The sequence below is a fragment of the Candidatus Nitrohelix vancouverensis genome, from assembly GCA_015698305.1.
Lineage (GTDB): Bacteria > Nitrospinota > Nitrospinia > Nitrospinales > VA-1 > Nitrohelix > Nitrohelix vancouverensis.
On record CP048620.1, the window covers coordinates 1908983 to 2022820 of the forward strand.

At 50.4% G+C, this 113838-nt stretch carries 114 protein-coding genes and 2 pseudogenes (2 of these 116 only partly in view); 57 read left to right on the forward strand and 59 right to left on the reverse strand.

What is annotated here, in order from left to right:
* The 3 genes in view from fusA to G3M78_08755 are tightly spaced (each overlapping or abutting the next) and all read left to right on the forward strand, a layout consistent with a single transcriptional unit that may run on beyond the window.
* On the forward strand, positions 1 to 138 hold the 3' portion of the coding sequence (gene fusA, locus G3M78_08745; protein ID QPJ65473.1) for an elongation factor G. Its footprint begins 1944 nt before the window's first position; only the last 138 of its 2082 coding nucleotides appear in the window; its start codon lies off the left edge, out of view; it ends in the stop codon at positions 136 to 138.
* Positions 119 to 508, forward strand: coding sequence for an integration host factor subunit alpha (locus G3M78_08750; GenBank protein QPJ65474.1), 390 nt, complete (start codon positions 119 to 121; stop codon positions 506 to 508). The genes fusA and G3M78_08750 overlap by 20 nt, the downstream gene beginning before the upstream one ends.
* The gene (locus tag G3M78_08755; protein QPJ65475.1) at positions 489 to 851 is read left to right on the forward strand and encodes a MerR family transcriptional regulator; all 363 of its coding nucleotides are present in this window, start codon (positions 489 to 491) and stop codon (positions 849 to 851) included. Before G3M78_08750 ends, G3M78_08755 begins: the two co-directional genes overlap by 20 nt.
* A 73-nt stretch (positions 852 to 924) precedes the next feature.
* Here the strand turns inward: G3M78_08755 and G3M78_08760 are convergent, their stop codons facing one another.
* Complete coding sequence (locus G3M78_08760; protein ID QPJ65476.1) at positions 925 to 1398, reverse strand: hypothetical protein; 474 nt, start codon at positions 1396 to 1398, stop codon at positions 925 to 927.
* A gap of 205 nt (positions 1399 to 1603) precedes the next feature.
* On the opposite strand from G3M78_08760, the gene G3M78_08765 reads away from it, so the two are divergent.
* A complete protein-coding gene (locus G3M78_08765) occupies positions 1604 to 3196 on the forward strand; it encodes a hypothetical protein (protein ID QPJ65477.1) in 1593 nt (530 codons plus the stop codon).
* Here G3M78_08765 and G3M78_08770 read toward each other — a convergent pair.
* The 19 genes from G3M78_08770 to G3M78_08860 form a co-directional block, all read right to left on the reverse strand.
* Positions 3185 to 3607, reverse strand: coding sequence for a DUF1566 domain-containing protein (locus tag G3M78_08770; protein QPJ65478.1), 423 nt, complete (start codon positions 3605 to 3607; stop codon positions 3185 to 3187). The genes G3M78_08765 and G3M78_08770 overlap by 12 nt on opposite strands.
* 27 nt (positions 3608 to 3634) lie before the next feature.
* Positions 3635 to 3871 (reverse strand): hypothetical protein, encoded by a 237-nt coding sequence (locus tag G3M78_08775; protein QPJ65479.1) that lies wholly within the window; start codon positions 3869 to 3871, stop codon positions 3635 to 3637.
* Positions 3872 to 3915: 44 nt separating this feature from the next.
* The gene (locus G3M78_08780; GenBank protein QPJ65480.1) at positions 3916 to 6219 is read right to left on the reverse strand and encodes a HAMP domain-containing protein; all 2304 of its coding nucleotides are present in this window, start codon (positions 6217 to 6219) and stop codon (positions 3916 to 3918) included.
* Complete coding sequence (locus G3M78_08785; protein QPJ65481.1) at positions 6194 to 6907, reverse strand: DUF4390 domain-containing protein; 714 nt, start codon at positions 6905 to 6907, stop codon at positions 6194 to 6196. Before G3M78_08785 ends, G3M78_08780 begins: the two co-directional genes overlap by 26 nt.
* Entirely contained in the window at positions 6861 to 7793 is a 933-nt protein-coding gene (locus G3M78_08790; protein QPJ65482.1) for an NAD-dependent epimerase/dehydratase family protein, read from the reverse strand. Before G3M78_08790 ends, G3M78_08785 begins: the two co-directional genes overlap by 47 nt.
* Positions 7790 to 10441 (reverse strand): DNA mismatch repair protein MutS, encoded by a 2652-nt coding sequence (mutS, locus tag G3M78_08795; protein QPJ65483.1) that lies wholly within the window; start codon positions 10439 to 10441, stop codon positions 7790 to 7792. Before mutS ends, G3M78_08790 begins: the two co-directional genes overlap by 4 nt.
* 8 nt (positions 10442 to 10449) lie before the next feature.
* On the reverse strand, positions 10450 to 10947 hold the full coding sequence (locus G3M78_08800) for an HIT domain-containing protein (protein ID QPJ65484.1): 498 nt from the start codon (positions 10945 to 10947) through the stop codon (positions 10450 to 10452).
* Between the two features lie 15 nt (positions 10948 to 10962).
* Positions 10963 to 11430 carry an rRNA maturation RNase YbeY gene (gene ybeY / locus G3M78_08805; GenBank protein QPJ65485.1) on the reverse strand — a complete coding sequence of 156 codons (468 nt, stop codon included), beginning with the start codon at positions 11428 to 11430 and terminating at the stop codon, positions 10963 to 10965.
* A gap of 24 nt (positions 11431 to 11454) precedes the next feature.
* Entirely contained in the window at positions 11455 to 12417 is a 963-nt protein-coding gene (locus G3M78_08810; protein QPJ65486.1) for a PhoH family protein, read from the reverse strand.
* A gap of 21 nt (positions 12418 to 12438) precedes the next feature.
* Complete coding sequence (gene folE / locus G3M78_08815) at positions 12439 to 12993, reverse strand: GTP cyclohydrolase I FolE (GenBank protein QPJ65487.1); 555 nt, start codon at positions 12991 to 12993, stop codon at positions 12439 to 12441.
* Positions 12977 to 13402: a 6-carboxytetrahydropterin synthase gene (locus G3M78_08820; protein ID QPJ65488.1), complete on the reverse strand. Its 426-nt coding sequence runs from the start codon at positions 13400 to 13402 to the stop codon at positions 12977 to 12979. Before G3M78_08820 ends, folE begins: the two co-directional genes overlap by 17 nt.
* A 22-nt stretch (positions 13403 to 13424) precedes the next feature.
* Positions 13425 to 13616 carry a zinc ribbon domain-containing protein gene (locus G3M78_08825; protein ID QPJ65489.1) on the reverse strand — a complete coding sequence of 64 codons (192 nt, stop codon included), beginning with the start codon at positions 13614 to 13616 and terminating at the stop codon, positions 13425 to 13427.
* 106 nt (positions 13617 to 13722) lie between these two features.
* Complete coding sequence (locus tag G3M78_08830; protein QPJ65490.1) at positions 13723 to 14190, reverse strand: hypothetical protein; 468 nt, start codon at positions 14188 to 14190, stop codon at positions 13723 to 13725.
* A gap of 45 nt (positions 14191 to 14235) precedes the next feature.
* Positions 14236 to 14652: a nucleoside-diphosphate kinase gene (ndk, locus tag G3M78_08835; protein QPJ65491.1), complete on the reverse strand. Its 417-nt coding sequence runs from the start codon at positions 14650 to 14652 to the stop codon at positions 14236 to 14238.
* A gap of 103 nt (positions 14653 to 14755) precedes the next feature.
* Positions 14756 to 15019 (reverse strand): pyruvate ferredoxin oxidoreductase, encoded by a 264-nt coding sequence (locus G3M78_08840; GenBank protein ID QPJ65492.1) that lies wholly within the window; start codon positions 15017 to 15019, stop codon positions 14756 to 14758.
* An 18-nt stretch (positions 15020 to 15037) separates the two neighbouring features.
* The gene (locus G3M78_08845; GenBank protein ID QPJ65493.1) at positions 15038 to 15745 is read right to left on the reverse strand and encodes a ferredoxin oxidoreductase; all 708 of its coding nucleotides are present in this window, start codon (positions 15743 to 15745) and stop codon (positions 15038 to 15040) included.
* A 24-nt stretch (positions 15746 to 15769) separates the two neighbouring features.
* The gene (locus G3M78_08850) at positions 15770 to 16627 is read right to left on the reverse strand and encodes a ferredoxin oxidoreductase (GenBank protein QPJ65494.1); all 858 of its coding nucleotides are present in this window, start codon (positions 16625 to 16627) and stop codon (positions 15770 to 15772) included.
* 115 nt (positions 16628 to 16742) lie between these two features.
* Positions 16743 to 17945 carry a ferredoxin oxidoreductase gene (locus G3M78_08855; GenBank protein QPJ65495.1) on the reverse strand — a complete coding sequence of 401 codons (1203 nt, stop codon included), beginning with the start codon at positions 17943 to 17945 and terminating at the stop codon, positions 16743 to 16745.
* A 342-nt stretch (positions 17946 to 18287) separates the two neighbouring features.
* Positions 18288 to 18623, reverse strand: a complete 336-nt coding sequence (locus G3M78_08860; protein ID QPJ65496.1) for a hypothetical protein — start codon at positions 18621 to 18623, stop codon at positions 18288 to 18290.
* Between the two features lie 124 nt (positions 18624 to 18747).
* On the opposite strand from G3M78_08860, the gene G3M78_08865 reads away from it, so the two are divergent.
* Both G3M78_08865 and G3M78_08870 read left to right on the forward strand, forming a co-directional pair.
* Positions 18748 to 19029, forward strand: a complete 282-nt coding sequence (locus G3M78_08865; protein ID QPJ65497.1) for a hypothetical protein — start codon at positions 18748 to 18750, stop codon at positions 19027 to 19029.
* A gap of 114 nt (positions 19030 to 19143) precedes the next feature.
* Positions 19144 to 19581 carry a DUF1841 family protein gene (locus G3M78_08870; GenBank protein ID QPJ65498.1) on the forward strand — a complete coding sequence of 146 codons (438 nt, stop codon included), beginning with the start codon at positions 19144 to 19146 and terminating at the stop codon, positions 19579 to 19581.
* Positions 19582 to 19585: 4 nt separating this feature from the next.
* On the opposite strand, the gene G3M78_08875 is transcribed toward G3M78_08870, so the two are convergent.
* From G3M78_08875 to fliD, 5 genes are all read right to left on the reverse strand, one after another.
* Positions 19586 to 19783, reverse strand: coding sequence for a hypothetical protein (locus G3M78_08875; GenBank protein ID QPJ65499.1), 198 nt, complete (start codon positions 19781 to 19783; stop codon positions 19586 to 19588).
* A 106-nt stretch (positions 19784 to 19889) separates the two neighbouring features.
* Positions 19890 to 20762, reverse strand: coding sequence for a succinate--CoA ligase subunit alpha (sucD, locus tag G3M78_08880; protein QPJ65500.1), 873 nt, complete (start codon positions 20760 to 20762; stop codon positions 19890 to 19892).
* On the reverse strand, positions 20759 to 21919 hold the full coding sequence (gene sucC, locus G3M78_08885; GenBank protein ID QPJ65501.1) for an ADP-forming succinate--CoA ligase subunit beta: 1161 nt from the start codon (positions 21917 to 21919) through the stop codon (positions 20759 to 20761). The genes sucD and sucC overlap by 4 nt, the downstream gene beginning before the upstream one ends.
* 190 nt (positions 21920 to 22109) lie before the next feature.
* The gene (gene fliS / locus G3M78_08890; protein ID QPJ65502.1) at positions 22110 to 22532 is read right to left on the reverse strand and encodes a flagellar export chaperone FliS; all 423 of its coding nucleotides are present in this window, start codon (positions 22530 to 22532) and stop codon (positions 22110 to 22112) included.
* A gap of 114 nt (positions 22533 to 22646) precedes the next feature.
* Complete coding sequence (gene fliD, locus G3M78_08895; protein QPJ65503.1) at positions 22647 to 24269, reverse strand: flagellar filament capping protein FliD; 1623 nt, start codon at positions 24267 to 24269, stop codon at positions 22647 to 22649.
* Positions 24270 to 24511: 242 nt separating this feature from the next.
* Between fliD and G3M78_08900 the strand changes: the two genes are divergently transcribed.
* Complete coding sequence (locus tag G3M78_08900; protein ID QPJ65504.1) at positions 24512 to 25192, forward strand: DEAD/DEAH box helicase; 681 nt, start codon at positions 24512 to 24514, stop codon at positions 25190 to 25192.
* A gap of 1 nt (position 25193) precedes the next feature.
* Here G3M78_08900 and G3M78_08905 read toward each other — a convergent pair whose 3' ends face one another.
* The 3 genes from G3M78_08905 to G3M78_08915 all read right to left on the reverse strand — a co-directional run bounded on the left by G3M78_08905 (position 25194) and on the right by G3M78_08915 (position 31153).
* Positions 25194 to 26183 (reverse strand): MoxR family ATPase, encoded by a 990-nt coding sequence (locus tag G3M78_08905; GenBank protein ID QPJ65505.1) that lies wholly within the window; start codon positions 26181 to 26183, stop codon positions 25194 to 25196.
* An 81-nt stretch (positions 26184 to 26264) separates the two neighbouring features.
* Positions 26265 to 27824, reverse strand: a complete 1560-nt coding sequence (locus tag G3M78_08910) for a tetratricopeptide repeat protein (protein ID QPJ65506.1) — start codon at positions 27822 to 27824, stop codon at positions 26265 to 26267.
* Positions 27821 to 31153, reverse strand: coding sequence for a DUF4175 family protein (locus G3M78_08915; protein ID QPJ65507.1), 3333 nt, complete (start codon positions 31151 to 31153; stop codon positions 27821 to 27823). The genes G3M78_08910 and G3M78_08915 overlap by 4 nt, the downstream gene beginning before the upstream one ends.
* A 329-nt stretch (positions 31154 to 31482) precedes the next feature.
* Here G3M78_08915 and G3M78_08920 point away from each other — a divergent pair, with 329 nt between their 5' ends.
* The gene (locus G3M78_08920; protein ID QPJ65508.1) at positions 31483 to 33549 is read left to right on the forward strand and encodes a hypothetical protein; all 2067 of its coding nucleotides are present in this window, start codon (positions 31483 to 31485) and stop codon (positions 33547 to 33549) included.
* A gap of 116 nt (positions 33550 to 33665) precedes the next feature.
* Here the strand turns inward: G3M78_08920 and G3M78_08925 are convergent, their stop codons facing one another.
* Together G3M78_08925 and G3M78_08930 are read right to left on the reverse strand one after the other, a co-directional pair.
* Positions 33666 to 33944, reverse strand: a complete 279-nt coding sequence (locus G3M78_08925) for a peptidylprolyl isomerase (GenBank protein ID QPJ65509.1) — start codon at positions 33942 to 33944, stop codon at positions 33666 to 33668.
* A 150-nt stretch (positions 33945 to 34094) separates the two neighbouring features.
* On the reverse strand, positions 34095 to 35090 hold the full coding sequence (locus G3M78_08930; GenBank protein ID QPJ65510.1) for an L-histidine N(alpha)-methyltransferase: 996 nt from the start codon (positions 35088 to 35090) through the stop codon (positions 34095 to 34097).
* A 222-nt stretch (positions 35091 to 35312) separates the two neighbouring features.
* On the opposite strand from G3M78_08930, the gene G3M78_08935 reads away from it, so the two are divergent.
* The 4 genes from G3M78_08935 to G3M78_08950 all read left to right on the forward strand — a co-directional run bounded on the left by G3M78_08935 (position 35313) and on the right by G3M78_08950 (position 38365).
* Positions 35313 to 36374, forward strand: a complete 1062-nt coding sequence (locus G3M78_08935; GenBank protein ID QPJ65511.1) for an iron-containing redox enzyme family protein — start codon at positions 35313 to 35315, stop codon at positions 36372 to 36374.
* 61 nt (positions 36375 to 36435) lie between these two features.
* Positions 36436 to 36999 carry an FABP family protein gene (locus G3M78_08940; GenBank protein ID QPJ65512.1) on the forward strand — a complete coding sequence of 188 codons (564 nt, stop codon included), beginning with the start codon at positions 36436 to 36438 and terminating at the stop codon, positions 36997 to 36999.
* Positions 37000 to 37058: 59 nt separating this feature from the next.
* Positions 37059 to 37712, forward strand: a complete 654-nt coding sequence (locus G3M78_08945; GenBank protein ID QPJ65513.1) for a M48 family metalloprotease — start codon at positions 37059 to 37061, stop codon at positions 37710 to 37712.
* Entirely contained in the window at positions 37709 to 38365 is a 657-nt protein-coding gene (locus tag G3M78_08950) for a M50 family metallopeptidase (GenBank protein ID QPJ65514.1), read from the forward strand. The genes G3M78_08945 and G3M78_08950 overlap by 4 nt, the downstream gene beginning before the upstream one ends.
* A gap of 25 nt (positions 38366 to 38390) precedes the next feature.
* Here the strand turns inward: G3M78_08950 and G3M78_08955 are convergent, their stop codons facing one another.
* Positions 38391 to 38903, reverse strand: a complete 513-nt coding sequence (locus G3M78_08955; GenBank protein QPJ65515.1) for a pentapeptide repeat-containing protein — start codon at positions 38901 to 38903, stop codon at positions 38391 to 38393.
* Positions 38904 to 39021: 118 nt separating this feature from the next.
* Positions 39022 to 40875: pseudogene (locus tag G3M78_08960) on the reverse strand (hypothetical protein).
* Positions 40876 to 41151: 276 nt separating this feature from the next.
* On the opposite strand from G3M78_08960, the gene G3M78_08965 reads away from it, so the two are divergent.
* The 5 genes from G3M78_08965 (at position 41152) to G3M78_08985 (ending at position 49925) form a co-directional block, all read left to right on the forward strand.
* A complete protein-coding gene (locus tag G3M78_08965) occupies positions 41152 to 43755 on the forward strand; it encodes a tetratricopeptide repeat protein (protein ID QPJ65516.1) in 2604 nt (867 codons plus the stop codon).
* A gap of 337 nt (positions 43756 to 44092) precedes the next feature.
* The gene (locus G3M78_08970) at positions 44093 to 45307 is read left to right on the forward strand and encodes a hypothetical protein (protein ID QPJ65517.1); all 1215 of its coding nucleotides are present in this window, start codon (positions 44093 to 44095) and stop codon (positions 45305 to 45307) included.
* A gap of 243 nt (positions 45308 to 45550) precedes the next feature.
* Positions 45551 to 46828 carry a nitrate oxidoreductase subunit beta gene (locus tag G3M78_08975; protein ID QPJ65518.1) on the forward strand — a complete coding sequence of 426 codons (1278 nt, stop codon included), beginning with the start codon at positions 45551 to 45553 and terminating at the stop codon, positions 46826 to 46828.
* Positions 46829 to 46941: 113 nt separating this feature from the next.
* Positions 46942 to 47763: a hypothetical protein gene (locus tag G3M78_08980; GenBank protein QPJ65519.1), complete on the forward strand. Its 822-nt coding sequence runs from the start codon at positions 46942 to 46944 to the stop codon at positions 47761 to 47763.
* A gap of 461 nt (positions 47764 to 48224) precedes the next feature.
* Positions 48225 to 49925 (forward strand): hypothetical protein, encoded by a 1701-nt coding sequence (locus G3M78_08985; protein QPJ65520.1) that lies wholly within the window; start codon positions 48225 to 48227, stop codon positions 49923 to 49925.
* A 77-nt stretch (positions 49926 to 50002) separates the two neighbouring features.
* Here G3M78_08985 and G3M78_08990 read toward each other — a convergent pair whose 3' ends face one another.
* The gene (locus G3M78_08990; protein QPJ65521.1) at positions 50003 to 51721 is read right to left on the reverse strand and encodes a tetratricopeptide repeat protein; all 1719 of its coding nucleotides are present in this window, start codon (positions 51719 to 51721) and stop codon (positions 50003 to 50005) included.
* Between the two features lie 101 nt (positions 51722 to 51822).
* Positions 51823 to 52164 carry an iron-sulfur cluster insertion protein ErpA gene (gene erpA, locus G3M78_08995; protein ID QPJ65522.1) on the reverse strand — a complete coding sequence of 114 codons (342 nt, stop codon included), beginning with the start codon at positions 52162 to 52164 and terminating at the stop codon, positions 51823 to 51825.
* Between the two features lie 340 nt (positions 52165 to 52504).
* On the opposite strand from erpA, the gene G3M78_09000 reads away from it, so the two are divergent.
* From G3M78_09000 to G3M78_09010, 3 genes are read left to right on the forward strand one after another with little or no spacing between them, the layout of a single operon-like run.
* Positions 52505 to 52735, forward strand: coding sequence for a BolA/IbaG family iron-sulfur metabolism protein (locus G3M78_09000; protein ID QPJ65523.1), 231 nt, complete (start codon positions 52505 to 52507; stop codon positions 52733 to 52735).
* 52 nt (positions 52736 to 52787) lie between these two features.
* A complete protein-coding gene (locus G3M78_09005; GenBank protein QPJ65524.1) occupies positions 52788 to 53108 on the forward strand; it encodes a glutaredoxin in 321 nt (106 codons plus the stop codon).
* Positions 53109 to 53127: 19 nt separating this feature from the next.
* Positions 53128 to 53652, forward strand: coding sequence for a redoxin domain-containing protein (locus G3M78_09010; GenBank protein QPJ65525.1), 525 nt, complete (start codon positions 53128 to 53130; stop codon positions 53650 to 53652).
* 1 nt (position 53653) lies between these two features.
* Here G3M78_09010 and G3M78_09015 read toward each other — a convergent pair whose 3' ends face one another.
* Positions 53654 to 54409 carry a 1-acyl-sn-glycerol-3-phosphate acyltransferase gene (locus G3M78_09015; protein ID QPJ65526.1) on the reverse strand — a complete coding sequence of 252 codons (756 nt, stop codon included), beginning with the start codon at positions 54407 to 54409 and terminating at the stop codon, positions 53654 to 53656.
* Between the two features lie 223 nt (positions 54410 to 54632).
* Here G3M78_09015 and G3M78_09020 point away from each other — a divergent pair, with 223 nt between their 5' ends.
* The 4 genes from G3M78_09020 to G3M78_09035 are packed head-to-tail and all read left to right on the forward strand — an operon-like array spanning position 54633 to position 57153.
* Complete coding sequence (locus G3M78_09020; protein ID QPJ65527.1) at positions 54633 to 55412, forward strand: S1/P1 nuclease; 780 nt, start codon at positions 54633 to 54635, stop codon at positions 55410 to 55412.
* A 30-nt stretch (positions 55413 to 55442) separates the two neighbouring features.
* Positions 55443 to 56159: an MBL fold metallo-hydrolase gene (locus G3M78_09025; protein QPJ66815.1), complete on the forward strand. Its 717-nt coding sequence runs from the start codon at positions 55443 to 55445 to the stop codon at positions 56157 to 56159.
* A 43-nt stretch (positions 56160 to 56202) separates the two neighbouring features.
* Positions 56203 to 56346: a hypothetical protein gene (locus tag G3M78_09030; GenBank protein QPJ65528.1), complete on the forward strand. Its 144-nt coding sequence runs from the start codon at positions 56203 to 56205 to the stop codon at positions 56344 to 56346.
* 12 nt (positions 56347 to 56358) lie between these two features.
* On the forward strand, positions 56359 to 57153 hold the full coding sequence (locus G3M78_09035) for a DUF2797 domain-containing protein (GenBank protein ID QPJ65529.1): 795 nt from the start codon (positions 56359 to 56361) through the stop codon (positions 57151 to 57153).
* An 85-nt stretch (positions 57154 to 57238) separates the two neighbouring features.
* On the opposite strand, the gene G3M78_09040 is transcribed toward G3M78_09035, so the two are convergent.
* Positions 57239 to 58129 (reverse strand): acyl-CoA desaturase, encoded by an 891-nt coding sequence (locus G3M78_09040; protein QPJ65530.1) that lies wholly within the window; start codon positions 58127 to 58129, stop codon positions 57239 to 57241.
* A gap of 193 nt (positions 58130 to 58322) precedes the next feature.
* On the opposite strand from G3M78_09040, the gene G3M78_09045 reads away from it, so the two are divergent.
* Both G3M78_09045 and G3M78_09050 read left to right on the forward strand, forming a co-directional pair.
* Positions 58323 to 59282, forward strand: coding sequence for a hypothetical protein (locus G3M78_09045; GenBank protein QPJ65531.1), 960 nt, complete (start codon positions 58323 to 58325; stop codon positions 59280 to 59282).
* Between the two features lie 140 nt (positions 59283 to 59422).
* A complete protein-coding gene (locus G3M78_09050) occupies positions 59423 to 60208 on the forward strand; it encodes a hypothetical protein (GenBank protein ID QPJ65532.1) in 786 nt (261 codons plus the stop codon).
* On the opposite strand, the gene G3M78_09055 is transcribed toward G3M78_09050, so the two are convergent.
* The 11 genes from G3M78_09055 to G3M78_09105 all read right to left on the reverse strand — a co-directional run bounded on the left by G3M78_09055 (position 60189) and on the right by G3M78_09105 (position 67912).
* Positions 60189 to 60578: a DUF423 domain-containing protein gene (locus G3M78_09055; GenBank protein QPJ65533.1), complete on the reverse strand. Its 390-nt coding sequence runs from the start codon at positions 60576 to 60578 to the stop codon at positions 60189 to 60191. The genes G3M78_09050 and G3M78_09055 overlap by 20 nt on opposite strands.
* A gap of 12 nt (positions 60579 to 60590) precedes the next feature.
* Positions 60591 to 61007, reverse strand: coding sequence for a F0F1 ATP synthase subunit epsilon (locus G3M78_09060; protein QPJ66816.1), 417 nt, complete (start codon positions 61005 to 61007; stop codon positions 60591 to 60593).
* Entirely contained in the window at positions 61004 to 62425 is a 1422-nt protein-coding gene (gene atpD / locus G3M78_09065) for a F0F1 ATP synthase subunit beta (GenBank protein ID QPJ65534.1), read from the reverse strand. Before atpD ends, G3M78_09060 begins: the two co-directional genes overlap by 4 nt.
* A gap of 40 nt (positions 62426 to 62465) precedes the next feature.
* Positions 62466 to 63329, reverse strand: coding sequence for an ATP synthase F1 subunit gamma (atpG, locus tag G3M78_09070; GenBank protein ID QPJ65535.1), 864 nt, complete (start codon positions 63327 to 63329; stop codon positions 62466 to 62468).
* 6 nt (positions 63330 to 63335) lie between these two features.
* The gene (locus G3M78_09075) at positions 63336 to 64838 is read right to left on the reverse strand and encodes a F0F1 ATP synthase subunit alpha (GenBank protein QPJ65536.1); all 1503 of its coding nucleotides are present in this window, start codon (positions 64836 to 64838) and stop codon (positions 63336 to 63338) included.
* A gap of 12 nt (positions 64839 to 64850) precedes the next feature.
* A complete protein-coding gene (gene atpH, locus G3M78_09080; GenBank protein ID QPJ65537.1) occupies positions 64851 to 65390 on the reverse strand; it encodes an ATP synthase F1 subunit delta in 540 nt (179 codons plus the stop codon).
* Positions 65391 to 65414: 24 nt separating this feature from the next.
* Positions 65415 to 65933: a F0F1 ATP synthase subunit B gene (atpF, locus tag G3M78_09085; protein ID QPJ65538.1), complete on the reverse strand. Its 519-nt coding sequence runs from the start codon at positions 65931 to 65933 to the stop codon at positions 65415 to 65417.
* 90 nt (positions 65934 to 66023) lie between these two features.
* Positions 66024 to 66245 carry an ATP synthase F0 subunit C gene (atpE, locus tag G3M78_09090; protein ID QPJ65539.1) on the reverse strand — a complete coding sequence of 74 codons (222 nt, stop codon included), beginning with the start codon at positions 66243 to 66245 and terminating at the stop codon, positions 66024 to 66026.
* Between the two features lie 51 nt (positions 66246 to 66296).
* Entirely contained in the window at positions 66297 to 67028 is a 732-nt protein-coding gene (locus G3M78_09095; protein QPJ65540.1) for a F0F1 ATP synthase subunit A, read from the reverse strand.
* A 9-nt stretch (positions 67029 to 67037) separates the two neighbouring features.
* Positions 67038 to 67319: an AtpZ/AtpI family protein gene (locus G3M78_09100; GenBank protein QPJ65541.1), complete on the reverse strand. Its 282-nt coding sequence runs from the start codon at positions 67317 to 67319 to the stop codon at positions 67038 to 67040.
* 266 nt (positions 67320 to 67585) lie between these two features.
* A complete protein-coding gene (locus G3M78_09105) occupies positions 67586 to 67912 on the reverse strand; it encodes a 4Fe-4S ferredoxin (protein QPJ65542.1) in 327 nt (108 codons plus the stop codon).
* A gap of 154 nt (positions 67913 to 68066) precedes the next feature.
* Between G3M78_09105 and holB the strand changes: the two genes are divergently transcribed.
* From holB to G3M78_09130, 5 genes are all read left to right on the forward strand, one after another.
* The gene (holB, locus tag G3M78_09110; protein QPJ65543.1) at positions 68067 to 69086 is read left to right on the forward strand and encodes a DNA polymerase III subunit delta'; all 1020 of its coding nucleotides are present in this window, start codon (positions 68067 to 68069) and stop codon (positions 69084 to 69086) included.
* Positions 69087 to 69106: 20 nt separating this feature from the next.
* Positions 69107 to 69982, forward strand: a complete 876-nt coding sequence (locus G3M78_09115) for a sporulation protein (GenBank protein ID QPJ66817.1) — start codon at positions 69107 to 69109, stop codon at positions 69980 to 69982.
* Between the two features lie 21 nt (positions 69983 to 70003).
* Positions 70004 to 72016, forward strand: a complete 2013-nt coding sequence (gene metG, locus G3M78_09120; GenBank protein QPJ65544.1) for a methionine--tRNA ligase — start codon at positions 70004 to 70006, stop codon at positions 72014 to 72016.
* On the forward strand, positions 72013 to 73401 hold the full coding sequence (locus G3M78_09125) for a YchF/TatD family DNA exonuclease (GenBank protein QPJ65545.1): 1389 nt from the start codon (positions 72013 to 72015) through the stop codon (positions 73399 to 73401). The genes metG and G3M78_09125 overlap by 4 nt, the downstream gene beginning before the upstream one ends.
* Positions 73402 to 73547: 146 nt before the next feature.
* On the forward strand, positions 73548 to 75677 hold the full coding sequence (locus G3M78_09130) for a DUF262 domain-containing protein (GenBank protein ID QPJ65546.1): 2130 nt from the start codon (positions 73548 to 73550) through the stop codon (positions 75675 to 75677).
* Between the two features lie 253 nt (positions 75678 to 75930).
* On the opposite strand, the gene G3M78_09135 is transcribed toward G3M78_09130, so the two are convergent.
* The 3 genes from G3M78_09135 to G3M78_09145 form a co-directional block, all read right to left on the reverse strand.
* Positions 75931 to 77076 carry a Fic family protein gene (locus G3M78_09135; GenBank protein ID QPJ65547.1) on the reverse strand — a complete coding sequence of 382 codons (1146 nt, stop codon included), beginning with the start codon at positions 77074 to 77076 and terminating at the stop codon, positions 75931 to 75933.
* A gap of 232 nt (positions 77077 to 77308) precedes the next feature.
* On the reverse strand, positions 77309 to 80134 hold the full coding sequence (gene uvrA / locus G3M78_09140; GenBank protein QPJ65548.1) for an excinuclease ABC subunit UvrA: 2826 nt from the start codon (positions 80132 to 80134) through the stop codon (positions 77309 to 77311).
* 30 nt (positions 80135 to 80164) lie between these two features.
* Positions 80165 to 81982 (reverse strand): menaquinone biosynthesis decarboxylase, encoded by a 1818-nt coding sequence (locus G3M78_09145; GenBank protein ID QPJ65549.1) that lies wholly within the window; start codon positions 81980 to 81982, stop codon positions 80165 to 80167.
* 132 nt (positions 81983 to 82114) lie between these two features.
* Between G3M78_09145 and G3M78_09150 the strand changes: the two genes are divergently transcribed.
* The 5 genes and pseudogenes from G3M78_09150 to G3M78_09170 all read left to right on the forward strand — a co-directional run bounded on the left by G3M78_09150 (position 82115) and on the right by G3M78_09170 (position 85591).
* Complete coding sequence (locus tag G3M78_09150; GenBank protein ID QPJ65550.1) at positions 82115 to 83029, forward strand: ABC transporter permease; 915 nt, start codon at positions 82115 to 82117, stop codon at positions 83027 to 83029.
* A 277-nt stretch (positions 83030 to 83306) separates the two neighbouring features.
* Positions 83307 to 84119 (forward strand): ABC transporter permease, encoded by an 813-nt coding sequence (locus G3M78_09155; GenBank protein QPJ65551.1) that lies wholly within the window; start codon positions 83307 to 83309, stop codon positions 84117 to 84119.
* 397 nt (positions 84120 to 84516) lie between these two features.
* A complete protein-coding gene (locus G3M78_09160; protein QPJ65552.1) occupies positions 84517 to 84786 on the forward strand; it encodes a hypothetical protein in 270 nt (89 codons plus the stop codon).
* Between the two features lie 85 nt (positions 84787 to 84871).
* Positions 84872 to 85054 (forward strand): annotated as a pseudogene (locus G3M78_09165) (hypothetical protein).
* 66 nt (positions 85055 to 85120) lie between these two features.
* Positions 85121 to 85591 (forward strand): DUF1566 domain-containing protein, encoded by a 471-nt coding sequence (locus G3M78_09170; protein ID QPJ66818.1) that lies wholly within the window; start codon positions 85121 to 85123, stop codon positions 85589 to 85591.
* A 46-nt stretch (positions 85592 to 85637) separates the two neighbouring features.
* On the opposite strand, the gene G3M78_09175 is transcribed toward G3M78_09170, so the two are convergent.
* Genes G3M78_09175 through G3M78_09185 form a run of 3 tightly spaced genes read right to left on the reverse strand, consistent with a single transcriptional unit; the run spans position 85638 to position 87669 of the window.
* The gene (locus tag G3M78_09175; GenBank protein QPJ65553.1) at positions 85638 to 85967 is read right to left on the reverse strand and encodes a hypothetical protein; all 330 of its coding nucleotides are present in this window, start codon (positions 85965 to 85967) and stop codon (positions 85638 to 85640) included.
* On the reverse strand, positions 85964 to 86920 hold the full coding sequence (locus tag G3M78_09180) for a DnaJ domain-containing protein (protein QPJ65554.1): 957 nt from the start codon (positions 86918 to 86920) through the stop codon (positions 85964 to 85966). Before G3M78_09180 ends, G3M78_09175 begins: the two co-directional genes overlap by 4 nt.
* A gap of 35 nt (positions 86921 to 86955) precedes the next feature.
* Positions 86956 to 87669, reverse strand: a complete 714-nt coding sequence (locus G3M78_09185; protein ID QPJ65555.1) for a hypothetical protein — start codon at positions 87667 to 87669, stop codon at positions 86956 to 86958.
* An 81-nt stretch (positions 87670 to 87750) separates the two neighbouring features.
* Here G3M78_09185 and G3M78_09190 point away from each other — a divergent pair, with 81 nt between their 5' ends.
* The 5 genes from G3M78_09190 (at position 87751) to G3M78_09210 (ending at position 92649) form a co-directional block, all read left to right on the forward strand.
* Positions 87751 to 88290, forward strand: a complete 540-nt coding sequence (locus tag G3M78_09190; protein QPJ65556.1) for a DnaJ domain-containing protein — start codon at positions 87751 to 87753, stop codon at positions 88288 to 88290.
* A 49-nt stretch (positions 88291 to 88339) separates the two neighbouring features.
* Complete coding sequence (locus G3M78_09195; GenBank protein QPJ65557.1) at positions 88340 to 88858, forward strand: hypothetical protein; 519 nt, start codon at positions 88340 to 88342, stop codon at positions 88856 to 88858.
* The gene (locus G3M78_09200; GenBank protein QPJ65558.1) at positions 88859 to 89341 is read left to right on the forward strand and encodes a hypothetical protein; all 483 of its coding nucleotides are present in this window, start codon (positions 88859 to 88861) and stop codon (positions 89339 to 89341) included.
* 110 nt (positions 89342 to 89451) lie between these two features.
* Entirely contained in the window at positions 89452 to 91863 is a 2412-nt protein-coding gene (locus tag G3M78_09205; protein QPJ65559.1) for a GHKL domain-containing protein, read from the forward strand.
* Between the two features lie 363 nt (positions 91864 to 92226).
* Positions 92227 to 92649, forward strand: a complete 423-nt coding sequence (locus G3M78_09210) for a response regulator (protein QPJ65560.1) — start codon at positions 92227 to 92229, stop codon at positions 92647 to 92649.
* 134 nt (positions 92650 to 92783) lie between these two features.
* Here G3M78_09210 and G3M78_09215 read toward each other — a convergent pair whose 3' ends face one another.
* Together G3M78_09215 and G3M78_09220 are read right to left on the reverse strand one after the other, a co-directional pair.
* Positions 92784 to 93542: a biotin--[acetyl-CoA-carboxylase] ligase gene (locus tag G3M78_09215; protein ID QPJ65561.1), complete on the reverse strand. Its 759-nt coding sequence runs from the start codon at positions 93540 to 93542 to the stop codon at positions 92784 to 92786.
* A 140-nt stretch (positions 93543 to 93682) separates the two neighbouring features.
* Entirely contained in the window at positions 93683 to 94156 is a 474-nt protein-coding gene (locus G3M78_09220; protein QPJ65562.1) for a hypothetical protein, read from the reverse strand.
* 68 nt (positions 94157 to 94224) lie between these two features.
* Here G3M78_09220 and G3M78_09225 point away from each other — a divergent pair, with 68 nt between their 5' ends.
* The 3 genes from G3M78_09225 to G3M78_09235 are packed head-to-tail and all read left to right on the forward strand — an operon-like array spanning position 94225 to position 96008.
* The gene (locus tag G3M78_09225; protein ID QPJ65563.1) at positions 94225 to 94548 is read left to right on the forward strand and encodes a hypothetical protein; all 324 of its coding nucleotides are present in this window, start codon (positions 94225 to 94227) and stop codon (positions 94546 to 94548) included.
* Between the two features lie 35 nt (positions 94549 to 94583).
* Positions 94584 to 95789 carry a radical SAM protein gene (locus G3M78_09230; protein QPJ65564.1) on the forward strand — a complete coding sequence of 402 codons (1206 nt, stop codon included), beginning with the start codon at positions 94584 to 94586 and terminating at the stop codon, positions 95787 to 95789.
* Positions 95790 to 95825: 36 nt separating this feature from the next.
* On the forward strand, positions 95826 to 96008 hold the full coding sequence (locus tag G3M78_09235; GenBank protein QPJ65565.1) for a hypothetical protein: 183 nt from the start codon (positions 95826 to 95828) through the stop codon (positions 96006 to 96008).
* Between the two features lie 54 nt (positions 96009 to 96062).
* Here the strand turns inward: G3M78_09235 and G3M78_09240 are convergent, their stop codons facing one another.
* Positions 96063 to 96452: a hypothetical protein gene (locus G3M78_09240; protein QPJ65566.1), complete on the reverse strand. Its 390-nt coding sequence runs from the start codon at positions 96450 to 96452 to the stop codon at positions 96063 to 96065.
* Positions 96453 to 96621: 169 nt separating this feature from the next.
* Between G3M78_09240 and hemB the strand changes: the two genes are divergently transcribed.
* From hemB to G3M78_09265, 5 genes are all read left to right on the forward strand, one after another.
* A complete protein-coding gene (gene hemB / locus G3M78_09245) occupies positions 96622 to 97596 on the forward strand; it encodes a porphobilinogen synthase (GenBank protein QPJ65567.1) in 975 nt (324 codons plus the stop codon).
* A 112-nt stretch (positions 97597 to 97708) separates the two neighbouring features.
* The gene (locus G3M78_09250) at positions 97709 to 98344 is read left to right on the forward strand and encodes a helix-turn-helix transcriptional regulator (protein ID QPJ65568.1); all 636 of its coding nucleotides are present in this window, start codon (positions 97709 to 97711) and stop codon (positions 98342 to 98344) included.
* Between the two features lie 3 nt (positions 98345 to 98347).
* A complete protein-coding gene (locus G3M78_09255) occupies positions 98348 to 99259 on the forward strand; it encodes a hypothetical protein (protein ID QPJ65569.1) in 912 nt (303 codons plus the stop codon).
* A complete protein-coding gene (locus tag G3M78_09260; protein ID QPJ65570.1) occupies positions 99256 to 101430 on the forward strand; it encodes a PBP1A family penicillin-binding protein in 2175 nt (724 codons plus the stop codon). The genes G3M78_09255 and G3M78_09260 overlap by 4 nt, the downstream gene beginning before the upstream one ends.
* Positions 101430 to 102965: an SPOR domain-containing protein gene (locus G3M78_09265; protein QPJ65571.1), complete on the forward strand. Its 1536-nt coding sequence runs from the start codon at positions 101430 to 101432 to the stop codon at positions 102963 to 102965. The genes G3M78_09260 and G3M78_09265 overlap by 1 nt, the downstream gene beginning before the upstream one ends.
* 1 nt (position 102966) lies before the next feature.
* Here the strand turns inward: G3M78_09265 and G3M78_09270 are convergent, their stop codons facing one another.
* Both G3M78_09270 and G3M78_09275 read right to left on the reverse strand, forming a co-directional pair.
* Complete coding sequence (locus G3M78_09270) at positions 102967 to 103572, reverse strand: class I SAM-dependent methyltransferase (GenBank protein ID QPJ65572.1); 606 nt, start codon at positions 103570 to 103572, stop codon at positions 102967 to 102969.
* Positions 103569 to 103946, reverse strand: a complete 378-nt coding sequence (locus G3M78_09275) for a hypothetical protein (GenBank protein ID QPJ65573.1) — start codon at positions 103944 to 103946, stop codon at positions 103569 to 103571. Before G3M78_09275 ends, G3M78_09270 begins: the two co-directional genes overlap by 4 nt.
* Positions 103947 to 104180: 234 nt before the next feature.
* On the opposite strand from G3M78_09275, the gene G3M78_09280 reads away from it, so the two are divergent.
* From G3M78_09280 to G3M78_09295, 4 genes are all read left to right on the forward strand, one after another.
* Positions 104181 to 104387: a DUF2892 domain-containing protein gene (locus G3M78_09280; GenBank protein QPJ65574.1), complete on the forward strand. Its 207-nt coding sequence runs from the start codon at positions 104181 to 104183 to the stop codon at positions 104385 to 104387.
* A gap of 38 nt (positions 104388 to 104425) precedes the next feature.
* The gene (locus tag G3M78_09285) at positions 104426 to 104965 is read left to right on the forward strand and encodes a YeeE/YedE family protein (GenBank protein QPJ65575.1); all 540 of its coding nucleotides are present in this window, start codon (positions 104426 to 104428) and stop codon (positions 104963 to 104965) included.
* Between the two features lie 3 nt (positions 104966 to 104968).
* Positions 104969 to 105514 carry a YeeE/YedE family protein gene (locus G3M78_09290; GenBank protein ID QPJ65576.1) on the forward strand — a complete coding sequence of 182 codons (546 nt, stop codon included), beginning with the start codon at positions 104969 to 104971 and terminating at the stop codon, positions 105512 to 105514.
* 75 nt (positions 105515 to 105589) lie between these two features.
* Positions 105590 to 106603, forward strand: a complete 1014-nt coding sequence (locus tag G3M78_09295) for a c-type cytochrome (GenBank protein ID QPJ65577.1) — start codon at positions 105590 to 105592, stop codon at positions 106601 to 106603.
* A 56-nt stretch (positions 106604 to 106659) separates the two neighbouring features.
* On the opposite strand, the gene G3M78_09300 is transcribed toward G3M78_09295, so the two are convergent.
* Entirely contained in the window at positions 106660 to 109170 is a 2511-nt protein-coding gene (locus tag G3M78_09300) for an MMPL family transporter (GenBank protein ID QPJ65578.1), read from the reverse strand.
* A 205-nt stretch (positions 109171 to 109375) separates the two neighbouring features.
* Here G3M78_09300 and G3M78_09305 point away from each other — a divergent pair, with 205 nt between their 5' ends.
* The 4 genes from G3M78_09305 to G3M78_09320 all read left to right on the forward strand — a co-directional run.
* Positions 109376 to 110701: a glucose-6-phosphate isomerase gene (locus G3M78_09305; GenBank protein QPJ65579.1), complete on the forward strand. Its 1326-nt coding sequence runs from the start codon at positions 109376 to 109378 to the stop codon at positions 110699 to 110701.
* Positions 110698 to 111939, forward strand: a complete 1242-nt coding sequence (locus tag G3M78_09310) for a transaldolase (protein QPJ65580.1) — start codon at positions 110698 to 110700, stop codon at positions 111937 to 111939. Before G3M78_09305 ends, G3M78_09310 begins: the two co-directional genes overlap by 4 nt.
* A 24-nt stretch (positions 111940 to 111963) precedes the next feature.
* Positions 111964 to 112908, forward strand: coding sequence for a glucokinase (glk, locus tag G3M78_09315; GenBank protein ID QPJ65581.1), 945 nt, complete (start codon positions 111964 to 111966; stop codon positions 112906 to 112908).
* A 118-nt stretch (positions 112909 to 113026) separates the two neighbouring features.
* On the forward strand, positions 113027 to 113838 hold the 5' portion of the coding sequence (locus G3M78_09320) for an argininosuccinate synthase (GenBank protein QPJ65582.1). 397 nt of this gene lie beyond the right edge of the window; the window shows 812 of its 1209 coding nt (coding positions 1-812); the start codon lies at positions 113027 to 113029; its stop codon lies off the right edge, out of view.

Below are 113838 nucleotides of genomic sequence, written 5' to 3' on the forward strand. Positions count from 1 at the left end.
GCCGCAGATTTGCGATCCATGACAAGCGGACGCGGCGTTTTCATGGTGGAATTTGACCATTACGACGATGTGCCAGAGCATCTGTCTGCCAAGGTCATCGCCGAAGCAAGGGCGCAGAATGAGAAGGAACACAGTTGAATCGTTCTCAAAAGCATTTACCCATTCAGAGGGTGTTGTAACATTGGATAAGAAACTATCAAATAATACGATCATTAAATCAGATCTTGTTGATCGCGTGTACGAAAAGGTCGGTTTCACCCGGCGAGAGGCGGTGGAAGCCGTTGAAATTCTTTTCAATGAGATCAAACTGGGGCTGGCGCGCGGCGAGAATGTGCGCATTGCGAATTTTGCCAGTTTCTATTTGCGGGAGAAAAAACCTCGGAACGCCAGAAACCCTAAAACCGGTCAACCGATTCGCATCAAACCCGGCAAATCCCTTTCTTTTAAACCCAGCAAACAATTGCTGATATCAGCCAATCAATCGAAACATGACAAACCCGATTCCTGATAAATTATTTTATAAAATTGGAGAAGTCGCCGAATATCTCGGCGTGGAACAACATGTCCTGCGTTACTGGGAGGAAGAATTCCAGGTGCTCAAACCGACCAAGAACAAATCGGGCCAGCGACTGTATCAGCGCAAGGATTTGGAAATGGTCTCCGAGATTAAAAGGCTCTTGTATGATGAGAAGTACACGATCATCGGCGCTAAAAAGAAAATGAAAGCGGCGCGGAAGACGGCGGTGCAACTGGATTTTGCCTTCGATCGTGAAAAATTTGAAGAGTGGCGGGCTGATATGACAAGCGAAATCAAAAACCTGATAGAAACGATTGATTCAAGTAGCGTTTGACTTCGAACTGAGCGGAAATAAAAAAGCCTCCCAATCATAAGATCGGGAGGCTTTTCAATTTTTGAGTCGCAAATTATGCAAATGCTTTTTTAGCGACGTCCACGAGGCTGTTGAGCGGTCGACAGCCCAGCAGTTCTGCATCTTCGCGCGCTACCTGCTCGCCCGCCGCATTGACTGCGATGGTGGAGCGGTTCAAATAACGGCTCTTCACGCCATCGAGTCCCAATGAATTCGATTTTGCAAATTCCATGTTTACATCCTGAAGCAGAGTGGGCAGACCTTTGCCCGCATTGGTCAGAATGTCGGTTCCAACGACAACGATAACTTCGTCGGCGCCGGCCGCTTTGAACTGATCCAGGTTGTCTTTAACCATATCCAGTTCTTTATTACAAAAACCACCCGCGCCAGGCAGGGTCACGATGAGTCTTTTACCTTGAAAATCGTCGATAGATTTTTCTTGTTCCAGGGGAACGCTTGCCGCTTTTTCGACGCTCCAGTCGGGGTTTAACCGAATCATTTTAACGTCGCTCCCGGGGAGTTTAGCCATGTTTGCTTCCTTTCATCATAAAAAAACGGATTGGGTTGATGTTCAAACAAATTAGATGAGATTCTAATAAAAAAGGTGCAGGGAATATACAATTATCTTATTCTCCAAGAGAGTTTTTGCGATTGAGCGGAGTCTCTAATTTTTCCATTTTTATAATGAATCTGGTAATCTAATATCAAATGAAACCGAATTTTTGAGGCGCCCAATGACTCGACATTTACTGGTTGCGGCTGTTTTTACCATTGTCCATTTGTTTGCAATTTCTGCGACCGCAGAGGAAGGCAAACGAAAGTTTTATGAGTACAAGGGAAATTACCGTGAGGAAATCAATAACTTAAAAAAAGATTTCGAGACGGATTTTGGTTATCAGCTTCACGATGGGGAACGAGGCTGGACGCCGGATGAAATCAGGAAAATGCGAACGGCAATGGATGGACTGCCCGGCTCGTTTTTTCATATGAAGGGTTTTGCCGGATTCGTGAGGATGGAGCGGCTTTCAATCGAAGGCATGCCGCAAGGGGGGGAAGACATTCCTGCCGCAACATTTCCTACATTCATCACGATCTTTGACGGGGAAGGTCAGGAGTATCGCATTGACGTTGCGGACGATGAACCTCGGGTCGAAGTTTACAATCCCTTATTCTATGAGAGCAATGAAGATTTTCTGAATATCGTACAGCATGAATTGGGCCATGCCTTCGATATCACGCACGGGTTTTTGTCGGCATCCCCTGAATGGATCGCAATCTCTCAATTCACGATTTTGAATTTGCCCCCGCTTGATGCGCGACCCCAGGGCAGTTTTCTATTCACTTTCCTGGACGACCCTGGAGTGAACAGTTACGCGCCGGTTTCCGTGCGTCATTTGCCGACCTATTCCCGTACCAATATTCAGGAAGATTTTGCAAATTCCGTGGCGGCGTATATTCATTACCCTTATTTTAAGATCACGCATCCCGAGCGTTATCAGTTCATGAAAGAAAAACTGTTTGAAGGTAAAGAGTATTTTCCAACGTCTTCAACAAACTCCAGTAGCAAGGAAGTTTTTTCTAAAGATTTCAAACAGGCGCTGGATTCGGGCGATTCGAAACAAGCGAAAAAAATTGTCATAGAGGCGAGTCGAACCTATTCGCCTGAGGTCGATGAGGCCTTGACGCTGTTATTGAAACAGAGCGCAGAAACTTCCAAAGGCGAAGAGGCGGATGTGCAGGCGGCGCAGATGTCCTGCTTTCTGGGGCACCCTGAAGCGCTTAAGATTCGCGAACGCCTGTTGACGGAAAAACGCGTGGCTGAAAAGCCGGTGTTTGAGGAGGTGCGTTGTCGTCAGATGAGCCGGCGGAATTTTGAGGAAAATTTGATGAAATGGGCGCCCGCAGGACTCTTCTTTTACCGGAACGAAGGAGCGGATATGCTCAAATTGATGGATCCGGTTATTCTGACCGCCCACGCAAGAAATTTTTCATCGACCTATATGTGGAAAATGTATGTGGAGGGGCAGAAGAAAGCCTTTGCCGAGGGTAGCTTTGTCATGCCTGGCGGCGGTTCCGGTTCGGTGGAGATTGATTTGCAAAAAACGGCGTTGAACCCCTTTCAATGGCCGAAAGACGAATTGGTGATTCTGGGACTCATTGCCAAACGGGTCAACCGCGACAATCTGTTTATCTTGAATTCAGAGGCCGCAAGCATCCGCTTCAAGCCCTTGGACTGGTTTCAGTATGTGGGCCCGAAGCAACCCAAAATCCGCGTGCGTTTTCCCTTACGCTTGTCTCATCTGGATGGGTCGCCCTCAGCCCAGTGAGCGCACCATGCGAACCGCCATATTGAAGTTCGCGTATTTGGAGGGCCAGACTTTCTGCCCGTCTTCATATTGAACGATGAGCGCGGCGGAGCCTTTTTCATCCAGACACCAGGTCGTGCCTGCACAGAGAGGTTCGAAAATGGGGTCGAGGTAAATTTCATCCCCGTATTTATCGGTATTTTTTTTACCCAGGTCGAACAATCCCCAAGCCTCCGCTTCGTTTGGGTAGCGCCAGTCGTCGTAGCCGCCAAAGCGTTCGAGGTTTGAAATTTCAACATAATCCTGACAACGGAACCAGTTCATCCATTTCTTGGTGTCCTGAAATGAATCGGTTTTTTTCCACATGACATTGGACTTGAGGTCGGTGATGGTGCCGTTGCCATTATCTATCAATTGTTTTTCGTCTGACATTCTGTTCCTTTTGGGTGCGCTACTATGTTACCAGCCCTGTCCTTTAACGCCGTAGGAGCGGCTTCCAGAAGGGCCGGAATTGAGATAGTCTTCAAGCGAATCTTTGGCCTTGTCCGGGGCTTCGGCAGGAGCGGCGGATTTTGAAATGGATTCTTCAATCAGTCCCTCAACGTAAGCTTGTAGCGCGGCTTCGTCGTCTTTGAAACGTTGTCGCAGGAGACGGCTGATTTCTGGATTCAGGTGCAATTTGATGGCTTCGCTCATGGATTTATTCTATAACAATTTTTTCCCGAATCAAAGGGCGGCAATCAAAACGGCAAGGATGTGGTTTTTGAAAAAGCGCTCTCGTTCGCAGCGCTTGCTTTTACCGTTACCACCATGGGCAGTTCGATGAGAAACAAGGTCCCCTTGGGGTGATTGTCCTGAACCTGAATGATTCCATTGTGGTCGGCGATGATGCGGTTCACAATCGCCAGGCCCAATCCGGTTCCTCTGTTTTTAGTCGTGAAATGAGGGATGAATAATTTATCCCGATCTTGAGGCGCGATGCCGCCGCCGTTGTCTGAAAATTCAATACGAACCTTATCGGGTTTGCGCGTCATGCGGGTGGTGATATGGATTTCTCCATCCTCGTCGACGGCGTCCAGAGCATTGTCGAACAGGTTGATGAACACCCTTCGCATTTGTTCCGCATCGAGTTGCATCAGTGTGATGTTGGGATCAAAGTTTTTTCTGAATTTAACGAGACGTTCGTGACCCGAGTACATGGCGGCGACGTCTTCGATGAGCTTGTGCAAGGACGTCGGCTTGGGTTGGGGCGTTGGCATCCGCGAAAAACGCAGGAACTCGTTCAACAGTTCTTTCATTCCCTCGACCTCCTGCGCGATGATGGAGATGCTCTCTTCAAACACTTCGTTGAATCCCTTTTTGTCCTCGTAAAACTTCTTTCGCAGGCGTTGCGTGTTCAGTTGAATCGGGGTGAGCGGATTTTTGATCTCGTGCGCGATTCCTTGCGCCACCTCTTTCCATGCGGCAATTTTCTGCGACTTGATCATCTGCGTTAGATCTTCGAATACGATGACGATGCCCATGTACTGCCAGCCCGGGTTTTTCAGCGCTTGAATGTTGACCAGAAGAGATAGGGAATTTTCGCCAACGCGGAGATCGACCTGCTCTTCCCAGAATTCTTTTTGTTGCCCGTTCATCGCCTTGATCATCTTGCGTACAGGCAGGCGAAAAGCGGGCGATAGGGTTTCCTTGTAGCGCGTACCAAGAACCTCTTGCATGGAGACTTTTAAAATTTGTTCGGCGGCTTTATTGAAGGTCGTGATGCGTCCGCGTTTGTCGATAGAGACGACGCCCGCGCCGATGTTCTCGAGGATGGATGCGATGTAAGATCGCCGACTTTCCAGTTCGATGTTTCCGGCCTTGAGTTCTTCGTTGATCTGTTCGACTTTTTCGCGACTTTCATTCAATTCATCGGTCATGTTATTGAACGATTCCACAAGAATGCCGATTTCATCGGTGACCTGAACGTCGATCTTGAAATTCAAATCGCCTTCCGCAATTTTTCTTGTGCCTTCCGCCAACTGCTGGATCGGAACGGTGATGCCCCTGGCAATATAAATCCCCAGCCAAATCGCGGAAAACAGGATCAGCAGAGTGATCATCAGAAAGGTGGTGTAGTAATTAGCGGTGACCGGCAATTTCAGGAAACTTTGTCTTTTGTAATCCTCGTAGGTATTTTGAATGGAGGAGATTTTTGAATGAGCCGCTCTTGAAAATGGACTGAGTGTGACGATATAACCCCAGGTTCTCAAGCCGTTTTCGCCTTGCTGGGTCAAGGGCAGGGCGATGGCCAGATAGTTTCCCAAGGTGGTGGACTGGAACTCCAGATTGGAATCCTCTTTGCCAAAATTCAGGATGATGTCTTTCAACTGAGCGATGATCTTGGAGGAGGATAACGATGAGTGAATCTCCGAGTCCACAATTTTGGGAGCGCTGTCAAAGACGACGATCGCGCCGAGGTCGTACTCGCTCATTTTCTGAGCGATCAACGAATGCAGTTCGTTGCGTTTTTCTATGGGGTAGAGTCGGTTCGTATTGATGAACCTCTCGATTTTTCTGGTTTTGGAGAGAGCGTTTTTTTCCAGATACGAATAATGCTCCCTGGCAATTTCCATGGATGCGTGCAGAGTTTCTTCAACCTGAATGTTGAACCAGCTACCAACGCTGTAGCTGAACAACTTGCTCGCGACAAAAAAGAGCAGGGTGGAGGGAACCAGAGCGAGCACCAGAAACGCGATGATGAGCTTGGTGCGAAAGCGCGAACCCAGCGTTTTACTCTTGCGCTCGTTATATAGCTTGACCAGATTACGGACGATCAGAACGATCATCAGGAACAACAGAATCAGGATGATATTGAACAGCGCCAGAACTGCGATGTTGTTGGATATCGGCGCATTGACGTCTTTCTGGAGAAAGTAAATCTCCAGCGTCGTCAGGCCGGTCAGCAGAGCAAGAATGATGAGGAGAGTGCGACGAGCCCGTCTTCTCTTACTCGCAGGCTCTTCTAAAGTGGGGCTGTTACTGGTTGAAAGTTTTGATGACATGTTTTAGCGCCCCCGGCGGTCGTGCATTGCTCTTGGCGCTTGCTGGATTGAACGCTTCCTGAGTTTCTTCCAGTTCCGGGTCAAGGGACAGGAGGGACGATCTCGCCCAGGTCGTTTCCATTTCATTGAAGGGAACGAAAAATAGCAAATAGTTGAAAGGAAACCAGAACCGGTCGATATGCAGATCGGCTTTGACCCGAATGTAGTATTTATCGTTGGGATTCAGGCGATAGAGCGGGGCGAGCGGAATATCGTCCAGCATCGCCATCATTTTCTGATAGCGTTCGCGTTTGCGGGTCATGAGTTTTCGCGTGATGTTCTCTCCCGTTTCAGTGAAGCGGTATACCTTTTTGAGAGAATCGTATTGAACCGTGTGATGGACGGTATTGGATCCGACCAGACTGTCGGCCCAGAGCGCAACGTCTTTGCGAAGTTCGATATTGAAGGTGAAGGTCATGGGCACGCCGGATTCAATGGCGCTGAGCACTTCTTCGGGAAAGCTGTCTGTCAACACAGCGCTGACGGTGATGTGGTTGCCTTTCGCGGCGACGCCCACGTTGACGAGCGTTGGAGATGCGGCCCAAGCTCCCTGCGGCAGGGCCAACGCCAAACAAACCGATAAGAGAACCGCCTGGCGGAGGCTAGCGGTTTGCGTTCGCAGTTTGTTTAAAATAGTCGTAAGTTTCAAAAAGTCCATCCTCCAAATTCACCGAAGGGCGCCAGTCAAACTGGGAACTGAACAGGCCCGGATCGATACAGCTTCTGGATTGTTCGCCCGGACGCGCTGAAGCGTGTTCGATTTCTACTGATTTACCCGCTAACTGAACCAATGACCTGGCAATATGATTGACGGTCGTTTCTATTCCCGTACCGACGTTGAAGATGCCGGAGCAATCTTCCTGCAACGCGATTTGATTGGCGCGCACGATATCTTTTACAAAAACAAAATCACGGGTTTGCTCGCCGTCGCCATAAACCAGCAAGGGTTGATCGTTCAACAAACGCTTGCAGAAAATAGCGACTACGCCCGCTTCTCCGTGCGGGTCCTGCCTGGGCCCGAACACATTGCTGTAGCGTAAAGCTACGGTATGCAGTCCGTGAGTTTCGTTAAAAAATCTTAAATAATGCTCTACGCTGTGCTTGGCAATTCCGTAAGGACTGCAAGGTTCGCAACGATGTGACTCGTCTGCGGGGTATTGCAGTTGATTGCCATAGATTGCCCCGCCCGTTGAGGCAAATACAAATTTTTCGACTTTAGATTTTACTGAAATTTTTAATAGATGTAAAGCCCCAATAATATTGGAGTTAGCGTCAAACATGGGGTCGGCGACGGAACGATTGACGGAAATTTGGGCGGCGTGGTGGTTGACCGCCTGAATTTTATGCCTGGAAAACAGACCTTCTATTTCAGGGTCCAGAATATTCATGGGGTAAAATTCGGCGCCTGCTGGAACCTGTTCGCGTTTGCCTGAAGATAAATCGTCGACGACGACGACCTTGAATCCTTGCTTGAGATAGGCTTCTGCGATTTGCGATCCGATGAAACCGGCCCCTCCGGTCACTAATATATTCATGGCGTGTTCTTTCTGAGAAGCTGACTGAGTTCGTAGAGCGCGTCCAGGGCCTGTCGCGGCGTCAGTTCGTCGGGGCGCAGGGATTCGAGACGGCTCAGAGCGGGATGCGGAGGCGCGCTGAACAGACCCATTTGTTTCGGGTTGGAATCGAGCGGTTTGTTGTCCGACCGCCCTATGGTGGGCGCTCCCGATTCGTCGTACTCGCCGCTTTCCAGATTATAGAGGACTTCCCGCGCTCGTTCAAGAACGTCGATGGGCAGTCCGGCAAGACGGGCAACCTGAATGCCGTAACTCTTGTCGGCGCCCCCGGCGGCTATTTTACGCAGGAAAATAATTTCATCGTTCCACTCTTTGACGAGGACGTTGTAGTTGTGCACGCCGTCGAGTTCGGATGCGAGTTCGGTCAGCTCGTGGTAATGCGTGGCGAACAGGGTCTTGGGGCCAAGAGGGCGTTCGCCCTTGTGCAGGTATTCGACGATCGCCCATGCGATGCTGATGCCGTCAAAGGTGCTGGTGCCGCGACCGATTTCATCGAGAATGATGAGACTGTGGTCGCTGGCGTTGTTCAGGATATTGGCGGTTTCATTCATTTCGACCATGAAGGTGGACTGGCCTTTTTGCAAATGATCCTGCGCGCCCACCCGCGAAAAGATGCGGTCGACCACGCCGAGACGGGCGGAATCGGCGGGAACAAAACTGCCGATTTGCATCATCAAAGACATGAGCGCGACCTGTCTCAAATAGGTGGACTTGCCTGCCATATTGGGGCCGGTGATGATCATCATTTGTTTGTCGGCGCCGTCGAGATGGATGTCGTTTGGAATGAAATGATGCGTGGGGTCGAGGCGTTCGATCAATGGGTGGCGACCATTTTCCACATGAAGGAGGGGCGAATCGACCAGTTCGGGGCGGCAATAATTGTACAGGGAGGCGTTCTCTGCAAACGAACACAGCGCGTCTATTTCGCTGATCGTTTCCGCCATGCTCTGGACGCGATTTCCGTGACCCACGACTTCGCTTTTGATTTTTTGAAACAGTTCGGTTTCCAGAGCGACGATTTTTTCTTCGGCGCCGCTGATTTCTTCTTCAAACTTTTTCAACTCAGGGGAGATGAAGCGCTCGGCGTTGACCAGCGATTGCTTGCGAATGTATTCCGCCGGAACGCGGTCGAGATTCTTTTTGGTGATTTCGATGTAATAGCCGTAGATTTTGTTATAGCCCACTTTAAGGACGGAGATGCCGGTTCTTTCTTTCTCCTGGTTTTCGAGCGCCGCGATCCAGGTTCTGGCTTCGGCCTTGATGCCTTTCAAACGATCCAGGGCTTCGTCGCAACCTTTTTTGATGACGCCGCCGTCTTTCAAAGTGGGGGCGGGGTCGTCTTCAATGTATCGTTCGATTTGCTCGCGCAGATCGGACAGGTTGTCCCAGCGTTCGGTCCAGTCGCTCCAGGACTCCTTGGAAAACTCCTGCAGGGCGCTTTGCAGTTTGGGAAATTCAGCGAGAGACAATTTCAGGGAAATCAGATCGCGCGGGCTTCCTGTGGTCAAAGACAGTCGTCCCAGCAGGCGTTCGAGGTCGTAGATGTTTTTCAAGGACTGCCGAATCTCCGAACGGAGCAGGGGATCGGCGTGGAAGCTGGCGACGCGGTCGAGGCGCTCCTGTATGGCGCTCGCTTCGATCAGCGGCTTGAGAATCCATTCGCGAATCCTGCGCGCGCCCATGGGCGTCTGGCTTTGATCGAGAGCGTCGAGCAGGGATCGCTTGCGCGAACCTTCGCTGGATTGAACCAGCTCCAGACTGCGTATCGTGCATTGGTCCAACAGCATGTACTGGCTGGGATTGTAGGTCGACAGGGCGCGAACGTGGGGCAGGGCGTTTTTCTGCGTTTCCTGCAGGTAACGCAGAAGCCCTCCGGCGGCGCAGATCGCTTTTGGGAAATGTTCGCAACCGAAGCCTTCGAGCGAATTGGAATGGAAATGTTCGGTCAGGCGCTGGTAGGCGTCGCTTCGGGTGAAGGCCCAGTCCTCTTCGCCCTGCATGCAGGCGGCGTAAGGTTCGGCCCAGCGCTCGGCGTTGTTGTCGATGCGCGATCGGGGCAGCACCACTTCGCGCGGGTCGTGTTTTTCCAATTCGTCGATCAACAGCGTTTCCGCCGACGCGCCGGTGAATTCCGAGGTTTTAAAGGCGCCGGTGGACATGTCGAGTATCGCCAGTCCAAAGCCGTCGGGTTCGGAGGCGACGGCCGCCAGATTGTGCGGCGCTTTGGGGTCGAGGTTTGAATCGTCTAAAAAAGTTCCGGGGGTGACGATGCGTACGACTTCACGCTTGACCAGTCCCTTGGCCTGTTTGGGATCTTCGACCTGCTCGCAGATGGCGACATTTCGACCCGCCTGAATGAGTTTCGAAATATAGGCGTTGGCGGAATGAAAGGGAATGCCGCACATGGGTGTTGGATTGGGACGAGTCTTGTTGCGGGCGGTCAGTGCAATTTGCAGAATCTTGGAGGCGATTTGCGCGTCTTCGTTGAACATTTCATAGAAGTCTCCCATCCGGTAAAAGAGGATGGAATCGGGATGTCCCTTTTTTATGGCATGGTACTGCGTCATCATGGGGGTGTCTGCTTCGACTTTTGCAGAGGCCTTGTCCATAGGAGCGGTCAGGATGCGAAGGGTGCGACTTTTTTGAAATGGGGGACCAGCTTGGCGTAGGTAGCTTTCAAGTGTTCCGGGTGGACCTTGGTCTCGCTCAGAACGGGCATGAAATTGGTGTCCCCGATCCAGCGCGGGACGATATGGGTGTGGATGTGTTCTTCAAATCCAGCGCCGCCTGCCTTGCCCAGATTCATTCCGATATTGAATCCGTCCGGGGCGTTGATCTCTCTGCTGATTTCGACGCATTTGTCGACGAGGTAATCGATTTCCCGCTTCTCGGCAGGGGTCAACAGGGTGACGCAGTTTTTATGGGCGTAGGGCGAAACCATCAGGTGACCGGAGTTGTATGGGAAGATATTCATGATCACAAAACAGGCGTCGCCGCGGTACAGGATAAAGTTTTTTTCGTCTTCGCCGGATTGCGGCAATTCGCAGAAGATGCAACCTTTGGTCTGGTTGTCTGCGATGTATTCCATTCTCCAGGGCGCCCACAATTGTTTCATAATCAACGAACCTGTCTAGTAGCCGCAATTCAGCGACGGTTGTTTTCCGGGGAAGACCCGTTGAAAAAGTTCACGTGTTTTGTTTCTCATGGTCTCTTCTTCTTCGACGGACCGTTCGTGATCGTAGCCGAGTAAATGTAGAATCCCGTGAATGATGAGAAGGATGACTTCTTCATTCAGTTCCAGCGCGTGTTCGGGCGCCTGTCGTTGCGCGGTCTCCAGCGAGACCGCAACGTCGCCGAGCAAATACCTTTCCGTTTCGTCGTCGGATTCGTCGTACTGAGGAAACGAAAGGACGTCGGTGGCGGAATCGATATTTCTGAAATCCCGGTTCAGTTGTTGAATGTGAGGGTCATCGGTCAGGAGCAGGCTCAGCTCGCAATCGTCGAGTTCCAGCGCGCTCAAAACCTCGCTCAATTGTGATTTTATTTGTTCGCAGTCAATTTTACAAATGTTTTGCTCGTCGCTGATGAGAATTTCCATGGTCGCGGGGCGTTCAGTAGAAAATTATTCCGCTGAGGGGTTGGATTCATAAGCCTTGATGATCTTGCGAACCAGCTCGTGACGCACCACGTCTTTTTCCGTGAAATCCACGAACTCGATGCCTTCGACCTCGTTCAACAGTCGGCGAACGTGTAAGAGTCCCGAATCTTCCTGCCGGGGCAGGTCGACCTGGGTGACGTCGCCTGTCACGACCATCTTGGAACGGAAGCCGAGACGGGTCAGAAACATCTTCATTTGCTGGCGTGTGGAATTCTGGGCTTCATCCAGAATGATGAATGAGTCGTTCAGAGTGCGGCCCCGCATATAAGCCAGCGGCGCGATTTCGATGACGCCTTCGCCGAGCAACTCGCGCACCTTGGGCGCTTCGAGCATGTCGTTCAGCGCGTCGTACAAGGGCATGAGATAGGGATTGATTTTTTCGATCAGGTCGCCGGGCAGGTAGCCGAGTTTTTCACCAGCTTCAACAGCGGGGCGAACCAGCATTATTTTTTTAAACTGTCGTCGAAGCAGGCCTTCAACCGCCAGAGCGACCGCCAGATAGGTTTTCCCGGTGCCGGCCGGGCCGATGGCCATGACTATGTCGGAAGACTTCACAGCCCGAATCAGGCGCTTCTGAGCGCTTCCCTTGGCGCTGATGAATCCGCGTTCCTTGGAAATATGAATGCGCTCGGAGAAAATGGACAGCAGATTGGTTTCTGGCTCGTCATAGGCCAGACGAATGGCGAATTTGACGTCGCCGTTACGCAGGGAAATTCCCTCTTCCACCAGTTTTTGCAATTGGAGGAGGAGGCGGGCGGTTTGCTTTGAAGCTTCCGGCTCGCCGTGGATGGAGAGCTGATTGCCCCGCGTGGTGATGCGGACGTTGAACTTTTTCTCTATGAGCTTGAGATTAGCGTCGTGCGATCCAAATATTTCGGGGATAAATTCGGGGCGATCCAGTTCCAGTTCTGTGGCCGGGGTGTTCAATAGATGCGCGCTACTTTGAAGTTAGGAGTTATTTCTGGAGCGAATCAAGCTCAGGAATTCGCTTCGAGTGCGGGCGTCGTCTCTGAAGCATCCTAGCATGGAACTGCTGGTGGTGAATGAATTTTGTTTTTCAACCCCGCGCATGGCCATGCACAGATGCATCGCTTCGATGACAACGGCGACGCCTTGCGGTTTTAAAATTTCGTTCAGACAATCTCCGATCTGCGTGGTCAAACGTTCCTGCACTTGCAGGCGTCGCGAAAAGGTGTCGACGATGCGAGGCACTTTGCTGAGACCGATGATCTGTCCTTTGGGAATATAGGCGACATGGGCTTTACCGAAGAAAGGAAGCATGTGGTGTTCGCAAAGGCTGAATACGTCGATGTCCTTGACGATCACCATTTCATTGTAGTCTTCCGTATAGAGCGCGCCGTTGACCACTTCATCAATATTGGTCGAGTAACCGCTGGTCAAAAATTTCAAGGATTTTTCGACGCGTTCAGGGGTGTCTAACAAGCCCTCTCGCTGGGGGTTTTCCCCCAACTCCTTGAGCAGTTTTTCAATCAACTCTTTCATGAACAATTCCTTTGTAAACGACAAAATTTCTGTCGGATTCGAACAATTTCAGTTGGTGCAATTTGCCATTACTAATTTTATCTTCGAGAATATTCCAGAAGTGGATGGCCAGGTTTTCTGCCGTCGGGATCACGCCCTGGAGAAAATCAACGTCCACATTGAGGTTGCGGTGGTCGACTTTATCGACGATCTCCTGATTGATAATTCGTTTGAGCTCTTTCAAGTCAAGCACCATGCCGGTTTTCGGGTCGACTTCGCCGCAGATGGTCACTTCGAGGGTGTAATTATGCCCGTGACCGTTGGGATTGTTGCAAAGCCCAAACACGGCGGCGTTTTTCTCGTCGGAGAAAGTGGGGTTGTACAAGCGATGACTGGCGCAGAACTCTAGTTTGCGGGTGATATAAATCATTTTAGAATTTGGGGAGAACGGGTTATTTCAGGTATTTTTTCTTGTTGTCCGTTGTGTAAAAGCCCGGACCGTACAAGTGGAAATTCATGCTATTGAAGGATTTGTTGAGTTTGCCTCCGCAGGATTCGCAGGTTTCAAGCGGTGGATCATCGACTTTTTGCAGGGCTTCCGTGGTCTTCTTGCATTTTTCGCAAAGGTACTCGTAAACTGGCATGGTTTCAAAACCTCCTGATGGTTCTTGCTCGCATTGTGGGGTTTTTAGTGGATCGCGTCGGCGCGTCTGTCGAAAACAGAAGCGCGGGCGCGTTTAATCCAGAGCCTCACATTTTCTTCATTGGATTGGGGCCGCGAAAAACATTCAAGGTTTTAAAAATACGCTCCTTGACGGCGTCCAGGTTGAAGATGGTGCTTGGCAGGGTCAATTCCCAGTCTGGGTGATACACTCCAATGAGTATGTTCTGGTTTTCCAAAACCTGAATAATGATAAACATTTTGATGCCGTGTTCCTGTTGCACTTCCAGCGGCATCATGAAGGTTTCATTTTCCTCGCGCGGGCCATAGCGCATTGCGGCCTTGCCCGACACGAGGGGTTTGAAATTGATGGAATTCAAATACTCTTCCAGTTCGGGGTACGTGTTTTCTTTGGGAAACACGACGATTCCAAATTCTTCAGGATTCTTATAGAGCTGATAGTCCATCGCCAGCGCATCGGACTGTGGCGTGAACAGAATGCTACAAAAAAACAGCGCGGCGGCAATCAAGGGAGTGAACAATTTTCGAGTCGTCATGTTTCAGCCTGGATTATTTTATCAATGTCTTTATTTTAACACGAATCAGGAGACGATCTCCAATTGACTGAAGAAATAAGAGATTTCGAATTGGGCCGTTTCGGGGGAATCGGAGCCGTGCGATGAATTTCTTTCGATGTCGATGGCGAATTCTTTGCGAATCGTTCCTTCGGCGGCGTCTTTCGGGTTGGTTGCTCCCATGAGGTCGCGCCAGCCGGTGATGGCATTTTCTTTTTCCAGGACCAGTAATACAACGGGGCCAGAGCTCATGAAGGTGGTGAGGTCGTCAAAGAAGGGGCGCTCTTTATGCACGGCATAAAAGCCCTGCGCTTGCTCTTTGGTGAGCTGGGCGCGCTTCATCGCAACCACTCTGAAGCTATTGGATTCAATACGATCCAGAATTTTTCCGATCAGATTTCTTTCTACGGCGTCTGGTTTAATGATGGCAAAAGTTTTTTCCATAAGGGTCTGTTTGGTGAATGGTTAGTGGGCGTCAACAATAAAAAAAAGGCATTTGGCGAGCCGGAGCCGGCCAAATGCCTCTTCTTTAAGTCTTTGAAACTTTTTATCTTAATACAAGGCCAGTGCGTTTGATGACGAAGCCTTCTTCAAGGTCGTCAATCCACTTCATTTCAATGGCGTTGTTTTTTGCAATTTCATCACAGATGTAAACGCAAATTTCACAGGCTTTACAACGATCTACCGATACATATGCAGATTTATCCTGCTCACTGTAATTGATGCAATTGGCCTCTGGACAGTAAGTGGTGCAGAGGTGACAATTTTTAGCTGAACAAATCTCTTTGTTCACCTGAGCAATATAGTACATGACTTCTCCTGTATTTAATTAAACTGCGGCGGTTTTACCGGCCCCAGCGCCTTCGTTCGCCCAGCCTTGCTCCATCGCGTATTGATAAGTTGCGTCCAGCGTTTTCTGGTTCGCTTCGAGAAGTTTTTGCTTTTTGGCAAATTTCTTTTCGATGGCGCTGTCCAGAGCGGCTGTACCGCCGGATACGACGATGCCTTTGCCGACAAATCGATCTTTAACGGACGCCGCGAGGGATTCCAGATCGGGCAAGCCGAAAATAGCCGAAATAGCTCCGCACATAGCCATGTTCGTGGCCAAGTCGGTTTTTGCTACATCGTTTGCAATCTCAGTGGCAGGCAAATACCAGATTTTGGCTTCCTTCTCTTCCAACTCTTTCTGCTCATCTCGAGAAAACTTGAGAGGCGTCCGGTTGTTGATCAAGATGATGCCGCCCTGCTTCAAACCTGTATAAAATGGCATCGTGTAAGATTTGCCCAGAGTGATAACGGACGGATGAAAAATCATCAGAACGTTGGGGTAAATGATCTCACCGATCTCATAAATTTCCTGATTGGAAATGCGCACATAACTTTCAACCGGAGCATTGCGCTTTTCGGAACCGAAAAAAGGAACCAGCGAACTGAAACCGCCGGCGATGACCACTCCATTGGAAATAATGTGCGATGCGGTAACGACGCCTTGCCCGCCAATTCCCGCCATTCGTACATTGTAGCGTTTGACTGCCATGAAATTCTCCCTGTGAATTATTTGTTACTTTTTGGGTTTCTTTTCAACTTCTGCCAAGAACTCTTTAGCTCGGTCAGAAATGATTTCCTCAAATCCATAACGCTCCTTCTCGATATCAAACGCGTCTTTCATAACTTCGGGCGTTGGGATCGAGTACTCAATGTTGCAGGAGGTGTATGCCTGGATGTAGGTCGACCCAATTTCGCGAGCAACCAGAATGGCGCGGCGGATGGTTCGCATAACGCGCGCTGGATTGGTTGGTACGATTCGAGCGATATAATCTACGCCGGCAACCTTGGCAAGACCCATAGCGTCGGTCTTCTCGTTGACTTTTCCGCGAGGAGCCATTTTGAGAACTTTACCTTGTACGGTCATGCCGCTCTCCTGGCCGCCGGTGTTGCCGTAAACTTCGTTGTCCAGCATGATGGTGGTGAATTTTTCACGTCGGAACCAGGAATGCATCAGGCCTTGAAATCCGATGTCGATCAAGCCGCCGTCGCCAGCCATGACGATGACGTCTTTTTTCTGGTTCGGGAATCGAATTTCCAGAGCGCGCTTCAAGCCGGACGCGGTGGAGTTGGTGTCGCCGTAGTTGCCGTAAATGAAAGGAACGTTGCCCTGGCTGATTGCCAGTCGTCCACAACCTGCGGTGCCAACCATGATGCTGTGCTCCGGGCACGGCAACGCGATGAACGCCAGTCGGATGAACAGGGTCATGGCGCAACCTGCGCACATGGGATGCTCTTCGATCAATTCCTTGAATTTACCCATATCAGTGGCTTTCATCTGCTTGCCATATTGGCCGTGATTGACCAAATCCTGATATTCAACAGGAAGATGCTCTAAAAACCCCGGGGAAGGTTTAATGGTATCTAAAGACATAGGAGTGTTCCTTAAAATATATGATTAATTGAATTATTTTTATTGTAACGCCGGTCATTCACTCGAATGACCGACACTGAAACATTGCCAAGCTTACTCATATCCTGCCGCGTCCTTACGGATAGTCTTTTCGTGCTTGAGCCAGCCACTCCAGAACCATCTCTGTGGGCATGGTCATGCCGCCGTAAACGCGCGGTCCACCAAAAATCTTAGCCTTACATTCGCCGTACAGAGTGCTACAAACTTCTTTGTGCAACCAACCTGCCTGATTGAACTCGGGAATCAAAATGCGTTTTGCATCTTTTACTGCGGCGATGATCTGCTGTCCCGGCCATGGGCGAATGGTTTTCACTTTCACGAGTCCCACGGTTCGTCCTTGCTCGCCTTCCTGGCGTACGGCTTCGCGAGCCTGTGATACGGCGGAACCGGATGCGATGATGAAGTCTTCGGCGCCGGGGTTGACAACTTCAATGCGTCCTTGGAGAAGTTTCTCAAAGTATTTGCCTGAGCGCTCAACTGCGGCGAAAACTTCCTGCTGCCAGCTTGCGTGCATGTGGTAGCTGATGAAGTTACTTTTCTGGATTGGCGCGTCGCGCGAAATACGCGCGGGCGGATTTTCGTTGTCCATAGCGGGTACGCAGTTTTTCCAGCCGTCGCGTTTGGTCAGCTTGTATTTTTCCGACGGCAAGGATACCGGGCCGCGAGCATGCGTAACAAAGAAACCGTCTACCGAAACCACACAGGGCAGGGTCACGTCGACATGATCCACAACCTCGGTTGCGGCGAGGGTGTAGTCGAAGAAATCCTGCTGGTTTTCTGCATGAAGCATCAACATACCGGTGTTGATCAAGAAGGACATTTCAATGTTGTCGGGCTGAATTGCGAGAGGCGTGTTGATAACGCGACACATGTTGAGAAGAATCGGGTTAACGCGCGCGCCAGGCCAGGAGCTGATCGCTTCCATACCGCGCATCAGGCCGGGGCCGGAGGTGGCGGTCAAGGCTCGAACGCCTGCGCGGGATGCCCCGGCAATGGCGGACATAACGCCGATTTCTTCTTCACCACGATAGTATTCTTTAATATAGCCGTCATCGTAGAGGTAACCTGCTTGTTGCATGGTTTCACTCTGAGGGGTGATGGGGTAAGAGATCGCAACGTCTACGTTAGCACGGCGAATCGCTTCTCGCGCCGCTTCGCTACCCGTAATGAACTGAAGCTCGCGCGGCAATTCAAGAAGCATTTTTTCAGCTGAGATTTCTGTTTGTAAATCGCCTGCGGGAACCCAGTCTTTAGGTTTCGCGATAGCTGCATCAGACATGTGACACTCCTGTATTTAAAATATAAAAATGAATATATGTAAACTTCAGGTTAATGGATACAAATCCCCTACGTGACTTTATTCGCTAATGATAGGGAAAATAACATATTTGGCATATGAGAACAATATGAAGAAGAAACTTTCTTCATATTTTTCCCTGACACTAATTATTTTGAAGATGAAGCGTTCTGAGTTTTCCCGCCAGCCAACTCAGAAAACTTGATAGTTGCATTCAAAATGGGATCAATTAACTCTATCAGCCTTATTCTATGTAAAATTCTCTCAGTTTGGAATGCTTATTTTTAATAGAATCTCCTGATAATGTCAAGTCCCCCCAATATTTCAGGATTTTGAACGCTCTTCCTCGGGAATCATTCCTTCCAGAATCGACAACTCTTTCAGATAAGTGAAGGCTTTTTCCAAAAATTCATTCATTGAGGAATCGTTCCTGAACAAAAGCGTTTTGCTTGCCAGTTCTGTGGTGTGGCAGACTTCATATTTAATAGGTTCCGAGCTGATGTATTTGACGATGTCGGCTTCCCAGTGAATATGGTGGATCTCTTCTTGAGGTTTACTGCCAACGACGACGCCGTAATCGCCCACTTTGTACAGGAACTGATAGCCTCCCTGTCCGTTGGGTTCGGTCCTCGTGAGAATGAGATTGTTCTGATTAATCATAGGTTTTTAAATTTTATATAGGGATGTTCTTGATTTTATCGAATATTAATTTAGTGTGCTATATTAACCTTCCTGCAAGCCGCTAGGCTAGGAAAATCTTTAAATTTATTCAAGAGATGGGCTTATGGATGCTATAGAATTGAACGATCCTGCCAAGATCGAGGAGTTTTTAGGAAACATTTCTCTTTCCGGAGAGGGTTTTAAGACAGATTGTCTTTTATTGGACGTGTATGAAGCGGGGCTGGATTACCCGGATTTTCTCAAGGCGGAAGGGGAGGATGCCGACGCCAGTTACAAAGGTGAGACGCCTGCATGGGCGAAATATCATGTGCGCCAGGGGAAACGGGTGTTCATGGTCTATGGCGGGCGTGGGTCACGCCGGACGCACTTCTCTGAAACGCCTTAGGATGTATTTTGTCCTCGAACGAGGGCAAAGTTTTAGGAACCCAGGCTCTGATGAAATCATCCAAGCAGATACTTCATCTTTATAAATGATTAGAATTGAGGACTGAATAACGCCATGCAATTTGACAAAGAAACTCAAGTAAGGATTTTACGCGTTGCCGCTGATCGTATTGACGGTCGACCGATCCCGGAAATGGATGCGGCGATTGCCCAGGTGATGGATTATCATCCGGAGTTTGAAGAAATATGGGGACAGGGGGAGCTTGCCACTTATCCTCAGGAAATCGACGGCAATATTGTGAATCCTTTTGTGCACACGGTTTTGCATGTGATCGTTGACAAGCAGATCAAGGATCAGGATCCTGAATTTGTCGCGATCACGATGGATCGTTTGATGAAGGATGGGGTTGCGGATCGCCACGAAGTTTTGCATGGCATCATTGCGGCGTATGCGGAAGTGTATTTTTCCAACTTCAGGCAGGGAAAACCCTTTGACTACCTTGATTATCAGAGCCGACTGAAAAACCTGTACATACAAATGGAGGAAGGCTGAGCGCCTACTCCCATTGGCCGGGTTTCAGTCTTTCGTGGCAGACTTCGCAATAATCATCCGTGTAGCTGTTGGGATGAAAGCATTCGGGGCAACGAAGTTCCTTGTCGCTTCCATAGGGAGTGAAAATGGCAAGACAGTTCTTGCACCAGGAGGCTTTATCTTCATTCGCGGTCCCGCACTGGGGACATTTATCAATAGACATACATCTTAGATGGGCGCTTTGGGGAATTCGTTTCGAATTATTTTCCCGCCCGGTGAAAGGAACGTGTGGGGAATGCCGGCGGCGTTACGCCGCCGTTTTGATTTTGCTACTTCTTCAAAGCCTGAGCGATGGTTTTGCCAAGATCCGCCGGGCTTTTGACTACTTTGATGCCGCACTTCTTCATGATTTTCATTTTTTCTTCAGCCGTTCCCTGTCCGCCGGAAATGATGGCGCCGGCATGACCCATGCGTCTGCCCGGAGGAGCGGTTTGACCTGCAATGAAACCAACGACGGGTTTGGTGACATGCTTTTTAATGTAATAGGCGGCTTCATCTTCTGCGGTGCCGCCGATCTCGCCGATCATACAAATGGCTTTCGTGCCTTTGTCTTTCTGAAATAATTCCAGGGTGTCAATGTAGCGCGTGCCGATGATGGGGTCGCCGCCAATGCCGACGCAGGTGGATTGACCGATGCCGAGCTTGGTCAACTGTCCGACCGCTTCGTAAGTCAGCGTGCCGCTTCGGGAAATGATGCCGACCGAGCCTTTTTTGTGAATGTGCGCGGGCATGATGCCGATTTTGCATTTGCCGGGGGAGATCACGCCGGGGCAGTTCGGGCCGACCAGTCTGGAGGAAGTGTTTTGAATGTAGCGGTACACTTCGACCATGTCGTAAACCGGAATGCCTTCGGTGATACAAATGATCAGTTCGATGCCTGCATCTGCGGCTTCCAGAATGGCGTCTGCGGCAAATGGAGGCGGAACAAAAATCATGGTGGCGTTGGCCTTGGCTTTTTGTACCGCGTCTTTGACCGTGTCAAACACCGGAACGCCTAGAACCTTTTGACCGCCTTTGCCGGGGGTGACGCCTCCGACAAGTTTGGTGCCGTAATTTTTGCATTGTTCGGCATGAAACATGCCTTCACGTCCGGTGATGCCTTGGACGATCAATCGGGTTTTTTCGTCTACGAGAATGCTCATTGGATTGCCTTGACCACTTTTTGCGCGGCGTCCTTCATGCCGTCGCCTACCAGGAAATTCATCCCGGAATTTTTCAGTATTAGATGACCATCTTCCATATTGGTGCCTTCCATACGGACAACGATGGGAACTTTAACATCCAGTTTTTTTGCGGCGGAAACGACGCCTCTTGCGAGGATGTCGCAACGCAGTATGCCACCAAAGATATTGATGAAGATGGCTTTGACGTGCGGATCTGCCAGGAGGATGCGGAATCCGTTTTCGATCATTTCTTCATTGGCTCCGCCGCCCACGTCGAGAAAGTTGGCGGGCTCGCCGCCGGACAGTTTGATGATGTCCATGGTCGCCATTGCCAGTCCGGCGCCGTTGACCATACAACCGATATTGCCTTCGAGTTTGATGTAGTTGAGGTTGAAGGAGCTTGCATCAACTTCCATCGGGTCTTCTTCGTCGAGGTCGCGATACGCCAGAGTGTCTTTATGGCGGTGCATGGCGTTGTCGTCGATGTCAAACTTGGCGTCCAGGCTCAAAACCCGATTCTCCCGCGTGATTACGAGCGGGTTGATCTCCAGCATGGAGCAGTCTTCTTTTTTGAAGCATTCATAGAGGTTGATGATGAATGGCACCATCTCCTTCATGGCTTCCTTGCTGACGTTGAGCTGAAACGCAATTTTTCTGGCAAGATAGGGTTTGACGCCGATGACGGGGTCGACCGTTTCCTTGATAATTTTTTCGGGCGTCTCTGCGGCGACTTCCTCAATCTCCATGCCGCCTGCTTCGCTGGCCATGATGAGTGGAAGGCTGGTTTCGCGGTCGATGACAATGCCAAAATAAAGTTCTTTGGCAATGTCCATGCCCTCTTCAATAAGAACTTTTTTGACGAGTCGTCCTTCGGGGCCTGTCTGCGGAGTGACCAAGGTCATGCCCAGGATTTTCTTCGCATGTTTTTCAGCATCCGCCGGGCTTTTCGCGAGCTTTACGCCGCCGCCTTTACCGCGTCCGCCTGCATGAATCTGGGCTTTGACGACAACGACGGGCGTTCCGATTTTTTTGGCCGCGGCCGGAGCCTGCGACGCTTTATCAACGACAATCCCGTTAGGAACGGGAACGTTGTATTTTCTGAGTATTTCTTTGGCTTGATATTCGTGAATCTTCATAATTTTTTCGTTTATTTCGCTTCAAAAGGAAGCCAGTTTGTATCACAGGGGCTTCGGCTTGTCAAAACAAAATAAATACAAACCTTTTGCTTTAGCGCGGCTTGGAATTTTTACTGTTGCTTGGGTGGGGGATTAAAGAACGGGAGGGTGAGCGCGGATCAACGCATCGTAGGGCTTGGGCGCCGTGGCTTCAACATTTTGAGGTGATGGAACGAATCGGTTTCGCCTCGCCCTGATCTTCTTCCTGACTGAGTAGTTGTTGCCATGCTTCCAGTAATGGCGTGAGAACGCGTATCACGGATTCGAGCGCTTTCTTGTCGGATTTGATATTGGCCAGAGTCAACTGACGGATGATGAATTGGTAGAGCGATTCGAGTTTGTTTGCAACGTCGCCTCCCTTGTCCCGATCTAGAGCGAGCGATAGTTCGTTGATGATGTCGTGAGTCTTTCGGATATACAGACTTTTCTTCGCAATATCGTTAGAGTTCATGCTGTTCAGGGCCATACTGGAAAATTTAATCGCCCCTTCATACATCATGATAATGAGTTTTCCCTGATTGGACGTGGAAATCTCATTTTTCCGGTATTGGTAGTGGAAATTAGAGGGAACCATATATCGTAAAACTCCTAGTCAATTTAAAATCTACCTGCTCTTGATCGGTTTTTTAATAGTTGCTCGAAAAATCTACTTGCTCTTGAACCATTCTTTGATACCTGTTTGAAAAATCTACTTGCTCTTGAACAGGTCTTGAATGCCTGCCAGAGCTTGTGAAAAAGTGTCTTTCTGAGAATTGAGTCTACCGACGACAATTTCCATGTTCGTGAACTTGCGTTGCAAGTCTTCTTCAAACAGCAACAGCCGCTCTTCCATCTTTAATATGGTCGTGTCAAAATCTGAAATCGTGTCTTCGACCGTATCGATTTCTGAGGACAGCGGTCCGTTGAGAGAGGTGTCTACCAAAAGATTCAGACTGCGATTCAAAATCTCTCCAACGCCCAGAGTCAACGTGATGGAGCCATAACTGCCGTCGCTCAAACTGGAAACGCGAAAGTTCAATCCTTCTGCGTCGGTGCCTTCGGCGCCTGCATAAAAATTGCCTCCGCCGACCGCGTCGACGTAATTGTTTTCTCCCGCTTTGCTGAGTTGCGGAACGCCGTTTTGCACGCGAATGTCATAGCTTCCCGATTGAGTTTCTTTGGTAAAGCCAACAAAAGTGATGCCGACATTGCTGGTGGAGCCTGTGCTGGTGAACAGCTTGCTGACGTTCTGTGGATCGCTTGCAAGCGCGCTGGTAAATTCGCTTTTATCGAGTAGCAATGTGCCGTCGGACTGCGTGGAAATACCGATCTGGGCCAGAAAATTGAACTGTCCTGTTACGCCCTGAACCTGATTCGTTATGGTGGAGCGTAAAGTCTGTTGCAGATTCTGGACGGTAAAATTACCAAACAGGGTGCCGGTTTGATTGGTCGATACATCGACTTTCAATTGTTCGCCAATGAACAGCATCAGATCGTTGAAGCCTTCGACAAAATTAGAAATCTTGTCCGTCACGGCGTTTGTATCTGTAGACAGCGTCAATACACCGGTTCCCACAGACTGCAGGGATAAGGTGACTCCTGGCAAAACGTCGTTGACGACGTTCGAGTTTTTTGAAATCGCGATGCCATCCACTTCCATCAATGCATTTTGCGCCGCTTGCGTCTGGGTGAAACTGGTGACTTCGGTGTCGTTGCCTCCGAGTCCGCCAATGAAGTGCTGGATGGTCACCTCGTTGTTGACGCCGGTTTTCGTGCCTGAAATGAGTAGCTTGATCGGGTTGGTCGGGTCGCCATCGTTCAAAAAAGATGCTGAAACATTGGCCCCGGAGTTATTGATGGCAAGCCGCAGTCCATCAACGGTGTTGTTTGAGGAATCGATGATGATGCTGACGGTTTTGGTCCCGTCAAAGATCTCTACGGTGCCGCTGGGCACTGTTGCGCCTGTGGATCGATAGCCTTCGGAAACGATTTTGGTTTCTTTAGCCAGCTGGGTGACGTTGAGCGAAAAGGTGCCGGATGTTGCTGAACTGGTCGAGGTGATGTCGACCACGGTGTTGCCGCTGGATGTGTCGTTGTTGGAAAATTGCCCTTTGGTGGACAGCAGTCGGCCGTCTGTGTTGATAGTGTTGACGACACTCTTGAAGGTCTGCAAACGGGATTTTAGTTCCTGGAAAACGGAAAGTTTCTGGACCTCTCTCTCCTGCTGGGAGATCATCAGTTCAATCGGCTGCGCTTCGAGAGAAACCAGATTGTTGATGATGCCCTGGGAGTCGAGTCCTGAATTGATTCCAGAAAGAGATGCGATTGCCATTTAGATTCTCAAGTGTACAAGGGTTGATCCAACTGCTTACCAGTAGATATCGGCCTGTTTGGATTCAAACTTTAACGGATTCTGGCTTTAGCGACGCGTTTGATCGAATGCGGAATTTATCTTGGCGGCAGGGCGGGGAAAATCCTGTAACTCTTTTAATTATAAGGCTTCTAAAAAAACGCTTGATTTGATGGTTTGGGGCGCTAAAGTGAGCTTTAAAAGATAATTTGAAAGAGATTGCTATGAACGAACAAATGGGCCTGTTTGGCGATATGGATGATTCAACGCCCGTTTTGGTAAAGAAAACGGAACCGGTGGCGGCGACGAAACCGAGGATTTTATATTTCGACCTGGAAACCCAGAAGGGGTCGAACGACGTGGGTGGCTGGTCGAATATCCATAAAATGTTGCTCGCCGTCGGCGTGGTGTGGGACAGCCGGGAGGATAAATACTTTTCTTATTTTGAAAAGGATGCGCCCGCTCTGTTGGAAAAACTACGTTCCGCCGATCTGGTGGTGGGGTTTAACGTGATTGGTTTTGATTATACGGTGATGCAACCTTACGCAGAATTTGATCTTGCGGAGATCAATACTTTCGACATGATTCTTGATGTGAAGAAAAAACTGGGCTTCCGTCTGGCTCTGAATCACCTGGCGCAATACACGCTGGACGCCGAAAAGAGCGCCGACGGTCTGGTGTCTTTACAATGGTACAAGGAATACGAAGCGTCCGGCGACCCGGCCCTGTTAAAGAAAATTGAAAGCTACTGCATTCAGGACGTGCAGATCACCCGAGATTTATTCTTGTTCGGAGCGGATAACGGCTACGTGAATTACCAGACGCGCGGCGGTAAAAACGCGCGCATGGAAGTGGACTGGAAAATAGAGAATTTCCTGCCCGCCCAAAAGAAACTGGCGCCCTGATTTATTTTTCCTTGACCCAGCCCAGCAGTTTGTCCACAACGGCGGGAGTGGTGACGTTCTCCGCTTCCGCTTTGAAGTTCAGGATGATCCGGTGCTCCAGCGCCTGACGCGCGATGGACTTGACGTCTTCAATTGAGACGGTGGTTCGATTGTCCATCAATGCCTTGGCTTTCGCGCCGAGAAGCAGGTACTGCGAAGCGCGCGGCCCCGCCCCCCATTCCACCCATTCATTGATAAAATCCGCTCCGGTTCCATTGTTGCTGGGGCGCGTCGCCTGCGCGAGTCGCACCGCGTATTGCGCCACATGTTCTGAGACGGGAACGCGCGGCACCAGGTCCTGGAGTTTTTGAACTTCTTCCGCATTGAGCACGACTTCCAGTTCCGGCGTGTCGCCCGAGGTGGTGGACAGGGCGATTTGCACCTCCTGCTCGAATGACGGGTAGGTGACGTTGATGAGGAACATGAATCGGTCGAGTTGGGCTTCCGGCAAAGGGTAGGTGCCTTCGTGTTCGATCGGGTTCTGCGTTGCGAATACGAGGAAGGGCTGATCCAGATCGTAGGTGTTGCCGCCGACCGTGACCTGCTTTTCCTGCATCGCCTGTAGCAAGGCGGCTTGCGTTTTGGGCGGCGTGCGGTTGATTTCGTCCGCCAGAATAACGTTAGCGAAGATCGGCCCCTTGATGAATCGGAACGAGCGTCCGCCGGTCGATTGATCTTCATAAAGGATATCTGTTCCCGTGATGTCCGAAGGCATCAGGTCGGGCGTGAACTGGATGCGGCTGAATTTGAGATTGAGCACGCGCGCGAGCGCGCTCATCAGCAGGGTCTTGGCGAGTCCCGGAACGCCGACAAACAGACAATGTCCCTTGCAGAACAGGGCGATCAGCAGGTTTTCAATGACCTCTTCCTGACCAATGATGATTTTGCCAATTTCACGGGTCACTTTTTCTTTTGCCTGGACCAGTTCGGCGGCCAGTTTCATATCATCCATTGAGTTGCTCCATAAAATAATAAGCGCCTTTGAGATCGTTACTGCGAACGGCGCGGAATTCGAAGGTTTGGCGTCAAAACTTCATTCTATATAGCTATACAAGGTCTCTTGCAATCGTTTTTTGTCCGGCAGACCCAGGCTTTGATAGGTTTGAATGAGTTGCAGGTGGACGTAGGGATTGAAAGGATTGATGCGCAGAGCCTGCTCCAGATAGCTTTGCGCTTTCGGTCGGTCATTGGTTTGCAGATAGACGTTCGCCAGATTCACCAGCGTGGTCGAGAACATGGGGTAGAATTCGAGACTCTTTTGTAACAGGAGTTCCGCTTTCTCCGGATCGCCGGAACTGAGGTAAGCGGCGGCGAGTTTGTTGTAAAGGATCGGGTTGAGGCTTTCGGTTTCCTTGACGGCTTTTTCATATTCCACCACCGCCGCTTCCATGTAGTTGCGAGACTTCAGGACATCGGCGAGGAAGGTCAGGTCGCGCGTGCGCTTTTCCTGAATTTGACGGTAACTTGTTTCGTCTTCGCTTTCCCCGTCTTTCTTGAATTGCAGGAGCAAGGTTTTGTGACCGGGAATGTTCTTCAGTTTCATTTTTCTGGCGTGGACTTCCCAGGCCTCCTGAAACTGCGCCAGCGAGAGTCCCAGCTCTCGTTCCAGCATCGGCGTGAACTCTTCCTTGCCGGTCGCCAGTTGCTCCAGCATTCGGGACAAGAAGGCTTCTCCTTTGAGTTCGAAAATATGTTCCATCATCGTAGACACCTGCGCGTAGGCCAGTTGAACGTCTTCCGCGGATTTCAATTTGGCGAGCGAGGGCATCATCTGATCGAGGGAAATCAGGTAATTGTTTTCCAGTCCGCTGGCGAGGATGGTTTCCATGATCGGGTTCAGATATTTTTTCTCACCGCGCCAACGGCTCTCAAGGTATTTGGCCGCGCCTTCATGCAACCAGAGCGGGAAATGATTCCTGCTCTTGCGCGTCAGTACATAATGCACGTATTCATGGCTCAGCGTGTCCAGCCAGTTGTAGCCGCGCGCCAGATAGCGCGGGGAGATGATCATGATGCGATTGTATTTGCAAAGCGCAACGGTTCCCGATGTTTCGATATCCTTGAGGGTGAGAGGCGACACCTGGGAGAACGGCTCCTGGCCCGGATAGATTTCGACAATGATTTTTTCTTTGGGATGAAAACCGAGCAGGTCGCCCAGAATCTTGTAGGATGCTTCCAGCGCTTCTTCGGCGAAGGGCAGGAGGACCGCGTCGGGGCCATCGACATATCGGAACTCAAAGCGCTCAGATTTTCTGGTGACGAATCGTTTGGAGATTTTGTGCGTGGCGTTGACCAGCGTGCGGAATTCTTCGACGTTCTCATGTTGTCCGCCCACCTGCTTCATGATATCGGCGGCGACCTCGTAATTTCCCTTGAAAAATTCAACGCGGGCTTTGAGAAAATAAGCGTCGCCAGAGGACGGATATTTTTTGATCAAGGCTTCGGCGAGTTCGTCCGCTTCCTCAATGGCCCAGTCGCCGACCAGTTCATGTCCCTTGAAAACCGCATCGGGGGTCGCGCGCAATTGTTGCGCTGAGACCGTTGACGCGACGAGGCTGAATAGAAAAATTGCGAAAATCGTTCGGAACATCATTTGACCAGTTCTTTGTAATATTCCATGACGCGCTTTTCATAACTCTCGGGAGTGGACTTCTTCATGGCGTTCAAAATCTCCTCCCGGAACGCCTTGGGCGCCTTGTATTGATCTTCTGAAGGCAGAAGCACTTTCTCCTTCTGCATGCGCGAAGAACCGCCGCGTCGCGAATCGCGCGATCGCCCAGTGCCGAGTTTCATCGGACTTTGGCGGCGTCCATTCTGGCCCATCTGCTGACCCGCGTCTCTCATCTGTTTCAGCATGTCTTTGGTTTGTTTCAGACTGCTGAGGGCGCTGTTGCCCGAGGAGATACTGCCCGAGACGTCCGGTTCCTGCATCCGGCGCGAACTCTGCTCCATGAAACGCTCTGTCTGCGACATCATTTTTGAGAGTTGCGATGGGATGGATGGGTTCTTCTGATTCATCTCGGAGAACTGCTGTTCCATCTCACGGGCTTCCTGGCTCAACTGCTGTTGCTGTTTCGCCATCTCTTGCAATTGTTGATTGTCCTGCGGCGTCAATCGCGACTGGAAGCTGTCCTTCATTTTTTTACCGAGCGAGCCGAGTTTCTTAGAAATCTCATTATTGAGATGGTTGATCGACTTGAGATCTTCATCAATACGATCGGCGATATCTTCCTTGCGATCTCTCGACATGCGCAGGTTGTTTTGCCAGCGGTAAATTTCAGGGTAAACGTTTTTGAACTCTTCGTTGAACTCCTTGAAGTCCGACAATTCGGCCAACTCTTCGAGGCTGTCATATTGTCGTTCGATTTGAGGGAGCGATTGGCGGAACTCGTGGAACTGACGCACCCGTAGAGAGTCAATATCGCCCTCGACCTCGGACAGTTTCCTTCTCGCCTTGTTCAATTCCTGAAACTGTTGGGTCACGTCGCCTTTCAGACTCGATTCCACCACCTCTTTTTCCATTTTGCGCAGGAACTCCTGAGCCGCGGCATGGCGGTCGAGTAGCTTCTCCAGACTTTGCATGGTGGGGTGAGAGGACAGAAAGTTTAGATCTCCTTTCAACAAGCTTTGCACCTGATTGACGAGTTCTTTCAACTCTTTAAAAAATTCGTCCATTTCGGAAGAAAAACTTTCCGATTGAGCGTCGCGTAGCGATTGATTGATCTTTGCGCCTTGATCGACCAGTTGTTTCTGTTTGTTTTCCAGCGAGTCGAGACTGTCGATGGATTGATCGAGTTGTTCCATGAGCTGTTGATCGACCATGTTCTCCATCTGGTTCTCGGCCTGCTCCAACTGGTTCGCCATGGACTGAATATCCTTGGACAAACGTTCCAGTTCTTTCATCGCCTGATCCATCTTGCCTTCGTTGGCGAGTTGCGAGATGCGATCCAGAGCGGCGGAAAAATTCTCAGGATTCATGTTTTTGAATGCGTTTCGATTCAAAAATTCATCAGGCAGGGACTGTGTCTGGCGCGCCAGCTGTTCCATCATTTTCTGCAAGGTCTGCTTCATCTTGTCAATTTTGGAACGCAAAGCGGATGAGTCGACGGATTTTTCCTGATCGCGGATCGCTTCGAATTCTTTTTTCAATTCTTCGGCGAGCGTTTCCAGTTGGTTTTCCAAATCCATGACCTGATCCATTTTTTGCCGGTTGGTCATGCGGATGAGAAAGAGTAAATCCGTTTCAAGTCGCCTGACCAGACGATCGTAAAGGGACTCATGCTCGGTCGGCGTGATGGAGACGGGCGTCGGTTTGTGAATGTTGTTCTGCATCTCCGTGAGCGCGGCGATGTGCTCCTGGCGCAAGCGCATCATCCCGTTGGCGAGATTCTCCATCAGATTGAGATAGCTCTGCGGAAAATCAGTGATCGCTTTTGCGCGTTCCAGTATGGATTGGGCCAGACCGATGGGTTCGATCATGCGGTCCACATTCTGCGAGAACAGCGGCTTCCATTTGAGCGGTCCTTTCGGAGACGAGACGAGGGTGACGCCTTCGACCAGATTATTCGCAAGCAGAGCGAGGAGCGTGTCGGCGAGTTGATCCTGCAAGGCCACCAGATCCTCGCGCTCTCGGTTGGAATCGAAGATGGTGAACGAATAGGTTTCCGATTGACCGAGATTGGGACCGGTCACGTTGTCGTTGTCCTGCGCTTCGATGTAATACTGCACTTCGTCGCCGGACTGAAGACCGAGCGCGCCCAGATCCCAGGTGTGGTCGCCTTGCGGCGCCTTCTCTGACAGTTTGTATTTTTTGATCGTCTCGCGATAGATTTCGCCGTTGATGTGAGCGACAAGGTCGACCTGGGATACGCCGTAATCGTCGGAACATTCGTAAAAGATTTTGATCTTGTCGGTTTCAAAATAAACCGGCTTGGGATTAGAGAGAAATAAAATGATTCGCGGCGACTTGTCCTTCTCCAGTTCGATGGGAAATTTTTCAGTCAAGCGATGTTTTTTGCCTTTGGAGTCTTTCGCGAGGATTTGGTAATGCCCCTCGTTGCGGGTCAGAAATGCGCCCTGAACCGCGCTCTCTCCAACCTGCTTCATGGCAAAATGATCTTCTTCATTGACCGCCAGTTCAACGGCGCGCGGCGCGGGCGTGATCTCGGCGCGTATTTTGACTTCGGTGCCGGGCAGGGCCTTCACCGCTCCATCTGAATTGGCGATGCGTTTTCCGGGCAGTCCGGTATAAGCGGGAAATTGCAGATGCAATTCGAGATTGTCGAGCTTGTAGGATGCGCCGTGCGCGTCTGCGTCCAAGGGGGCGCCTGACGAAGGACTTCCTGCAGGGGCTTCTGCGACCTGAGGCGAAGACCATTGCTGATAGCTCGTCGAAAAGAATCCCGGAGCGCCAAAATAAAGCGCGCCTATCAACGCCAATACGCTGGCAAAAACTGCGCGACTCTGCCTGACGGGCCTGGAGTTTACGAAATCGTCAGGCGATAAATCTTTCAGGGAATCCTGGGTTCGCGCGAGCAGTTCGCGAATGAAATCGAGAGAAACCGCGCGGTTGGACTCGGGATCGTCGAGGCGTTTTTGCAATTGCCAGGAATTGACCAAATCGTTGTTCAAGGTTTGCTGATTTTTTTCTACCAATAGAGCGGCGTCGCTCCCGCTAAAATGGGACCAGGCGCCGCGGATGAAAAAGCGATAAAAAATGAAAAGCAACGGTAGCGCGAACGCGGCGGCAAACCCGTAGGGCGGATGCAGGGCCGCTGGATAAAAATAAGCCAGCGTCGCGCCGGAGATGAGGAAGAGTCCCAGCCAGGCGACGGCGTACTGCAACCCTGCGACGCTGAACACCGCGGCTCGTTTCCTGCGAACCCGGGCGATGAAATGATTGATTGCGTGACGCGCTTCCATTGAATGCTTCCTGAAAAATAAATTGATTCCCTTCTATTTTAGCACTCCTCCGGTCGGAATGAAAATTTTGAAGCGTATCTTTTCAATGATCTTTTTTAACGATGCTCAGAGCTTTTCCTACCTTTAAAATCGAATCGGCAAATAACTATCCTGCCGTGAGGCCTCGAAGGTCTGTCTGCATGGCGTCTTGCAGGGCAGAGCGTCTTCGGGGGATGGGAAATCAAAGGATTGTGCAAACAAGGCCGGGGGCTGAAAAATTTTGTGATAGGGTCTGGGGAATATTTAACAGGGAATAGCGAAAACAGGAGCGCAGGTTGAGTCGGGAATCCATGAGTTCAGTCACTGAAGAGAGCGCCGGTTCGGCATTGCGTTTGCTGGGTTGCAGTTTTCTGGTTTTGTTTTTTGAACTGGCGCTGATTCGCTTCGTGCCTGCGCAGGTGCAGATCGCGAGTTATTTCCTCAACCTCGTTTTGATCGCGGCGTTTTTGGGGATCGGCCTTGGATTGATCCTTGAATCGCGTTGCAGGGAAATCCGTTATCTGTTTTTTCCTTTCTGGCTTCTGCTGATTTTGGTCTGCGCGTATTTTTCGAACACCTTTGTGCAGACGCCCTGGCGGCTGGGCGAGGAATGGTTCTGGACCGACCGCATGGAAATTTCGGAAACGAGCCGGCAATGGGGCATGGTGCCGGTGGTTTCGATTCTTTTTTTTGCGTCCACGTTCGTGTTTGTTCCGCTGGGCTTTGCGGTGGGCAGGGAGTTGAGCAAGTTTCCCCCATTGCGAGGCTATGGGATCAATATTGGCGGCAGTTTGCTGGGGCTGGTCGCATTTGCGGCTATGAGCTATCTGGGCGCGCCGCCACTGGCCTGGTTCGGAGTCACTGGACTCGCATTTTTAGCCTTGTGCTGGAACCGTCGAACTTTGATCGCCTTTCTGACTTGTTTTCCCGTCGTCTTGTATGTGGCGAACGATCTGCGCTTGCCCGGAACGGAGTTGTGGTCTTCCTATTACAAGATCAATGTTTTTCCGCATGACAACAGCGTGACTCTCAATGTCAACGGTTCCTTACATCAATACATATTGAATCTGGATGAAAACGATCCGTCCACCGGAAAATTCATCGCCGCAGTGCGTGAGGATTATCTCAAGCCTTATGCTTTTGCGCGCAGTCTCGACGATGTGCTGATTCTTGGCGCGGGCACGGGAAACGATGTGGTCATCGCCTTGCAGAAGGGAGCGAAACGGATCGATGCGGTGGAGATTGACCGAAGCATTCTGCAATTGGGCAGGGAATTACATTTCCAGCGCCCCTACGACGATCCACGGGTGACAACGCATGTCGACGATGCGCGCGCCTATCTCAAAAAAACAGACCGTCTTTACGACCTGATTGTTCTGGGCACACTGGACAGTCAGACTTTGTTGTCGGGCATGTCTTCGCTACGTCTGGATAATTATGTGTACACGCTGGAATCGTTTCAGGCGATTCGCGACCGCCTCAAGCCGGACGGAATCCTGATCCTGCATCATATGTCGGTCTTGAAATTCATATCGCATAAAATTTTCCTGACCCTGGATGAAGCCTTTGGCACGCCGCCCTGGATGCATTTTGAAAACGACCATCGCTTGTTCAATTTCACATTCGTTGCCGGAAAGGGGATTTCTTCGGAAGAGAAATCAGGATATTTTTTCAACCGGATTCTCGATGATCCGGGCCTGCGCCGATCACTCATTCCAACGGACGACTGGCCTTATCTGTATTTGGCGAGTCCGATGATTCCTTCGCATTACTGGCAGGCAGGCGCGCTGATCGCTGTGGTTTCGCTGATCCTTGTTTTGATTGCGATGGGAAGGCGCGGGCAGGGCCAGGGTTTCGATGCGCCGCTGTTTTTTCTGGGCGCCGGGTTTTTATTGCTGGAAACAAAAAGCGTGACCGAGATGTCGCTCCTCTTTGGCTCGACCTGGGCGGTCAACGTGCTGGTCTTCAGCGTCGTTCTGGTTCTGGTGTGGTTAGCGAATCGCACCGTGATGCGTATTGCTCCGATGAACACGCAGACCCTGTTCTTCGCTTTGTATGCCTTGATATTGGCCGGCTACTGGATTCCCGCCAATTCCTTATTGTCCCTGCCAATCACAGCGCAGTGGTTTTTGGGCGGCGCGTTGACGGCGGCGCCGATCTTTTTTTCGGGGATTATTTTTTCGCAGTTGTTTCGCCGTCGCGCGCAACCGGCAAGCGCTCTGGGTTTTAATCTATTGGGCGCGATTGCCGGAGGGCTGTTGGAATATGGTTCCATGGCGATGGGAACCAAAAGCATGTATCTGGTTCTCTTCGTGATTTATTTGATCGCGAATTTATGCGACCGGAAAGATGCCGGAACTGTTGTCGCGCAAAGCTAAAACTTCGAATGATAAAAAAGAAAAAGCCCGCAACGTTTCTGTTGCGAGCTTTTCCAATATAAAACTGATTTTTCAAATCACAAGGCGCCGGATCGCGCCGATGCCTTTGCGAAAATTCAGCTTCGGCTGGTGATCTCAATCAGGTGAAAACCGAATTGCGTTTTCACGGGGCCGTGCACTTTGCCGACTTCTTCGTTGAAGACGACGGTGTCAAATTCTGGAACCATTTGTCCCGGGCGAAACTCGCCGAGATCGCCTCCGCTGGCGCCGGAGGGGCATTTGGAATGCGTTTTAGCGACATCCGCGAAGTTGGCTCCGCCTTCGATTTCCTGTTTCAACTGGTTGCATTTTTCTTCGCTGTCCACCAGTAAATGGCGGGCTGATGCAGTTGACATTCGATTCTCCTTTTTCAAGAGTTTGGTGTGTTGGATTGAGCGGGCATTTTATCTCAAAGCGAGCTATACGTCTTCCCTAAAAGTTTTCTAAATTATATTTCCACTATCTACGGGCGTTTTTGGGGCTAGTTTCTTGCATTGTGATTTGCATCAGCATGCGCGCCAGAGCTGCATGACATAGCCTTTGTTTGAATCGTACCAGCGGCGTTCCGTATGAAACCCGCAACGCTCCGCCAGCCAGTCGATTTCTTCTTCGGTGTATTTGTAGGAGCGTTCCGTTTGCAGGGTTTCCCAGGCCTTGAACTGGAATGTCTGCTCCAGCGCCTGGATCGTTACGGTCTGTTCGCAAACGCTGATGACCTGGCTCTCGACGGCGCGCGTGTTCCAGTTGAACTGGGCCTGTTGCACGAATTGGTCTTTGTTGAAGTCGGCCTGCAATTCCTCGTTGATGCGGTCGAGCATATACAGATTGAAATCGGAGAAGCGCCCCTGCGGATCGTTGTAGGCTTCGTAAATCAATTTGGGATGCTTCATGAGGTCGAAGCCGATCATGACATAATCGTCTGCGTTGAGCGCGTCGTGCAGTTGTTTCAGAAAAATTTCCATTTCGGGAAAACTGCGATTGCCCAAAGTGGCGCCGAGGAACAACACCAGTTTGCGAACCTGTCCATCGTCGTCCACTGCGCGCAATCCCTCGAAGAAATCGGCGACCAGTCCCGTGACTTTTAATGAAGCGCTCGCGAAACTTTGTTCCAGCGAGGCAACCAGTTTGCGAGTCGCCGCATCGGTGATGTCGATGGGCATGTAATGCAGGTCTTGTTTTTTTGCGATGAATTCGCGAATCAGGATTTTCGCTTTTTCGCCGTCGCCGGATCCCAGTTCGAGAAGCGCGAGCGGATCGTTTGCAAACAAGTCTGCGATGTCCTGTTTGCAGGCGTTGAGAATTTCCGCTTCGCAGACGTAGGGCGGGTAATTATCGAGTTCGGTAATCTTTTTAAATAATTCGCTTCCCCGGTCGTCGAACAGCAACCATGAGGGAAGCGTTTTGGGCGTCTTAGACAGGCCGGTTTTTACCGCCTCGGCGAAGGGACTGTCCTTGCCGGGCAGCGCTGACGCGGCTCTGAGGGTTTTTACTTGAAATGTCATGAACTGTTTTCAGGTCTGCGGCGGGCGGCGGAATTTGACCGACCCCCAAGTGTTTGTTATAGTGATACCATTTCTTTTATACATTTTTAAAAAACAGGCGCCTGATTTTTCCCGATGCGGCAATGCCTGAACTTTAAGGAACCCGGTTGTGTACCGAGTCCATCCATGTCGTCTGAATGGATCAAGTTAACAAAAAAACCTTCATCCGCAAATAATGAAATTATGGATACCGACAGCAAGCAAAGCGTTTCAATTATAGATTTCGCAGAAATAGAAGAGGATTTTCAAAGCCTCCTCAAGCTGGAAAACCTGGATCTGGCAATTGCGGAGCGCCCTGACCGGGTGGAAGATCTGGAGCGAACGGTAGAAAATGCCATTCAGGAGGCTTACGAAGAGGAAGCGTCTTGCGATGAGGCGCACCTGTTTTTGCAAAGAGTTCTCTACCAAATCTTTCGCATGAAATTGTTCTGGTACGACGATTTCGACAATTACAAGAATGAAGATTCCGCCTACCTGTTTTTGTTGCGCGCGAAAATCGAGGGCGCCTGGCAACAATGGGAAACGCGGCAGTTGGACCTCGCCTCTTTCAAGAGAGGCTCGATTGAAGAAGAACTCAGAACGCGCGTTGCGAAGGATCTCAATCCTGCGCCTACGGCTACGGAACGTTATATCAGCGATGAAATTTCAGAAGCGGGCTATCGACGATTGCTGGCGATCGCATCGGTGAACGGTCTGGTCGAAGCGAGCCAGTTGTCCCGCATGCTGGGCGGCGTTGGCAATGAGGTGCAATCCATGCTGACGAAAATCTTTCTGGAAGAATACGGCGGCGGAAAACTGGCCCGCAAGCATTCGACGTTTTTCATTGAGATGCTGGACAGTCTGGGTATGCAAACGCAAGCGGAAGCCTACCTTGATCTTTTGCCCTGGCCGACGCTGGCGAATATCAATCACAGTTTCACCTTGTCGGAGAAAAAACGTTGTTACCTGCGCTATGTGGGCGGTCTGCTGTTCACGGAAGTGACGACGCCTGCGGCTTTCAAAAATTACAAGCTGGCGGGAGAGCGCATTGGTTTGAACGAGGACTCTTATGGTTATTGGGATTTGCATATGAAGGAAGACGAGCGGCACGGTCAATGGATGCTGGACGATGTGGCGCTTCCCCTGACGGCGCAATACCCGGAGCAGGCCTGGGAAATTCTGATGGGCTACGAACAGCAACGTTTCATGAACCAGCGCGCCGCCAAAGCGGTGGATGAGTCCTTGCGCGAAGCGGAAGAGGGCTGATCTCCCCTTTTGTAACGGTTGATTGTAATTATTTATCTCCACCTGCATACGAAGGATTATTATGAGCGACGATATCATCAAGCAATTGGGACCGCTGGCGCAACTGGCGGGAGTCTGGGAAGGCGAAAAAGGCGACGACACCGCGCCCGCCGATGATCGGGGCGTTGAAGTGAATAAGTATCGTGAGCGTCTCACCTTCGTCCCTTTCGGTCCTGTTGACAATCATGAGCAAAAACTGTTTGGTCTGCGCTATTCCACCACGGCCTGGAGGCTGGGGGAGGACAGCCCTTTTCATGAAGAACTGGGTTACTGGCTTTGGGATTCAAAGGAAAAACAGGTTATGCGCTGTTTCATCGTTCCGCGCGGCTTGACGGTTCTTGCGGGCGGGACTGTGGAAGCGAATGCAAAGGCATTCGAATTGGCGGCCGATGTCGGATCGGAAACTTATGGCATCTGCTCCAATCAGTTTCTGGATCGGGAATTCAAAACCGTTCGCTACGAATTGAAGATCACTGTCCATAACGCCGACAGCTTCAGTTATGAAGAAGACACTCAGCTGAAAATGAAGGGGAAGACGGATCTCTTCCATCATATCGACAAGAACACCGTTCAGCGCGTCGAATAACTCTCCAGTTTGATATCGTATATAATTCCTTGGACTTGTACTCACCTTATTGAGGAATTATGCGAGCGCGCTTTCTCATTTTTTTTACAGGTTTGCTTATCTACCTTGCCGGTTGCGCTTCCGCTCCGTCGACGACCTGCGATCCTTTTCAATCCGATCTATGCGCCCGCGGTTCCGTTCAGTGGGGGCGGGCGATTCATCGCATCGTCGCCGCCAATTTCCCGATGGAACTGGGGAATTACAAACCGGTGGTTCATGACGCCGCCTTCGCCAATGCATGGGTGAGTTCCGGCGAGGAGATTCACGTCACCTTGCGTCTTCTGGATCAGATGGATGAAAAAGGCGCGCTCTGCGTCGTGTCCCATGAGCTGGCTCACTTGAAGAGCAACCATTACCATTCAAAGCAGGGGATTTCTGTCGTCACCTCGGCGGTCATGACGGCGGCGGGCTGGTTTGTTCCAGGACTCGGTTATCTCGATTCTCTGGTGAATCCGGCGCTGACCAATGCCTTCGGTCGCGAATATGAACTGGAGGCCGATCGACTGGCGGTGGACTATATTCGCCGCGCCGGATTGCAAAAGTCGGACTATCTGGAATTTCTGCAATGGATGCGCGATCATCTGGAAGACCCGGAGGCTTCTGAATCGACGTCCTTGTTTGCGACGCATCCGGGAACGGCGGAACGCATCTCAGCGATTCAGGAGATGGAATGAAACAGGTCGGCTATTTATTAATTTTAATGACGGTGATTTTCTTCCTGTGGGAGAGTCCCGTTCTGGTTCCCCTGAAGCTGTTGGTGGTTTTCTTCCATGAATCCTCGCATGCGCTGATGGCGGTGGCGACCGGCGGCGAGGTTTCCAGTCTGGTCGTCAACTCCGATCAGGGCGGTCATGTGATCGCTCGCGGAGGCTCGCGTTTTTTGACCTTGTCGGCGGGCTATCTCGGTTCCTTGTGCTGGGGCATGGCGATTTTTCTGGCGTCGACGCGCACCCGCATGGACAAATCCCTGATGATGGGTTTGGGCGTCGCCATTCTTGTGATCGCCGTCTTGTACGTGCGCAATCTGTTCGGGCTGGGATTCAGTCTGCTCGCCGGCGGCGGGATGATCTTCATCAGTCGGCAGGCCAGCGAAGCGGTCAATGATTTCGTTTTGCGCCTGATCGGCTTGACCAACATGATGTACGCGCCGCTGGATATTTACAGCGATACCGTCGCGCGCTCGCATTTGCGATCCGATGCGAGAATGCTCGCCGAGGAAGTGGGCGGCGCGACTGTGATCTGGGGCGGCGTGTGGATCGCGATCAGCGTTTACCTGATCGCCTATTGTTTGCGGGTGAGTCTGCGTGCGCGAGGCGGCCGCTGGTGAGCGAGCCGATCACGCGACGACAGCATTAAAACTGCAAGAGAAAATCGTCGTCCATTTCTTCTTCCAGATACTCCGGCAGACGCGTGTCCTTGTTGCTGAAGGCCTGCGTGATCTGGCTGGAGGTCAGGCCCGTCGCCGAAATCAAATTGGCGCCCCTCAAATTAGCCCGGTCGAACTGGACGTCCTCGTTGAACTGCGCGCCCTGCAAATTGGCGTTTTCGAGATTGGCGTCGTAGAGATTGGCTTCCAGCAGACTGGCGCCGCTCAGATCGACGTTCTTCGCCTGAGCGCCTTGCAAATTAGCTTCCTGCAATTTGGCTTTGGAGAGGTTGGCCGATTCGAGATTGGCCTTGCTGAAATTGACGAACTGAAGTTTGGCCTGGCTCAGATTGGCGTTTTTCAAGTTCGCCTGCTGGAGCTTTGCGCCGCGCAAGTCGGCCTGCGACAGATCGGGAATCGTCTCCGCATTTTCCTCCCTCCACTGATTCCAGGCTTCCGCCCCTTTTTTCAAAATTTCCAACTGCTCTGCATGGGCCATGATGAGTCCTTTGATTCAGCTAAGGTTAATTGCGTTCAAAACCCCTGATCTCGATTTCCGTCGCTCCGGGAATGGATTCAGAAGTAGAGGTCGGAGGCGCGGACGGCGCTGAGGGATCGCGTTTTTCCAGCATGAAAATCGCCTGCTCCGGGTTGACCTGATTTTCAGGACACATTTTCAAATGCTGTCTGAAAAACGGCATGTTCATGATGGGATCGCTGTACAGACAATCCATCTGGAAAAAATCAAACAGTCCCTGAATGGGACGCGGCCCGGCAAGAAACAGAATGCCGCCCGGCGCGACGGCTTCCACCGTGTGCTGGAACATCAGCTGGCAGGTGTCGCGATCCTGAAAATACATCTGCGGGATCCATTTGAAGACCAGACCGTATTTTTCCTTGTAAGCATCTTCCCATGTTTCATGCTCCGCAAGGAAAGAAACTTTCTTCAACTGATCCAACTGATTTTTTGAAGCGGCGTAATCCCACAGCAATTGCGCGTTTCTTTGCGCCAGTTCGGGGTCGCCGTAAAGAATCGTGTACTCCCTCTCCTTCGTGCAATCCACGCAACCGGCGATGATCATGTCGAAAGTGTGGATGAGAACCTTGTCGATGGACTCCAGCTTCTCAGGCATGGCGGGAAACATTTCCATGTAATACAGGATTTGATCCAGCGCCAAAGGTTGCAGGGCCGATTCGTCGATTTCGGCGTCGCCTTCCGGGTAAAAAGGAACCGAGTAATAAATTTTGACCGGGTCGACCGTCGGCGGAAAACCGTTGAAAAACCATTTCCATGAGAACGGGTAGCGCGGCGATTTGAGAGGCAGATCGGGGTCCGGCAGGATTTTCCAGAGCGCGTTGAACGGAATTTCCCGAGCCAGTTCAATGTCGATCATTTTGAAACTGCTGGTGCTGATATGCAATTCTCGCTGGCACAAAGGCTTGGCGCCGCGTTTGGGATTCACAAAAGGAATCGCGCTCGTGTTCTTCAGGTCGGTGACTTTGAAGAGATGCCCTTCTTGTACGGTCAGGCAGATTTCATTGGTCTCGTCAAAATAGCGCCAGGGCGGATGCGGTCGCGCCGTCCACTCGATTTCGTGAGAGCGGTTGGGGTCCATGAAGACCGGGAAAATCTTTTCTCCTTTGGGACCTTCCGGGCTGAAAAATGCAGAGAAGATATTGAATGCGCCTTTGGAGGGGTAGGTCGGCAGTCCCCGGTAACGAAGCGGAGGCAATTCCTTCTCGCGCGACTGGTCGTCGTGTAGGCCCCAGACAAATTCAAACACCGCGCCGCCCGAGCCGGGAAGCGTTGACTGGAACAATTCCACGACGGGAATCAGATCGAGGTCCTCCCAGTTGACGGAGAACATGAAGCTGACGAAAATCGTTTTGCTGAAATCGCCGTCGACCAGAGCGTAGAGACCGTCCTTGACCAGTTCGATATTGTATTTGCCATCGCCCTGATGCGTCAGTCGGTCGTCGGTATAGAAATATTTCACCTCAGAGAACGGCACGCGCCAGGCCTCAGCGGCTTTTTCGCGCAGGTCGTCGAGAGTCAGTTGCTCCCATCCCTCCTGCCCGCTGATATCGATTTGAGATTTGAAAGACCGCGCTTTGGGTTTGATGCCCACCCATTGCTTGCAGTCGAGTTGCATGCGAACCAGCTTGAGGCATGCGGCTCCTGAAGTCGCATTCGCTTCCCATTCGGCTTCATGAAGCGGGGTTCCCAGCGGGTCAGAGAATAAAAAACGGCGACCCAGCCTGTTATAAAACACCAAGTGACCTGTGCCGTATCGTTTGATGCGAATCGCGCCTAGATTTCCTTCCTCGCCCCAGTATTCCCCATCCGCTTTCTTTTCCATTTTCAGGCTGGGGATCAGGCGCTGGAGTTCTGCCACTTCCTCGATGTTGGTCGGGAAGCGGATGGCGTCCGGGTGATTTAATGCTGTTAAGAATGTGTCTTCAATATTCACAGAGAACCCCTGGATAAAAATAGAAAGGGGAAATTATAAGAGGGAAACTTCGAGTCTGTCAATGAACCGATTGTCTCATCGTAGAATTGATTTGAAGCGGCGGAGTCAATTCAAGGGGGTTGTTGACTCGAATCATCGAAACCACTATAATTCCAATCTCATCCGATTAGAGCTTTTCAATTCTAATTTAATCATCCGTGCCGGGTCGGAGCGCACCGATAGTCGATCGCTGGCCGTCCCGCATTACACACAATTAAATAGAACTGGTTCGCGAATATGGCAGAAGGTAGAAAGTTCGAAAAACTGGGTTACGAAAGTCTGAAGAAAAACGATATTCCCGGCGCCCGCGCCAATTTTGAAAAAGCGCTCGATATCATGCGCAAGGAAGGCGACGACGTGGGGCAAGCCTATGTGCTCGGCAATCTTGGCAATATCAGTTTTCAAAGCCGTCAATTGGAACAGGCAGAGACCCTGTATTCTGAATCCCTCGGTTTGATGGAAAAATTGAAGGACGGCCGGGGTATTGAAAGCTCGCTGGGCAATCTGGGAAGCATCTTTTTCTATAAGGGCGAATTGGATCAGGCGGTTCAGTATTACGAACGCGCGCTCAATTTGATGAAGGACGCCAAAGACCCGGTAGGCCAGGGCATCTATAACGAATACCTCGGCAACGTGTTCCTCAAAAAAGAGGAAGTCAACCGGGCCGAAGAATATTATGTGACGGCGCGCCAACTGCTCAACGATGACAATCAAAAAGAAAAACTCAAACGCATCGACGAGATCATTGAGACGCTGAAAAAGCATCCGAAGTACGTCGACAGTCGGGAAGATATCCTGTGGACGGAAGCGGAAAAGCTGGAAGGCGAGGGCAAGGATAAAGAGGCGCTGAAAAAGTATCAGGAACTGGAAGAGATGTTTTTCGAATCGCACCGATACGAAAAAGCGGAAAAGACGATACGCAAAACGGCGGAAATTTATGAACGCCAGAAAGATCGTTATTCCGCAGGCGTTTGTTTTGGCAACCTCTCCGCATTGTTACTGCAACAGGGCTTCAAGGGAGACTCGGCAAAGCTCGATCAGGCGGAAACCGCCTGCCTCAAAGCGCTCGAATTTGTTGAACAGGACAAGGACCTGCGCCGTTATTCCTACCTGGTGGGCAGTCTCGGTAGCATCTATCTGCATAAAAAGAATCTTGAAAAGGCGACGGATTATTTCAATCAGTCCCTGCCATTGATGGAGAAAATAGGCGACACGGAAGGTTTGGCCCGAAGCCACGCCAACCTCGGCGATGTGAAGAGCTTGCAGAACGATTGGGACGGCGCCTTGAACTATCATCAAAAAGCGCTGGCCATGATGGAAGAGTCCAAGAATGATAAAAACATTGCGCAACAATGCGAAGTTCTTGGCGATGTCTTCATGAAGAAGCGCGATCTGGCCAATGCGGAAGCCTGCTACATGCGATCCAGCTCCTTGTATGAGGCGGTCAACGACCAGACCAATCATCTCATCGTGCAGGACAAACTGGTTTATATCATGCGTCAGCCGGAATATCTCGAACGGCGTCGCGAAGAACTCGTTAAGGAACTGGCCAGCGACAGCGCGAAAAACGACGATGAAAAACGATTGCACCTGCTGGACGAATTGGGAAACCTCAACATTCTCTCCAACAGCCCGGAAAAAGCCGTCGAGTGCATGACCGAAGTTCTCAAGTTGAAGGAGAAAAAGCAGGACAAGCCCGGTCTGGCGGAAACGCATACCGGTCTCGGCAATCTTTATATGGGAATGAATTTCCCCCAGCAGTCGGAAGAGCATTTCGCAAAAGCGATCGAGATCAAGGAAGCTCAGGGGAAAGAAGAAGCGCTCGACAGCGAATTGTATTCCAACCACGGCATCGTCTTGCTCATGCAGGGTCGCGTCGACCTGGCGGATAAATCACTGAAAAAATCCTTGAAGATCAATAAAAAGGCGGGCAACGAAGCGGGAATGGCGCAGGATTATCAGAATCTGGGGAATTTGAGCCTGCAAAAAACCGATTGGGTTGGCGCGGAACAAAACTACCTGAAATCTCTCGAAATCAACAAAAGCCTCGACAATAAATGGGGCATGGCCGAGGATAACCGCAATCAGTGCAATCTCTACATCAAGAAAGAAGATTGGACTCGGGCTTTAAAATATGCCGAGCAGGCCCTTGAAATTTCCAGCACGCTGGACAATATTAAAGAGACTTGCCAGGATTGCAGAACTCTGGCGCAAATCTATTCAGAGAAAAAAGATCGACCGAAACAGGAAGAGTATTTTCTCAAGGCCTATGAGTTATCGCAAAAATTAAATGAACCCGCAGAGATTTGCATTGATCTGAGGAACCTGGGCGCCTATTATCTCGAACGAGGCTATCGCGAAAAAGCGGAAGAAAAATTCAAAGCTTCTTTTGATTTGTCCACCGAGATGCAGGATAAAAAGGAAATTGCCGAAGATTACCGCAACCTGGGTAATCTCGAGTTTTACAACGGCAATCGACCCGAGGCTGAACGGAAATATCTGGAAGCCTTGAAATTGACTCTGGAGATCGACGATAAAACCGGAGCGGGCAAGGATTACACTTACCTCGGTAATTTACAGTTCAAGGAAGGTCGCTTTGAGAAGGCGGAAGAGTATTTTGACAAGGCCATCGCAAAATTCACCGAGGCTAATAATTGGCCGAGTCTGATTCAATTGCAATTGACTGTGGCGCGGATGCAGGTGGTGGTCGCGCGAAAAGACGAAGCGGATAAGTATCTGGATATGGCCCGTGAGCTTGCACGGCAGATGAACGACCCGGAAGAGCTTTTGAAAGCGATTGCGGAAATCACTAAAATGAAAGAGGAAATCGATCAACGTTAAAATTTGCGAGGCGATTTTTCCTGTCTCGCAAACGAACTCGAATTAAGTTTGACGGTTTGATTCATATAAGTATGTAATAAATCAACATTTAATATCCGGAAAGGACCTGCGAAACTTGTTTGCCTAGTTGAAAATAAAGGGCTTATTTGATTTTTGATTCCAGATGTCATTTTTTGCTGAAAAGCATTGAAAAACTATATGGGTATTCCCGGATTCAGCTGTGGAATATTCCCTTGACAACTGGTAGGAAAGTACCTATAAACCATATTATCTATGCGAAAAAGTAAAACGGGAGAGCCTTTTTTCTTCCAATTATCAAAGCGCAGGTAGATCTAGAATGAAAATTTCCTTTAGCCCCCAATTGATGGAAGAAGCCGTTTTTCGGCATCTAAACCATCTGGAACGCTCGGGTTATCGTTCTGAGTACGACGAATACCACTCCCTTGCAGATCCTATCTATGAACTTCCCGAAGACGACCGGGAAGCCGCCTTTGAAAAAGTAAATAAAATATTCTTTGTTGAACGTCTCAAACTCAGCGACCATGTGCTAAGAGCCTTGGAAGCCTGTGGTTTGATCCCCAAACGCAAGCGCACCCGCCGCCGCATTGAAACCGCCGTCAACCCCTTGGCCCCACGACTGGTCGAGGCGGATGAAGAGTCTCCTGATACGGAAGACGACGATGAAACCTCGGAAACGAATGCCGAAACGGCCGATTCCGAAACCGCGCAGGAAATAGAAGCCGTAGAATCCACCGATTATGATCCCAATCAAGACGCCCAGGCGGTAGAACAAAACGAAGACGAAATCGCCTATGATCTCGCCCGGGAATTCGAAGAAAGAATCAAAGAGGTCATGGTCAAGCGCGCCATTAACAAGGTCGACGAAGGCTCGAACGTGCTCAACCGTATCTCGGGTATGCCGCTGATTGAGCTACGCGTTCTGGCCAGCCGTTTCTCCAACCCGGAAGAAGTGAAAGACCTCGGCGCCTTCCTGATTCACGAGTTCATGCACGCCAAGGACATGGTGGATCCGGAATTCGACTACGAAGACGCGTTCATTCCCGGCAACCCGTCGGTGAAAAACCTGATTACGGCGCGTTTCCGACTTTTGTGGAACGTTTATGTTGATTCGCGACTCGATCGCATGGGCGTCATTTCGGTGATGCCGCGAGAAGCCCGTTTCCGCGAATTTGATAACTTTTACCGAAAAATCCCGGAGAAACAGAGGCGCGGAATTTTTGAAGGCGTCTGGCGTACGGAAATGTTCACTCATGAAGAGTTGTTGTCCATGGCCACCGACCTGGAAACGCTCATGAGCAAATACATTGACGATGCGGATTTCAGCGAAGAAGAACGCGAGTACATCCATTTGCAGGGCGCGCCTTGTCCCTTGTGCAAATTCCCGACTTACAACTGGGTGGATGATCCGGAAAGTATTTGTGACGAGATGGTTATTGAAGCGATACAAATTGATTTCCCTGATTGGGAAAGCAAAGATGGAGCCTGCGATCGATGCGTCGAAGTTTATGAGCTTCGCGCTGGCGTGGGTTGAGTTTTAATTTCTAACCTCTTTAAAAGGAGACTGAGCGGATTAACACTTTCTTATTTTTTAAATAAGAGGAGAAAAGTGTTGGGAATGAAGGCGGTTTACCGCTTTTGATGCTTGGGGAAAGTTAGAAAAACAAAGTTATAGTTTATTGCGCTTGACGGGAGGGACCGGCTAAAACTGTCTGGAGAGCTCGACCAAAAAGCGTTATAATAAACTAACCTTAAACAAGTTTTGGGAGGATGTCAGATGCCCGAAGTCTATAACTGGCAGTTAGGTCGCAAAGCGACGTATGTCTACGAAGAGAAACATCCGAAAGAACAGTTCACCTTCGTATTCAACACGAACCGCTGTATTGCGTGCCAAACCTGCACAATGGCTCATAAGTCAACCTGGACCTTCTCGAAGGGTCAGGAGTACATGTGGTGGAACAACGTAGAAACGAAGCCTTACGGCGGTTACCCGCAGTTTTGGGATTGGAAGATCCTGAAGATGCTGGAGCAGTCGAATCCGGGTCAGAACGTATGGAACGTACGTAAGACGTCTAACAAGGCGATCCACGGCGTTTATGAAGGCGTAACGATTTTCGAAGCGCCGGCAAAAATCGGTCTGAACCAGCAGGCGATCGGTTACGTACCGACAGACGAAGAATGGCGATTCCCGAACTTCGGCGAAGACACCGCACATGGACGAGAGTTCACGCAATCGCGTGAAGGAACGTTCGGCGGCGACAACGGCACGAAGTCGGTATTGCCTGAGCATAAAATCTGGTTTTTCTACCTGCAGAGAATCTGTAATCACTGCACGTATCCGGGCTGTCTGGCCGCTTGTCCGCGTAAAGCGATCTACAAGCGTCAGGAAGACGGTATCGTATTGATCGACCAGAGCCGCTGCCGCGGTTACAAGAAGTGCGTAGAGCAGTGTCCTTACAAGAAGCCGATGTTCCGAGGCACGACGCGTATTTCTGAAAAATGTATCGCTTGTTACCCGCGCATCGAAGGTCTTGACCCGCTGACGGAAGGCGACCAGATGGAGACGCGTTGTATGGCGGCTTGCGTAGGCAAGATTCGTCTTCAGGGTCTGGTGAAAATCGGCAGCAATGGCGAGTGGGCGCATGATCCGGATAATCCACAGTATTATCTGATCCGCGACCGCAAAGTTGCGTTGCCGTTGTACCCGCAACTGGGCACGGAGCCGAACGGATATTATATTCCGTCGCGTCACGTCCCGCGCGCGTACTCGCAACAGATGTTTGGTCCGGGTGTGGATCATTCCATCGACCAGTACATGGTGCCGGATCGAGACCTGTTGGGCGTATTGCAGTTGTTCCGCACGACGCAGAGAATCATCTTCAAATGGAAACGTGAGCCAGGTCCGAAAATTTTCGAGACGAACGTTCATGGCAAGAAGTTTGAGATGTTCAACGACACGGTCATCGGGTTCAACAGGAAGGGCAAAGAAATCATCCGCGTTACGGTTGAAGAGCCTTTCTATGTACGACCTGAAGAAAACGTCGGCGCCTTCTAAGGAACCGCAGAGACGTTTTTGATCGTATAACACGAGAACCAAACGGATCATCCCCTGCGCGGCAAAAAGCCGCGCAGGGTGATACCGAAATCTTGCTGGAATGGAGATACAGAATGGGCGAAGCTACACAAGTAACGGATCAGATGCTTGCAAAGTTCGGTTCTTCCGGATCGCTGGAAGAGCTGAAAGAAGAGAGGATCTCTTTGAACCTGGCCAGAGGCCGAATTTACGACATTCTTTCTCATGGTTTTAGTTATCCGTGGAATCGAAAATTTTTCAGGCCGAAGTCCTTGCTTGAACCTATGGATGTCGTTCTGCTGGGTGAAGAGGATTGGAAAAGCTTGAAAGGGATTGTGGATGGTTATGCCAATTATCTGCCCAGCATGACAATCAAGCAGGTGCAAAGCGAGTACATCAATGTCTTTGGACATGCGGTCTCCATGGAATGTCCGCCTTATGAAATGCAGTATGGCACCGAGGGCGGAATTCAGTCCCAGACGGACGTATTGATTCAATTGGGCGGTTTTTACGAAACCTTCGGATTTGAAATGCCGAGAAACCGTTCCAAGGAGCGTGTGGATCACATTTCAAATGAGTTGGCCTTCATGTCTTATATGTGTTTCCGAATGGCCTACGGCGTGCAAAATGATCACGATGAAAGAAAAATCGGCGTTTTGCAAAGCGGCATGAAAAAATTCATTCGAAATCATGTGGGACGCTGGCTTCCATTATTTTGTATTTTTGCCGCCAGAAAAGCGGAACGCGGACTTTACAGGGATCTGGTTGAGATTCTCGCTCTTTTCATCAAAAATGAAGTCGGTTTGCTGGACGTTAAACCGGTTACCGTTGAAGAGCCTGAGTACCGCTCCATGTCTTACAGCATGGAAAATGATTTGATCGCCAACGCTCCTGCTGAGTGTGAGCCGCGAAGTTAATCTGATTGCTGTGGGTCCTGAGGGTGGGCTGAGATATTTGATCCTTGGTGTTCTGTAATCAGAGTTCGTATTTGTGCAGGATGTGTGAAAGCTTCGGCTGGAGTTTAAGGCTGAATGCGGTGGCTTGGTCGGACGAATTGTTCGATAGGGCTTGATAAATAAGAAAAAAGTATAAATAACCCAGGAGAAAACCGTTGTTAACGGTAGCTTCCCTGGGTTTTTTTTGTCTTTATGAAATTTCATCCAGGGTCAAACCTGTTGTAAGTACAGGGTTTTTCTGTGAAAACATTGATTTTTCCTTGATTCCTCCCTTGAAAATCAAATGGCAGCGCTTGTATGCGCGATTTGTGTCAGGCGGTTTTTCCTCATACAATAAAACCTTAGCGTGCTTGCCAGCATCTTAATTATACAGGTCGAAGTTTTTCCTTATCGGGCGAAGTACACTCCGGAATTTTTCTTATATGCTTGTATTTGATCCTATAGCGCAGGGCCTTTCACTTTTAGCTGAGCGAGAACTTCAACGAGCAGAGCAGGTGTTTCTGCGCGTGATTAACGATCCCTATGCGCCCAGCGATGATCTGGTTAAGGCGCGATCTTATTTGAAGGACATCCGCGATTGCCAATCAGGACGCCGGGCATTGGATTTCGATGTCTATGCGAAACTGGTCAAGCAAAATAGTTTTTCTCTGGCTGAAATTGATGCGTTTTTGAGCGAGGTCTATTTTTCTTCTGCGCAGACGTTTGAAGAGATCGACCTCTATCTGGACGAACGCCTGGACGCGGGCATAGGTCGTTTAAAGCAGGTGAAGATCTGCGATATCATGGGCCGCGACAAATTGTTCAGCGATATCGAGAAGAATGGAAAGAAATTCATCAATCGGCGCATTCGGGAAGAAGCCAGTGCGGGTGATGACGGAGCCGGTTTTAACCAGTACCGCTGGAAGACGATCTACCGGAAATTTGTGGAGAAGATCAACCCGATCATTTTGGAGCGCCACCTTGAGTTATTGGAATACATTCTCGAGAGCGGCGATATCTCTCTTTTGGACGATCCAAAGTTGACGGCCCTGACTTCCAAATACCGCTGGATCATCCAGTCCTCTCTGAAAAATAAATGGTTTTTATTGAGAAGTTATTTTTTCAAGGCGCGCTCTGACGTTGCCGAACAAATCAATAAAAAAGAAGGCAATCGCAAGTACTGGGACGACGTTAAATATAAGAAAATTAAAATTTTTGAAAAATGCGGATTCAGCGAACAGCATATCCAGAAATTTTTATTCATCGACAAATTGAATTACAAAACGCTGGATGAAATCTATGCGTTTGCGACAGAGCTGGAATTGAAGCTGATACCCCGGGATGTGAGCCTGGCCTTGCGCGGCGTGGAAAAAGCAAAAAGCCATATCAAGGAGCGGGCGGGTATACTGATGGGCTACCGCAAACAGTTTCAGGAGGAATTGCGAGAACGCGGTTTTTCCAAGGAAAATTCTTACAAGATTGCGCAACAGGCAAAACGCGCGAATTGCAAGCAGATCACAGACGCTTTCGATCTCTCCCTGAAGGTGGCGCTGGATGAAATTTACTGGTACCGCATTCCGCCTCAGTCCGAGGAATTGCAAAAGGATGTGGAACGCCAATGCCGCAAGCATTTGAGCACGGTGCGCATCCATCTGTTTGATCGCGGTCGTCTGAACAAACTGCTTCTCAAGGCCGGCAAGGCCTCCATTCGAGATTACCTGATCGCTAACTACGGCGAAGAGGTGGTGTCGTTGCAATGCTATTTCCGGCTTGAGACGATTCATCAATACTACAAGCTCAAATTCTTTCAATACCATGCGCCGCAGATTCCCAGCGTTTCGGAATTGATCAAAATCAGTCGCAAGGATTTCAAACCAATCCTTCTCAATGGCTACGATGAGTTTATTAAAAAACGCCGATTGAATATCCCGCAGACCATGCTGGATCGACTGGACGCGGACAAGTCCGTGACTGGATGGGAGGATGCCTACACAACGCCGCAGGAGAAGGCCCTGCTACGCTTCTGGTTTCTGATGGATCATGGTTCGGCGATCACGCAAAGCCGCATCGAAAAGGGAGTTTTAAAACCGGGCTTTGATTTGTGGGCGCATCTGAAACAGACGGGTTCGATTTGTCAAACCTGAAGACGGGATTATCATAACGCCGGTTTCGTACGGCGTTATTCCTCTCTAATTATCTTTCCTGAAAATTTTATCTGAAACTATTTGTTTTGAGCGCTGGTGATCGTGTTCAAGCGAGTCTGCATGTCGTTGAGCGGCATGAGGTCGCCTTTTTTGGACGCGACGGCGATCCCCTGTCTGAAAATATCGCAGGCCTGCTCGAAGCGGGAGAGTTTCTCAAGGGTTTTCCCCATCAGCAGGTAAGCGGCGGAGTAGTCCTTTTTTTCTTTGATGACCGTTTCCAGCAAGGGCAGGGCGTCTTCGTATTTTTGGGTTTCGTGATAGATGGACGCCAGTCCAAAATTCGCTACCGGGTCGACGGGGTCGATGCCAAGCACCTCGGTGAACATGGCGATTTTTCTTTCCTGTTCTTCGCGGCTTCGTTCCGCTTGCGTGACCTTGGATTTTTCCATCTGTTTTTCTGCAATGAGTTTTTCAAATTGCAGGGCGGTGGCCTCGCCTTTTTCCAGTTCGGCGTCTTCGATCCTTCCCTGTTGCATGTAGTAAACGGAAAGGTTGGTGTGCGCCATGATTTCCTGAGGGTCGATTTCCGCCAGCCGTTTCATGAGAGCGATGGCCTCGTCGAGCTTGTTTTGCTTGGAGAGAAACACGCCCAGCGCTTCGTAAGCGGCGGCGTGTTTGGGGTCGAGATCGATCGCTTCGCGAAGCAGTTGAATGGGTAGGTCGAGGTTGTCTTCCGTTTTGTAGATCTCCAGCGCCTTGTTGAGCAGTTCCTGCGAGTGCGCGGTGCGCGTCTTGAGCTGGTAAAAGGGAAGCAGGCTCGTTGTGGCCTCGATGGCCTCGCCATTGATCGTTCCTGAAATTTTGATATTGGGACTGCGATGATCTTTTTGCATATAGACCAGCGCAATGTTTTTGTCTATGGAAGGGGAGTGGCAAGAGCTTTTGACGATACCGACCTTTTTATTGTTCATCATAAGCTCGCCATTGTATGGCGGCAGTGCGTCGCCTTCGATGACAAGTCCCATCAATGAAAAATTGGGAGCGCCGTAAGTTTTGATGCGCGCGATCACTTCCTGGCCGATGTAGCAACCTTTGTTGTAACTGACGGATGTGTGTTCCAGACCCGTTTCGGGCAGAACGTTTTTTTCGCTCATGTCCTTGTTGAACAGAGGGATGCCGGCTTCAATGCGCAGGGTTTCCCAGGTCTCCGCGTCGATGGCTTCCAACTCCTGTTGCGATGCGTTTTGCAGAGCCTCGATCAATTCGCTTTGCAAGTCCGGCGGGAATGCGATGATGTAGCCTTCCTCGCCGCTGAAGCTCTTGTTAATCACTGCCAGCGTCTGTTCCTGAAACGCGACGGAAATAGTCCCGTTGCTTCGTTCCGGGAGACTTGCCGAAGGAAAAATTTTCTCGAGCGCCAGCGGGCTGTGCGGGCCCTGAAGCGTGAGAAGTTTGTGCGCATCGGCGGGGTGCAGAACGACATCCTCGCGAAACAAAAAGGCTTCGAGGTGACTGCGCAGACGTTCGACCTGCGATGCTTCTGTCAACACCCAGACGCCGTCGCCGTCGCGGTGAAACGAAAAGGTGGCTATGAGCTTGCCCTTCCTGTCGACAACCGCGCTGTCCTGTCCCTGGCCGGGTTGCAGAGCGAGTATGTCGTTTGTCGTCTGGGTTTGCAGATAGTCGAATGTATCCTTGCCGTCGATACGAAACAGACGGTAGTCCTCCATCAAACGATAGGCGCAGTTTTCGCGAACTTTTTGATAAAGGTCTCGGGTTTTTACAGTCTGGTTCATATGCAGTGATAGCCTGGGTATGTAGGCAAAAAAACAACCTGATTCAGTTCAGTCAGAAGGCAGGCGAATTGAACCCGGAACGGGCCGGGTTTTGGGATGGGTCAGGCGATTGAAAAGGACTCGCCGCAACCGCAGGTAGAGGTCGCATTTGGATTCACAAAAACAAAGCCTTTGCCCTGCAGACCGTCCTGGAAATCCAGTTGCATGCCCTTTAAGTAAATCAGGCTTTTGGGATCCATGAAAATCTTGAAACCCTCCTGCTCGACGATGGTGTCTTTTTCTTCTTTAGCGGTGAATTTCAGATCGTATGAAAGCCCGGAACAACCGCCGCCCTTGACGCCGAGACGAAGTCCGATTGCAGGATTATTTTCTGCCGCGACCAGTCGTTTCACTTCATCGCATGCGCGGGGGGTGATGCTGACAAAATTGGTGGATACGGTCATTTTTCCTCCTTGAGGATTTTCGGTAAATAGCTAATAATTACACATCTGCCAGATGTCTGCAGACCCAGCCGAAACCTCGACTTATTATATAAGATTAATTTCGAGCGATTTCGTTTCATAAATTATATTTATAATTATACTTAAAAACGGACTGTGGGGTCAATCGGGCAGATGTTCTGGATGATAAAAAATCGCAAAAAACACAGTTAGAGCCAAAAATGGCGTCCAAATATACTAAATCGGGCGAAATTAGCATCGGGCCAAAACTTTTTGCTTTTTTTTGAATCCAATATTTGCAACCCTGTTTGTTCTGAATCATCCAAAGGAGAAAGATCGGGAAATGATTAGTATTGAAAATTTAATTGCATTGGTTCAATCGGGCATCCCCGATGCGGAAGTCAACGTTATGGATAAAACAGGGATGATGGATCATTTCATTATCCATGTCACTTCCAGTCAATTCGAAACAATGAATGTCATGGAGCGTCACCGCGCTGTTCAGGCCACTTTGAATGCGGCGATGGCGGATGGCAGAATTCATGCGGCAGAAATCAAGACGGCCACGCCTTAGTAACTTGTTTGTTTATAATTTTAACCTGTTGGATTATTGAAGGAGTTAGAGAATGTCTGGTATTCAAGAAGAGATCAAGAGTGAAATCGAAAGCAACAAAATCCTGATTTACGGAAAAGGCACGAAATCCGCTCCTCAGTGCGGTTTTACCGTAGAGACCATTCAGTTTTTTTCAAAGTACGGCTATCCCTTTGAAGTTGTCAATGTATTGGACAACATGCAGAAGCGCGAAGCATTGAGCCAAATGACCAACTGGCCGACCCTTCCGAAAGTATTCATCGGCGGTAATTTCTACGGCGACACGGATATTCTCGATGAAATGGAAGCCAAAGGAGAAGTTGAGCCATTGCTGAAAACGACTTTCGGCGAATAATTCTTAAAATTGAGGTTTTATGTCTGATGCATTAGAGGTTGGGGACCGTGCACCGGCGTTTGATTTGCCTGCTGTCTACGGCTACAAGGCGGGCGAAACCAGCCCGTCGGCCGAAGAAAAGGTAATGATTCGCCTGAAGGATTTTCAGGATAAAAAATGGGTGGTTCTGGCGTTTTATGCGCAGGACAGCAGTCCCGAAGACACGCGTTTGATGATCGGGTTCAATGAGTGGAACCGCAAGTTCAAAAAACGCGATGTTGAAGTGATGGGCTGTAGTTGGAATGGAGTCAATGCCCACCAGCAGTTCATCGAAGTCTACCAGTTGGGATTCACTCTTCTGGCGGATGAATACAAAAAAGCCACAGAGGCCTACGGCGTTATCAAGGAAGTCGAGGATCTGGGGCAGATGACCCGCGTTATTGAGCGGACGACCTTTGTGATTGATAAAACCGGAATGATTCGGGGCGTCTGGAGAAATCCGGAAGACCTCAGGAATCACCCTTCTGAAATCTGGGATTTCATTCAAAAAGAAAAAAAGGCCTGATCTATTTTTCTGAAGACTGAAAGTTCGGGGTGGGCTGGTGTTCTGCAAACAGACTCGTGATCGTTTCGCGTATCTGTTGAAGATTGGAGTCGCCTTTATCGGGGCTTGAAGGATCAATACCGACCGCTGGACTGATGATGATATCAACCGGCCCTGGTTTGATCCATCCGCTACCCTTCTTGATAATTTCCCAGGTTCCAATAATTGTTACTGGCGTTGCGGGCGCATTACTACGCAACGCCAGTAGACAACTTCCCTTCTTGAAAGCGCCGATAGAGCCATCGTCGGACCGTGTCCCCTCGGGAAAAATCACCACCGAATTTCCCTTCTTCACCTTGTCTATCGCCACCATGAACGCTTTGTAGGCGTTTTTGCGGTCTTCCCTCTCCACGCTCACATAGCCGGACGCCTTCATGGCCCAGCCAAGAAACGGCACCTTGAACAGGCTGGCCTTGGCGACCCAGCGCATCTGCACTGGCAAATAGCCGGATAAAGCAAAAATATCAAAATATCCCTGATGATTGGCGATGAAGATTTGAGGTCGATTCTGATTTACATGTTCCAGTCCCGACACCCTGACCCGGACGCCGTTCAAGCCGCAAAGGAGCCGGCACCACAGCCGCGACACGTTGTGCGAACGGTTACCGCTGGGATCGATGAAGCCGAACGCAATGACCAGCAAGGCCAGAGGCGGCGTCAACAGGGTGATGAGTATCCAGAAACGGGCGGTATGAAAAAGGGTCGCAGGGGAAGGCAAGATTGAGGCCGATGGATTGAGTTGTTATCTGATGCGTTACGAGGCCCGATACCAGGCGGACCTGATTTGATTTTTTAATAAGGATCCTATTTAGCCATAAATTCATAAAAAGGTAAATCATTGTTCTCGTCGATCTCGCGCTGATTGGGCTTTGCCGGTTGCGTTGCCGTTCTTTTTTTAATACCTTGCTGATTAACGTTTTTTCTCCGGGATTGTTTTTTTCATGAAACGTTTCATCTTGAAATTGATTTTAGCGAGTTTTCTTTGCGGACTGTTCAATCCCGCTTCCCTATGGGCCTGGGGACCGGATGCGCATCGAATCATTGGAGCGGTGGCGGATTTGCACCTGCGCCCTGTCGTGCGCAGTCGTTTGAAAGATGAATACGGCATCGCGGGTCTCTATCAGGTCGCAGATTGGGCGGACAGCGTGCGCAAAAAACGTCGTCAGGGACCCTGGCATTATGTGAATATCGCTCCGGGTGAACGCTTGTATTTGCGTTCTCGAGATTGCGGAAACGGCGATTGCGTCGTGGAAAAGATCAATGAATTTTTCAGCGCTTTGAGTGAACAGGACGCGCCTTTGTCTGAAATTTCTCAGGCGGTCAAATATCTGGTTCATCTGGTGGGAGATGCGCATCAGCCCTTGCATGCGGGCAACCGCGACGATCGCGGAGGTAATTTTATCAAAGTTGAGTTTAAAGGTCGCGAGACCAATCTGCACGCGCTCTGGGACAGCGGTCTGTTGCCGCGAAGCGCGCGTCAGTCAAGGCGTTACGCCGAGACCTTGAATCAGCAAATTTCCGTGGAGGACCGCGCCGAGTGGATTGGGGGCGGGCCTGAGGACTGGGTCAATGAATCGCGCGCGATGGCTCTGGATCACGCTTACACGGCGACGGGCCGTTTGACAAAGCGGTATATTCAAATCAGCATGGAAATGATAGACTTGCGCCTCAGCCAGGCGGGGATTCGTCTGGCGGATTTGCTGAATCGATGCTTCGAATGAAATAATGACAACGTGGGAGAAACGACGCCGATGACTGAGAACCGGATTTATTTTCAACAATTGCTGACAGGGCGGGACGTTGCGACGAACGATGCTTCGGCGCGACAAATGGCCAACTTCATTTATCTCGTAGGAGACGCTGTCACCCGCGAATGCGTGATCATTGACCCGGCCTGGGACATTCCGGGAATTCTGGAAAAGCTGGAAGCGGATGATATGAAGCTCACCGGCGCGCTGGTCACCCATTATCACCCGGACCACGTCGGAGGAGAGATCTTTGGCATGTCCATCACCGGTCTTGCAGAATTGATGGAACTGCAACCGGTTCCGGTTTATGTGAACAAACACGAAGCGCCGGGACTCAAACAGATCACGGGTATTTCCGACTCCGACATGAAGCAGGTGGATGGCGGCGATACTCTGAAGATCGGAGAGGTGACGATTGATTTTGTCCACACGCCGGGGCACACGCCAGGTTCGCAATGTTTTCAGGTGAACGATTCCGTGCTGGCCGGGGACACCCTGTTTTTACAGGGTTGCGGGCGAGTGGATCTGCCGGGCGGCGACAGCAAGGTGATGTACGAAACATTGACGAAGACGCTGAACAAATTTGGCGACGATCTGATCCTTTACCCTGGGCATAATTATGGGCGAAAGACTTCTGCTCCAATGGGCGAAGTGCGCCAGACCAACTCCTATCTCCAGATCGAAAGTTTGCAGGACTGGATGGCCCTGATGGGTCCCTGAGGGGTCGCAGTTGATAACGCCCGATTTTTAAGGAAGCATTGGTATGAAACAAGCGCTGAGTTATCTGGTCATATTTCTTCTTTCGTTTCTCATATTTGACGCATTGACTGTGGTGCTCAGCGTGGCGTTTGCGGTTTGCGCCCTGTTTTATCTTTCGAATCGTTGGATGGAAAAAAGCCAGCTTTAAAAAAGGAAACTCATGAAGGTATCAGGACAACTCCGAAAAATGACTTATGAACCAGCCTCGCCGGTGGAATATTTCCTGAGTCTGGACGAACAGCCAACGCCATTGAAGGACTGTCTCGGCAAGCCGTTCACGATGCGCTACCTTGGAAAAATCACCTGTATCAATTGTGGTCGCGCAACGAAAAAATCCTATGATCAGGGCTATTGCTTTCCCTGCGCGCGCGATTTGCCGGAGAACGCCATGTGCTCCGTCCGACCTGAATTGTGTCAGCATGAATTCGGCAATGATGCGGACAAGGAGTTTTTCAAGGCTTATTGCAAGGTGGATCATTTTGTTTATCTGTCGCTCACCTCGGGCGTTAAGGTGGGCGTGACGCGCCATTTCAATATCCCGGATCGCTGGATCGATCAGGGAGCTGTGAAGGCCGTCGTCATTGCGCGCACGCCGCAACGTCTGTATGCGGGGCAGATCGAGGTGGCGCTGGCTAAGTCGATGAGCGATAAAACCAATTGGCGGAAAATGCTGAAGGGTGAGACTGAAGAGGCGGATCTGGAGACCTTGCGAGAGTCGGTATTGAGTCGCGTTCCCGAAGAACTCAAACAATACACCTTGCCAAACGAAACCGTGCAAGGCCTGTCCTATCCGGTGTTATCGGTCCCGGAGAAAATCAACAGTCATAACCTGGATAAGATTCCCGAGTTCAGTTCGATCCTTACAGGAATCAAGGGGCAGTATCTGATTTTTGAAGACAAGGTGATCAATTTGCGCAAGTACACGGGCTACCATGTCGAGATCAGCGCGGGGTAATTGGCTGATGAGGGTCAAGGGAAGGGCAAAAAAAAACTCCGCTGAGGCGACCTCAGCGGAGTTTTCTATTGGAGCTTGATTAAAGTCAGGCGGCCTGTTTCACCACTTCGCCGCTGAACAAATCTTCTATTTCATCTTCTAGCGGCGTTAATTTGGCGACTTTGATTTTTGTGGCCAGTCCGAAGAATTTCAGGACGCATATCGCCATCCAGGTCATGTCAAACTCCCAGGGGCGCAGTCCGTGTCTTGCGGACGAGGGGAACGCGTGGTGGTTGTTATGCCAGCCTTCGCCCCATGCCAGAAGGCCCACCCACCAGCAATTGGTGGCCAGATCGTCTTGCAAACGAACGTTGACGTATCCAAACATATGCGACGCGCTGTTGACCAGCCAGGTGACATGATAGACCACGATGAGGCGCAGGAAAATTCCCCAGAATACCATCGGCCATCCGCCGATCGCTAAAAGAACCAAACCAAAAGCGATCTGAATTTTGATAAAATGCGCGTCGAGGAACTGATAGAATTTATCGTCGTTGATGTCTTTGGTGTAGGATTGGATGACTTCCTGATTGTCGAATTTGGGATGCGTGTGAACCATCCAGCCCAGATGCGCCCACCAGAAACCCTCGCGGGCGCTATGCGGGTCTTCATCGGTATCGGAACCGGCATGGTGCATGCGATGCTGACCGACCCATTTGATGGGGCCGTTTTCGCAAGCCAATGCGCCGCAGAAGACAACAAAATAGCCGAGCCATTTGGGCAGTTCAAAACTACGATGCGTCAAATAGCGGTGGTAGCCCAGACAAATACCGATCGACGCCGTCAACCAGTATAAAAAAAGCATGACCGCAACTGCGCTCCAGGAAAATCCAAAGGGAAAAAAAGCTGGAATCGCCATCAGATGGAGAAAGATGAAAAAGCCAGTGACTTCCTTGTTAACAGCTTTTACCGGTTTTAAAGACTTGATTTGCGGCATACTTTCCTCGTTATGTAAATTGAGTGTTAGAATGATCCCACGGAAGGATATGTATAGGGCTTATTCTAAAACGGTTTTCAAAAGTCTCGTGTAAAAGTTTTGTAACTTTAAAAGTCATCCAATGATGAACTCATGGATAGTTCATTAGCAAGATCAACGGGTTATGGCTGGCTGGCGGCGGCTGACAGGTTTCATGAATAGATTACGCGCATTATTTCACCCCATTTTTGTTTTTGTCGGGATTCAGGTGGCCTGGATCATTTTGATGGGCATCTGGATCTACTGGTACGTCAAAAATAACGAGAATTTTAAGGAGTTTGCCCAGAAACTGCGTCCCGAATTGCTGGATCGGGATTTTGACTGGGTCATTCTGGCGGAGGGCTGTTTCCTGATGCTGATCATTCTCGCCGGGGTCTATGTGATTTTTGTTTACTGGACCAAGCAGACGCGCCTGAACCGCCTGCACAGCAACTTTGTTTCCAGCGTTTCGCATGAACTCAAATCACCGTTGGCGTCCTTGCAGTTGTATCTGGAGACCATGAAGTATCGCGAAGTGTCTCCGGAGGATCGCAAGGAGTTCATTGAAATGATGCTGGCCGACACCAAGCGTCTCTCCGGTTTGATTGATAATATCCTGCAGTCCAGCAAGTCCGATTCGAAATCCATGCAATTGCAGTTTGAACCGGTGCCGATCCGCGAATTCCTGAATGATATTCTGGGCAATTTCAAAAGACAGTTCGAGGACCGGCGTTTTGAGGTCAGTTTCAACGCCGACAACGATTTCACCTTGTCTCTGGACAAGCGGGCCATGCGCATGGTGTTCAATAACCTGATTGGCAACGCCCTGCGCTACTCCAATCCGGGATCGGCTTTCAACGTCCGTGTCTATCAAAAGGGCAAAGTCTGCTATATTGATTTTAAAGATCAGGGTCTGGGTCTCGACAAGAAGGAAGCCAAGAAAGTGTTCAAGAAATTCTATCGCGTGCAGAAGAAAGACACGCATAATATCGAAGGCGCGGGACTGGGGCTGTTTATTTCCAAGGAAATCGTCAGGCGTCATAGCGGCGAGATCGAGGTGTCCAGCGAAGGCAGAGGGAAAGGGTCGACGTTCACCGTCATACTGCCCATCGCGGTGGATCTTTCGTCGTCCTGAAGGAGCTTGTTTTTGATAGTGACTTCTCTTTATACTGGGTTGGTTTATTTTGACAATTCACCTGCAGGTGTCATGCAATGAAATGCTTCGATAGATTCCCTACGCTTCTCGCAATATTCTTTTTATGGGCTTTGGTTTTGATGACGCCCTCGACGACAGCGTTCGCGGATGAAGCGCTGACTCTGGCAACTGAAACGACGGTGTCGCAAGACGGCGCGGTTCACATAAGCTTGACCGTTACCAATAGCTCAGGAAGCCCTGTGTACCATGTTCACCCGATGTTCCATTTTCACCACGCGATGGTGATGGGCGGAATGATTCACAAGCTCGATCCGGGCGAGAGCGTCCTCATTGAAAACGACGAACACCCGCCCGTACTGCGCGCCGGAAATTATCCGCTGGTGGTCATGGCTCAATACAAAGCCGGGATGAACGATTCGGCCAGCCTCGTGCAAACCCATACCAGTTCTTTTTATTATCAGGAGTCGTTGATTTCCCAAGTTCTTGGAGCCATCGAATATGTGCGCGAGTCGGGGGAGGGCAAGCTGAGGATTTTCCTGAACAACCAGTCGGGATCCCTGAAAAATGTTCGACTCATGCTGTTACTGCCGCCGGGCCTGGTGGCTCAGGAATTTCAGGAAATGAAAGGGTTTACCTTGCGCGGCGGCGAGCGGGTGAGCTTTGAGACGCCGATTCTGGAGACTCAGGCGGCCAGCTTGATGAATGGCAATTATCCGGTGTACCTGCTGGTGGAGTACGCCGAGATGCTCAAACATTACAGCCAGGAAATTCAGGGCGAAGTCTATTTCCCACCGATCTTCAACTTCAAACAGCATTGGCCGCATCTGCTGGCCATTGTCCTGCTCGGCTCGGCATTGGGCCTGTATTATAATTTCAGAAGAAAATTCAGATTGACTGAGATTTAGATTTTTTGAAGACGGTCCAGGCGAAGGTGAACCAGCCGATCATGAGAGAGAGTCCGCCGAGCGGCGTGATTGGCCCGAGAAAGCGCGGCCCGTCGAAGGTGAGTCCGTACAGACTGCCGCTGAACATGAGGATTCCGGCGACGAAGAAATAACCGGATTTTTTTAGAGGCTGGTTGTCAGGAGCGCCCCATTGAACGCTGACGATTCCCAGAAGTATCAAAGCGAGGGCGTGATAACCCAGGTATTGGGTTCCCGTTTGGAATGCGCCGAGTTTCTGGGCGGTGACGATCGCCTTCAGAGAATGCGCCCCGAAGGCGCCCAGCAAAACGCTCAAGCCCCCGAACAGGGCGCCTAAAGAAATCCATCGCATGAGGAAAAATCCTTAAGATTTTTTATCTTCCGCCCCTTCCAGGCGAGAGATGGCCCGGAACAGTTTCATCTGGGCTTGTTCGAATTCTTCCTGGCTGAGATCGCCCCGGCTCAAGCGTTCTTCCGCCGCTTTACGCGCGGCCATCGCGCGTTCCGTATCGATCTCGGTCAAAAGCTCCACCGTTTCGGCGAGGATGATGACCCGGTTCTCCGTGACCTCGGCGTAACCGCCGCTGACAACCATCGAAATGGTTTCACTGCCTTTTTCATAAGACAAAGTCCCCGCGCGCATGGTGGTGAGGATGGGAGCGTGATCGTAAAGAATTCCAAGGTCGCCTTCCGAGCCTGGAATATTGACCTGATCCACCTCTTCCGAGACGACCAGTTTCTGCGGCGTAACGATATTGAGTTCTAGAGTATCGGACATTATTTGGCAGATTTCTTATCGAGTTCTTTTTGTTTGGCGTGCACTTCGTCAATACCCGCCACCATGTAAAATGCCTGCTCGGAAAATTGATCGGCCCGACCTTCGAGGATTTCCTTGAAACTCTCGATGGTGTCCTTGACCTTGACGTATTTGCCCGGCGATCCGGTGAAGACCTCGGCGACAAAGAAGGGCTGGGACAGGAATTTCTGCATTTTTCTTGCGCGAGCCACCACCAGTTTGTCCTCCTCGGACAATTCTTCCATACCGAGAATCGCGATGATGTCCTGCAAATCCTTGTAACGCTGTAAAACGCGCTGAACGCCGCGAGCCGTGTTGTAATGATCGTCGCCGAGAATTTCAGGGTCGAGAATTCGGGAGGTGGAGTCGAGAGGATCCACCGCCGGGTAAATGCCCAATTCAGAAATTCGGCGCGAAAGAACCGTCGTCGCATCGAGATGCGCGAAGGTCGTCGCAGGCGCAGGATCCGTCAAGTCGTCGGCGGGAACGTATACCGCCTGAACGGAAGTGATGGAACCTTTTTTGGTAGAAGTGATCCGCTCCTGCAGGTTGCCCATTTCAGTCGCCAATGTCGGTTGGTAACCAACCGCAGAGGGGATACGACCGAGCAGAGCCGATACTTCAGAGCCGGCCTGCGAGAAACGGAAAATATTGTCGATAAACAACAAAACGTCTTTTCCGCCAACGTCGCGGAAGTATTCAGCAATGGTCAGACCGGTCAAGCCGACGCGCATACGCGCTCCGGGAGGTTCCGTCATCTGACCGTAGATCAGAGCCGTTTTGTCGATTACTTTAGAATCGATCATCTCGTGATACAAGTCGTTACCCTCGCGGGTTCGCTCGCCGACGCCGGCAAATACGGAATAACCGCCATGCTCTGCGCCGATGTTTCGGATCAATTCCATGATGAGTACGGTTTTGCCTACGCCCGCGCCGCCGAATAGGCCGGTCTTGCCGCCTTTCAGGTAAGGTTCCAGCAAGTCGATAACCTTGATGCCGGTTTCGAACATTTCCATGCTGGTGTCCTGATCTTCGAAAGGAGGCGCGTCGCGATGGATGCTCCAATGCGTTTCAGCGCCCACCGGTTCTTTTTGATCCACCGGTTCGCCGATGACGTTGAGGATACGGCCCAGAACTTTTTCTCCAACGGGAACTGAAATCGGCGCGCCTGTGTCTTCCGCTTCTTCGCCGCGAACCAGACCGTCGGTGGCGTGCATGGAAACCGTTCGCACGCAGTCGTTACCCAGATGCTGGGCAACTTCAAGGGTGATGAATTCGCTTTCATCTTTACCGCGGTTGGGGCGTTTGATTCGGATCGCATTGTAAAGTTCCGGGAGTTTGCCGCCCTCGAAGCTGATATCCACAACGGGGCCCATAACTTGAACTATTTTCCCTTTATTCATTCTGTTACTTCCTCCAGTTATCTTTTAATTCAAAATTCCGTCAGGCCTTGAGCGCTTCAGCCCCGTTTACGATTTCTATCAATTCCTTGGTGATATAAGCCTGTCTCGCCTGATTGTATTGCAAGGTCAGGCTTCCGATCATTTCGCCTGCATTTCGAGAGGCGCTGTCCATCGCTGTCATGCGCGCGCCGTGTTCGCCAGCCGCCGATTCGAGAAAGGCGCGAAACACCTGTGTTCTCATATAACGTTGCAGGAGCGAATCCAGCATCTCTTCCGCGTCAGGCTCGTATTCGTAGTCGACCTGATGTTCATCTTCCTTGACTTCATACTCAGGAACAACGGGAAGCAGTTGTTCGATAACGACGTCTTGCTGAATGACCGATTTGAATTCGTTGTAGACCACATAAACCCGGTCGACAGACTTGTTGGCGAATTCTTCCGCCAGATCGTCCGCAATTTTAGAAGCGAGAGCGTAATTGAACTCGCGCGTCCAGCCGATATAATCTTTCAAAATCGGAATATCTTTGGTCTTGAAAAAATCATTGCCCTTTTTACCGGCGAGGATCAATTGCGATTCGCGATTTGCGTGCGCCTGAATTTCCTGATTGGTCTTGCGGATGATGTTTCCGTTGAAACCGCCGCAAAGACCCTTGTCGGCGGTGATAACCAGATACAAAGTCTTGTTGTCCTCGCGGTGGCTCAGAAAGGGGTGCAAATCGTAATTACACCGCGTCGCCAGATGGCTGATCGCCTCCATGAGTTTGATCGCATAAGGCCGCGAACCGAGGATCGCTTCCTGAGCCTTGCGCAATTTGGAAGCGGACACCAGCTTCATTGCCTTGGTGATCTGCTGGGTATTTTTGACGCTTTTAATGCGCCTTCGAATATCTTTTAGATTAGGCATAAGCGCTTACATCAATCCTTTGTATTCTTCAACAGCGGCTTTCAATTTCGTTTCGAGGTCGTCGTCCAGTTTTTTCTGCTTTTCCAGCGTGCTGATGACGTCCATGTACTTCTCTTCCATGAAGTTCAGAAAACCCGTCTCGAATTGTTTGATCTTTTCGACAGGAACCTTGTCGAGCAAACCGCGAACGCCTGCGAAAATGGAAATGATCTGTTGCGTTGCCGAGAGCGGTTTGTACTGGTCTTGCTTGAGAATCTCGACCAGTCGTTCGCCGCGCGCTAACTGAGCCTGCGTCGCCGCGTCGAGGTCGCTACCGAACTGGGCGAAGGCCGCCATTTCGCGGTATTGCGCCAGATCCAGTCGCATTTGACCCGCCACCTGCTTCATGCCTTTGGTCTGAGCGGCGCCGCCGACGCGGGAAACGGAAAGTCCGACGTTGATCGCCGGGCGTACGCCGGAGAAGAACAGGTCGGTTTCCAGATAAATCTGCCCGTCGGTGATGGAGATCACGTTGGTCGGAATATAAGCCGATACGTCGCCCGCCTGGGTTTCGATGATCGGCAGGGCGGTCAATGAACCGGCGCCGAGATTATCGTCCAGCTTTGCGGCTCGTTCGAGAAGTCGGGAATGCACATAGAAAACGTCGCCAGGGTACGCTTCGCGTCCCGGGGGTCGTCGAAGGAGCAGGGACATCTGCCGGTAAGCGGCGGCCTGTTTTGACAAATCATCGTAAACGATCAGACAATGCTGACCGTTGTCGCGGAAGTATTCGCCCATGGCGCAACCGGCATAGGGGGCGATGAACTGCAGAGGCGCCGGATCGCTGGCTGTTGCGGCGACGACGATGGTGTATTTCATTGCATCATGTTCTTCAAGCGTTTTTACAACGCGCGCAACCGTCGAGCGTTTCTGCCCGACCGCTACGTAGATACAGAACATGTTCTGACCTTTTTGATTGATGATCGTATCGAGCGCGACGGCGGTTTTGCCCGTCTGACGGTCGCCGATGATGAGTTCGCGCTGTCCGCGTCCGATCGGGATCATGCCGTCGATGGCTTTGATGCCGGTCTGCATCGGCTCGTGTACGGATTTTCGATCAATAACGCCGGGCGCAAGTCTCTCGATGGGGCCGAATTGTTTGGTTTCAATCGGGCCGCGTCCGTCGATAGGCTCGCCCAGAGAGTTGACCACGCGACCGACCATTTCGGGGCCGATGGGCACTTGCATGATGCGTCCGGTGCGTTTGACTTCGTCGCCTTCTTTTATTTTATCGTCAAAACCCAGAAGCACCGCTCCGACGTTGTCCTCTTCGAGGTTCAACACCATGCCGACCAGTCCGCCCGGAAATTCGAGCAGTTCGCTGAGCATGGCGTTTTCGAGGCCGTAAATTCGGGCGATACCGTCGCCGACGGAAATGACCCGTCCGGTTTCTTTTAGCTCGATACTTGTATCAAATCCCTCGATCTGTTTTTGGATCAGGGCGCTTATTTCATCGGCTCGCAAATTCACTTAAACGATCTCCTATTTTTCGATGGCTTGTTTCATGATGGACAGGCGGTTTCGGAGGCTTGCGTCAGCAACCTGATCTCCGATTTGAACAATCAATCCGCCAAGAATCGATGCGTCCACGCGGGTTTCTATAATTATTTTTTTGCCGAGAATGCGGTTGAGCGCTTCGGTCAAACGGTTGACCTGATCGGCGTCGAGGGCATAGGTTCCCGTTGCGGAAACCCGGACCTGATTCAATCGGGCGTCTACCGCCTTTTCAAAATGATCGACAATATTCCCCAAGAACAAAATTTTAAGTCGCTCCGTCAACAGGAGAGCCAGATTGAGGATTTCCGTTCCGATGTTCATTTGAGAGCAAAGGTTACGAACCATCTCTTCCTTACGGTCCAGCGGTATCCCGGGATGGGAGAAGAACCGCGTCAGATCAGGTTGATCTGTGAAAGCCTGATTCAACGACCTCAGATGGTTCAAAGCGCTGTCCAGTTTTGAATCTTCCCTAATGCTGTCGGACAGGGCGTCTGCGTATCGTTTGCCTATGGCGTTTTCTAACATATGTATCCGCTATGCTTCTCTGGGTTAATTTTTGCGTTGGTCCATTGAACGGATGACTTCGTCAATCGATTCGTTGACCAGTTTCTTGCTGGCTTCGTCCGTCAGGTTCTTTTTCAGAAATTTTTCGGTGGAGGCGATGGTCAATTCGGCGGCGTAATCGCGAATTTCACTGAACAGTTTCTGGCGCATGGCTTGAATCTCGCGCTCGGTTTCCTGTTGCATGTGTTTGACTTTCGCCTGCGTTTCCTGAAGCGATTTTTCCTGAAGTTTCTTGCTCTCGTCGTAAGCCAATTGAACGATGGTGCTGGCTTTTTCGTGGGCCTTTTTCAGTTCCTCTTCCAACGTGAGTTTCAGTTGACGGCCTTCTTCGCGAAGTTTTTCCGCTTCGGAAATATCCGTGCTGATTTTCTTTTCCCGGTCTTCCAGCGCTTGAAGAATGGGCGGGAAGGCAAACTTCTTGAGAAGAACCAGCAGAAGCCCAAACGACAGCAGGGACCAGAAAATGAGGGAACTGAACACTCCCACTTGCTCAAATTGAGGCATTAGTGTCTCTTTTGAATATTAATGTGGATGATTATTTAATTATGACGGCGAAACGCCAAACGACCCTGGGGTCGTTTGGAAATCTCACGTTTACGGCATAATGATGAATGCAATGACCAAGGCGTACAGTGCGATAGCTTCTACCAGAGCGAAACCGATCCAGCAGTATTTTGCAACACGCGCTTCCGCATTTGGCTGTCGACCGACCGTCTCAATGGTTTTTGCAAAAATATATGCGATCCCCAAGGCGGCGCCGAAAAAACCCGCTGCACATAAACCCATTCCAATCAACGCTGCTGCTTCTGAACCCATTCTGTCATCTCCTAAAAAAAATATAAATAATAACGGCTGATATTACTTTTCTTAATGAAGTCGGATCACGTCGCCAATATAAACGCAGGTCAACGTGGTAAAAATATATGCTTGTATAAATGCGATGGCAATTTCCAGACCATTGATAATGATGGTGAAAGTGAATGGCATCCAGCCGATGAACAGCGACGCCGACATGGCAAGACCAAAGAGTACGGCCAGCACGGTGTGTCCGGCGGTCATATTGGCGAAGAGCCGAACCGATAATGAAATCGGACGGGCGACCATGCTGATAATTTCAATCGGAACCATCAAGGGAATCATGATTTTGGGAACGCCCGGTGGAACCAGAATGCTGAAAAAATGCCCGCCATGTTTCATGAAGCCAATGACCAGGGTCATGATAAAAATCACAATGGAAAAGGCTCCTGTCACAACCAATTGACTGGTGATGGTGTAGGAACCGGGAATCAGACCGATCAGGTTGCAGGACAGGATGAAAAAAAACAGGGTGGCGATGAACGAGAAGTATTTCTTGCCTTCTTCCTTGCCGATGAATTCATCGACCATGCCTCTTATAAACTCCAGGCTGATTTCAAGAACGCTTTGAAGTTTTGAGGGGGTCTTGGCGCCTACGCTTTTGCCGCCTGCGCGAAACAGGAAATAGACCACGGCCATTCCGGCCCACATCGCCAATATCGCTTTGTTGATTGAAAGATCCAGCTCTCCCAGTTTGATCGGGATGATGGGGTCTAGATGAAAATGGTGTAAAGGACTTTCCATAATGCCTGTTTATTTTTCCTGTTGATCGTCGTTAATTGAGTCGCTTTTATTTTTTTGCGCGGCGTCCTGCTCTGCCGCGTCGTTTTGATTCATCATTGCGATGCGATACACTGTCATTATTCCCGCCGCTCCGCCCAGCAGGATTCCGAACACCATGAACCAGGGCCGCGTTTGAAAGTACCAGTCGATGGCGTAACCCATAGAGCCTCCGACAAAGGTCGATACCATCATTTCCGTACCCAACCTAAGCGCAAGACTCAGTCCACGACGGAAGTCGTTATTTTCGTCCATTGCTTAGGAAACCTGGGGTGTTTTAAGACCTGCGGGCAAAAAAACGGCCTCATGATACATCAGGCGGAATAACTTGTCCAAATTTGTTTTTTGGTTTTTTTATTTTATCTGGTAAGTGATTGATTCAATTGTATTATGCGCAGAACCCCGTTCGCCGCGCAAACAAAAAAGACCTTCCCCATACGACATGGATCAGCGGCACGGCAAATCGTCTGTCATGCCCGTGTTCATGTCGCCAAAAATCCGACGAGTTTTTTTGAATTTACCTAGTAAGGCAACTCGCCATTCTCAGATTCGAAATCCTCAAGAGAAACCATATCGATCGCATCCCAGGGGCAACCTTCCAACAGCGTATTCATCGGTCCCTTGGTGATGCATTTTTTACATCCAATGCACAGCAGGGCGTCGACGTAAACTCGGTTGAATGCCGGAGCGTCTGGATTCTCTACCTCATACATACAGTTGTCGACGGGGCATTCCGTGATGCAGATCGGGGAACCGCTACAGCCCGTGCATGCGTCGTTGATAACGGCGAGTATTTTGGGTTTTCGTTTTCTTTGACCTGTTTTTTTGGCTTTTTCTTTGACGGCCATGATATATTAAATAATGTGTTTATATTATTTTTATTAATGATTTAAACCGAACTCATTTATTACCAGAAAGTTGTCGGTTTTGCAACGATATTGCCCGACCCGGTCCTATAAAAATATTCTTCCTGTCCGCATTGGGCTTTGAAACGGTTGTTTCATGGGATTTTACGGTGTACTTGGCCAGGAACGGCCGCAACAAATCATACTTCAGGCTCTGGCGAATGAGAAATTGCCTCACGCTTATTTGTTTTATGGCGAAGACAGCGTGGGCAAGAAGAAAATCGCATGGGAGCTGGTCAAAGCATTGAATTGCGAAGCGCGCGAGGAGCAGGGCGCTTGCGGGCGCTGCGGTCCTTGCCTGAAAATAGAAAAGAACCAGCATCCCGATGTGCATTTTCTCGAACCGAAGAAAAGCAGTCCGACCGCGAGAATGAGTTCCATCAAAATTGAACCGCTTCGGGAACTGCAACAACGTCTTTCTTTTCAGTCTTATGAGGGGCATTATAAGGCGGCGATCATTGACGGGGCGGATTTGATGAATCCGCAGGCGGCGAATTCTTTTCTGAAAACGTTGGAGGAGCCGCCGGCACGAACGATTTTTATTTTGATTGCTTCGAATCCTCATAATTTACTTCCAACGATTGTTTCCCGTTGTCAGGGGATTCGTTTTTTACCGCTGAGTCCGGGCGATGTGCGCCAGATCATCGCGCAGCAGGTCGAGCAGGGCAATCTGGAGATTGACGAGGGCGAATTGGAATTGCGGGCTTTGCGTTCCGGAGGGCGCATCGAAGCGGCTCTGGATGAGGATTTATTGCGAATCTGCGAACGGCGCGGAGAATTCCTGAATTTGATCCAAAACGTTTCGTTCGATCACATGTCGAAGATTTTTGAATGGTGCAAGGTGGTGGCCAAGCAGACGGACGATCTGCCGGCCTGTCTCCGAGAGATCGCGCATTTGCTTCGCGATCTTGCGATTCTCAAATCCTGCGGCGAGACGGGCGCGATCGTGAATGCGGATATGCGCGACGAATTGCTCGCTGTTGCGGAAACTAAATCGCTGGAAACGCTGTTGAGGATGTTTCAGAGCGTTTCAAAAACCCTGTTTGATTTGAAATTTAATTTTAATGTTCAATTGGCGCTGGAATCCATGTTGATTGATTTTTGCGAGGCGGCTTGAAAATGGGAATCCTTACTCATATGGAAACTCAGGCCCATCGGTCTGATGAAAGCAAGCCGGAGCCGAAACGCTTTGTGATTGGCGTACGCCCCACCGACGGGGTGCGTTCTGAATTGTGCGACCCCGGCGAATTGCGCTTGCGGGTGGGAGATCAGGTGATCGCGCAAACTCAGGCCGGCGTTCAGATTGGCGTCATCGCGTCAAACAAGATCATCGACTATCGAAAAAAACAGCCGGGATGCAAGACGGGCAAGGTTCTGCGAATCGCAAACGCCAACGACTTGCAGACGCAGAGGAAAAAAGAGGAATTGGAGTACAAGGCGAAATCATTTTGCATTGATAAAATCACCGAATTGAAATTGCCCATGAGCCTGAGCCGGGTGGTGCATGAGCCGAACGAGAAAAAAACCATTTTTTTCTTCACCGCGGAAGGACGGGTCGATTTTCGTCAACTGATCAAAGAACTCGCCAGTTTCCTGCGACACCGCATTGAGATGCGTCAGGTCGGCGTGCGCGACGAGGCGCGGGCGATCTCGGGAACGGGAATCTGCGGCGAAGAGCTGTGTTGCACGCGATTCCTGAAAGATTTCAATCCGGTGACGATTCGCATGGCAAAGGATCAGGGGCTGGCCCTGAATCCCGGAAAAATTTCCGGCGTGTGCGGTCGGCTGATGTGTTGCCTCCAGTACGAACATGAAGTGTATCGAAACCTCTCCAAGAGCATGCCCAAGATTGGCAAGAAAGTCGAAACGCCTTCGGGGCCGGGCAAGGTGATTAAAAATGAAATTCTGAATCAGTTTGTCGTGGTGCGACTCGACGACGATTCGGTGCTTTCATTTCCGTCGGACGAAGTCCATACTGCCAAACCGCGCCCCTCGTCGGATAAACCCGCTTAACCCTTAACCTCATTTCATTACATGCAAGGATCGCGAAGTAAGTTTTACGTAACCACGCCGATTTATTATGTCAACGATGTGCCGCATATCGGCCACGCCTACACCACGATTGCGGCGGATGTCGTTGCGCGTCGCCAGCGCCAGGAAGGTAAGGAGGTCTGCTTTCTGACCGGAACCGACGAGCATGGGCAAAAGGTGCAACAGGCCGCGCGCGATCTGGGAGTGACGCCGCAGGCGCATGTCGACCGGCTTCATGTCCGTTTCAAGGAGCTGTGGGAACGCTTCAATATTTCCAACACCGATTTCATTCGCACCACCGAGGAGCGTCATCAAAAAGTCGTGCGCGAAATTCTCACGCAGTTGTTTGATCGCGGCGAGATTTACAAGGCCTCGTATGAAGGCTGGTACTGCACGCCAGACGAACGGTTCTGGACGGAGAAAGACCTTGTGAACGGGGCTTGCCCGGAATGCTCGCGTCCTGTCGAAAAGATTCTGGAACACAATTATTTTTTCAAGATGGGGCAGTACGGCGACTGGCTGAAAGAGACCATTCAAGCGAACCCGGATTTCATTCAACCCGCTTCACGGCGCAATGAAGTGCTGGGATTTCTCGGCAATCCCTTGGGCGATCTGTGCATCTCGCGTCCCAAGTCGCGTCTGGAATGGGGCATCCCTCTGCCGTTTGACGAGGACTACGTCACCTATGTCTGGTTCGACGCGCTCATCAACTACATTTCCGCGCTGGGCAATTATGATGATTTGAAGGGCGATAGCTTCTGGCCCGCGGATTATCATCTGGTGGGAAAAGACATTCTCACCACGCACGCGGTGTATTGGTCGACCATGCTAAAGTCGATGGGTCTGCCGACGCCGAAGTGCATCTTCGCGCATGGCTGGTGGACGGTGAATGGCAAGAAGATGTCGAAGTCCCTGCGCAACGTGGTGGAACCGAATCTGCTGATCGATCTGTTTGGCGTCGACGCCATTCGCTATTTCCTGATGCGCGAAGCGCCTTTCGGTCTGGACGCCGATTTTTCCCATCAGGCGCTGGTCGGTCGCATCAACAGCGACCTTGCAAACAATCTGGGCAACCTGCTGAACCGCACCGAAAACATGATCAAGCGTTATCATGAAGGAAAAATTCCCGAGCCGGTTGGCGATCCTTCGCATGAGCGCCTGAAAGAGCAGTTCGCCGAGGCGATTCCGGAGATTGAAAAACTCTATGGCGAGTTGGCCTATAACAAAATCCTTGAACGCATCTGGAGGCTGGTCGACGCGGGCAATAAATGGATCGACGAGAAAGCGCCCTGGAATCTGTTCAAGACCGAAGAGGGCAAGAAGGAGTTGGCGGGGGTCATGTACCACATCGCCGAAAGTTTGCGCGCCCTGGCGATTTTGATTTATCCCTGCATGCCGCACACGGCAGAACAGATTTTCAAACGCCTGAACGCTTCCGGCTCGCCGGAGTCCCTCGGCATGGCGTCGATCCTTGAATGGCGCGGCCTGCAAACGGGCGCGGCTCTTCAGCCGGGCGAGCAATTATTTCCGCGCATTGATGAAAAACGAGAAGCTGAAATCAACAAGACCTTGGAGTCGGCTCAAAAAGAAAACGGAGAAAAAGTGACTGAATCAGCGGCAGAAGTATCTGAAAAAAAAGAAGTGGAAGTAAAAAAAGAAGAACCGAAATCAACTGGGGAGAACGGCGCATCGCCGATCATCTCTTTTGAAGACGTGATGAAACTCGATCTTCGAGTGGGAACGATACTGGAAGCGGAAAAGGTCAAGAAATCAAAAAAACTCATTCAGTTGAAGGTGGATATCGGTTCCGAAGTGCGTCAGGTGGTCGCGGGCATCGCCGCGGCTTACGAGCCGGAAGCGCTGGTGGGACGCTCGATCATTCTCGTCGCCAATCTCAAACCGGCGAAGCTGATGGGCATTGAATCGCAGGGAATGGTCCTTGCCGGTAGCGACGCCGATAAAATCGTGCTGGCGGGATTCGATCAGGAATTGCCCAATGGAGCCCGCGTTAAATGATTATTGATACGCATGCGCATATAGACGTCGAACAGTTCGACGAGGATCGCGAAGAGGTGATCGCGCGCGCTCGCGAGGCGGGCGTTCAGTATCTCGTCAACGTCGGTTGCGACGTGGAGAGCAGTCGCCGCTCGCTCGATCTGGCGGAGCAGTATGACTTCATTTATTCCACCGCCGGAGTACATCCGCACGACGTGAAATCCATCGACGAATACAGCTATGCGCGCCTGCGCGAATTGCTGGCGCATCCGCGCGTCATCGCCGTGGGAGAGACGGGACTGGACTATTTCAAAAACTATTCGCCGCAGGAAGACCAGCGCATTCATTTTCGCAAGCAGATCGAACTGGCGCGCGAATTGGGCAAGCCACTCATCATCCACACCCGCGACGCGGCGGAAGACACCATTAAAATTCTGTCGGATTATTATCCGAAAGACCCGACCGCCCATTCGGGGATTTTTCACTGCTTCTCCGGCGATCAGCGTCTGGCGGATCAGGCTCTGGAACTGGGCTTTTATATTTCATTTTCAGGATCGGTGACTTTCAAGAAACTCGAAGACCTGCGCGCCGTCGCCAAAACCATTCCCGCCGACCGCCTGTTTGCGGAGACCGACTGCCCCTATCTTGCGCCCGTTCCCAAACGCGGCAAACGCAACGAACCGGCTTACGTCAATCACACAGCAGAACTGCTGGCGGACCTGCGCGGCGTCAGCATTCAGGATTTTCAACGCACCTCGGCCCTGAACTTTTACGAACTGTTCGGCATCGGCGACAATGCGAAGACCGGAACGGTCGCCTATCAGATTCGCAACTCGCTGTACCTGAACCTGACGCAACGATGCACGGCGGATTGCGTCTTCTGCACGCGCCTGACGCGCCCGGTGGTGCAGGGCTACAATCTGGCTCTCGACCGCGAACCGACCGCTCAGGAAGTCTGGGAGGCGATCGACGATCCCAAAAAATACGAACAGATCGTTTTCTGCGGATTCGGAGAACCCACCCTGCGTTTGAACGTGATTAAAGAAGTCGCGGCGAAAATCAAAGCCGCAGGCGGACAGGTGCGCCTGAACACCAACGGACACGGCAATGTCATCAACAAACGCAACATCCTGCCTGAACTGCAAGGACTGATCGACGAAGTGTCGGTGAGCCTCAACGCCGAAAATTCAGAACACTACGACGCCGTCACCCAGCCCCTGCCGATGTTTCGCAACGGCATCTACGACAAGGTCAAGGAGTTCATCGCCGAAGCGAAGAAATACATCCCCGTCGTGCAGGCCAGCATCGTCACCCATCAGGACGAAGTGGATGAAGAACGTTGCGAAGAAATCGCCGAAGAATTCGGCGTCAAGTACCGCGCCCGCCGCTTCAATATTGTTGGTTAATGTGGGTGTTTTTATGCAGGCAATGATTCCATTTCTTTCCTATCTAGACGCTTCTAAGAAAGATTAGATCTATTATTTTCTTCGTGTCCACTTATTTCTGGGAAGTTCACTGTTCAAGCCAGGTACTAAAATAGAGGATAGAGGGTATGAAAATTTCACAAATCCTAGACAAAATTGATCAGCATCAGCTGTTTGTTCCCGCTTTTCAGAGAGAGTATGTTTGGAAGCGAAACGATGCAAAGCGGTTGCTAGATTCGCTGATTAAGGATTACCCCACTGGAACTATGCTGACTTGGGATACCAATCAGCCTCCTGAATTTAAAGGGAAAATCCAGTATCGCTCCGAGATGGGTACAGTGAAAGTTATTTTGGACGGTCAACAGCGGATTACTACTCTTTATATGATAATCCGTGGAGAATTCCCCCCTTATTATAAAGCTACAGAAATCACTCATGATACTCGAAGCCTTTACGTCAACGTTGAATCGCTGGAGCTTTCTTATTATCAAAAAAAAATGATGGAAAATAATCCTTTATGGGTAAAACTGATTGATATTTTTGACAAGAATATCAGGTTGAAGGACGTCGTTCGGGCATTAGAAAATATTGGGCAAGAAGTTTCCCGTGATAGAGATGATTTAATAGATGACAATTTGAACGCTATTACTAGGATTATGGACCGAGATTTTCCTGAGCAGTCTGTTCCTGTAAAAGCCACGCTCAGGGAGGCGATTGACATTTTTTATATTGTCAACGCCAGCGGGATAAATCTTACCGACGCAGAACTGGCTCTTGCGCAAATCTGCGGCTATTGGCCTAAGGCAAGAGAGGAATTGAAAAAAAAGCTTTTCGAATTGGAAAAAGACGGGTTTGTATTCAAATTGGATTTCCTAGTCTATGTCCTATTGGGAGTACTCTATAACATGGGATCAGAAATGAGCAAACTCCATACTCCAGACAACGAGGACCGGATAAAGGAAGCTTGGAAAAAATTATCGGGTGAGACTTTGGACTATGTCATGAATATTATGCGGTCAAAGGCATTCGTCGATCATACAAAAGAAATTAACTCAGTTTATGCATTGGTACCCATCATCGTTTATGTTTACAGAAAAAATAGCGATCCTCTCTCTGATAGGGAGATTAAGAAGGCGGTTAAATGGTTTTACTATTCCCAAATTCGTCAAAGATATGTTAGCCAAATGCCTCAGAAGCTGGATAAAGATATTAGTATTGTTGTCCAATCCGAAAATGCATTTGACGAGTTATTGAGTATTATTAAAGCAGAAAGACCATTGGAGATTTCCAAAGATGAGTTTATTGGAGTTGATATACGGAACGCATTGTATGGATTAATGAGGTGGTACTTTAAAAGTAAAAATGCGGTTTGCCTGAGCACAGGGATCAGCATTAGGCAGAATATGGGTAAGAAATATGCTTTGGAGCAGAACCATATCTTTCCATACTCCCTGTTGAGCAAAAATGGATACAATAAAAATAATCGGCAAAAGTATGCCTTGGCCCAGGAAATAACCAACCGAGCGGTTCTAAGCCAAACGGGAAATATAAATAAGTTGGCTTCTCCTGCGGAGGATTACCTTTCCGATGTGAGTGAAAAATTCCCCAATGCCCTTCAACTGCAAAGCATTCCAAGCGACAGGGAACTTTGGAAACTTGAAAATTATGAAAAGTTTTTAGAGGCTCGCCGTCGACTGCTAGCAGAAGAGTTGAACAACTTTCTAAATACTCTTGTTGACTCAGTTGATACCAGTGTTGAAACTTCTCTGGAGGAGTTAATTGCCGAAGGGGAGAGTAGTGACTTGGAATTTAAATCTTCTCTTCGATGGAACTTAAAAGAAAACCGCGCTGATAAAAAAATAGAGGGGATTGTTGTGAAAGCTATTGTAGCCTTAAACAATGGAGAGGGAGGCACCCTACTGATTGGCGTTAACGATGAAGGAACGATTCTGGGCTTGGACTATGACTATACAAGCTTAGATGGGAACAAGGATGAATTTGAACTTCACTTAAGGGAATTGGTAAAGAATAATTTTGGGGTGAACTTTGCCACCAATAATATTGTTATAAGTTTTCCTGAAATTGATGAAAATGAAATTTGTCAAGTGAAAGTTAAAAAAGGATTGGAGCCGCAGTATCTGGAGTTTGTAGATAAAAACGGGGTCAAATCAAAAAAGTTCTATGTAAGAAGTGGGAATTCTTCTATCGAAGTTCCACTTGAGGAGGTTGCGACATATATAAATAATCGGTTTTTTTGATAAAGAGAAAAAGGACACTTCGGTAGCACCCAAATAAGATTTGTAGAAAATTTGTTTCTGAATTAATTCAAAATTGAAACCCATTAGAAACATAGTAACCTATCTGTGTAATTCTCCTCCAATACCAAGGTGATTGAAGATTGTAAAAGTTGAAACGAGTTCCGTGAATTGCACAAATCACAAATCTTCTTTCAGATTCTGCTTGGTGTAGGACTTGGCGTTTTCGATCAGCGCTTCGCATGTTTTGTATACCCTAAGGATACAAACTCGGGAACCACCTCTCCACGATGCCGATGGGGAACCCCAGGCGCACGGGGCCTTTTACGCTTCTTGAAGTGAGAAGACCCTTTTCCAAAAGTTCTTTTAGAACGGTGCGCGCTTGTCGGTCTTTATAGCCCGTCAAACCAGCGGCCTTGCCTCGTTCAAACTCACCCGCTAAAAGCGATTCTCGCAATAAAGGGAAAGAGCCTTTCGGCAATCGCCTGGCGCGAACTTCTTCTTCGCTGTAAATTTCGATTCGACGGATGAGTTCATCCGGCTTGAGCAGGGATTCCATAAAGTCGATTTGATCGATACACACGCCTAAAAAGAACGCGCAAAATTCCTCCAGCCCCTTTTGAGAAAGGGAGCCACGTCCATCCAGATCCCCTTGCCGCGGTGCGTCTGCCGCATCCAGACGGGTCTTGTAGTTTTCAACATTGCGAGCCAGCCCGCGCGATGCCGACCAAAGGCTACTGCCGATTCCAATGGTTTTCAGGTAGGCGTGAGAGTACAGGCGCGCCACTCTTCCGTTTCCATCAATGAAGGGATGTATCCAGAGCAGGCGGTGGTGTGAAGCCGCCGCCGCAACGAGCCTGTCCATACGGCCTAATCTGTCTGGGTCGTAAGCGTCTGTAAATCGTTTTAGAAAATCAGGGATGTTTTCAGCGCTTGGAGGGATATGCCTTCCCACTGCAACGTCTGTTTCTCGAAATTTCCCAGGCTCCACAGGAATTTTTTCTTTTGTATCCGGGTTTTCGACCCAGAGGAGATCATCCGGCAGATGTTCGCAGAATTCCCTGTGAAGCCATTGGATAAAAGCGACGGTTTTATTCTCTTCTATATTTTGAGTATCGATTTTTTCTTGAAGAAGGATATGCGCCTTGGCTTCCAGTTGCAGGTCTCTTTTTTCAGGTTCCGCAGAAAAATCACCCTTCAGGGCGCGGTCAATATCCCTTGGGTGGGTGTCATGCCCTTCTATGAGATTGCTGTAATAGCAGTTCATGGAGCGAACGAGTTCGCCAATAGAAAGCTGGGTGGTGGGATGGATCATCCCCGCCAGATGGGCCGCTTTTTCCGACAATTCAACGCCGAGGTCCTGCAATTCTCTGGAAATTGGAGAAGGCAACATAGGTTCCATTAGAGTGACTGGTTCACTTTTTGCCATGTTGATTGTAAAAATTGCCGATTAAAATTTAGAATCTAACTATATATATTACTTTAGTTAAAGTAATTTTTAAACTTAATTTTTGCCGATATTTTTGCCGGTTGGGTGGGAGGGGTTTTGGCACACAATCCCCCTATGAAGAAAAATGGCCAGGCAAACTCGCTGGCAGGAAAAAATGCTCAAATCCATCAATGGAAGGTATTGCCTACAAATATTCCTTGAGATACTGCCCGGTGTAGGACTTGGCGTTTTTGGCCAGCGCTTCGGGCGTTCCTTTGCCGATGATCTGCCCGCCTTTGGCGCCGCCCTCCGGGCCAAGGTCGATGATGTGATCTGCGGTCTTGATGACTTCCATATTGTGTTCGATGATGATGACGGTGTTGCCCGCCTCGACGAGTTTGACGAGAACGCCGAGCAGGTTTTCGACGTCTGCGAAATGCAGGCCGGTGGTGGGTTCGTCGAGAATGTAGAGCGTTTGTCCTGCCGCGCGCTTGCTCAACTCTTTGGACAACTTGACGCGTTGCGCTTCGCCGCCGGACAGGGTGGTGGCGGCCTGACCGAGATGGATGTAGTCGAGCCCGACATCGGCGATGGTTTGCAATCGCGATCGTAATGAAGGAATGTTCTGAAAGAAAACGCGCGCCTCTTCGACCGTCATGGCCAGCACGTCGGCGATGTTTTTTCCCTTGTAAGTCACTTCCAGCGTTTCGCGATTGAAGCGCTTGCCCTGGCAGGCTTCGCAGGTCACGAAGACGTCGGGCAGGAAATGCATTTCCACTTTGATGACGCCGTCGCCCTGACAGGTTTCGCATCGCCCGCCGCGCACGTTGAAGCTGAAGCGACCCGGTTTGTAGCCGCGCACTCGTGACTCCGGCGTTTCGCTGAACAGGTCGCGGATGAAGGTGAAGATTCCGGTGTAGGTGGCGGGATTGGAACGCGGCGTTCTGCCGATGGGAGACTGGTCGATGTCGATCACCTTGTCGATGTATTGAATGCCTTCAATTGTGTCGAATTTTCCCGGCTTGTCCACGGAGCGCCAGAAATGTTTTGCCAGCGCCTTGTAGAGGATGTCGATGACCAGCGTGCTCTTTCCCGAGCCGGACACGCCGGTGACGCAGATCATGCAACCGAGCGGAAATTCAGCGGTCACGTTTTTCAGATTGTTTTGTTGCGCGCCGATGATCTTCAGCGATTTGCCGATGCCCTTGCGTCGCTGGGCGGGAACGGGCACCTGTTTTTTTCCCGAAAGGAATTGCCCGGTGAGCGATTTCTTGTTCTTGAGTAATTTCGCAGGCGTGCCGGAGAAGATGATCTCGCCGCCGTGAACGCCTGCGCCCGGTCCGAGATCGACCACATGATCGGCGGAGCGGATGGTGGCGTCGTCGTGTTCGACGACGATCACCGTGTTGCCGAGATCGCGCAGGCGGAACAGGGTTTTCAGGAGGCGGTCGTTGTCGCGCTGGTGCAGGCCGATGCTGGGTTCGTCGAGCACGTAGAGGACGCCCATCAGCGAAGAGCCGATCTGCGTTGCCAGGCGAATGCGCTGGCTTTCGCCGCCGGACAATGTGGATGAGGTTCGGTTGAGGGACAGGTAGTCCAGCCCGACGTTGTTCAGAAAGCCGAGGCGCTCCTTGATCTCTTTCACGATCCGGCGGGCGATGAGATGTTCTTGCGATGTCAGTTTCAGTTGATTGAAAAAATCGAGCAGATGGTCGATGGCCAACTCCGTCAGGTCGATGATGTTCTTGTCGCCTACCTTCACCGAAATGCCCGCTTTGGTCAGGCGCGTTCCTTCGCAGAGCGCGCAGTCCAGCGTGCGCATGTAGCGCGCAATTTCCTCGCGCGCCGATGCAGAGTCGGTCTCGCGGTAGCGTCGCTCCAGTTCGGGAATGACGCCGTCAAACGTTCCCGCGTAAAAATGCCGACGGTTGTTTTTTTCATAATAATACTGAATCTCTTCGTCGCCCGATCCGTACAACAGCGTCTGCTGGATTTTCTCCGGCAATTTTTCGTAAGGCGTTCCCAGTTTGAATTTGAAATGCTCCGACAGGGTTTCCAGCATCTGATGGAAATACACCGAATTTTTTTTCTCCCAGGGCTTGAAGGCTCCGTCGCGTATCGACAGGCTGGGATCGGGCACGACGAGGTCGGGATCGATGACCATCTTGGTTCCCAGCCCTTCGCATTGCGGGCAGGCGCCGTTGGGATTGTTGAACGAGAACAGGCGCGGTTCGAGTTCGGGATAGCTGATGCCGCAGTAATTACAGGCGAATTTTTCGCTGAACAACAAATCCTCGCTACTTCCATCGGCTCCCAGTTTGCAGATGATGGCCGAGCGCTCGCCATGCTCCAGCGCCGTTTCGATGGAGTCGGCGAGACGCCGCCCCAGCGTGTCTTTCACCACCAGACGGTCGATGACGATTTCCAGCGTGTGCTTGAATTTTTTGTTCAGCGTGATGTCTTCGTCGAGAGATCGCACTTCGCCGTCGATGCGCGCGCGCACGAATCCCTTTTTTTGAATTTCCGCCAGCTCGCGTTTGAACTCGCCCTTGCGGTTGCTGACGAGCGGCGCAAGGATCATTATCTTTGTGCCTGTCGGAATTTGCGTGACCTGATCGACGATCTGTTGCGCGGTCTGCGAGGCGATCTGCCGCCCGCATCCATAGCAGTAAACGCGACCGATACGCGCGAACAGCAGGCGCATGTAATCGTAAACTTCGGTGACGGTGCCAACGGTGGAGCGCGGGTTGCGACTGGAAGTTTTTTGTTCGATAGAAATCGCAGGCGACAAGCCTTCGATGCTGTCCACGTCGGGTTTTTCCATCAGCTCGAGAAATTGCCGGGCGTAGGCGGACAGGGATTCGACGTAACGGCGTTGCCCTTCCGCGTAGATGGTGTCGAAGGCGAGCGACGATTTGCCGGAGCCGCTCAGACCGGTGATGACCACCAGTTGATTGCGCGGCAGTTCCAGCGTGATGTTTTTAAGATTGTGTTCGCGCGCGCCTTTGATGATGAGTTTGTCGACAGCCATGGAAGCAGTGTTTCCTATCGGGAAGAGATTTTAGGAGAATAAAGATTGGAAGCGTTCGCTGACGCGTTGTTTGATTGCGTCCGTCATGATGATTTCTTCGGGCCAGCCTTGCTGGTAACCTTCTTCTTCATACTTGCGCGACGCGTCAATGCCCAGCCTCCCGTTGATCTGATAGATGTCGCGGCGCGGGTCGATATTGTTCAGCGTTTTCCAGAGCGCGGTCGAGAGATCGGAAGGGTCTTCATGTTCTTCAATCACAATGAGAATCGAAACGTCTTCGGTGGAGGCGTCGTTGAGGAATTGTTCGATCAACTCTCTCGACTGATGCGCCGCTGTTTTTCGAGTCGCCGCGAAGAGAACGGAAAGCCGGGCGTCGATTTGCAGAATCTGGCAAGCCCGGATCTGCGGGAATTTTTTCAGGACGCGCTCCGCTTCAAAATCTTCGGCGTTGGCCTTCGTCGCCTCTCGCGGGTCGGCGTAGCCCGGCTCGTCTTCCGTTTTTGTCGTCAGATCGATGCCGAGTTTGGAACCGTACAGGGCTTGATCCGAGGCGTGATTCAACACGTCGAGAATGCCTTCGGAAAAATACAGGTCTCGTTTTAAATTCAGTTTGTTCAACAACGCGAAGGCAACCGCTTTGTAGTCGTGCACGTCCAGCGTTTCGTCGACGACGAAGATGATTTTGACGAAGCTCATCTGCCCCATGCCCCACAGCGCGTTCATCAGGCGACGCCCCTGCATGGGGAAGCGCTTGTCGATGGAGATGATGACGAGATTGTGAAACACGCCTTCGGCGGGCATGTCCATGTCGACGATCTCCGGCAACTGGGTGCGCATGAGAGGCAGAAAGATGCGCTCGGTGGCGCGGCCCAGATAGAGATCCTCCTGCGGCGGCTTGCCGACGATGGTGGTCAGGTAAATCGGATTCTTGCGATGCGTGATCGCCGTGACATGAAACACGGGATATGGGCCGTCGTGAGAATAGTAGCCGGTGTGATCGCCGAATGGCCCTTCGATTCTGCTTTCGCGCGGGTCGATATATCCTTCCAGAACGATTTCAGCAGTGGCTGGAACTTCGAGGTCCACGGTCTTGCATTTCACCAGCGGCGTCGGCGATTTTCTTAAAAATCCGGACAGCAGAAATTCGTCAATGCCGTAGGGCAGGGGGGCGGACGCGGCGTAGCATACCGTCGGGTCGGCGCCGATGGCGACCGCCGTTTCCATGATCTTGCCGTGTTTTTTGAATTCGTGAAAAAAATGCGCGCCGTCCTTGTGGATATGCCAGTGCATGGCGGTGGTGTTCTTGTCGTAAATCTGCATGCGATACAAGCCAACATTGCGCACCGCCCCGTCGTAACTGCGGTTGACGACGATGGGGAAGGTGATGAATCGGCCGGCGTCGTCGGGCCAGCATTGCAGGATGGGAATTTTCCCCAGGTCCACCTCGTCGCCTTTGAGCACGACTTCCTGACAGGGCGCCTGACGCACGGTCCTGGGTGGAAACTGCGAGGCCTGCAGGAGCATGGGGATCATTTTGGCTTTTTCAAGCAAGGTTGTCGGCGGCGCAATTTTGATGTACTTTTCAATTTCTCTGGGAACGGCTTCGATGTCGTCCACGCCGAGCGCGAGGTTCATTCGTCGCTGCGAGCCAAAGGCGTTGATTAGTACCGGCATCTCGCTACCCTCGACGGACTCGAACAGCAAGGCTTTGCCGCCGCCGGGGAGTTTGGATACGCGATCTGTGATTTCCGATATTTCAAGGATAGGGGAGACGGTTTCTTTGATGCGAATCAGTTCCCCTTCCTGTTCCAGTCGTGTGATGAATTCTCTGAGCGAATAATATGGCATGGCGTGTCGGCTTTGTTGATAATACGGTTTGGTGAAACGACCGAGTATTATAGCCCAGCGCAAGGATCGGGCGGGAAAAAATTGGCGATTCTTTTTCCCGGCGCGCAAGACTCTCTTTAGAAAGCTTCAATCATGGCGGCTTATTTTTTCAAACGGGTGTTGTATGGAATCCCCGTATTGTTTGTGGTGGCAACGCTCACCTTTTTCATCATGCGCTGGGCGCCGGGGGGGCCGTTCGACACCGAGAAGAAATTGCCGCCTGAGATCGTCGCCAATATCGAGGCGAAATACCATCTCGATCAACCTGCGGTTGTGCAATACCTGCTCTATATCAAGGGACTGGCCTCCGGCGATCTGGGCCCGTCCTATAAATATATCGGGCGTGATGTGTCTGATATTATTTCCGACACCTTTCCCGTATCCGTCGTCCTGGGTCTGTCGGCTTTGATGGTTGTGGTTTTTGTCGGGATTCCCGCCGGAATGGCCTCGGCCTACTGGCAAGGCTCGCCGGTGGATCGCGGGGTTGTGTTTGCGGCGACGTTGGGAATCTCCGTTCCCAGTTTTGTTCTGGGAACCGTGTTGATCTGGGGCCTGTCGCATCAATTGCACTGGTTTCCGCCCGCCTTGTGGGAAGGTCCGAAGCATATCATCCTGCCTGCCATCGCCCTCGGCGCGCCTTTTGCCGGATACATTGCGCGTTTGACGCGATCGGCAATCCTTGAAACCCTGTCAGCGGATTATGTTCGCACCGCGCGAGCCAAGGGCTTGAGCGAGCCGGTCATTCTGTTCAAGCACGTGCTGAAAAATTCCATGTCGCCGGTGGTGTCCGTTCTGGGACCGCTCACGGCGGGCTTGGTGACGGGATCCTTCGTTGTGGAATTCATTTTTTCGATTCCCGGCATGGGCCGCTTCTTCATCACGGCGGTGACGAACCGCGATTACCCGCTCATCATGGGCGTGACTTTGGTCTATTCGGTTTTGATCGTTCTCGCCAATATCGTTGTGGACATGATCTATGCCTGGCTGGACCCGCGCGTCTCTGTGTGACTTATTCGCTGACCTGTCTGTCGCCTCCCATTATTAAGGCGCCTTTGGGTATGTAAATCGTGTTGGCAGGAGTTTTTAAAGCGGAGAGAAGGTGCCAGAGCAGTAGGGGTGGGGGAGGGCGCCGTAATTTTTTCTCTGGCCATTGAGAAAATCCATTGAAATTTTCAAGAGATAGTCTGATTCTAAGTATGTAGAGGATAACGCCGCTGTTTTCTGCCAGATAACCGGAAGGGCGGCTTGTCAAAAGCAGTTGATGCTCTTTGAATTTGTGAAAAACATGTTACCACTGTCCGCCCGGCTTAGCGGGGGATTCATACTTCTTGTCACCTTGACCGCGCTTTGCGCGCCCTGGATTGCTCCCTATTCCTACGAAACGCAGGACACCCTGAACATTCTGGCGGCTCCCGGATGGGAGCATTGGATGGGTTCGGACCGTTTGGGGCGGGATGTGTTTTCGCGCATCATTTACGGCGCCCGCGTTTCCCTGTTCGTCGGCGTTTGCACGACGCTCATGGCTTTGTTGATCGGCTCGGTCTATGGCGCTGTTTCTGGTTACCTGGGCGGCAGGACGGATCAGTTGATGATGCGTGTGGTCGACGTGGTATTTTCCCTGCCCGATTTATTGATGATCATTTTGATCACGGTATTGGTGGGGCGGGGGATGACAGGCATTTTCATCGCGCTGACCCTGGTCAGTTGGGTGACCGTCGCCAGGCTGGTTCGCGGCGAGGTTCTGCGTCTCAAGGAATTTCCTTTTGTTGAAGCGGCGCGTGCTTTGGGCGCCAGTCATTTGCGAATCCTTCTGCGCGAAATATTCCCGAATCTGGTGGGCGTGTTGATGGTGACTTTGAGTTTCAGAATTCCTACTGCGATTTTGGCGGAGTCGACGCTCAGCTTCATTGGGCTGGGAATCGCGCCGCCTTACAGCAGTTGGGGAACGCTGGCGAACGATGGTTGGAAGGCGATCAAGTTTTATCCGCATTTGATCTTGTTTCCCTCGCTGGCGATATTTTTAACGATCCTTGCGTTTAATTTTTTTGGAGAAGGTTTGAGAGATTGGCTGGACCCTCGGAATCGAGCGCGCGCCTGAAGGGCGCGTATGGAACAATGCTCATCCGTCGTGGAGATTGGCTGGACCCTCGGAATCGAGCGCGCGCCTGAAGGGCGCGTATGAATCAACGCTCACCCGTGGAGATTGGCTGGACCCTTGGAATCGAGCGCGCGCCTGAAGGGCGCGTATGAATCAACGCTCATCTTGGGGATTTGTTAGGCCCCCGCATTCGAATCCGCGCCTGTGATTATGCGCTTAAACGTTTGCGACTTTAAAATCAATGGGTTAAAATGGTTTTAGCGGACGGGGGCGAGTCTATCGCTTGTCAAACCGAAGCGACTTCAATAAATTGAAGATATGCGGATTGACAAGGAATTCGTTTCATTATAAATTGACCGCTATTTTTGCGGTTTAATTGGTTTCCCGAGGATACGACGTGTGCCAAATCAAAGATGATTTGATCTGTGAAATAATCCGTATTTCCCAAACAAATTTGTTGGATAGAAAACGAATCGAAGGAGGCCCGGATTCTGGCAACGATATGGTTGTGAACTGGGTTCGTAGCAACGCCAAGCAGTACCGCGAAAATTTTTCTGAACTACTGGAGTCTTACCCGGCCTCTGAGCTGGGTTCGATTTTGCAGAAATTGACAGAGACGGGCAAGGACCTGGGAGAACTCCTGGGTCTGAAATTTGATAGAGTTTGATTTCCTTGAAAATCTTTTTGTATGGAATGTGTTTATGGGAGAAGTAGAAAACACCCCTGAAGAAGCAAAACCCGAGACGGCCGAAGCGGCAAAACCCGCGGCGGCTGGAGCGGCGAAACCTGCGGCGGCTGGAGCGGCAAAACCCGCGGCGGCTGGAGCGGCGAAACCCGCGGCGGCTGGAGCGGCAAAACCTGCGGCGGCTGGAGCGGCAAAACCTGCGGCGGCTGGAGCGGCAAAACCTGCGGCTAAGAAACCTGCGGCGAAGCCGAAAGAACCGCTCAAACCATTTATTGATAATGGCGATGGGACCATCACTGATCCGAATGCGGGTTTGATGTGGAAAAAAACCGACGCATGGAACGACATGCACAAGTTCTATTTATGGAAGGATCATAAAGAGTATGTCGATAAAATAAATAAAGAGAAATTTGCCGGTTATAGCGACTGGTCGATCCCGTCCAAGGCGGAAGCGAGTGTGCTCTTCGACAAGGATAAGAAAAAGAAGTGTATGGACAAGAATGGGACGCATTATTATATCGATCCGATTTTTGAGGCGGGCGGCGTGTCCAATACCTGGATCACCGAGTGCTCGGACGACAATATCATTCGTTATGATTTGAAATGCGGCGTCGATACGCCTTATCCCGGAAATGATGTTTTTGGTTCGATGCGTCTGGTGCGCAAGGCCCCGGTTGCCAAGGAAGAGCCGAAGGCTGAAACGAAGGCGGAACCTAAGGCGGCTGAGAAAGAACCCGCGAAGGAAGCGGCGAAAGCGCCTGCCGAGGAGTCCGCAAAAGAAGAATAGTTCTTGGAATTTTGTATACAGACCCTTTGTTACGGCTTGAGCCGTTTCAAGGGGTCTTTTTTTTTGTGGGAGGTTTTTCGCCTTTGGCGGCGAGCAACTTGTTCGATAAAGCGGCGAGTTTTTCTTCGTTCAGCCACATGCGAATTCCCTGAACCACTTTGTCTGGATCGTTTTCGACCAGCTGGCTGATTTCCTGTTTCATCGTAGCGACGCTGGGCGCCTCGGGTTTTTTGTCTGGAGTGGGCTTTTTACGGGGCTGGGGAAGTTTTTTTCGTTTCTGGATTTTCCTGGAAGGTTTTTTGCGCGAGGATATATAAAGCAGGACGAAGGATGCCAGCGCCCCGAGGATGAGCAGGAAGGGCGCGAGGTCTTTCATGTTTCCTCAACGTGAAATCGAACGATGAAATCGCCGCGTTTCTTACCCCATAAAATCGCCGCGCCTTGTCCCGAGATTCTAAATTCTTCCCCTGTCAACGTGCCTTCTTCGACCTGAATGGTTTTCGTTGAATTGAGCATTTCCACTTCCACCGGGCCGCCTTCTTCGGCCAATTCTCGCGAGATAAAAACTTCGGAGTAAATATCATTCATGACCCGCTTCAGGGTCGGGTGTTTGATGGTGCAGATTTTTAGATGTAAATCGCCGGGAGGTCCGCCATTTTTACCGTCGCCGCCTTTTTGGTCCAGCTTGAGGGTGTACTGGTCGGCGACGCCGGGCGGGATTTTCACTTCAATGGTGACGGACTTGATCACTTGTTTTTTACCGCCGCATTCCTCGCAGGGTTTTTCTGTTTCTTCATCGACGCCGCTTCCGGCGCAATCCGCGCAGTTCACATATTTGTCATAGCTGTAGGTGATCTTGCCGCCGAGCGCAACGGTCGGTAGGTCGACATCAACCATGAATTGCAGGTCGAAGCCTGCCGTCGGAGCGTTTGGGTCGGGAGCCTGTTCTTCCTCGCGAGGCGGCGGCGGTCTGCGCGCGCCTTCAAAAGGGTCCTGGTGAAAGCCGCCGCTTCGGTTAGAACGATTCGAGCGATTCGAACCGAAATCGCTGTAGCCGTAACCTTTGAATCCGGAGCCGGGGCCGCGTCCGCCGGGCTGGGTTTCGCGGGAGCGTTCGTAGACGCGATCCTGGTCGTAGGTGGCTCTTTTTTTATCGTTGCTTAAAACTTCGTAGGCTTCGGCGATGATTTTAAACCGGTCTTCCGCCTGCTTGCTGTTGTTGTTGGTGTCGGGGTGGTATTTAAGAGCCAGCGTGCGGTATTTCTTTTTGATTTCCTTGGCGGTCGCTTTGGCGGTCACGCCTAGAATTTTATAGTAATTTCTTGCCATTTATCTGATGGGATTTCTGTACGCGTTGAGAAGGATCAAGCAGGCTCTTCATTTGGATTCGTCAGTTGATAGATCATTCTATCCCGTTCGATTCGGCTTTTAAAAGGATAAAACTGATACTTGAGCCGGAATTTTAAAATTTCCGTCTGACAGGGGCCGCTGGGCTTTGCCAGAACGATACGGAAACCGTCTGAACTGAGCTTTTCGATTCGTTGTAAATCGACCAGGAGGTAGCTTTGTCGCGTCAGAGCCCCGTTGAATTCGAGGCGTCCCTTTGATGCATGAAGATAACCCGCATCAAAAAATACGGGGCTCAAACCGACACCAAATCCGGCAGGGCGACTCCAGGCCAGACAGATTGCGAATAGCGCGCTCTCTCCGGGCAACCGCAATTCGGGATACTTGCGCGCGACTTGTTTATGAAACAGCGAGAATGTGAAATCGAACCAGCGCAAGGCGACGGCGAAGCAGAACATCAGATTGAATACGAACAGCAATCGATTTTCGAGGATGATGAAATAAACCATACCAGCCAAGGCGGCGGCGAGGGCCAGACTGAGGAGCGCGTTGATCGTTCGTAGGCTACGAGAGAGTCTGAGGAGGGGGCGACCCTCTCGGGGCTGGGAACGCCCTAATCTATAAGCTCTGTGTAATTGAAAGGTGGTCCACAGTCCCAGAAGCGCGGCCAGTCCCGTTTTCGGTGAAATGAAAAGGAGCAGGAGAAATGCGATGAAGAGGGTTTCCAACATGGCGGTTTTTATTTGATTCTGTTCAATCGGGTGTATAATTCAAGTAATCAAATTAAGTCTTAAGAATGAAAGGGTTATGTTTTGAGCCTGAAGCTTCCAAAAACCCTGGAAACATATAATCTCTACGCTCTGCTGGGCTTGGAAAATTTCGCCGGTCCCAAAGAACTCAAGCAGGCGTTTTGCCGTATTGCCCTGGAGCATCACCCCGACCGGCTCGCAGACCCAAAAAAATACCCTCATCAGTTCATTCTCGCGGCGCAGGCCTACAAGATTTTGCGCGACGAGGCTTTACGTAAAGAATATAACAAAAGCCTGTTCCAGAAGCGCGCTAATGGCGCAGGCTTCAAGAGCGAGGAATTTTTAAGGCAGAGGCGAAAATCGCACAAGCGGGTGTATTCGCAACGCGCGCACACCGATCATGATTACAGCCGCTTCGTGACGGAATGCCGGGAGAATTTTTATCAGTTCCTGAAGAATCCGCAAAAGGCGAAAGTGTCTCCTAAATTTTATAATGAGACGGACATGAAAAACGGAGAATTCGAAGATTTCGTAGAGTCGTGTCGCGGCGGGTTTCAGGATTTTATCAATTCCGTACCGCGCGTGAAAAAAGAAATCCGCTGATCCTTCGGCGAGGCGAATGGAATTCATTATTTCAGAAAAGGTAAATCTCATGAAAGCTCTGGCGTTGTTTGGGATGTTTGTTTTAGCGACGGCGTTTATCGGTTGTTCCCACCCGATTTCGCAAGGGCTACGCGATACGCTGGACCCTGCCTTGACTTTTGATGTTTTGAACAAGGAAGCGAAACTGCATCTGGGAAGCCGTGTGATGTTGGGCGGAGAGATTGTCGAGACGCGAATTTTGAATGAAGGTTCCGAAATCGAGCTGGTGCAAAAGGATTTGGATTGTCTCGGCTACCCTGAGACGGGCGATAGCAGTCAGGGACGGTATATTTTTAAATCCTCAAAATTTTTGGAGCCTCAGATTTATAGCAAAGGACGTCGCATTACGGGAGTGGGCACGATTCGAGCCTCCCACACTGGAAAAGTGGGAGAGGCGGCTTATGATTTTCCCGTGATCGAGTTGGAGGAATTGCATCTCTGGGAAGAATACAGCGCGCCTGTGAACCCTTATTTGGATCCCTTTTATTATCCTTCCTACCGATCCCCCTTTCTTTACCGGACCTGGTAAATGATTGCGGTTCGCTGGTTTTTTTTATTGGCGTTTGCGCTTGTTTCCTGCGCGCCGTTTCATCTCAGCGAATGGATTGACCAGAAGGAAGAAGCGTCGTTTGAAGAGATCAAAGCCAGCGAGGCGTCCTTTAAAGGCAAAGTGGTCGTCTGGGGCGGCACGATGGTCGCTCACGGTGTGGACGCGCAAGGAAACTGGCTGGAGATGGTTCAGCGTCCGCTTGATTTGAATTGGCGTCCTCTGCTGAACGATGAATCTTCGGGACGCTTTCTTGTGTATTTCAAATCCGGCGAGATTGATTTGAAAGAAGTCCGCGAGGGTCGTCTGGCAACTTTTGCGGGGATGGTGGCTCAAGGCCAGACACGGACTCTGGGTCAGCGCGCCTATGAGTATCCTGCGCTGGATTACCGCGATCATCATTTCTGGAGTCCCCGATCCAATCCAGGTTTTCGATTTCATTTCGGTCTGAACGCGTCTTTCTAGCAATCCATCGCGGGGTATTCTTGTGGATTATTTTCTTTGACTCCCGATTTTAAAGGAGGACAATAGAAGTAGGATCTCTGGACCACGCATCATCGGCGCTAAGGATCGCTATGCAGACTGCGGAACCCAAATCTATCGGATCGTCCCTGTCAGGCCTGAAGAGCAAGTTGATTCGGGTCATGATCATCGTAGGCGCCTTGCCGCTCATTTTGGCGATGGTCATCGCTTACATTCAGGGGCATAAATCTCTGGAGGGCGTCATCGGCGCCAGTTTCAAGGCGCTGTCCTACGAGACATCCACCAAGATTGACTTCTACCTGAAAGAAGAAATCGCCAAGAATCTCCGCCTGGCGATGCACCCCACCCTGGTTCTTTTTGTTGAAGAACAAAATCGATTGCTCGACGGTTTCTCCAAATCAGAAATCACCAATTTCCTAGCTTATCATGGCACGGAGTGGGACGTCTTGAGGCAAAAACATTCTCAGGCCAATGAAAGCGCGGCGGATCGCATTCTGCTCAGTTTTCTCAAAGGTTCGTCCTCTTCGACGATGGCTACGCGGGCGATGTTTGTTACGGATGCGCGCGGCGCCTTGATCGCCAGCATCAATTCCGTTCCGGATTATTATTATCCAAACTACTCGATTGAGAAATTTCCATTTCAGGAGAATATCTCTCCTGGTTTCATTGGCGGACTGACCCTGGACCCGCGCCTGGATGAATATGTCTTTCACATGGCATTTCCGCTGATACGACATGACAAAAAGATTGGCATGTTTCACAGGATTTATTCTGCGAAAGAATATTTTTCTGCTTCCATCGAACCGGTGTTGTTCGGCGATACAGGGCATGTGATGCTGATCAACTCCGCCGGAGTTGTGATCGATTGCCCGATATTGCCAACCGGATTTCAATTGGCGAACCCCGGACTTGTTAAGAGCGTTACAGGGGAGGAGCCTGGCTGGGCGCAGACCCAGGGCAATGGTCATGGCAGTCAGGAGGTTTCGATCATCGGTTATTCCCCCTTGATGGTCAGTAATAAAATCATCAAGGCTTCGTCTGGCGAAGAGTGGTTCACCTTTGCATGGCAGGCGTCTGATGAGTTGTTTGCGCCGACAGAAAAATTGTTTGTCTGGATATCCGCCGCTGGTTTTCTGTCTCTTCTGCTGATTGCCGCGATGGGGTCGATCGCCGCGGACAAGGTGGTCAAGCCGATCAAGGTTTTGCAATCCGCCACAGCGCGCATTGGGCGCGGTGAGAATGTGGATACCTTGCACATTAAAACCGGCGATGAAATAGAGATGCTGGCCAATGAAATCAATTCCATGAACCGTATGTTGCGCCAGTCTTTTTCTGGCCTGGAAAATCAGGTGCGGGAAAAATCACTTGAAGTGATTCAGATGAAAGAATACACGGAAAGTATTTTGATGAGCGTTCCGGACGTTGTCATGATACTGAATCAATTTCATGCGATTGAATACGTCAATATTTCCTTTGAACGCCTGCTGAATTTGTCGGGCAAGGAAGTCATCGGCAAACTTTTGGCCCAGGTCGACCCGAAAAATGAGCAGGCCTGGAATGTGTTGAGCCACAGTCTGGAGCGTTACGTTCGCTTGTCCACTTCCCCCGGTAACGCTCGTAAAGAACCCGAAGGGTTCTTTGACTACGTCGCTAAAGATCCATTGGTTCAGAGAGATGGCAAGCAGTCTTCAGAAAGCGAGGCGGTGATTAAACTGGGAGATCGTTTTTTTGCCTACCAGTTCTTTGACGTTTCGATACTGGGGCCGGGCAACCATCGCATCGGCGTCATTATGAAGGAAGTGACGGAACAAAAAAACCTTCAGGATCAACTGGCGCTTGCTGAGAAATTGTCGGGTCTGGGCACGTTGGCGGCGGGTATAGCGCATGAAATGAACAATCCTCTGTATTCGATCATGGGCTACACCGAGGCGATTCTCGATGAGCAGGACCCGAAGACAGTTAAAACGTATGCGAGCAAAGTGCTGGAGCGGGCCAAGCACATGGCTTCTATCATTCTCAACTTGTCCGGCTACTCGCGGTCTGGGATGGCGGACAAGGCGAAGCCGGTAGACATCAACGAACGTCTGGAAGGGGCCTTGGATATTGCCATCCTTGCGACTTATTCGGATGATATTGAGTTGATCAAGGATTGTGAAAAAACCCCGATGGTGAATGCGAAACCGGAGGAGATCCAGCAGGTTTTTGTGAATATCATTCGTAATGCGGTGCAGGCGATGGACGGCAAGGGCCGCTTGACGATTCGCACCAGAGAATTGAATAATCAAGTGGTGGTGACGATTCAGGATACGGGGCCGGGCATTCCCCAGGAGTTTTTGTCCAAAGTTTTCGATCCTTTCTTTACGACCAAAGAGCAGGGCAAGGGGACTGGATTGGGCTTGAATATCGTGCACAAGATTGTTGAAAAGTATGGCGGAAAAATAGAGATCGAATCGCCGGCTGGCGGCGGAGCCACCTTTGTCATTTCTTTCCCTGTAGCGCCCTGATTTCTTTCTCAGAGCAAAATAACGCTAGAAGCATTCCTTCCTGAAGAGAATCGCTAAAAAAATCCAATTTTATAAATTAATTTTTTTTAATATCTCCTTCCCTTGTGGCTCTGTTTTTTTAAGTTATTGAAATTATTGATATTATTGTTGTTTTTGTGAGGGGTTCTGGAGCCGGATTTTGTTTTGAAAAAGTGGCGAAAATTTTTCGTTGGCCTAGATTAGATACATAGGGTATCGGGAGGCGCATTGCAGTAGCTTCCTCCCCTCTCCGCAACGAGAGGGTTATATCGAAGCGATTCGATGGTTGTGAGAGGAAAAATGCAAGGCGCTGATCTAACAATAATTTTAATCAAGGAGTTTAAAATGTCTTTAATGGATGAAACTTCCAGCACCAAGGGTAAAATTCTGATCGTTGACGACGAAGCAGATGTACGAGAAGTTCTAAAGCTCCACCTGGCGGCGGGTAAATTTTCTGTACTGGAAGCGTCGAACGGTGAAGAGGCGATCACTTTGATGAAGATGGGGTCCAATCTGGTTCAGGTTGGTTTGATCATTTGCGACATTCGCATGCCCAAAGTCAACGGCATCGACGCGATCAATTACATTCGAAGCAATGCCCCGTCCATTCCGATTCTCGTCATCACGGGTTACCCGGACACCAATTTAGCGGTATCGCTTATGGAAAAGGGCGTTAAAGGCTATTTGGTCAAACCGGTGGAAAAAGACGTTCTCTTAAAGAAGGTCAAGGAAGTGTTTGAGGCGCCGCAGGATTTCCAATACGCCTGATTGGCGCTTGTGGGTGTGAATTGATTTGTTGACGTTTGAAGCAGGCCGTTCGATTCCCACAAATCGATTCAGGAAGGGGGAGGGGCTGGCGCAATGCCAGCCCCTTTTTTTCTATTTGATCTGTTGGCGTTTATTCAAAGCGCGTCGAAACTGACCTCGCCGCAATCAAAGGCCCGACGTTGGCCGTTTGTTGTGTCCAATAAAAGTTTGCCCTGTTCATCCAATCCGATCGCGGTTCCTTCGACAGGAACTTTTCCTGTCATCAAGCTCACGGTTTTACCAATCATTCCGCATAATTGAGTCCACTCTTCGAACAGGATTTTTTCGCTGTTATTTTCCAGCAAGTCCAGTTTTGATTCCAGGGATTGAATCATTGCCGCCAGAATAACGTTGCGGTCGTGAATCTGTTGAGTTTCCGCTTTCAGGGAAGTGGCTATCCTTTCAAGCTCGCCGGAGAAATTTTCCCGCTCGTGGTTGACGTTGATTCCGATGCCAATGATGGCGGCGCGATCTCCTGATTGAGTTTGCGCAAATTCGCAAAGGATGCCGCTGACTTTTTTCTGATTCAATAAAACATCATTCGGCCATTTCAATGTCGCGTCGACCTTTGCCGTTGCGCGAAGACTCTCGGCCACGGCGACGCCAGCGGCGAGCGTGAGTTGCGGGTAAGCATCCACAGCGATGCGGGGGCGAACAAGAATCGAGCAATAAATCCCGCACCCGGGCTTCGAATACCAGTTTCGCCCCAGCCTCCCGCGTCCCTGGGTCTGGGAGTCGGCTAAAAATACCGTTCCAGAAGGCTCAGCCTCCTGAAATGCTTTTTTTGCCCATACATTGGTCGATTCGGTCTCGGATTTTAGAAGAATTTTCCGTCCGAGGGATCGGGTTGACAAGCGCTGTATAATGATTTCTGGTTGAATTATAGACACGAGGGTCGGTTTTATTTTGAGTAAAATGGCGGAATAATTGTCCCTGTAACGATTTGTCAGGTATTATGACTCAAAATTCATATAAAAAAAGATTGAATTAAAAGTTAAATACTGATAAAAAACATTGTCCAAAAAAACATTGGGGCCCCAGACCAATCTGGTTTTAGAAAATTAAAAAGGAGAGTTTTGGATGAAAAGACTGGCTGTATGTATAGCTCTATTTGCGATGTTGGCAGTTTTTGCTTCGGGATGCATGGAACAAGCTTGCTGGGAAGGTCACTGCAAAGAGGAATTTTCTCCGAAGCCTGAGTAAAGGTTTTTTGTCCTGCCTTTCCACAGGTTTGGCGCTTGATATTTATGTCCCTCCCCCGGGCCGCAGGATCGTCCTGCGGGATAGGGGGAGGACTCTTTTCTTTGCTAATGGAAGGGAGCTTGTTGAATTCCCTTTTATTTCCCTCCCCGCCGCTTGACAAGGCTTCCCTATAAAGCGCTAAAATACCCTTCAGTTCCCTTTGAATTGTTGAGTTTGCGAAACCATGTCGTTTTTCGCTGGCTTTCGACCTCTTTTTGTCTTTCAATGGGCAATCCGAGTTTGACGATTCGTCGCATTAATCATTTTTGAGTATTTGAGGAAGGCGAGCAAGTTATGGAGCAATTTGCAATTACGGTAGAAGATGTTCGCGAAGCTCAGGATAGTTTCAAAGCGGGCATGACCCAGCATGAAGGTAAAGAATTTCAGGAAGCGATCGAAAGTTTCAAAAAGACTTCGTCGATACACGCTCCTGAAGGGCATCTTGAAGAATTGCAGAAGAAACTGAGAGCTGGAAAATTCAAGTTGCAACAGGAAAGCATCGCTTACATGGGTTGCGCCGCAGTGCATCTGAGTCATCTGGTACAACAGTTGGACGAGGACCAGAAGGAACAGGTTCCCGTCGATTCGCAGTTGACTGAGGTGTTCAAAGGTTGGTAGGCGATCACTCACACCTTTTTGCGGAGGAGTTCATTTTGGATCAGGAGACGATTTATCAGGTATTGAAGCGCGAAATTCGCGACCGAAAGATCCCTCTGAGTCTGGGAAAAACCTGTCCGGTCAAATGCACCTTTTGCTATGAAAAAGACCATTCCTACTACCGCAAAACCTTCGATATTCCCCTCACGACGCAGGAACACTGGCGTTTTATTCTGGATGAAATCAAGAAGATGCCGACGCGGTCCCAGGAATCCTGGGTCATCGGCGGCAACGAGTACATGGAGTGGACGGACTTGTTTCTCCACCCCCGCTGTATGGAATGGATCGAAGAGTTTCTTGAGACCACCGACAAGAACATCATTATGTTCACAGTCGGCTATGTGGAACCCAAGCGCATCAACCGCCTGGCGGAAAAGTATCCGGGACGGATCAATTTCGAATTATCCGTCATCACCCTGGGTAAATATCGCAAACAATTGATGCCGAACGGCCCCACGGCTGAGCAGGTTTTGAAGATCATCGACGGCCCGGCGGTGACATCCGCCAATTTCTATTCATTTGGCCCTCAGACGATGTCGGCGGACGCGAAGGCCATTTCCAAAATCAATCAGAAATGTTTGCTGTGGATGGGTTGTCTCACGCCGCTCAAGACGCTGGACGAGGAAACCACGCGCGTGACTCGTATCGGACGTCAACATCTTCCCGATGAAGCGCGGCGAATCTATGAGTCTGATTTGCCGAATATCCAGATGATCCATACCGAGTCCTATATCACGGCGTTTCTCAATCGCAAAAAAATTGCTAAAACGCTGGATTCCTGTGAACTGGAGAAAAGCGATAGCGTGGTGATGGCGGGAAATGTGTATCGCGTGTTGAGCATGATGCGACCCAACCGGGCGCGCTATCTCTATGTGCCCAATGCGACTTTGGGAGGAGATTCCGACTGCTCGACTTTGTTGACCTTCAACGATGTGGCGGCGCGTTTGAGCAACCAGAAGCGGGTTTACCTGCCGAAGGTCATCATGGAGGGTTCCTCGAATGAGGAGAAGGATATTTCAGGAAATTATTTTGAAGATTTTGCCGCCCGCTTCCCGCGAATTCAGTTCAAGGTTTTGAAGAAAGTGAATTCGACTCTTTCGAATCGCAAACTGTATGAGAAGGGCTACCTGCGTAATTATGTTGAAGATTATCTTGGCAACCCGCTCTCCAAAAAATTTGAATCCATCCGGCTTCCCAATTAAATCATTCCCAGGGCAATCCCTGTTACAGGAGAATTCATGATCTACCGGTTGAAAGTGGTTTTTGTTGATAATGAGGAAATGATTCTGGAAAACACCGAGAAACATGGTTTCAGCGACGACCTGGAATTGTTCGAAATCACCACCTCGGATGAAGTGCTGGTGATCCCGCTGAAGCAGATCAAGTACATCTCCTGCGACGCGAAAATTTTCAAACAATGAATTGCGCCGCGTGAGCGCGGCGTTTTCCAATTCGTTACGAACCCCTCGAAATAATCAGAAGTTGATTCGGTTCTTTTTCAGCCATTGTTTGACGTCGAAAGACTCCTGACAAAATGCTTCGAACAGGATTTCGTTAGGCGTCAGACTTCTGCCGTCTACATTGTATTTGTCGGTCGAGGCTTTACCCTTTGCCGGTTTGCTGGATTGCTTCGACGGTTGCGTCGGTTCCAGTTTGTAGGCCCCTCGCGTTTCCGGTTTGAAAATCAGTTCCGACAATTCTTCCAGGCTCAAAATCAGGTTCAGCACAGCCGTGCTATGGATCAGCTTCTTGGATTTGAATTCTTCCAGCACGCATCGCACGTCTTTAGAAGAAACGATCGCTTTCAAGATCGCTTCGTTTAACAATTCGTATTCACGGTCTTCATTGGATTCTGATTGGCTCATGTCCGTCTCCCTGATTTATTGACAAAGCGTCAAAATTATTAACAGTGTTGTTTTTATTGTTAGTAAAAGCAAAGACCGTGCCATTGAGATTGAGCTCATAGCTTTTCTTCAATTTTGCCAGCTGTGTTACTATATTGATTTTACTTAACCTTTCTCAGAGAGTGGCTGAATGGCGTTTCCTGTACACCGATATCGAAGATTGCGAAAAAACCCGGAGATCCTGCGCATGGTTCGAGAAACCTCGCTCTCCGTCAATGATTTGATCGATCCTTATTTCGTTTGCGAAGGCAAGGGCATTCGGCAGGAGATTTCCTCGATGCCCGGCGTTTACCGCTATTCCATTGACGAGATGTTGAAGGAAATCAAGGAAACCCGTCGTCTGGGCATCCCGGCTGTGATTCTTTTCGGCATCCCCGACAAGAAAGACGCGGCGGGTTCGGAGGCTTATAATCCCGATGGGATCATTCAGCGCGCCATCAAGGCGATCAAGGATGCGGAGCCGGAACTGGTGGTCATCACCGATGTCTGTATTGACGAATACACCGATCATGGTCATTGCGGAGTGATTCGCGGCGATGAGATTCTCAACGATCCGACGCTGGAACTGCTCTCGAGAATGGCGCTCACGCACGCTCAATGCGGCGCCGATATCGTTGCTCCCTCAGACATGATGGATGGGCGCGTGCAGGCGATACGCGGTCGTCTCGACGACGAAAAATTTCAGGACGTGGTCATCATGTCCTACGCCGCCAAATATGCGTCGGCGTTTTACGGGCCGTTTCGCGAAGCCGCCGACTCCTCGCCAAAATTTGGCGACCGTTGTTCCTATCAGATGGACCCGGGAAACAGCGATGAAAGTCTGCGCGAAGTTTTACAGGACATTGAGGAGGGCGCAGACATTGTGATGGTGAAACCCGCGCTTTCTTATCTGGATATCATCTATAGAGTGCGTCAGGAGGTCAAGGTGCCCGTTGCGGCGTATAATGTCAGCGGGGAATACGCTATGGTCAAGGCCGCGTCGGAAAGGGACTGGGTGGACGGACAGCGCGTGATGCTGGAAATGCTGTTGAGCATGAAACGGGCGGGCGCGCAGATGATTTTGACCTATTTTGCCCGCGAAGCGGCGAAAGCGATTCAGGCTTGATCGCAGGAAGCGAAATTTGACCGCTTCTGCTCGCGATCCGATTTATCATGAAACTACGCAAAGGATTATATTATAATAAGTTGAAACTATAGAAGAGGTCATATGTAAGCCCATGTCAATATTGGCGAAAAATGTCAGGACGATCCGCTGCGAGTTGGGTTGCACGCAATCCGAGTTTGCCAGAGTTTTGCGGGTGGGTTTTCGATCCTATGTGCGTTATGAGGCAGGGGAACGAGATGCGCCGATTGCAACCCTGGTCAAGATCGCCTTCATGGGCAACCTGTCATTGAATCAGTTATTGACCTCGGAATTATCAGGTAAAGAGGTTTGCCCGCTGTATCATCCAGCCCATGTCTCTACAGTGATCGATTCGATTGATCTGGACGCCAATAAACTGCATTTGAAGGATTCGCCTGAAACGCTGGCGATCGTTAGCGATTCGGTCGACAAAAAGTTTTTGACCTTGATTCGCAAAATGGATCCTTCTCTTCAGGAAGTGTATTTGAAAAATGTGTCGGATGCGGATTGGGCAAGTTCCATGCAGAACGACCCTGCCGGCGCTGATCCGGCGGCAAGCCGAAAGCGAAGCGCATCTACCTCCAAAACACGGGCCGGCGACACGGGCCTGAAACAAACGGCTCCGACGCAAAAACGGGGTAGGAAAAAACGCGACCCGAAGGCTGAGCAGGAAAAAATTGACCGTTTGAAATCCATCACACGCTCCATCAAAAAAATTACCGCGAGATAAATTTTGCTGAAATCTGTATTTCTTTTTGGAAGGTGGAATATCGCCCTCCAATGCGCTTTGTTGTGCGCATTGGCGCTCATGGAATTTTACGGTCACTTTATCGAGAAGGGGCTGGGAAATTATTTGAAGTGGCAGAATTTTCGCAAGCCCCAGCTGGGGCGTATCTGGGACAAGGATCGCCTGTCGGTGATCGCGCAAGCCAAAATCCAATCCATTCGCTCTTCAAGAGTCAGCGAGCAGGAAACGCTGGATTCCTTCAAGTCGTTTCGCCAACTGCTGGTGGAACTGGAGCCGGGTTACTCCCGTATTTTACGCAAGGATAAATTTCTCCAGTTGTATTACAACTTTCCAGGAAACTGGCCGGAGAATATCATTTCTCCTTATGAATTGCTGGATATCGAAGCGCGCGGAAACTGGGAACGTACGATTTTAAAACGCAATGGATTCTGGATCACAATCTCATTTATAGATGGCGAGAATATCCCGGTGCGAGAGATTTTCATTTCTCTGGACCAACTCGATCTTCCGCTGGCGGCCAGAGTTCAAAAGCGGGAACGTTTGGAGGAAGCCGGGTTTAAAAAAGAACGTATTTTTTCAAACGTAGACTTCATCAAACTGCTCAAGAATATGGACCCGGAAACGCGGGACCAGATTTCACCTCCATCGCGCTGGTTTTTTGACAACCGCTACCGCGTGATTCGCGTGGGGATTACAGACGCCTCGCCTGCGAAGGCTGTAGGAGCTTCTCACCTGCTTGGGGTCGAATACGCCTCAGATTATTTTATTGAAACGCTGTTGATACCCGTTTCTCTGGAAACCGCCAACAACCTGCTGTCGCAGTTCGAACCCTCCGGGCAAAACGAGGGCGGCGATGGCCTGGCGGAAACCCCGACTCTTTTCGGAACGACCTCTTGATTCGACGAATTGCCCAGAACCTTCTCTTCGCGGTTTACGCCTTCACCCTGCTTGGGGTTTTGACGCTGTGCGGCCTCTATTTTGAGTTGAGCGACGACCTGCCGCAATTGCCTGAGAATCTGGACTCCATCAATTTGAGTTTGCCCACGGAAATCTACTCCGTCGACGGCGAACAAATCAAAGTGGTCGGGCAACGCTTCCCGGTCAATATTGAAGACGTCGCGCCGCATTTTCTCAAGGCGATCATTTCTGTTGAGGACGGAAATTTTTACGAGCACAGCGGTCTGGATCACATTGGTCTGGCTCGCGCGTTGCTTGCCAATTTGAAAGAAGGCCGTATCCGCCAGGGCGGTAGCACCATCACCCAGCAATTGTCTAAAAATCTCTTCTTCTCATTCGAGCGCAACTGGATTCGCAAGATCAAGGAATTGCTGATCGCTCTGCAACTGGAAGCGACTTTCACGAAAGATGAAATCCTGCAGGCCTATTGCAACCAGATTTATTTCGGCAATGGTGCCTACGGCGTCGAGGAAGCGGCGCAAACCTATTTCGCCAAACGGGCGAAGGATTTGACCCTCCTGCAAGCGGCCTTGCTTGCGGGTCTGCCCAATTCCCCAAACAACGCCAATCCCTTCAGCAATTACGAACGCGCCATGTCCCGCGCTCGTTATGTGCTGGAGCGCATGGTGATAACCCATGCCATCACGCGGCAACAGAAAGCCGAAGCTGAGAACGCGCCTCTGGAACTGGCGTCTCCAAAAGTCGAATCGGACGTGAACATGTATTTCGTCAATCATGTTCTGAATCGCCTGGAAAAAGATTACGGGAGGGAATTTGTTTATTTTGGCGGCCTGAAAATTTTCACCACTCTGGACACGCGCCTGCAACGCGATGCCGAGAGCGCGGCTAAAGCGCATCTTGAAAAACTGGAAAAACGTCTGCCGCGAAGACCCGGCAAAGGTCCCTTGCAGACGGCTCTGGCGGCGGTGGAAAATAAAAGCGGCGCGGTTCGCGCCATGCTGGGTGGACGCGATTTTTCAGTCAGTCAGTTCAATCGCGCGGTTTCCAATAACCGTCTTCCGGGTTCTTCGTTCAAGCCTTTTGTCTACTTCACCGCGATGGAGCAGTTGGGCTATTCTCCCGCGACGCTGGTTGTGGATGAGCCGACCCAGATTCCTATACCGGGAACGGACACCTGGGAACCGCAGAATTTTTCCCATGAATTTGTCGGTCCGCTTGTTTTGAAGAAAGCCCTGATGCATTCCATCAATGTGGTGGCGGCGAAACTGATCGAAGCTGTTGGGCCTGAAAAAGTCATTGCTACAGCCCGCCAATTCGGCATCACCAGCCCGCTTGGAAAACACTATTCTCTGGCTCTGGGAACTTCGGGGGTCTCTCCTCTTGAAATGGCAGGCGCCTACAGCGTCATCGCCAATCTGGGAATCTACAACGAGCCTTATATTATCCGACGGATTGAAGATTACGACGGCAATCGCCTCTATGAACATTTTTACGAAGGCGTGCAACGATTTCCGCAAAAATCCATCTACCCGCTGTTGGATATGATGCAGGGCGTGGTGGAAGAAGGGACCGGGCGCGTTGTGCGCAGACTGAAGTTCGATCATCCCGCCGCAGGGAAAACGGGCACCACGAATGATTTTAAGGACGCCTGGTTCGATGGCTTCACCAAGGATTTGTCGGTCTCCGTCTGGGTCGGTTACGACGACAACGAACCGATGCTGGATAATTCCGGTCGCGGTTTGACCGGCGCCGGAGCGGCGGCTCCCATCTGGGCCTATTTCATGCAAAACGCTTTGGACGATCATGATCGGGTGAACTTCCCCGTTCCCACCGGCATCAAGCGGGTCGAGGTGGATGTGGATCGCGGCACGCAGGTTTCCAAGGCGACGACGCGACGCCTGACGGTTGCGGTCAAGGAAGAGACGATCATTCCCGAATATGTCGCTATCGAAGATGAACAAGCCCCGGTCGAACCGTCGCCCTTGGATAAATTCGGCGATGACGCAGAAAGCCCGGATGATACAGTGTCTCCCGCCGCCAAACCCCTGCAAAAGGATGACGCGAAGCTAAAGGAGCCGACTCCCCCCCGCCCCACATCGCAGAGCCTGCTGGAACAATTGAAAGCTCTGGGTTCGCAAGGGAGTCCATGATGCTTCAATTACTGAAATTTATTTTAGGACGTCTGGGCGCCTCTTTCCTGTTGCTGATTAGCTTCGGCTATGCAGTCTTATACATCGTTCACGAGATCGCTTTACCGGAAGCCTCCTTTGACGATATCTCGATACAATGGGTTCTTGGCGGCATCTCTCTCTTTTTTGGTTGCTTCGCTTATGGATTGGTCGGTGAACAAAAGTTTCTAAACTCCCTGCACGGCTTGAAAAAAATCCCTTCGGCGGCAAATCCAGAAGAGGCGATTGCGCGATTTGAAGAGTTGATCGATTTCACATTCTGTTCCTACTTTTTGCCGCGCCGGGGACGCAAACTGCGCGCCCAGGTCATTCTGCGATACGCCGAATACCTATTGTCGGTTGGTTTGGATGATTCTCGTTCCGTTCAGGTTTATTTGAAAGCCTTTTTGGAAGACCCGCGCCAGGTTCGCTTCCGCGCGCCCCTGCTCTCTTTGTTTTCCAAGGGACGCGAGTTGAGCGAACAGGAGATCGATCTCCTGCTGATTATGTTGAAGGTGGAGGACTATCAGGATCATTTCATGGTGCGCCACCTGGCGGCGATTTTTCTGCGCAACCGCCAGCTCAATGAAAGAACGGAACCGGTTTTTTTGAAGGCGGTTCAGTCGAAAGGCGAAAGCTCCGAGGAGATCGTGCGCTTTGTGCTTCCCCAATTGCTGGCCTTGAAGCGATTCGACGAATCGGCCCTGCAATTCTTTGCCGCGTCCTTGCCCTATCTGCCTCTTGAGGAAAAACAGATTCGTCAGGTTCTGGCGCGGAATTATTGCGAAGGCATCTGGCAAGGCTCCGACCCGGCATTGCATGAAGCCTGCGGACGCGCATTTTCTGAACTGGAACCGGACTTGCAACAGCGTATTGAGTCGGAAGTCGAAGAAGGGCGTCTGTCCTCCAAGCTGAAAAAAATTCGATTATTTTCGAGAGAAGACGTTCGACAACTGGATCGGCTTAAAAAACGACTGGGCATCACCCGTTCCCCCTGGGAAGTACTGCGGGCTTTTAAAGATCGCATCGTTCGCCTATTAGTTCTTCTCTTTAAAAAAATTGTGGGCTTGTTCGCCGATGGTCTGATTTATTTTGGTCGCCAGCGGCTTGGCATGAAATTGACGGCCCTGACGCTCGTATTGCTGGGAGTGCTTTTCGCCGTGAGCGTTAAAGAATTTTCGAAACAAAAGACCGTCAAACAAGAAGCCGTGACGCCAGAGCATTCTGAAAAGTCGGCCACAAAACTTAAGAAGCCGCGCGCCGTTAAAAAAGTACATACAATTCAGGTCGCCGCTGTGACCACGCAAAAGCAGGCGGATCGCTTGGTGAGAGATCTGAAGAAGAAAGGGCTGGAGGAAATTTATGTGGTGAAAACCCCGCGCCAGTCCGGCGGCAACTGGTACAAGATCCGACTCGGTAAATTTTTCAAGGAAGAGGATGCGCTGAAATTTGCGCAGAAGCTCATCACCGATAAAACAGTGAAAAACTATTTTATCATCTCCCTCCCCATCAGTTGATTCACTCTGCTGGTTTCTGCGCCCGAATCATCTTAACGATATCGAGATAGACATTTTCGACGGATTCCACTTCAAATCCCGATTGAGAAATCGTCGATACCGTATCGCGGGTCAAAGAAGTGCCTGTGAGTTTGAGCGAGAAAGGATTCATGAGCTGGAGCGGAATTCCAAAGAGCGGGTTGCGGCTCATGACATGCTCGAAACTGTAGATACGCCCTCCCGGTTTTAAAACCCGTTTCAATTCTTTCAGACAAGGCAAGGGGCGAGCGACGGTGCATAAAACGCAGACGGTCAGAATCGCGTCGAAATGATTGTCTGCAAACGCCAGTCGCTCTGCATCCATTTGATAGAGCCGCATTTTTCCTGGATACACGCGTGCGCGATGTTTTGCGTTCTGGAGCATGGGCGCGCTGATATCGATGCCGGAGATATCCAGCCCTGATGGGAAGTTAATGATCTCCTGCCCCGTCCCCACTCCCACATAGAGAACCCTTCCTTCAAGCTGACTGAAGAACCGAAGTTGTGATGAGGACCAACGTCGAGTGTCTCCAGCGCGCAAAAAATCGAAAGTCTTCGCGACGCGATCAAAATTCGCTTCCGGTTTCATCGATCCCCCTTTTCAGCGCGTGGATAGCTTGCTTGCGAGTATTTCCGATCATAAAACCATATGATGAAAAATATGACCGTCCCCCAAAGCGCGCCGGCGCCCGCGATGCAGAACTGCGGACTGTGTTCCGCCAGCATCCCGCCAAGCATTCCCGCAGGCATGGCGATCAGGTGAAGGGGAATCATCATTTCAAACGCTCCAAACAAAGGGACGAGAAGAATTACAAGAGGGATCATGGCGATCATGCCCGCGATGCCTCCAATGAACATGGCGCCCAGCGCCGAAGTTGAGGCGGGAATCGTCAGGCTGGCGGAAATCGCGATGAGCGCTCCTGATGCTATGCAAACGCAGGGGTCGATCCATTTGAAATTCATGATCTCAATCTCGTGAGTTTGGTTTTTTGCGGGAGTCTGACAATCCATTGTCTTAACGAAAAGTCGGCTCCTCGCTTGTAGTGATTCTACGACAACTGTTTCGAAAAATCTCTACCGATGAATCATGGAAGCTTGATTGCTGAAATTCCAGGGAGTTCTTATATTAGTTACAAGAGTTGCGATGTGTTCGGTTTGTATTCAATCCCTATTGAATCCTTTGGAAGGAGGCATCCCATGTTTGAAGTGAATGTAGGAAAAGTGGATCGTATTTTCAGGGTGATTGCGGGCGTCGCATTGGTGGTCGGCGGTTTCATGGTTGAAGGTTCTGTTGGAATCGTCGTGTCCGTCTTTGGCTTGATTCCTTTGATCACCGGCTTGTCCGGCAGGTGCCCGGCCTATGCCATGTTTCATATCAACACCTGTCCATTGAAACGGGTTTGATTCCTTTGGTGGCCGGAGAGGAATAAAACGAGGCTGATATGATCTCAATATTTAGACAACAGCGTTGGTCTCCCTATGCCGTTGGCGCGGGTTTGGGAGTTTTATCCTGGCTGACTTTCGTTTTCATGGACAAGGCCCTGGGCGTGTCGACAACCCTGGTGCGATTGGCGGGCGGTCTGGAAAGCGTTTTTGCTAGGGATCGTGTTCACGCGAATACCTACTTTGCGAAATATCTGGGAACCGTGGAGACTCCATTGCCTGTGGTTGACTGGCAGTTTGCCCTGGTCGCAATGATATTTTTGGGAGCCTTTGTCTCCGCTAAATTATCAGGTCAACAGGGCGGCGAAAAATTGTCTGCTATTTGGCAGGATCGATTTGGTCCTTCCGCTGCGAAACGCTACCTGGGCGCATTTGCGGGTGGCGTCATTCTGATAATGGGAGCGCGACTCGCGGGAGGATGCACGTCGGGACATGCGGTTTCAGGGGGCATGCAGTTGGCCGTTTCATCCTGGGCATTCACGATTGCGATGTTTGCCTCGGGAGTCGTTGTGGCAATACTGATGTTTAAGAGGAGATGAGGCATGTGGAATAACGTGTTTGCCAGTATGGATCAGTTGCTGATGGGAGGGTTGGCCGGATTTGTCTTTGGGTTTTTATTGCACAAGGGCGGCGTCTCCCGCTATGACGTGATCGTCAATCAATTTCTGCTCAAAGATTTTACCGTTGCGAAGATCATAGTGACGGCTATCGCCGTTGGCGGAATTGGTATTTATGCAATGAAAGCGTTTGGCGTTGATTTCAATTTTCATGTCAAGACGGCGGCATTGTGGGGGAATATCGTCGGCGGGTTGATTTTTGGAGCGGGCATGGTTTTGCTGGGCTATTGCCCAGGCACTTGCGTTGCAGCGATGGGTGAAGGATCGCGTCACGCGCTCTTTGGCTTTCTGGGGATGGTGGCGGGAGCCATTGTCTTCGCCGAACTCTATCCCTGGATTCGTTCCGTATTTCTGTCTTCAGCGGATCTGGGTAAGATCACGCTACCGGAATTGACGGGTCTGCCAACATGGTTGTTCTTTGCGGTTTTGTCTGGAGCGGTTTTGCTGATGTACCGAATGAAAAATATCTGAATGTGCGCTATGCGGAAGATATAGCGGCGTTTTGGACAGTTGTCAAAATTTGAAAAACTCAAGTGGAGGAACAGTATGAGTCAATTATTGGATGTAGTGAAAGCGAAAATTTTTCTGGCGCTTGCGATGGGCATGGTTTTAGCGCTTCCGCAATCGCTTTTCGCGGAGGATCTGTCCAAGGCGAAGAAAATTGTTGAAGAACAATGTTCTGCCTGTCACAAATTTTCCGGTGAGCATGAGAGCAAGTTCAATTTAAAAGCGCCGGATTTGATGTGGGGCGGCGTTAAGTATCAGCATGCCTGGCTGGTGCGTTGGCTGGAGGGCAAAGAGCCCTTATTGTATCCCAATGCTTACCGCTGGGATCAGTCGAATGTCGCGACGAAACATCCAAAGCTGTCATCCGCAGACGCCGAGTCGGTGGCTCGTTATATGGAAGCGAATTTGAAGGACGATCGCGTTAAGGAAAACGCAATCGACTTGTCCAAATTCACGGAAAGGGAAATGGAGTTCGGCGCGGAGCTTTATAAAAGTTTCTCCTGTCTGGGATGTCACCAGATCAAGGAAGATGGCAAGAATATTGGCGGGCCTATCAGCGTCGACCTGTTCGATGCGGGCAATCGTTACGATGTGGACTGGTTGTACCGCTTTGCATTGAACCCTCAGGATTTCACGCCGCATAGCGGGGAGTACCTTGCGGATGCGACGATGCTGGGCGTTCGCTACATCGTGGGCTATCTCATGACTCTTGGCGTTGCAGATTATAAATACCACGAGCCCTGGACGAGCGAGTTCTTTAAAAACGCAAAAGCGGAACGCGGCGCAACAATTTATAAAAATTATTGCGCGCAATGTCACGGCTTCACCGGCAAGGCGGACGGGCCTGGCGCATTGGGGCTGGACCCCAAACCTGCGGTGCATGCGGAACTGCCATTGAGCGATTACCCGGATGATTATTTATACAACCTGATTTTCTACGGCGGGAAATCGGTGGGCAAATCGTCGATGATGCCGGACTGGGGAATGACCTTGCCGCCGCAAGATATTGCGGATGTCATAGCCTATATCAAGTCAACGTTTAAAGGACAGTAACGATCAGGACGGATGTATCAAAGGTCGGGTGTGGGGTTTTCCGCACTCGGCCTTTATTATTTGTCGGCGATTCTTTCCGGGCCAAGGGGTTTGAACAGGAGAATCAGCGCCGGTAGAAGCGTCAGGTTGTTCAACAGGGCGACGACCATGGCAACGCCTGTGAGGATTCCAAAATAGATGGTCGGAATAAAATTTGAAAGAGCGAGGATAGAAAATCCAAAAGTGACGGTGATGGAGGTGTAGTAAATTGCGCGGCCTATACTGCCGTGGCAAATTCGAACGGTCTCTTTGTAATTACCGGTTTTGGGAAACTCTTCCTGAAAGCGATAGATGTAATGGATGGTGTCGTCTACGGCGATTCCAATTGTGATTGCGGCGATCGTGATGGTCATCATATCCAAAGGAATCTTGAACCAGCCCATGATGCCGAGGACCATGCCTGCGGCCAGCGTATTGGGGATGATGGCAAGCAGGGAAATAAAAACTTTTCTGAACAGGATGATGAACATCGCCAGAATACCGATGAACACAGTTCCTATCGTTAGAATCTGCGATTGATAGAGGCTGTGGAGCATATTATTGTAGAGCACAGCCATGCCGGTGAAATGGATTCGCTCTTCTTCAATGCCGATTTCTTCGACCAGATGCTTTTTAATTTTCGCAATCAGAGCGCCCCGGTCCAGATTTGGGTTGACCTCTTCAATGCGCATGGAAATTCGAACCTGGTTGCCGTCTTTTGCCAGATAGGGATGCATGAAAATTTTCTTCAACTCGACAGGCAGTAACTTGCGGATCAGGGCCAGGTCATAGTCGTCAGGCAATTTTTTGTCGTTGAGTATTTTTAAAACTTTGACTGTGGTTGCGATGGACAGGGTTTTACCTATTTCAGGCAGTCCTTCCAAATAGTCGTGGACTTCTTCAACCAGAAGCAAGGGTTCCGGGTGGAACCAGAAATTTTCAGGTTCCTTGTCCACATTGTCTCCGAAGGGATCGTCAAAAGGATCGTCGGCGACTTCCTGTTGTTTCAGTTCCTCCAGGTAATCAAAAAAATCGGCTTCGGCGTCGATCACAATATCGAGAGGGGTAGTTCCGCCCAGTTGCTGATCGATGACGCTCATGCCTTGATAAATTTCCGTGGAGGGGTTGAAATAATCAATGAACCGGTTTTCTACATGCAGTCTTGAAATGCCAGTGATGCAGAAAACAGCAAGGAGGACGCTTAGAGCCAAAATCAACGATCTTCGCTTTAGAGTCAATTCTGCGAAAAAATTCGTCAGGTTTTTAGTGATGTCCTTGCTGGAGACGGAAGAACTCGGGCTCAATAGAGCGAGGCAGGCGGGAAAAAATAAAAAAGAAAGGATGAAGGCCATGGAAATTCCGATCGTCATCATCCAGCCAAAATCGATCACAGGGCGAATTCCGCTGACCACCAAAGATGTGAACGCCGCAATGGTGGTGATGGCCGTGTAGAAACAGGGCAGGAACATATGCTGAATGGTTTCCAGAACCAATTCGCGTTGACTTCTGTTGGGACTTTCGGCGTAAAGCTCCCCATATCGAACGATGAGATGAATCGTTAAAGACATGGTAATGATGAGCAGAATGGAAATGAAGTTGGAAGAGATAACGGTGACGCGCCAGTCGAGAAAGCCGAGAACGCCGACCATGACAAATGTCGTTAGAAAACAACCGGCGATGGGCAGAAAAACCCAGCGCACTTTTCTGAAAAAGAATCCCAGAGCAATGATCATGAAAAACAGGACGCCCATTCCAAACACCGAGATGTCATGATCGATGAAGCGTACCATGTCGGATGTGATCATGGGCACCCCGCCGAGGAACATTTCGGCGCGGTGGCGTTGAGTATCCATGATACGACGCACTTCCTTAATGTCATCGTTCTGGTATCTCAACACCTCTGCCAGATAAAGCTTGAATTCACGAGAGACTCGATTCAGACGCTCTCTCTCTTGCGGACTCAGAGCTTTGGAGCGTTTTATCTCCCGAAGATCGTTTCGCTCTTCCAGTAGCGAATAGTAAGTTTCGTCGCGTTTGTAGTTGACCAGAATAGCCGTCGTTTTGCCATTGGGACTGACCAGCAATTTGCTGTAAACGGGACTCTCGGTGAATTCCTTCAGGGCCATGTCCCTGTCAAGATCGGGCGTCGCTTCCAGCGTTCGCACGTTCTTGCCGATTTCAGATAATTTTAATTTGGGGCTGTTGAGAAGCGGGGAGTCCAGAATGGTGGTGACCGACGACACCCGCTCCATTTTTTCCAGCGCAACGCGCAACTTCCGAATTCCCTCCAGGGATTCATCGGAGAGCAGGTCTGAACGCGGCGTATAGGTGATTATCAGAAAGTCTTCGGAGCCATATTTTTTATTGATGTGACGGAAATATTTCAGGTCCGTGTCGTTTTCCAGCACCAGCGAATCGGCGGATGCGTCGAGTCTGAAATCGGGGGTGTGAAAAGCGAAAAACCCCAGAATACACCCAACGAGGAGGAGGGTGAGCAGGGGGCGTTTCAGAACCAACGCGTCAAATAAATTTAGAAATCTTGGCGCCATTTGTTTGAAGGAGGTTCTCGAAGGTTAACGCAAATACCTAAAAACGGAAGGTATACTAACATTGTTAATTGAATGGGTTTAAAAAAAAATGGCTCCGGCGCTGATAATTCCCCGCTTCTGTTGCAAGGCGCAGGGGGATAGGACATAATAATCGGGATGTTGTTCTATCCTGATTTTCAATCAATATCTATTCATATAAATGCGTATGAGTTCGATTCGTGTCGACATAGAAAATTTAAAGAACGTTGTATCAGATGACGAAAGATTTTCGTTTCAAGATCAAGTCGACGCCATCCACCGAGGCATGGAAAATCGATCCGGAACGGGCGCAGAGTATCTAGGTTGGGCGGATCTGCCTTCTGGGACTTCCGATGATTTGTTGAAAAGAATTGAAAATTCGGCGAGTACGATTCGCGAGCGTTGCGATGCCTTCATCCAGATCGGCATCGGCGGTTCCTATCTGGGAGCGCGCGCCGGAATTTCTTTTCTGTCTCCATTGATAGCAAGCGCCGCTCTGCGCAAGGGGCCAGAGATTTTCTACGCGGGGCATAACATCAGCTCGGATTATTATTCAGATCTGTTGGCGGCGCTGTCAGATCGGGATTGTGCGCTTTTTGTGGTTTCAAAATCAGGGACGACGCTTGAACCGGCGCTGGGTTTTCGTATTCTGCGGCAGTGGATGGAAAATAAATATGGAGCGGCGGAAGCGTCGCGTCGCATTGTCGCGGCAACGGACCCGAGCAAAGGAGTCCTGAAAACGATTGCCAACGAGCAGGGCTATGAAACCTTCGATATCCCTCAGGATGTCGGCGGAAGATTTTCGGTGTTGACCCCGGTCGGCCTTCTGCCCATGGCGGTGGCTGGCGTGGATATACACAGTTTACTGCAAGGCGCGCGCGATATGGAGGCTCGGCTCCGGGCAGATTCATCGCTTGAAAGCAACCCGGCTTACAATTACGCCGTTTGTCGTCATCTCCTGCGCCGCAAGGGAAAAACAACTGAGATATTATCTTCCTTTCATCCCGCCTTCGCGTATTTGCAGGAATGGTGGAAGCAGCTGGCGGGCGAAAGCGAAGGCAAGGACGGGAAAGGCATCTTCCCTGCGACCCTGGAGTTCACAACGGATTTGCATTCCATGGGCCAGTGGATACAGGAAGGCGAGCGTTTCATCTTCGAAACTTTTTTGATTCTGGATCAATCCCGTAAAGCGATCGCGGTATCGGAAAATCAAAACGACGAAGACGGGCTGAATTTTCTGACGGGGAAAACGCTGGATTTTATCAATGAAAAAGCGTACAAAGGAACGGCCAAAGCCCATTCGGAGGGGTTGGCCCCCAATTTAACCATCGCCGTTAAAGACCGATCCGCTTATTCTCTGGGCCAGTTTTTCTACTTCTTTCAGCGCGCCGTTGCCATGACGGGATATCTCGACGGAGTCAATCCGTTCGATCAGCCGGGCGTGGAATTATATAAAAAAAACATGTTTGCTCTATTTAATAAACCAGGAACTGCGAAAGGACAATCTCAATGACGCTTGTCAGTCAGAAACTGGGCGAAGCAATTCATCAAATTGCGCAAGAGTCGATCACGCCGGGCCGCCCGGATTTTGAATCGAATGCTCTACTCGAAAAATTAAAAAAAACCGGTTCCGAATTGTGGGTGGACACCGGAGAGCTTGAAAAAGCCCAGTCGGTTTGGAAAAAGGAACTGACTGCGCTCACCACCAACAACACGCTCGCAAATCAAGTCGTGCAAAGCGGCGTGATGGATGAGGTGATTCGGGAAACGGTGGCTCGTCTGGCAGAGGTCGCGCCGGATCTGTCTCCGGAAGCGAAGGTCATGGAAGTGGGCTTCGTTATCAATTGCAAGATTGCATTGCGTCTGGTGCAGGCTTTCAAGACCAAGGTGAGCGTGGAACTGCATCCTGCGATTTCACGAGACCTTGAGGGTACCTTGTATTATGCGCGGCGTTATTACAAAGTCTGCCCGGAGTATTTCACCGTTAAAGTCCCTCTGACGCCTGAGGGCCTGCTGGCAGTTCGAATTTTACGCAAGGAAGGCATTCCGATCAATTTCACTTTGGGATTTTCTGCGCGCCAGAATTATATTTCAGCGCGCTTGTCCAACCCGGATTTCGTCAATGTGTTCCTGGGACGACTCAACCAGGTGATGGTTGATAACGGCATTGGCTCTGGGGAACTGGTTGGCGAAAAAGCCACGCTGGCGACGCAACATTGCATTCAGGCTGTCAGGAAGAGTCAACCTGAGATCAGCACGCGCCTGATTGCGGCGAGCATTCGCAATGGCGAACAGGTGGCATATTTGGCTGGGGTGGATGTGTTGACGATTCCGCCCAAGGCCCTGGACGATTTTTTAACCACAGCTGAAAGCATGGGCGATCTGGCGAATCATTTCGACGACACAATCGTACCGGGCGTTGACGAAGGCGAATGGCGGGAGCGAGTGGATTCCTTATGGGATATTACGGAATCCTTTGTGAAATTTGTCGACGCGTTGGTCGCACGACCGGATCTGGATACCATGCAGGGAGCTGACTTGAGAGCCTTTTGTAAAGAATGGCGCGTGAACCTGTTTCATGATTTTACCGAGGCCGATTACAATACCATTCGAGAGCACGGGAAGATTCCGCAATTATCGCATTGGTCGGAGCTTGTCGCTTTGGATGATCTGATGACTCAGTCGGCGTTGCAGTCGTTCACGCAAGATCAAAGCGCGCTTGATGATCGTATCCGATCGTTTTTGAAATAGACTTCTGTATCCCAGGAGCCGCAGATGATTTTGGCGGGCGATATCGGAGGCACGAAAGTCAACCTGGCCCTGTACGAGGAGCGCGCCGGAAGGCTTGAACCGATCCGTTGCGAGCGTTATTCCAGTCTGGATTCATCAGGACTGGAGCCGATTCTGGATGAGTTTTTATCTTCCGAGACGGTCGACATCCAGCGGGCTTGTTTTGGCGTGGCAGGCCCTGTAAAATCGGGTGTTTGTCGCGTCACCAATCTGTCTTGGGAAGTGAGCGCGAGCGCGCTGAAAAAACGATTGGGAACCGATCGAGTCTTTTTGCTGAATGATCTTGCGGCAATGGCCTCTTCGATTCCTTTCCTGAGCGCCAGTCAGTGCGTCGAGCTTCAGGGGGGCGCGTCAGGGAATGGACGCATTGCAGTTCTCGCCGCAGGAACCGGTATGGGGCAGGCGTTCTTGTGGCCTCAGGATGACGGACGCCGCGAGATCATTGATACGGAGGGAGGGCATTGTGATTTCGCTCCGCGCACAACAGAAGAAGCCGAGCTGTTGCGGTTTTTTCTGAAACGGTGGGACCGGGTCAGCATCGAGCGCGTCTTGTCGGGAGACGGGCTTGCGGCTCTGCATCAATTTCTAAGTTCTCCTCAGGAGCAGGAAGCCTTGTCTTCAGCGGATGTGATTCGCTACGGGCTATCGGGCGAAGATGCGGTTTGCAGGCAGGCCTTGCAATGGTTTGCATCCTTGTACGGCGCCTGCGCGGGAAATCTGGCCTTGCAGATTTTGGCGGAAGGCGGCGTCTATGTGGGCGGAGGTTTGGCGCCGCGTTTACTACCGGTTTTGCAGGAAGGCGGTTTCATGGAAGCGTTTCGCGCGAAGGGAAGATTTTCCGCGTTCCTTGAAAAAATGCCGGTTCGGGTGATCGTTGATGAGAACGCGCCTTTGCTTGGCGCGGCCCGGTTCGCTCAAGCGGCGCAATGAAGTCCAATGCGCGCATAAAAATTTGTAGCGGTCGTTTCCTGTTTGATAGGAGCGCAACTCAGCAAGAATTTTCAAGAAATTTATTAAACATTGTCGGGAAGGAATAAATAAAGTTACGATGAAAACGAAAGTTGACAAAATAGTTTTGGCATACTCCGGCGGTCTGGACACCTCCGTCATTATTAAATGGCTGAAAGAGCAATATGACTGCGAGATCATCGCCTTCGCGGCCGATCTGGGCCAAGGGCAGGAACTCGAACCGGTGCGGGAAAAAGCCTTGGCGACGGGCGCGTCTAAAGTCTATATCGAAGATTTGAAAGAAGAGTTCGTCAGCGATTTTATTTTCCCCATGCTTCGCGCGGGCGCTTATTACGAAAACGATTATTTGCTCGGCACGTCCATTGCCCGACCTCTGATCGCCAAGGAGCAGATTCGCATTGCCGCCAAAGAAGGCGCCGACGGCGTGTCGCATGGAGCGACGGGTAAAGGCAACGACCAGGTTCGATTCGAACTCGCTTACCAGACTTTGAATCCGCAGATCAAGGTGATCGCGCCCTGGCGCTTGTGGGATCTCAATTCCCGCACGTCCTTGATCGAATACGCCAAAAATCACGGCATTCCTGTTCCTGTCACCAAGAGCAAGCCTTACAGCATGGATCGAAACCTGTTTCATATCAGCTATGAAGGCGGCGTGCTGGAAGACCCCTGGGAGCAACCGGATGAGGACATGTTTCTCATGAGCGTTTCACCTGAAAAAGCGCCGGACAAAGCGACGACTCTGGAAATCGAATATGAAAAAGGCAATCCGGTAGCCGTCAATGGCGAGCGAATGAGTCCCGCCATGTTGTTGGAGAGGCTGAACGAATACGGCGGTTCCAACGGGATTGGCCGAATCGATATCGTCGAAAACCGCTTCGTGGGTATGAAATC

Coding starts and splice junctions, on each gene's coding strand:
- G3M78_09310 (QPJ65580.1), top strand. CDS start 110,698: ATGACGCTTGTCAGTCAGAAACTGGGCGAAGCAATTCATCAAATTGCG.
- G3M78_08910 (QPJ65506.1), bottom strand. CDS start 27,824: ATGATGTTCCGAACGATTTTCGCAATTTTTCTATTCAGCCTCGTCGCG.
- G3M78_09285 (QPJ65575.1), top strand. CDS start 104,426: ATGATCTCAATATTTAGACAACAGCGTTGGTCTCCCTATGCCGTTGGC.
- G3M78_08980 (QPJ65519.1), top strand. CDS start 46,942: ATGGGCGAAGCTACACAAGTAACGGATCAGATGCTTGCAAAGTTCGGT.
- G3M78_08755 (QPJ65475.1), top strand. CDS start 489: ATGACAAACCCGATTCCTGATAAATTATTTTATAAAATTGGAGAAGTC.
- erpA (QPJ65522.1), bottom strand. CDS start 52,164: ATGACCGTATCCACCAATTTTGTCAGCATCACCCCCCGCGCATGCGAT.
- G3M78_08950 (QPJ65514.1), top strand. CDS start 37,709: ATGAAACAGGTCGGCTATTTATTAATTTTAATGACGGTGATTTTCTTC.
- G3M78_08760 (QPJ65476.1), bottom strand. CDS start 1,398: ATGGCTAAACTCCCCGGGAGCGACGTTAAAATGATTCGGTTAAACCCC.
- G3M78_09210 (QPJ65560.1), top strand. CDS start 92,227: ATGTCTTTAATGGATGAAACTTCCAGCACCAAGGGTAAAATTCTGATC.
- G3M78_08855 (QPJ65495.1), bottom strand. CDS start 17,945: ATGTCTGATGCAGCTATCGCGAAACCTAAAGACTGGGTTCCCGCAGGC.
- G3M78_09115 (QPJ66817.1), top strand. CDS start 69,107: ATGGAAACTCAGGCCCATCGGTCTGATGAAAGCAAGCCGGAGCCGAAA.
- glk (QPJ65581.1), top strand. CDS start 111,964: ATGATTTTGGCGGGCGATATCGGAGGCACGAAAGTCAACCTGGCCCTG.
- G3M78_08955 (QPJ65515.1), bottom strand. CDS start 38,903: ATGGCCCATGCAGAGCAGTTGGAAATTTTGAAAAAAGGGGCGGAAGCC.
- G3M78_08845 (QPJ65493.1), bottom strand. CDS start 15,745: ATGGCAGTCAAACGCTACAATGTACGAATGGCGGGAATTGGCGGGCAA.
- G3M78_09265 (QPJ65571.1), top strand. CDS start 101,430: ATGCTTCAATTACTGAAATTTATTTTAGGACGTCTGGGCGCCTCTTTC.
- atpD (QPJ65534.1), bottom strand. CDS start 62,425: ATGAATAAAGGGAAAATAGTTCAAGTTATGGGCCCCGTTGTGGATATC.
- G3M78_09005 (QPJ65524.1), top strand. CDS start 52,788: ATGTCTGGTATTCAAGAAGAGATCAAGAGTGAAATCGAAAGCAACAAA.
- G3M78_08830 (QPJ65490.1), bottom strand. CDS start 14,190: ATGACGACTCGAAAATTGTTCACTCCCTTGATTGCCGCCGCGCTGTTT.
- G3M78_09275 (QPJ65573.1), bottom strand. CDS start 103,946: ATGAATTTCAAATGGATCGACCCCTGCGTTTGCATAGCATCAGGAGCG.
- ybeY (QPJ65485.1), bottom strand. CDS start 11,430: ATGGAAATTCTCATCAGCGACGAGCAAAACATTTGTAAAATTGACTGC.
- G3M78_09300 (QPJ65578.1), bottom strand. CDS start 109,170: ATGGCGCCAAGATTTCTAAATTTATTTGACGCGTTGGTTCTGAAACGC.
- G3M78_09135 (QPJ65547.1), bottom strand. CDS start 77,076: ATGGAACCTATGTTGCCTTCTCCAATTTCCAGAGAATTGCAGGACCTC.
- G3M78_08965 (QPJ65516.1), top strand. CDS start 41,152: ATGGCAGAAGGTAGAAAGTTCGAAAAACTGGGTTACGAAAGTCTGAAG.
- G3M78_08975 (QPJ65518.1), top strand. CDS start 45,551: ATGCCCGAAGTCTATAACTGGCAGTTAGGTCGCAAAGCGACGTATGTC.
- G3M78_08940 (QPJ65512.1), top strand. CDS start 36,436: ATGAGCGACGATATCATCAAGCAATTGGGACCGCTGGCGCAACTGGCG.
- G3M78_09280 (QPJ65574.1), top strand. CDS start 104,181: ATGTTTGAAGTGAATGTAGGAAAAGTGGATCGTATTTTCAGGGTGATT.
- G3M78_09105 (QPJ65542.1), bottom strand. CDS start 67,912: ATGGCCGTCAAAGAAAAAGCCAAAAAAACAGGTCAAAGAAAACGAAAA.
- G3M78_09020 (QPJ65527.1), top strand. CDS start 54,633: ATGAAACGTTTCATCTTGAAATTGATTTTAGCGAGTTTTCTTTGCGGA.
- G3M78_09030 (QPJ65528.1), top strand. CDS start 56,203: ATGAAACAAGCGCTGAGTTATCTGGTCATATTTCTTCTTTCGTTTCTC.
- atpG (QPJ65535.1), bottom strand. CDS start 63,329: ATGCCTAATCTAAAAGATATTCGAAGGCGCATTAAAAGCGTCAAAAAT.
- G3M78_09035 (QPJ65529.1), top strand. CDS start 56,359: ATGAAGGTATCAGGACAACTCCGAAAAATGACTTATGAACCAGCCTCG.
- G3M78_08920 (QPJ65508.1), top strand. CDS start 31,483: ATGAGTTCAGTCACTGAAGAGAGCGCCGGTTCGGCATTGCGTTTGCTG.
- G3M78_08850 (QPJ65494.1), bottom strand. CDS start 16,627: ATGTCTTTAGATACCATTAAACCTTCCCCGGGGTTTTTAGAGCATCTT.
- G3M78_09180 (QPJ65554.1), bottom strand. CDS start 86,920: ATGGCAAGAAATTACTATAAAATTCTAGGCGTGACCGCCAAAGCGACC.
- G3M78_08935 (QPJ65511.1), top strand. CDS start 35,313: ATGGATACCGACAGCAAGCAAAGCGTTTCAATTATAGATTTCGCAGAA.
- G3M78_08825 (QPJ65489.1), bottom strand. CDS start 13,616: ATGCCAGTTTACGAGTACCTTTGCGAAAAATGCAAGAAGACCACGGAA.
- G3M78_08925 (QPJ65509.1), bottom strand. CDS start 33,944: ATGTCAACTGCATCAGCCCGCCATTTACTGGTGGACAGCGAAGAAAAA.
- G3M78_08945 (QPJ65513.1), top strand. CDS start 37,059: ATGCGAGCGCGCTTTCTCATTTTTTTTACAGGTTTGCTTATCTACCTT.
- sucD (QPJ65500.1), bottom strand. CDS start 20,762: ATGAGCATTCTCGTAGACGAAAAAACCCGATTGATCGTCCAAGGCATC.
- G3M78_09095 (QPJ65540.1), bottom strand. CDS start 67,028: ATGGAAAGTCCTTTACACCATTTTCATCTAGACCCCATCATCCCGATC.
- G3M78_09175 (QPJ65553.1), bottom strand. CDS start 85,967: ATGAAAGACCTCGCGCCCTTCCTGCTCATCCTCGGGGCGCTGGCATCC.
- G3M78_09195 (QPJ65557.1), top strand. CDS start 88,340: ATGAAAGCTCTGGCGTTGTTTGGGATGTTTGTTTTAGCGACGGCGTTT.
- G3M78_09145 (QPJ65549.1), bottom strand. CDS start 81,982: ATGCCATATTATTCGCTCAGAGAATTCATCACACGACTGGAACAGGAA.
- G3M78_09250 (QPJ65568.1), top strand. CDS start 97,709: ATGTCAATATTGGCGAAAAATGTCAGGACGATCCGCTGCGAGTTGGGT.
- atpH (QPJ65537.1), bottom strand. CDS start 65,390: ATGTTAGAAAACGCCATAGGCAAACGATACGCAGACGCCCTGTCCGAC.
- G3M78_09295 (QPJ65577.1), top strand. CDS start 105,590: ATGAGTCAATTATTGGATGTAGTGAAAGCGAAAATTTTTCTGGCGCTT.
- G3M78_08780 (QPJ65480.1), bottom strand. CDS start 6,219: ATGTCATCAAAACTTTCAACCAGTAACAGCCCCACTTTAGAAGAGCCT.
- fliD (QPJ65503.1), bottom strand. CDS start 24,269: ATGGCAATCGCATCTCTTTCTGGAATCAATTCAGGACTCGACTCCCAG.
- sucC (QPJ65501.1), bottom strand. CDS start 21,919: ATGAAGATTCACGAATATCAAGCCAAAGAAATACTCAGAAAATACAAC.
- G3M78_09290 (QPJ65576.1), top strand. CDS start 104,969: ATGTGGAATAACGTGTTTGCCAGTATGGATCAGTTGCTGATGGGAGGG.
- mutS (QPJ65483.1), bottom strand. CDS start 10,441: ATGGACAAGGCCTCTGCAAAAGTCGAAGCAGACACCCCCATGATGACG.
- G3M78_09125 (QPJ65545.1), top strand. CDS start 72,013: ATGATTATTGATACGCATGCGCATATAGACGTCGAACAGTTCGACGAG.
- G3M78_08840 (QPJ65492.1), bottom strand. CDS start 15,019: ATGTACTATATTGCTCAGGTGAACAAAGAGATTTGTTCAGCTAAAAAT.
- hemB (QPJ65567.1), top strand. CDS start 96,622: ATGGCGTTTCCTGTACACCGATATCGAAGATTGCGAAAAAACCCGGAG.
- ndk (QPJ65491.1), bottom strand. CDS start 14,652: ATGGAAAAAACTTTTGCCATCATTAAACCAGACGCCGTAGAAAGAAAT.
- G3M78_08900 (QPJ65504.1), top strand. CDS start 24,512: ATGAACGAACAAATGGGCCTGTTTGGCGATATGGATGATTCAACGCCC.
- G3M78_09010 (QPJ65525.1), top strand. CDS start 53,128: ATGTCTGATGCATTAGAGGTTGGGGACCGTGCACCGGCGTTTGATTTG.
- G3M78_08970 (QPJ65517.1), top strand. CDS start 44,093: ATGAAAATTTCCTTTAGCCCCCAATTGATGGAAGAAGCCGTTTTTCGG.
- G3M78_08870 (QPJ65498.1), top strand. CDS start 19,144: ATGCAATTTGACAAAGAAACTCAAGTAAGGATTTTACGCGTTGCCGCT.
- G3M78_08775 (QPJ65479.1), bottom strand. CDS start 3,871: ATGAGCGAAGCCATCAAATTGCACCTGAATCCAGAAATCAGCCGTCTC.
- G3M78_08875 (QPJ65499.1), bottom strand. CDS start 19,783: ATGTCTATTGATAAATGTCCCCAGTGCGGGACCGCGAATGAAGATAAA.
- folE (QPJ65487.1), bottom strand. CDS start 12,993: ATGAAAGAGTTGATTGAAAAACTGCTCAAGGAGTTGGGGGAAAACCCC.
- G3M78_08790 (QPJ65482.1), bottom strand. CDS start 7,793: ATGAATATATTAGTGACCGGAGGGGCCGGTTTCATCGGATCGCAAATC.
- metG (QPJ65544.1), top strand. CDS start 70,004: ATGCAAGGATCGCGAAGTAAGTTTTACGTAACCACGCCGATTTATTAT.
- G3M78_09305 (QPJ65579.1), top strand. CDS start 109,376: ATGAGTTCGATTCGTGTCGACATAGAAAATTTAAAGAACGTTGTATCA.
- uvrA (QPJ65548.1), bottom strand. CDS start 80,134: ATGGCTGTCGACAAACTCATCATCAAAGGCGCGCGCGAACACAATCTT.
- G3M78_08985 (QPJ65520.1), top strand. CDS start 48,225: ATGCTTGTATTTGATCCTATAGCGCAGGGCCTTTCACTTTTAGCTGAG.
- G3M78_08865 (QPJ65497.1), top strand. CDS start 18,748: ATGGATGCTATAGAATTGAACGATCCTGCCAAGATCGAGGAGTTTTTA.
- G3M78_09205 (QPJ65559.1), top strand. CDS start 89,452: ATGCAGACTGCGGAACCCAAATCTATCGGATCGTCCCTGTCAGGCCTG.
- G3M78_09025 (QPJ66815.1), top strand. CDS start 55,443: ATGACTGAGAACCGGATTTATTTTCAACAATTGCTGACAGGGCGGGAC.
- G3M78_09270 (QPJ65572.1), bottom strand. CDS start 103,572: ATGAAACCGGAAGCGAATTTTGATCGCGTCGCGAAGACTTTCGATTTT.
- G3M78_08930 (QPJ65510.1), bottom strand. CDS start 35,090: ATGACATTTCAAGTAAAAACCCTCAGAGCCGCGTCAGCGCTGCCCGGC.
- G3M78_09185 (QPJ65555.1), bottom strand. CDS start 87,669: ATGTTGGAAACCCTCTTCATCGCATTTCTCCTGCTCCTTTTCATTTCA.
- G3M78_08800 (QPJ65484.1), bottom strand. CDS start 10,947: ATGAAACAATTGTGGGCGCCCTGGAGAATGGAATACATCGCAGACAAC.
- G3M78_08765 (QPJ65477.1), top strand. CDS start 1,604: ATGACTCGACATTTACTGGTTGCGGCTGTTTTTACCATTGTCCATTTG.
- G3M78_09040 (QPJ65530.1), bottom strand. CDS start 58,129: ATGCCGCAAATCAAGTCTTTAAAACCGGTAAAAGCTGTTAACAAGGAA.
- G3M78_09100 (QPJ65541.1), bottom strand. CDS start 67,319: ATGGACGAAAATAACGACTTCCGTCGTGGACTGAGTCTTGCGCTTAGG.
- G3M78_09235 (QPJ65565.1), top strand. CDS start 95,826: ATGATCTACCGGTTGAAAGTGGTTTTTGTTGATAATGAGGAAATGATT.
- G3M78_09130 (QPJ65546.1), top strand. CDS start 73,548: ATGAAAATTTCACAAATCCTAGACAAAATTGATCAGCATCAGCTGTTT.
- G3M78_08990 (QPJ65521.1), bottom strand. CDS start 51,721: ATGAACCAGACTGTAAAAACCCGAGACCTTTATCAAAAAGTTCGCGAA.
- atpF (QPJ65538.1), bottom strand. CDS start 65,933: ATGCCTCAATTTGAGCAAGTGGGAGTGTTCAGTTCCCTCATTTTCTGG.
- G3M78_09170 (QPJ66818.1), top strand. CDS start 85,121: ATGTGGAAAAAAACCGACGCATGGAACGACATGCACAAGTTCTATTTA.
- G3M78_09000 (QPJ65523.1), top strand. CDS start 52,505: ATGATTAGTATTGAAAATTTAATTGCATTGGTTCAATCGGGCATCCCC.
- G3M78_08915 (QPJ65507.1), bottom strand. CDS start 31,153: ATGGAAGCGCGTCACGCAATCAATCATTTCATCGCCCGGGTTCGCAGG.
- G3M78_08770 (QPJ65478.1), bottom strand. CDS start 3,607: ATGTCAGACGAAAAACAATTGATAGATAATGGCAACGGCACCATCACC.
- fliS (QPJ65502.1), bottom strand. CDS start 22,532: ATGGTTCCCTCTAATTTCCACTACCAATACCGGAAAAATGAGATTTCC.
- G3M78_09055 (QPJ65533.1), bottom strand. CDS start 60,578: ATGCGATGGATTTCTTTAGGCGCCCTGTTCGGGGGCTTGAGCGTTTTG.
- G3M78_09050 (QPJ65532.1), top strand. CDS start 59,423: ATGACGCCCTCGACGACAGCGTTCGCGGATGAAGCGCTGACTCTGGCA.
- G3M78_09045 (QPJ65531.1), top strand. CDS start 58,323: ATGAATAGATTACGCGCATTATTTCACCCCATTTTTGTTTTTGTCGGG.
- G3M78_08820 (QPJ65488.1), bottom strand. CDS start 13,402: ATGATTTATATCACCCGCAAACTAGAGTTCTGCGCCAGTCATCGCTTG.
- G3M78_08750 (QPJ65474.1), top strand. CDS start 119: ATGAGAAGGAACACAGTTGAATCGTTCTCAAAAGCATTTACCCATTCA.
- G3M78_09240 (QPJ65566.1), bottom strand. CDS start 96,452: ATGAGCCAATCAGAATCCAATGAAGACCGTGAATACGAATTGTTAAAC.
- holB (QPJ65543.1), top strand. CDS start 68,067: ATGGGATTTTACGGTGTACTTGGCCAGGAACGGCCGCAACAAATCATA.
- G3M78_09200 (QPJ65558.1), top strand. CDS start 88,859: ATGATTGCGGTTCGCTGGTTTTTTTTATTGGCGTTTGCGCTTGTTTCC.
- G3M78_08860 (QPJ65496.1), bottom strand. CDS start 18,623: ATGATTAATCAGAACAATCTCATTCTCACGAGGACCGAACCCAACGGA.
- G3M78_08905 (QPJ65505.1), bottom strand. CDS start 26,183: ATGGATGATATGAAACTGGCCGCCGAACTGGTCCAGGCAAAAGAAAAA.
- G3M78_09225 (QPJ65563.1), top strand. CDS start 94,225: ATGGAGCAATTTGCAATTACGGTAGAAGATGTTCGCGAAGCTCAGGAT.
- atpE (QPJ65539.1), bottom strand. CDS start 66,245: ATGGGTTCAGAAGCAGCAGCGTTGATTGGAATGGGTTTATGTGCAGCG.
- G3M78_09155 (QPJ65551.1), top strand. CDS start 83,307: ATGTTACCACTGTCCGCCCGGCTTAGCGGGGGATTCATACTTCTTGTC.
- G3M78_09150 (QPJ65550.1), top strand. CDS start 82,115: ATGGCGGCTTATTTTTTCAAACGGGTGTTGTATGGAATCCCCGTATTG.